Genomic DNA, 115,343 nt, shown 5'->3' with positions numbered 1-115,343 from the left:
ATGGCGACCCGGTCTGGGCTTTCTGGCCGATGGGCGGCGTCTGGCTTTGTCAGCATCTCTGGGAACATTACGCATTTGGCAGAGACAAGGCATATCTAACTGAGAAGGCGTATCCGATCATGAAGGAGGCTGCTCTGTTTTGTTTGGATTGGCTCATCGAGGATCAGGACGGATATTTGGTCACAGCCCCTTCCACGTCGCCGGAACATAAATTTGTCACTAGGGATGGTAAGAAAGCGGCTGTAAGCCCAGCATCGACGATGGACTTATCCTTGATCTGGGATTTGTTTACGAATTGTATTGAAGCTGCTGAAATATTGCACGTCGATGAGGATTTCAGATCCGAGCTCGAATTGGCGAAAAGTAAGCTATTACCGCTGGAAATTGGGCAGTATGGCCAGCTTCAGGAATGGTATCGGGATTTTGAGGATGAGGACGTGCATCATCGTCACGTCTCTCATTTGTTCGGCGTATATCCGGGACGCCAGCTGAATGAAGAGGTTACGCCCGACTTGTTTACAGCGGCGCGCACGTCTTTAGAGCGGCGCGGAGACGAGGGGACGGGCTGGAGTCTCGGCTGGAAAATTAGCTTATGGGCCCGTTTCCAAGACGGTAATCGCGCGCAGCGGCTCATCTCGAACATGCTGCAGCTCGTGAAGCCGGACAACTGGAAACCGCAAAAGGGCGGCGTTTACGCCAATCTATTTGGCGCGCATCCGCCATTCCAAATCGACGGCAATTTCGCCGCTACGGCCGGCATAACGGAAATGCTGCTGCAGTCGCATAAAGGGTTTCTGCACTTGCTGCCAGCGCTTCCCGAAACGTGGGCTTCTGGCTCTGTAAGTGGATTGCGAGCGCGTGGAGGGTTCACCGTCAGTCTGCGCTGGGACAGCGGCATACTGAGCGAAGTGGAGATCGAATCTATGAACGGCGAAACGTGTGCGATTTATTCTCGAGTACCGTTGCAGGTGTTGGATGAGACTGGTGGTCCAGTGACGTTGATTAGAGCAGAACAGTCAGGCTGCATATCGTTCGTAACGATTGTGGGATCCAAGTATAAGATCGTACCGATAACCGTTTCATAAGACGGTAATGATTCGAATGCTCTGATGTTTACATGTTTTTTACACTTTATGGGAAAACCAAGAAGGATTTCTTTTCAGGCATCTTTTCAGGCTACCCATACAGGTTAGGAGTGAACACCATGAGCGTGCAAACATTACAGAAATCTTTGATGATCCTACCGGATTTAAAGGACAAGGTGGCTTTGATTACCGGAGCAGGATCTGGTATTGGGCGCGCTGCAGCCATAATGCTGGCGCAACAAGGAATGAAAGTATGCCTTGTGGATTTGAAAGACGAACGGCTTGAGCAAACAAAGCAAGAGATTGAAAGCACCGGCGGCGAGGCGATCACTGTCGACATCGACATCTCTGATCCGAACCGAGTTGAACAAGCGTTCGAGCAAACGGCGAAAACGTGGGGACCGATCCATTTTGTCTTTGCGAATGCGGGCATTAATGGGGTTTTGGCGCCGATCGAAAACATGAAGCCAGAGGATTGGGATCGTACGCTTAACGTCAATCTAAAAGGAACTTTCCTTTGTGTTAAATATGCAATTCCTCATATGAAAGAAGCGGGTGGCAGCATCGTCATCACGAGCTCCATTAACGGAAGTCGCGCCTTCTCAGGTTTTGGGATGACGGCCTATAGCTCATCCAAAGCAGCGCAAGTTGCCTTTGCAAAAATGGCCGCCTTAGAATTGGCCCAATACAAAATACGCGTCAACGCCATCTGCCCGGGCTCCATTAAGACCAATATTGGAGAAAATACGAAACCGACGCCGGAGCTTGAGAAGATAAAAATTCCAGTTAAGTACCCTGAGGGTAGCCAACCATTGGAACACGCGCCTGGACAGCCTGAACAAGTTGCCAATCTGGTTGCTTTCCTTGCCTCAGACGCTTCCAACCATATAACCGGCACGGAATTATTCATTGACGGTGCCGAATCACTGCTGTAAGTAAGTGAGCCAGGATCCCACTGAAATAAAGGGCCCTGGCCTCCTTTATTTTGCACGCTTTTCCAAAAATTAAGAGTCCGAATAAAGGGTTTTGCCCTTAAAAGACGAATAAAACCTAAATCATTTGTTTGAATTAGGGGACTTTTACATATGGAAATGAACGCGTATTTAATAGATACTTTGATGAACTTAACTTCCGATGGTATTGTCATCATGGATGCTAGTGGAGTTGTTATTGAGGTTAATAAAAAATTCGAAGAGTTGCATGGCAGGACCAGAGATGAGCTTATCGGAAAAGCATGGCCGATGGCTCCTTATGATCAACACGGCAATGTGACGATGTCACCTGTGAAAAATTCAGAAGGAATGGTTATCGGTTTTGTTGGTGTGGAAAGGGACCTTCGTGACAAGAAGCAGGAAACCAAGGAGCTTGAAGAAAGAGAAAAACAATACAGCCGGCTTCTTAAACTAAATCCTGAACCTATTGCTCTGCATAAGAATGGTGTCATCGAGTTTGTGAACGATGCTTGTTGTAAGCTTTTTGGCGGTGCACCAGAAGATTTCATAGGAAGATCCATCTTTGAATTTTTTAATCCAAGCGATAAGGAAATCGTTGTAGCCAGACTTCAGCAGGTGATGCAGACGGATGCGGACGGCTATAGTGAATTTATCGAGAGGAAGATTCAAAAGTTAGACGGCACATTTCTCGATGTGGAAATATCGTCTATTTATGTGTATAAAAATATCGGCAATCCTGTCGTACAGAGCGTAATTCGTGATCTCACGGAGCGTAAAAAATCGGAAGAAACGATTATTCGGTCTGAAAAGCTGTCGCTCATTGGTCAATTGGCAGCAGGCATAGCTCATGATATCCGTAATCCATTGACCTCCCTGAAGGGGTTTGTACATTTACTTAAATCTAAAAATACAGAATATGTAGATGTGATGATGGAAGAGCTTGAACATATTAATTATGTCGTCAATGAATTTATGATGCTAGCCAAACCGCATTTGAATTATTTCGTAGAGAGTAAGACGTTAGAGCTTGTTCAAAGTGTCATTAGTTTTTTACAACCCCATTTGCTGCTCTATAACGTTCAAATTCAAATAGATCGAGAGCAAGAAATCCCTGTTATTTATTGTATTCCAGACCAGATCAAGCAAGTGTTAATTAATATTTTGAAAAATGCGATAGAGTCCATGGTCCATGGAGGCGTCATCCATATCTCATTCAGACATGATTCCGAGCAAGATTTAGTGATCAGCGTCAAAGATCAAGGTGTTGGCATTTCGGAAGAAAGGTTAACCCAGTTAGGGGAGCCGTTCTTCACTACGAAAGCGAATGGAACTGGTCTAGGGCTGATGGTTTGCAAACGGATTGTCGAAGGACATGGAGGCAAATTATCCATTCAGAGTAAAATGAATGTGGGTACGACGGTTGAGATCGAACTGCCTTTGAATAAAAGCGAGCAGCATGTCTAAATGAAAGCGTAGACGCTAAAATCCCCCTGTCGAGAAGACAGGGGGATTTCCCATTTATTATCCTTGCTTAGCTTGCAAGCGAATGACGTTCCACGATGCTTTGGCAAGCTGGCTTGTGACGCATCCATTGTCTAAGTGAGATTTACCACCGTGATGTGGCGTTATATTGTTTGGATTCAACTTGGTATTCACCGCTTTAAGGTCGTCATGCTCAAGAACGATATGCTCGATCAAGCTAACATCACCGAAGCTGCGGATATCTAGCTGCAATTCCATCGTTTCTGTAAGATGACGATTGACAGCAAAGATCGTAATTTGACCTGTCTCTTCGTTATATACACAAATGGATTCAAGATAAGGAACATCTGTATAATCCTTAGAATCGTACTTCGGTGAAGACGTGACAGAATGTAGAACGGTTCCTCTTCCATAAATTGAAGCATGAAGGAATGGGTAGTATGTTGATTGCAGCCACAGTGGTCCGCCTGTTTCTGTGGTAATCGGCGCGATCACGTTAATCAGCTGAGCGATGCAAGCCATTTTCACACGGTCCGCATGTTTCAATAATGTAATAAGGAAGCATCCGACAGCTAGTGCGTCTTCAAATGTATACACATCTTCAAATTCAGGTGGAGCAACCTGCCAGCGCTCTGATGCGCGGCTGCTGCCAATCGTATGCCATACATTCCATTCGTCTAAGGAAAGCATTATTTTCTTCTTGCTGCGTTTTTTAGCTTTCACATAATCGCAAATGGCTGCGACACTGTCAATGAATTGATCCAGATTTAGCGAAGTGGCAAGGAAATTTGCAGTATCGTTGTTATTGTTATTGTAATAAGCATGCAAAGACAAATAATCCACATTCTCATAGCTCAAATCAAGAACAGTTGCCTCCCAGTCTGCGAAAGTACTCATTCCGCTAGAGGAGCTGCCGCAAGCTACCAACTCAATGGTAGGATCTACCCATTTCATCACTTTGGCAGTTTCGTTAGCGAGGCGACCATATTCAACAGCCGTTTTGGTGCCGATTTGCCAAGGCCCGTCCATTTCGTTGCCTAAGCACCACGTTTTAAAGCGGTGAGGCTCTTTGTAGCCGTGAGAAATACGTAGATCACTGTAGTAGGAGCCGGATGGATGATTGCAGTACTCGACAAGATTTCTTGCATCGTCTATGCCACGTGTCCCCAGATTCACAGCCATCATGACCTCTGAACCGACCAGCTTCGCCCAATCGGCGAATTCATTCGTACCGATTTCGTTCGTCTCCGTTGTCCACCATGCAAGCTCAAGAAGTCGCTTACGATCTTTCTTCGGTCCCACACCATCTTCCCAATTGTATCCCGAAACAAAGTTGCCTCCAGGGTAGCGAATGATCGGCACTTGCAGCGCCCGAATCGTTTCAATGGCATCTTGCCGGAAGCCGTTAGCATCTGCCGTAGGGTGACCTGGTTCGTAAATACCGCCGTAAACAGCTCTTCCTAAATGTTCAATGAAAGATCCATAGACGCGAGGATCGACGGAGGCCTTAATGAAATTTTTATCAATGAGCATAGTTGAACGTAAAGACATGTGGTGGTTCCTCCTTTAAGGATTCATATATTTATAAATTCTGATTGAATTGATTTCTTTTATATTATGTATGATAATGGGTATATCGTTCAAGTGTAATCTTTAGGATTAACAAAATTACTAATTCTAAGAGGGGTTCCTAATGTATCTAAAAACGGATGCTGCATCACTTCAGGTTTACGAAGCTTTGGCGAGTGAAGTTCGCCTCAAGATTATAGATAAACTTTTCATAAAAGAAATGCATATTAAGGAGCTTGCTTCCGAGCTCTATCTCAGTAATGCGATTGTAAGCAGCCATGTCAACAAACTTGAACAAGCGGGTCTTGTAGGCAGTAAAATGAAACGCGTCAACGGCGGGACCTACAAGTTTTGCTACGTGAATACGGAATATTTGCAGATCAAGCTGTCTCCTGAAAGGAAAAATAGCTATAAAGAAGTGTCCGTCCCCATCGGACATTACACCGACTATGAAGCATGGCCGACCTGTGGCATTGCGACGACGGAGAAGATCATTGGCCACTACGATAATCCAACCTATTTTATGGATCCGGGCAGGGTAAATGCAGGAATTCTTTGGTTAGCCAAGGGATTTGTCGAGTATAAATTGCCCAATTACTTGTTAAAAGATCATCAATTAATGGAAATCGAAATTTCGCTGGAAATTGGCTCTGAAGCTCCGCAAGTGAATGAAAACTGGCCTTCCGATATTGATTTTACGCTCAATGGTCAGTTGCTTGGCACATGGACAAGTCCTGGCGATTATGGCGATACGCGAGGCAAATTGACGCCGGAGTGGTGGCATTCAGACGTGAATCAGTATGGTCTGTTGAAGGTTCTTCGCATTACGGAAAATGGGACGTACATTGATGGTCAGCGTCTATCTGATGTAAGCATCCGTGATTTGCGCGTAGACCCGACATATTGGACGTTTCGCATCAGCGCGGAGGATACGCGACGTGGTCGCGGGGGGCTTACACTTTTTGGTAAGGGATTCGGGAATTATGATCAAGATATTGTAATGAAATGTTACTATGACTAGGCTGCTATCGGGAGGAAATGAGCTGCGGCACAAAGGAGTTACGGGACAAACAAGGAATAAGTTATCAAGAAACATCACCTAGAACTGGCATCCGATTCTTGATTCGTATATGAAAGGGTGAAGAGCTCCGTGGAACGATTGCAAGAGCGTTTAACGCCGTTTTTGAAGGAATTGGTCGAGAAAGGACCTCCTGGCTGTGCTTGTACTGTTATGCAAAATGGTAAAGTTGTGTATCAAGAAAGCTTTGGATACGCGGATGTTGAACTGAAAAAGAAGATCGAAGCGGACACCATCTACCGCATTTATTCCATGACCAAGGTCATTACTTGTGCAGCTGCTTTAATGCTGTATGAGAAAGGATTGTTTCTTCTAAACGATCCGCTCGGAGACTACTTGCCTGAGTTTAAACATTCACAGGTGTTTCGATACAATGATTTCGGGGTTCGCACCACCTCTCCGGCAGCATCACCGATCCTGATTAAAGATTTGTTCACCATGACTTCTGGCCTTACCTACGGCGGGGACAACTTGGAAACCGAGCGCCTGACGCATAAGTTATTCCTGAATGCTCCCGCGATGGACAGACACTCCTTATTGAAAGAACTTGCCGCGATTCCGCTGGCCTTCGATCCTGGCACACATTGGAAGTATGGGACGAGTCACGATGTGCTTGGCGCATTGGTTGAAGTGGTATCTGGTCAAACATTAGGCGAATTTATGAAAAAGGAAATATTTGACCCGCTGGGGATGACGGATACTTCATTCCGTATTTCCGAAGATAAGCGTGATCGACTTAGCAAAATTTATAATCGCTCCGAGGATGGCGTGCTGACGGAGAATCACGATACAGATACGACCTATCAACCGGGATACGTATTTGATTACGGCGGGGCCGGCCTGCTGTCAACGATCGGCGATTACAGCAGGTTTACCCAAGCACTGGCCAATGGCGGCGAGTTGGATGGCGTGCGAATTCTGAGCCGGAAGACGGTGCAATTGATGGCAACGAATCACCTAAACCCACAGCTGCGCCAAGATTATAATTGGCCGCATCACAAAGGTTATGGGTATGGGCTAGGCGTACGAGTTATGGTGGACCCGGCAGCAGGTGGCTGTAATGGTTCAATTGGGGAGTACGGCTGGGCTGGTCTAGCTGGATCTTGGATGCTGATTGATCCGCAGGAACAACTGTCCGTCGTGTACATGCAGCAGATGCTGCCGAGTATGGAGCCGTATATTCATCCGCGGTTGCGAGCTGTTATTTATGGATCGATAACGTAACGCGTTGATATCAAGAAACATCATGTATTCTTTTGGTTAAAACAGGTCTGTTCTATGACTATCTAAGATAAAATAAGATGGTATATAGGCATGCTTGAGGAGGGATTGCGTGGATTGGTCGCGTAAAGAGTTAAAAAGCAGAGCAAAACAAGTACTCCGAACATCGTATTGGAAGGCATTTTTGGTTAGCTTGCTACTGGCCATCGTTGGCGGCGGGGTTCCGAGCTGCAACTGGAATTCAAACAGTGGCTCGTCATCGTCCTTTAATTTTGCTGACTGGGACCTAAGCATGGGAGATATTTCGGATGGTGTGGGTGCACTTATTCTCGCTATCATCGTGATTGTTGCGATCATAGCTGGTTTGACCGCGATCGCTTTTAGCATCTTCGTGCTTAATCCGTTTAAGGTGAATGCGCAGCAATATTTTAAACAAGCCTCTCAAGGCGATGTTGACATGCACAATCTTCTTTACGCATTTGGCAAAGGGAGATATCTAGGCACGGTTGCTGCTATGTTCTGGAGTGCGCTGCTTAATTTTTTATGGTACCTATTACTCATCATCCCAGGCATTGTAAAATCCTATGCGTACAGTATGGTTCCGTATATTCTGGGAGATAATCCGACGATCGGACGGAAGAGAGCCGTTCAGCTCAGCAATCAGATGACCCGAGGACATAAATGGCGGATGTTCGTTCTTGATCTATCGTTTATTGGGTGGTTTCTACTCGGTGCTCTAGCGCTCGGCGTAGGCGTCTTGTTTGTATTACCGTATTATAATACGACGAAAGCAGAGCTATATTTGGCTTTGCGTCAGCAGGCGATTTACGATAAATTGAGCACACCTGAAGAATTACATGTACCCATTTCATAGGAGCTGATGTGCGTGTCAATCCAGGCGGCGGTTAGTCCGATAAAGTCCAATGCAGCTATGGCTACGTCCAAACATTCGATCACGATGATCATGGGGATGTGGCTAATTATCGGTTTATTTATTGATGGCTTCGCCCATAACCATGGTGTGGTAGAAACATTTTTCACACCGTGGCACGGGATTCTGTACTCCGGTTACTTGGCTTGTGCCTTGTGGATTTTTATGATGGTACGCTCGAACAAAATAAAGAACCAGTCCAGCACCTGGATCGCGGCGATCCCTGTAGGCTACAAGCTTGGCATAGCGGGAGTTATCCTCTTCTTTCTTGGCGGACTTGGCGACATGTTCTGGCATACCATATTCGGTATTGAAGTGAATATTGAAGCCCTGCTAAGCCCGACGCATCTCCTTTTACTTGCGGGTGCCCTCTTAATTCTGACAAGTCCCTATCGTGCGATCAGCGCTGGTGAAAAGGGGACAGCCCCAACATTCCGCCAACTATTGCCGGCATTAACGTCCATTGTGCTTACCTTTACCGTGTTTGCTTTCTTCCTTATGTACGCTTGGTCTTTTCGTCAGAACTTATGGATGGCGAGGGATTATGATGCCGTTGCAAGAGCCGTCGTAGATTTCATGCTGACCACAATGATCCTTGTGATTCCAGTGATGTTTGTACTGCGGAGATGGAAACTCCCTTTCGGCACGGTTACGTTCTTCTTTCTGTTCGAGACGATATTCCTCGCGGTTCTAGACGGATTTCGAAATTACGGATCGATCATTATTGTGCTCATTAGCGGTGTGATCGGTGATGTATTATTCCGGGAGATCAAAGAGAGGGAAGTGACGGACTGGCGCTATAAGGCGGTATTCTTCGTTCTTCCAGTATTGATTTGGGGGCTGTATTTCGCAAACTTGAAATTATTTCATACCTTGGACTGGTCGCCAGAGCTATGGGGAGGAACGATATTCCTGTGCGCACTGACTTCACTTGGCTTAAGCATTCTTGCAGCGCCAGTTCCATCAAGCACAAAAGAATGAGATGGAAGCTATTGTCGATGATCGGCTTAACCGTTGTCGTAACGGCTTGTAGTTCATCTTCCACAACCACGATAGATATGCCCGATATGTCCGATATGTCTGGCATGTCAGGTATGACGATCTCGTCGTCATCAGCCACACATCAGCATACATCGGATGCACTTGCCCATTTCGCAATAGACTCACCGAACTATTTACCAAATGAGCTATCAAACATCACAATTCTAGTTCAAAATAAATGGAATCGCCCCATCGAGAAATTCGATGTAGTCCATGAGAAGCTCATGCACCTAATCGTGGTAAGTAAAGATTTGTCTTACTTCAACCATTTGCATCCCAGTTATGCTGGCGGTGGGCGCTTTGATGTACAAACGACGTTTCCCGCAAGTGGTTATTACCAGCTGATTGCTGACTATACGCCAACGGGACAAGGTGAAACGGTCCAGTCGCGATGGGTGACTATTAACGGAAAAGCGCCGAAAGAAGTTAAGCTTCTCCCCGATAAAAGCTTAACGAAACAAGTCGGTGACAAGGAAGTCACCTTGGCATTCGATCACCTCATGGCAGGCATGACGCTGGACATGGTATTCACATTTAAACAAGGTGCAGCGAAAACGCCTGTTACGAATTTACAGCCTTACTTGGGCAGCGCAGGCCATGTTGTCGCGATTAGCGAGGATGGCAAAGAGTATGTCCATGTGCATCCGACGGAGTCTGGGGCAACTTCGGGGCCTACCGCGGCGTTCAAGATTCTTTTTCCCAAAAAAGGGATCTACAAAATTTGGGGCCAATTTCAGCAGAACAACGAAGTTTTCATCGTTCCTTATGTAATTGAAGTAAAAATGTAATATAAAAGAAATATAACAGTCATCTGACATACATGTTAATCGCTTATAATAAAAGACGACCCCCTTTTAAAATATAAACCTTTAGACCCGCAGCCCGTTGCTGTGGGTCTCTTTTTGTTTAATTTTTGTGTGATATAATCGGAGTTACTACCGCAGCGTATGAACGGAGAGGCAGGAAAGACTTTGACAATGAACACAATTCTACTCATCGAGGATAATGAGCAGCTGCAGAAATACATAAGCGAATATGTGAGCGCATACGGATTTGACGTCCAGATGCTGGACAATTACGATGCTGTGCTGGAGACGATTGAGCAGGCTCAGCCCAGGTTGATTTTGCTCGATATTACACTGCCTAAGTTCGATGGCTTCTACTTCTTGAAGCTGATCCGCAAAAAGTATACGACGCCGATCATCGTCATTTCGGCGCGCAGCGATGAGAGTGAACAAATACGGGGCATCGAGTCCGGCGCGGACGATTACGTGACGAAGCCGTTTGCAATCGGCGTTTTGTTGGCGAAGATTAATGCTGTGCTTAGACGAACGGAGCAGCGTCCGCAAGCGACAACGAGTAACGAAATCAGCTTAGGGCCGCTGACGCTCTGCAGCGATACGATGAGGGTGAAGGTCAGCAATCAGTCCGCGGAGCTAACCAAAAATGAATTGCGTGTTCTGCGGCTCATTATGCGTAACGCCGGGCAAATCGTAAGCCGCGAGCAGTTGCTGGAGGAACTGTGGGACGATACAAACTTTGTGGATGATAATACGCTCACGGTTAATATGACCCGCGTGAAGAAGAAGCTTGCCGAGCTCGGGCTTGAGAACGCGATCCAGACGAAGAGAGGTGTAGGCTATGTCCTTGATGCAGCTTATAGCTCGAACGATTGATAGCGAGCGGAAGGCGATCATTTTCTACCTTGTCAATACAGCAGTCCTCATGCTTATTTATAATTTGATGCTGGATATGGCGGTTAGCATTGCTTATCCACTCTGCGTCAGCATCGTGATTCTCGTTGTTTATCTGGCTTTCAAAGCGAATGCCCTATACAGCTTTCACGTAACGCTTGATTCCGCCAAGGTCGGCACCGATTTCGAATATGAAGCGGAGAACGGCAAAGAGAAGCGGGTGTTTGATACCATTGTGGACATGCATGCGGCCTATCATGACAAGCTTGCCGAGCTGAACGAGAAGCTGGATGGCCGAAACGCCTTGTTCTCCAGGTTCATACATAATATGAAGTCGTCGCTTGCCGTTATTGAGCTTGCTTGCGCCAAGGAATCACCCGATGCGATAGCGGACATTGCACTGGAGAACGAGAAGCTGCAAACGAACATGGAGCAGCTATTGAACCTGCTTCGACTCGACGAGTTTTCGAACGATTACGTGCCGGAGCGTGTCGATCTGCTGGAGCTTGTGCAATACGTCATTAACGATAAGCGGCGCGAGTTCATTTATGCAAGTGTATTTCCGAAGCTTACAGGCAACTCTGTATATGTGTATACAGATCGCAAGTGGTGCGCCTATATGCTGGAGCAGATCATAACGAATGCCATCAAGTATAGTAAGCAGGGGCATAGTGTATACTTCGAAATTGAGCATGCTCACGAAGCGAACCGCACAGCTTTGATTCGAATACGCGATGAAGGCGAAGGAATTGAACCGGATGATTTGCCAAGAGTGTTCGAGTTATTCTTCACCGGTCGCAACGGAAGGAAAAGGCCGAATGCTACGGGAATTGGTCTCGCCATGGTGAAGCATATTGCTCGAAGATTAGGTCATGAAGTCAGCTTAACGTCGGAAGTCGGCACAGGCACAACGGTTACCTTTACTTTCCTTACAAAAATGTAAGATTAACGTAAGCTGAATCCATTTCTGTGATTCGGTTTTTTTTCTATGATGGAACAGAATGGAGGATGTGCACGATGGTAAACGAGATTATTGAGGTTGAACAATTAACGAAAATTTATAGATCATTCAAGGGCGCGAAGGAAGTCAAGGCGCTCGACGGTCTTAGCTTTACAGCGGGGAAAGGCGAATTTATCGGCGTAATGGGACCGAGCGGCAGCGGCAAAACGACACTGCTCAATGTGCTGTCCGGCGTAGACAACGCGACTTCAGGCGAGGTTTTCATCGATGGTAAACCGATCGCCAAGTTTAAAAAGGACGATCTGGCGCTGTTTCGACGCCGTCAAATCGGCTATATATTTCAAGACTTTCATCTGTTGGATAGCTTGACGTTGCGGGAAAACATTGCGCTGCCGCTCATTCTGGACCGGATGCAGCCGCAAGCCATCGATGCTCGTGTGGACGAGTTGCTTCACTTCTTCGGCATTGCCGACATTGCGGCGAAATATCCGTACCATGTGTCGGGCGGACAGAAGCAGCGCGCTGCGGCGGCGCGAGCGCTCGTTTCCGATCCTGCCGTCTGCTTCGCCGACGAGCCGACCGGCAATCTGGACTCGAAGTCAGCGGCCAACATTATGGACATGCTGACGCAGATGAATGAGGAGCGGGCAGCTACGATTCTAATGGTGACGCATGACGCTTTCGCCGCTTCTTACTGCAAACGAATTATTTTTATTAAGGACGGTCAAATTAATTTGCAAATTCAACGAGCAGGAGAAGATAGGGAAGCGTTCTTTGGTAAAATATTGGAAATTTTAAGTGTGATGAGAGGCGAAGCAGAGTGACATTCCGGCATATCGTTCTCCAGAACTTGCGATACAACTTCAAACGGTTTCTGTCCTATCTGTTCGTCAACAGCTTCGTTGTCGCAGTTCTGTTCATGTACGGCAGTCTGCTGCTTAACGATATTTTGGCGAAAGACGATGCGATGCAGATGGTATCACCGTTCATTGAGGTTGCAGCCTTTGCGATTATTTTGTTCAGTGTCGTCTTTGTCACCTACACCGGCATCTACTTCGTAACGTCGAGGGGCCGGGAGTTCAGTGTCTTTTTGACGCTTGGGATGACGACCCGCGACCTAATTCGAATGATTGTGATCGAGAGCCTCGTCATCGTTATAGGGTCCGTTACATGCGGCATCCTTGCTGGCTTGCTGTTTTCGAAGCTTTTCTATTTGATTTTAGGCAAAATACTAGGGCTGACGAAAGAGATTTATTTTATCGACTACAAAACCTTTCTGTTCAGCCTTGGCATATTTCTTATCGTCTTTCTGTGCAATCTGCTCTTTACAGCGTTGTTTGTTCGCAGGCTCTCGATTATTCAAATGTCCAAAGCGAGCCATACAAAAGGGGTTTCGAAGTCGCGGCCGGTCGTCGGTGGCATTTCGGCAATTGTATTTGCTTTTTCGATGTGGTTTTTTCACGCGGGCTTTACAGGCAATGACTTGCTCAAGGGACTGCTTGAGAAACATGGTTCACTCACCTGGATGATTGCTATACTGGCGCTAGCGCTATCACTCTATTTTACTATTGCTACATGCATTGATGTCTTACGAGTGGTATTTGCGAAATTCCCTGCTCTTTATAATCGCAACATCCTCATTTTATCGAATTTGTCGCACCGCTTTTACACATATAAAGTTTCGCTGTATGTCGTATCGGTACTTATCGCGCTAGCTATCTTCTTCTCGGGCTTCGGCTTATCGATGTACAGCTTTACGAAGAAGTCGATTGATGAATATATCCCTTACGACTACATGATTGAGACGAGCGGCGGCGACATAAATGCCGTAAGTTCGGAAGAGGTCAAAAAGATGGTGGAAAGAAGCGGCGGCACGCTACGTACGTTCAGCTCGCTTGAATTTATTCGCAACGAGGACTATCGGAAATCTCAGAATTGGTTCGTCCACTACGGCATAGATAGTATGATTATTAGCGAAACGAATTTCAATAAGCATATGGGGTTGTCAGTGGAGGTAGCGCCGGATGAGCTGTTACTCGTCTACAATGATAAAGCGGCTGCCGATAGTCCTATTAATTATGATTCCATTATAACGATTGAGCCGTGGCGTGCTGGAGTGGAGCGAGCGGAAGCGTTCCACAACGAACCGCCAACAGATGTGAAATCTTTTATGCAGTCTCTGGGCGATACGCCACGATTGACATATGAGCGGAGCAGAACACGCAGCATGTACGCAGCCTTCATGAACTCCTACGGCAACATCGAATTTGATGGCGTGATGGCCAACATCGTCGACGACAAGGTCTATGAAGAATTGCGGAAAGCCGAGCGCAACACCCTCTATTTGTTTAACCTGCAAAGCGGGAACGGACAACAGGTATTTGCGGGCATTCTGGATGCGCTTCGGGCTCATAACCATGCTGACAGCAGCTTGTGGGCAAAAGCGGATTCGCAGGCCGACAGCAAGGACAAGGCTGAACATTTGCGTCCGATCTATAAGCAAGAACGTTCTGAAGTGGCGTTCCTGATCGGCGGGTTTATGCTGTTCTCATTCGCGTTTCTAGGTCTGCTGTTTCTACTGTCGTCAGTTATCGTGCTGTATTACAAAATCGTCACCGGTATCGATGAAGAAAAGGAGAATATCGCACTGCTGCAGAAAATCGGTCTGCTGAGCAGCGAATGCAGGTCGTATTTGAGCAAGCATCTGGCGGTTTTGTTTTTTGCCCCGCTCGTCATTGGCGGCGTCTTGGGGTTGTTCTTCGTATATTTGCCTATGACGCTCACCGGCTACACCAGTTATCTCATGAGCCGAGTGGGCATTATGTATGGCCTGTTTGTGCTCATCAACATCTTATTCTACCTGTCGCTGCGGAAGAAGTTTATCCGTGAGGTTGGGTTGCTTCGGGTGAGGGGGTAGGGATTCTAGAGCGGTCTTTTTCCCCATCTATGGTACAATAAGCCGTATAAACAAAATAGGAGTGAAGAACAATGACTGCGTCCGTGAATGAGCAGGAGCTTTTACAATTCATTATCAATAAAACGAAGGCCGATCCGAAGCAAATTGAGCTTGTATTGAAGCATGAGAAAGCGTATATCGCCAAAGCTGAGCAAGGCTCGAAAGGCCCTGTAGATATTGATAGCGATGATCTGATCGATCATATTTTAAGCCGCTCCGATGTGAAGCTAAGTGAGCTTGCAGTGGATACGATTCTAGAAGCAGAAATGGAATACTTGATGAAGAACGGCATGGCTGGATATATCGACTAAAGCATGATCTGGGACCCTCACGTAGAGAACATCTATGTGGGGGTCTTTTGTTGTCACCGCCAATGACCGATAAGGTTAATCTAAAAGTTAATTGAATAACACGTATTGACTTTACTTCCATGCGATTGCATAATGAAATCAGGAATTACTACGTTATTTAATTAACTTATAAATTATCCATTTGGAGGTTTCCAACACAATGAGCAACCAACCGAGAGCTGAATACCCAAGACCACAATTTGTACGAGATAGCTGGGTTAATTTGAATGGTGCGTGGCAGTTTGATTTCGATGATGAGAACGTTGGTACGAAGATGAAGTGGCATAAAGGTGAGAAGGACTTCTCGCAGACGATTCAAGTGCCATTTGCTTTTCAAAGTCAATTGAGCGGCATTGGCTCCAACGCGTTCCACGATATCGTGTGGTATCGCCGCGAGCTTGAGATTCCGAAGGCTTTTGAGAATAAGCGTATTCTGCTTCACTTCGGCGCGGTGGATTACCTGGCATCGGTGTGGGTAAATGGAATCCTAGTCGCCACACATGAAGGCGGACATACGCCATTCCATGCGGATATTACGGATGCGCTTCAGGATGGCGGGAATACGCTCGTCGTGAAGGCTGTGGATTTTAGCAAAGACGTTACGCTGCCTAGAGGAAAGCAATACTGGAAAGCGGATTCCGCGAGCATTTTCTATACTAGAACTACGGGGATTTGGCAAACGGTGTGGATGGAGGCAGTTTCTGCTGATGCTCACTTAGCGAAGGTGAAGATGACGCCGGATATCGATGCGAAGCAGATTGAAATCAGCTATGACATCGAAGGTATTGACGCACAGTCCACATCTAATTACCAGCTGAAGGTTGATATTTCTTTTAAAGGCGAGATCGTCTCGGAAGATGTGTATGGCATTCGAAGCGGAACGGGCGCACGGAAAGTGCGATTGAACGATTTTAATGATCATGGACTTGGCGGTTGGTGGACACCGGAGAAGCCTAATTTATACGATGTCACTTTTACAGTGCTTGTGGATAACGAGGCTGTGGATGTGGTAAGCAGTTACTTTGGGATGCGTAAGGTTTCGATCGAAGATGGCAAACTATGCCTGAATAACCGTCCTTATTTCCTGAAAATGGTGCTGGATCAAGGCTACTTCCCAGATGGGAATTTGACGCCGCCGAGCGATGAAGCGATTAAGCAAGATGTCGAGCTTACGAAGGCGATGGGCTTCAATGGAGCTCGGAAGCATCAGAAGCTAGAGGATCCAAGATTCCTCTACTGGTGTGATGTGCTAGGACTTGTCGTGTGGAGTGAAGCCGCGAATGCGTATGAATACTCCGCTAAGTATGTGGGTCAATTTACGAAGGAATGGATCGCCTCGATGGAACGCGATTATAACCACCCTTCGATTATTGCTTGGGTACCGATCAATGAAAGCTGGGGCGTCCCGAACATTCAAATCGATAAACTGCAGCAGCAGCATGCTTTAACGATGTATCATTTGAGTAAATCGCTGGATCCGATGCGTCCTGTCATTTCCAACGATGGCTGGGAGCTTGTGACGACTGACTTATTCGCTATCCATGATTATGAATGGCGGGAAGAGGTGCTGAGCGACAGATACAGCTCCAAAGAGAAAGCCGTTCATGCGATGCCGGCAAATCGACGTTTATTTGTGGAAGGCTTCCCGTATCAAGATCAGCCTATCCTCGTCACTGAATTTGGTGGAATTGCGTTCAAGAAGAGCGATTGGGAAGGCTGGGGCTACTCAGGAGCAAGTAATGAAGAGGAATATGAGCAAAAGCTGCGCGCCGTCATTCGCCCCATGTTGAACTCGGGTGTCGTTCAAGGTTATTGCTATACACAATTGACGGATGTCGAGCAGGAGATCAATGGGTTGCTTACCTATGACCGCAAGCCGAAAATCCCTGTAGAACTCATCAAAGCGATTAACGATCGTAATTAATAGAAGAAGCCGAGGCTGCTATAGCCTCGGCTTTTTCGTACTAACTTCTATTCGTCCGCATGATCGATGCGAATGACGACAACATTGGAAATGACAGTGCCTTTATGAACCGGCTCATTGACTTGATAATCGTATGTCGCGGCTGCTTTCAGTGTGATGCGTTTGGCATTTGGATGATGAATAATCGTCGCTTCATACGTAATCTCAATAGTGGAATGAGGAATGAGCGAACCTAGCGACAATGGCTGCTTCACATCCACTTGCTCGATAACAACCCCATTGACGATCAGAGTGCCAGGGACAAGTGTATTCAACTGAGAAATCCAATCCAGCAGGTACACGTTGTTCGCAGTTAAATTTCCAGTATTAGCTACTTGAAATTGGTAATGAATGGTAGATCCTGGTTCGGCTTGCTTAGGTGTGGCTGACAAGAGTATATCCAGGATTGGCCATAACAGCTCAACATGAACTTGATTGGACAGGATGCGGTTGGAAACTAAGCGACCATCTGGCAGACGGAAAGTAAATAAGACATGGGCCTGGCTGGTCAGCTGTTTCTGCTGGAGCGAGATCGCAAACGAATTGACAGTGACCTGGAAGGCAATGTGAAACGACTTCTGCGGCTGCAGGATGCCGAGCGGTACAGGGCTAGGAAGAATCCGCTGGCTGTAAGGGACGCCGTCCACGGTAAGACTGCCCAGGACGTACGAGCTGCCTTCAGGTATGAAATCGGACAGCGATACATCGGTGGCGATATTGCCATGATTGGTAATCGTAATGGTAAACGATAAGGTGTCTCCTAATGTTGCTTGTTTTTCCAGTACGGATTCAACAACCGTCATCGCAGGATCATACACATGGATGGACACCGGATTAGACATGATTTTTCCTCGATAATCGCCGTTCATATACGTTAAAATCGCCGTATTGACAAGGCAATCGGATGGAGGGACGGACGTAATCATGCCTTGAAACTGGATGACAACCTCAGCGTTGCCGGGAATCTCACTAAGCTTGATCCCTTCGGATGGATTAGCGGAGGGATAGCTGACTTGATCGATTTTGACACTTCCCTGAATAAAGACAGCCCCCGCAGGCAGATCATCATGAAAGAATGGGCGAAGAATCGGAGTATCCTCTTCATTTGTAATCCTGAAAGTAAAGGTTACCGTGTCGCCAACATAGGAAGAGGTCGTATTTGCCTCCTTGGTGAAACATATCTTAATGTCCTTGAACGGGATCGTGACGGTATTCGATTTGGAGCTCCCTGTGACATCTCTTCCGCCAGGCGTATGGAAACGATATACAGCCGTAGCTTGATTTTTCAGATGTCGGGAAGGGGGAGCCTCTAAGACGATGACTTGAAAGGTAACTTCCAACGTTTGACATACCTGCATAAGGCCAAGCGAAATTCCTTGATCAGGTCTGGCCATGGGCAAAGGGATATTATCCACGATCACACTGTTCGGAATAAAGGCTGTACCCTCAGGCATGTTGTCATAGAGGGTAACTTGTGCATCCAAGTTACCCTTATTGGCGATCGTTAACTTATAGGTGATGACCTGACCTAGCTCAGCAAGGATCGTATTGGCCCTTTTTAGAATCGTAATGATGGGTCCAACGACCGGCGTATCTACGATGTTAGAGTAGGAATGACTGGTAGAGCTGCCAGAGCTGAATCGGACCATGGATTGATTAATCAGATGATTGGTGGAATGGGAGTCGGCGGTCATACGACCGTCACCTCGAATGTAACCGTGACAGACCCACCGGCAGGAATTGAACCGATTGGTACACCTGTGCTTGGATTAAGAGCAGGTTTGGAAACACCGCCAACGGTGACACTTCCCGTAATAAAGCTCGTTCCGGTTGGGATTGGATCGGTCAACACGACGTTATTAACGGTTTCAATACCGCTATTCGTGACCACGATGGTGTACAAAATCGTATCGCCGACAATCGCGTCAACGGCATCAGTGCTTTTCACAACTTTTACGTTAGGCGCTGATACTGGAATGACTAAAATATTGGATTGAACAGTGCCGTTTAATAGACGTCCATCTGGTGGTGTGAACGTATAGTTGGCCGTAGCTTGGTTGGAAAGAAGCTGAGGTGATGGCAGCGCATCTACGGTCACTTCCAATGTGATTAACACATCTATCGACTCACCCGGAGCAATCGTTCCTGCATCGATACCTGTTGCTGGGTTCACGCCTGGCTGAGAAACGCCATCGATAATAACACTATTTGGAACAAAGGCTGTACCTGCCGGAATCGTATCGAACACCGTTGCAAGCGCAGAGAGATTTCCGGAATTTTGCAACGTTATGGAATAGATGATCGTATCCCCAACCGTTGCATTCGTTGTATTGGCGCCTTTGACCACAGAAAGTATCGGCTGATACACAGGGATAATAACTGTGTTCGAGAAAGCTGCAGCCGAGAAAGCACCTGTTGTAAAGGTGACAGACGATTGATTGCTAAGCTGCTGGGATGTAGGCAGTGCAGTAACCGTGACATTGAAAGTAACGGTAACCTGACTTCCTGCGAGAATAGAACCGAGTGAAATCCCATTCGTCGGATTCGCATTCGGTGCGGTTACCCCATTAATTTTGACGCTGCCAGGTACGAAGCTTGTGGAAGCTGGAAGCGGGTCAAAGAATTGAACATTATTAATGGTCGTGATGCCATTATTCGTGATAATAACTTCATAAGGAACAATATCCCCAACAACGGCATCAGTTGCAGTCGATGATTTTGATACCAACACATTTGGTGCTGAGACAGGGATGGTCACGGTATTCGAATTGATCGAGCCAGTGAGGGTACGCCCGTCAGGAGGAATAAATGTAAAGTTAGCCGTCGCTGTGTTCACCAGTGTTTGTGGACTTGGCAAGGAAACGATCAGAACACCAAAGGTAATGACGTCCGTGGCTCCCGGCTGTGAAGTGAAAGGAATGCCGACAGAAGGATCAGCACCTGGCTGTGTAATCCCATTAAGAACGACACTGTTTTGTTGAAACGTTGTACCATTCGGAATTGTGTCAATGAGCGTTACGGATGCCGGGAAATTACCTGAGTTCGTTACGTTAATCGTGTAAATAATCAAATCGCCAATCGTAGCGTTCGTTGAATTTGAGCTTTTGACTGCGGTGAGGATCGGTTGATAGACCGGTGTTGTGATGGTGTTGGAGAAAGTGACCGCTGAGAAGGCACCGGAAGTAAAGCTCACAGAGCCATAGTTATTTAATTGGGCAGGGTCTGGCAAGGATGTGACTCTGACATCGAACGTAATGGTAACGGTCGCACCTACTGCAATTGTACCGAGGCCAATACCTGACACTGGATTCGGCGGGACAGGAGGCGTTGGAGCGCCAATAATGACGACACTGCCAGGGATGAAGGCTTCTCCAGAAGGCAGCGGATCAGAGAATACGACATTATTAATGGGAGCAAGCCCATTGTTCATAATGACGAATTTGTAAGGAATAATATCGTTCACAACAGCGTCAGTAACAGTTGTACTTTTGACAATGCTAACGTCAGGTGATGATACGGAGATGGTAACCGTATTGGAATTCACGCTGCGATTGAATGTACGACCATCAGGAAGCATAAAGGTATAATCGGCTGTAGCCGTATTGGTTAAGACCTGTGGGTTAGGCAACGAATCTATAATAATGGAAAAAGTAACAGGTACAGTCGCATTCGGATCAACCGTGCCAATGGAAAAGCCTGTTGCCGGATCTGCTCCCGGCCAAGGCGAGCCGCCAACAAAAACACTGTTTGGCAGAAAGCTCGTATTCGCTGGAATCGTATCCGAAATATTAACAGAAGTTGCATAATTCCCTGTATTTGAGACGTTTAACGTATAGACAACGGTATCGCCTACAGTGGCGTTAATGCTGTTTGCACTTTTGAGAACATTAATGACAGGTTGATAAATAGGCGTGGTGACTGTATTCGAAGTCGTAGTACTTGATAAAGCGCCGGAAGTGAAGCTAACAGCTGCAAAGTTATTAAATTCCGCTGGCGTAGGCAGCGATGTGACAAGTACAGAGAAAGATACGGTAACAGTGGCTCCAACGGCAATTGTGCCCAAGGTGACGCCAGTGGCAGGATTAGGAGGTACGACAGGTGTCGGAGCACCAACGATGACAACACTTCCGGGAACGAAGGTTCCACCTGCTGGAATTTGATCGGAAAATGAAACATTCGTAATGGGGACAATCCCGTTATTCGTGATAGCGGTACTATAAACAATCGTGTCTCCGACAGTGAGCGCTGTAGAAGTTGTGGTTTTGTTGACAGATACATTTGGCGAAGAAACAGGGAACGATACGGTATTAGATGTCGCTGTGCGTGTAATTGTACGTCCATCTGGCGGGAAGAAGGTATATGTAGCCGTACCGGTATTGCTGATGATTTGCGGGCTCGGCAATGAGACGATGAGCACGGAGAAGGATACCGTTTTGGAGCTTCCTGCTGCTATCGTGCCGGCGTTAATGCCTGTAATTGGATCGGCTCCTGGCTGCGGCGTACCGTCAACGATAGCACTGTTCTCAACGAAAGATGTTCCTGTTGGAATCGTATCGGTCACGATCACATTCGCTTCAAGATTGCCTGTATTCGTCACGAGAATACTATAGAGTACGGTATCACCAACAGTGGCATTCGATGTGTTGGCTGTTTTCAGCAACGTCAAATTCGCTTGCGTAACAGGCGTGATAACATCATTGGAAGAGGAGGAGCCTGAGAACGTACCAGATGTAAAGCTGACACTAGATTGGTTAATGATTTGTGGCGTTGGCATTGTGATTATCACCTCAAATGTCACAGTAACCGGCGTATTCGGAGCCAGGGTACCGATTGGAATACCGGTCGACGGATTCGTGTTTGGCGAAGGTACGCCATTTACGATGACGCTTCCGGGAATGAATGAAGTGCTTACATCGGCAATGCTAGTTAAAACTACATTGTTGACGTTCGCAACACCTTGGTTGGTGACAACAATCGTATACATGACCGTGTCACCTTGGATGGCTGAATTCACATTACTTGTTGTCACGACCGTGACGTTAGGAGCGGATACAGGTATGACGACCGTATTGGAACTTCCTGATCCGGATAACGTGCGGCCATCGGAAAGTGTGAACGTGTAGCTGGTTGTCGCCTGATCGACGAGCTGTTGTGGGCTCGGCAAAGATGCGATTTCAACCTCAAAGGCAACGGTTTTGGTGCCGCCAACAGGAATGGTTCCGACATAGATACCGCTAACTGGATCTGAACCAGGTAAGGGTACATTATCAACCATAGCGCTGTTTACAATAAACGTGGTACCGGCTGGAATATTGTCAAAGATTGTGACATCCGCTGCAATACTGCCCGTATTGCGTGCTTCAATGGTGTAAGTGACAATATCTCCTATGACTGCGAGTGACGAGCTTGCACTTTTAAGAAGAGACAGAATCGGCTGTTCAACTTGTGTGACGACAGAGTTGGAGGAGGCAGCTCCGGAGAAAACGCCGGAGGTAAAGCTAACACTTGCATGGTTTTCAAGCTGAGGCGGAGTAGGCACCGACGTGACCGTAGCTCGGAAAACAACTTGCGCTGAGGCGCCTGGACTTAAGCTGCCTAGCGTGAAACCAGAGTTGGGATCTGCTGTAGCTTTTGGAACCCCATTAATGGTTACACTGCCTGCTTGAAACGTAACGCCGGTCGGCAGCGAATCATTGACCACCACATTGTTAACCTGAACAATACTATTGTTAAGGATATCAAGTGTATAAATAAGCGTTTCACCAACAGCGGCGTATAACAGGTTTACACTCTTATTGACTGTCACATTGGGAGCAGAAGCAGGGATGTCAGTCGTATTGGAGGTGGCGCTGCCGGACAAGGTGCGTCCATCTGGCGGCTGATAGGTGTAATTGACTGATGCAGAATTTGTAAGTCTAGGTGGTGATGGCAAGCTTTGTAAGATAACTTGGAACGTAATCGTTGTCGTTCCAGATGGAGCTAGCGACCCTGCGGCAATCCCTGTTGCAGGGTTTGAAGCGGGACTCGAGACGCCATTAATCGTCACACTGCCGGGCACAAACGTGGTTGATGGCGATATGAGGTCAACTACGGTAGGTTGAACAGCGATATTCCCTTGATTGTTCACGGTGAGCGTGTAAGTTAGGGTATCGCCAACGGTAGCGTTCGTACTATTAACGCTCTTACTAATGGCAACTTGCGCCTTAAAAACAGGCGTCGTCGTTGTATTGGTTAATGAGGTTCCGGTAAAGGTACCTGAGCTGTACGAGATACTTGCCTGATTCGCTAATTGCTGGGAGGCAGGCAATGAAACGACATTCACTTGGAACGTAACGGTAACCGAACTGCCAGCACTAATCGTGCCAACAGCGATCCCGCCGTCTGGCGTGGCAGTCGGCTTGTTAACACCGCCTACAAATACACTGCCGGGTACAAACACAGCGCCTGCAGGAACAATATCCGTCATATTGACATTCGTGACGCTCTCCACACCCGAGTTCGTGATGACGGTGCTGTAGAGGAAGGTATCGCCTACAACAGCATCCACGACTGCTGTGCTTTTGACAGCTCCAACGCTTGGTAGTCGGACAGGGATGGTGACGGTATTCGATTCCGCAGTACCTGGAATCGTTCGGCCGTCTGGAGGTTGAAACGTGTATGTACTATTCGCTTTGTTCACAAGCTGTGGCGGCGAAGGAAGTGAATTCACCAAGACAGCGAAGGTGACTGTTGAGGAGCCGCCGGCGGCTACCGTTCCGATGTTGACACCGGTAACGGGATTGGCGCCTGGGACTGTTACGCCATTGACTTGAAAGCTATTCGGTACGTAGGACGTCCCAGCAGGAATATTATCGGTAATGTTGACAGCAGCACCAATATTTCCCGTATTGGCAACTTGCAGCGTATACGTGACTGTGCTTCCAACAGAGCCGTTGGCGGTGCTGGCAGATTTCACGATGCCAATTTTGGGCGCGTAAATCGGTGTTGTTACGGTGTTAGACGGAATGACACCTGTGATGACGTTACCGCCGGCCACACTTTGGAAAGTGAAGGCCGCATTGGCCGTATTCCCAATCTGTGAAGGAGTAGGAATACTCGTAACCGTTGCTTTATATGTGACGGTAATGGAGGAGCCAAAGGCTAGCGAGCCTAGCGGTGCGCCTGTTGTAATATCGAAGGTGGGTTTCGCTACACCTGCTACGGTGACACTCCCAGGTACGAAGGTGGAACCGGTGGGCAGTATATCCGAAAGGACGATACTAGCAGCACTAGCTGTTCCGGTATTACTCGTGGTAACCGTGTAGGTGATGGTATCCCCTACAACGGTGCCGGCAACGTTCGCGCTTTTGGTGACATTAATTTTAGGTGCATTAATATCGACCTGAATACCGTTAGCGTTGACCACATAGGCGTCACCTGAGGTTGTCAATTGCAAGATGGCAGAAGATTGATTGTTAATCAACCTGGCAGAAACATCAACGTTGGTAATATCCCAACCTTGTCTCCCGCCGGTAATATTGGTGCCTGGCGCTCCGTTAATTTGATTCGAAGAACCAAAAGTACCTGTTGTATTCAGGTTGCCTGCATCATTATTAATTTGCGAAGCGAAGAAGTTATTGGCAAAGTTATTAGGTCCTGATAAGGCGACCAAAGTACCTGATGTGGGCCCAAATAGCGCTTGGTCACCGGTTCTATTTGCATCTCCTTCCTGAGCACTGAATAAGGCTCTGCCTCCTAATGCCCCAGTGACTGGTGTAGCAAATCCAGTAATTGTTGTGTTTACAGGTGGAGACGTCGATTGTACAAGTACGGCACCAACGCGAAGTGACATATTGCGGAATGGCAAACTGGTGTTCTGATAAATTACCGCGAGCGTCCAACCCGCATGGTTGGCAGTGGGATCGCCGGGAATAACGATGGTTCCGACGACATTGCCTGTCGTGTAGGTGCCGGCCATACCTTGCTGTACCAATGTGGTGACATTTGCTGATCGAACATACCCGAAGGCGCCGCTCCCTAAATCAAATTCATTCTTTGTAGCATTGTCCGGCGTAATACTTGAGGTTCCAGCTGGTGTCGTAAACGTGACGGCATTATTAATAGCGGCACTCAAGTTCACAGTGCCATTAATATAGGAACCGCCCCAGATCAACTCTGCATACAATACGGTACTTCCAGCAGGAATGGTTAGAATGGCAGATGAGCTATTGAGCGTATAGAGGTTGGTCGTTCCTGAAGGATAGGTTCCATATTTGAGCGCGGTGTTAATCGTAGTAAAAGCACCGATGCTGTCCTGTGTTCCCGGTACACCATCCGTATTTGAGCGGCTTAGGCCAAGTGTATTTCCGGTGAACGTAATCGCGCCAGTTGCGTTGAGTGTGGCCCTGACGACGAGAGCTATGGTCGTCACCCCCTAGTATTTGTACCGTCCTTTTTTCATGAAGAAAGAAGACGGTGTGGTGATGGAATGTCAAATAGGCCGATGGTCTTAAGATATGAGGTAATTTTGAAAAGATGATCTTTTATTATCAGTTTTTTTGCTTGTGGGTGGTTGATTTTTTTTTAACGGTAGTTGATTGTTTTTTTGGCGAGGAGACAGGCTCTTGCTTGGACTTGCTGACTGGAGTAATGATAGGTGAAGGGGGAGTACTACTGATTTCTTCAGGTTGTACTTCCAATTCAGGGGAGGGTTGACGTCTGAGGGCGGGAACCCAAATAGGCTCGAAATAGGTTTGTTTGCAAATGCGCTGCCACTCGTCCACCAACAGCTCTTTCTTCACAACGACAAAATGATACATGATCTCGCTGACCAAATTGGGTTGCACGTATTGCAGCATGTCTAATTCATCCTGCTCATACAGCGTCGTTGAATAAGGGGGCTCATAAAAAAGCTCCATCCGAATAAGGCGGAAATCAAATGGGACTTCGTTCACCAAATAGTCTGGCACAGGCGGACAGACGGGGCTTCCTGCAGGTTGTAGAAAGACATTCGTAAGATAACGCGGGGTGTATTCATCAAATCTATGTTTCAAATAAGGATTAGACATATGGCGAAAATGATGAGCATAGGGAGCGAGCACACAGACAATCGCTTTATGTGAACAGATTCGATATAACTCGGACATGACGGCGAATAAATCCGTCACATAGGGAAGGCTGCGGCTTGCCATTACAAATTCTACGGAGTTGTCAGGCAAGGGAATGCCGCTATTGATATCACAAATGATATCAACGCCGGGTATTTTAACACAATCGATGCCTACGAAATTTAAATGTTTATGTTGGCCGCATCCAAGATCAACATGCATGGTAGTCCCCCCTAGCTGATGTGGAAAACATTGCTGTCCTATAATGTATGGCCAAGTTTTTTCTAAGTCTCTGCTTGTGCCTACGGGAAGAAAATATTCAGTAAGGGGACAAAAAAAGCCGTCCCTCCGATTCGGAGTGGACGACGTTCTGGCATTACCCTTTGACAGCGCCGATCATGACGCCTTTCACGAAATACTTTTGAACGAAAGGATAGAGAATGAGAATAGGGACAGAGGCAACCATGATGGTGGCATACTTGATCGATTCCCCGATCTGGTGTTGATCAGCGGCATTGGCACCGGAGGACATCATATCCGTGTTATTCGCGATTAAAATTTCCCGAAGTGTTAACTGAAGCGGATACAATTCACGATCTTTCAGGAAGATCGAAGCCCAGAACCAACCGTTCCACTTCTCCACGGCATAATACAGAATCATTACCGCGATAACGGGCATGGAAAGCGGGATAATGATTTTGAACAAGATGGTGAAATGATTGGCGCCATCCATTTTCGCTGATTCCTCTAGGCTCTCGGGAACAGCCATAAAGGCGGTTCGCATGATAATTAAGTTGAAGGTATTAACAGCGAATGGCAAAATTGTTGCCCATAAGGAGTCGATTAGTCCGACGCCCTTCACGACAAGGTACATCGGAACAAGTCCACCACTGAAAAACATCGTGAGAATTACGATGAAAATAAAGACTTTGTTCCACATAACATTTTTACGGGATAGCACATATGCCCCTAACGCCGTGACAATAAGGTTGGTCGTAACACCGAAGACGAGAATGAATAACGTGTTGCGATAGCCTTTCAAAATAGAGGGATTCTTAAATACACTATTGTAAGCTTCCATACTGAAGCCCAGCGGGCGGTAGAGGAAACCTTTGTGCGTGATGAGCTGCGCGCCATCGCTAATGGAAGCGAAAGCGACATAGATGAGGGGATAGAGCGTAACGATGACTAATAATATCAACAGGACATGGTTCACTGCGTAAAATACGCGATCTGAATAGCTGGTTTTCATCTAAGCGCCTCCTTCACTACCATAGGCTATTTTCACTAACTCTTTTACTAATTTTGTTGGCAGTAATGAGCAGAGCTAAATTGATCACGGAATTGAAGAGACCAACCGCGGCGCTATAACTCCAGCCAAATTCGAGCAAGCCTTTACGGTAAACGAAGGAAGAGATGACATCCGCCGTGTCGTAGGTACTTGGGTTGTAGAGCAGGATGATTTTCTCAAATCCTACGTTGAGCAAATTCCCCATCCGTAGAATGAACATGATCGAAATCGTTGGTAGAATTCCCGGCAAGGTGATATGCCAGATAGATTTAAGTCTAGTAGCGCCATCCATTTTCGCAGCCTCATATTGCTCTTGATCAATGCTCATGAGCGCAGCTAAGTAAATAATGGATTCCCATCCAATTTTTTGCCAAATTTCAGATAATACATATATGGTTCGAAACAGCTCGGGCTTCTGCAGCATCGCTGTATCATTCGCGCCAAAATAAGTCAGGAACGTATTCACTAAGCCGCCATTATTCGTAAAATCTTTGATCATACCCGCGATGACGACGAGTGAGATAAAGTAAGGCATGTAAGTAACCGTTTGCACAAAACGCTGAAATTTTTTGTTCGCCAGCTCATTAATGAGAATAGCCAAAATGATCGGGGCAGGAAATTCAAAACATAGCGTATAGAGAGAGATGAGCACGGTATTTTTGAGAATACGCCAGAAATAGTAACTGCTGAAGAAGTCCTGGAAGTTTTGGAAACCAATCCATGGACTATGGAGTATCCCTTTGATCGGGGTATACTCTTTGAATGCGATTATGGCTCCATACATCGGCGCATAATGGAAGATAAAGTAGTAAGCCAGGACGGGAACCATCATCAGGTATAAATATTTATTTAATAGAAAATCGCGTTTGAAACGTACGGGAAAGCTAGCCTCCGCTGTTTTACGCATATTATCTCTCCTTTCGCCGAGGAAATTGAATCAAGAAGGGAGGAGCACATGCTCCTCACCCCTTGTAGCTAGATTTTAACGTTTGTTATAACGATCTAAGGAAGCTTTCTTGATTTCAATCGCACGGTTCAATTTAACATTATTGAATTTCTCAACATACTTATCAAAGCTATCTACAGGCTCTGTGCCCAAGATGATTTTGAGTGTCATTTCATCAACAAGCGTGTTCAGATCTGTCATGATTTTCGCAAGCTCTGTACTTTCTTCTGGTGTCGCCGTAACTGGCGGGATTTTGTGTTTGTCTACATCGGTTTTGGACCATGTGGAAACAGCATCACGTTGGGATTGCATAGCCAAGTATTGCTCGATATAACGTTTGTCTTGTACGAATGGACCGTTGTAGTTACCGCGGATATACAATGACAATGCTTGTGCAGGTGCCAGCTTATCTGGATTGTTCATCACGATATCCGTGTATTTTGGATAGTTATTTTCCATTTTGTAGGAAGTGCCTTCAGTTCCGAAGTTGAAGAACAATCCTCCCGCTTGGGAGTAGCCGTAGTCAAGCAACTTTGCAGCTGTTTCTACGTTTTTGGATGTCGCCGTAATAGCAACTGATCCACCAGGTGCATTTGCAGGGTCTTTTTGACCGTACATCGCGATGTCGCCTTTTTTGAGCACTGGATATGGAGCTCCGATCAGCACGCCTTTCGGATCCTTAGCAGTGATCAGCGGCTGGAATTTACCGATACCGCCACCTGCGTTACCTACCGTTACGCCTGTAGCGCCGGAAGCCATGTTCGCATCCATCGCTTTGCTGTCAGCAGTTGCAAAGTTTTTATCAATTAAGCCTTCTGCATACCATTTGTGGAAGGTAGCCAGATAATCTTTGTAACCTTTCTCAGCAGGACCAAACTTAATGGCGCCTTTATCATCAATAAAGAAGTCACGTGTTACACCGAAAGCACTGAGGAAAGCGCCGTTACCCGACTCGTTAAATGGTCTAGGTACTGATACGACGGAGAATGGGGCTGTTGCACCTTTTTTCTCTTTAAATGCCTTCAAAGTTGTGTACCACTCGTCGATGGTTTGAGGAATAGGGAGACCAAGCTCATCTAACCAGTCTTTACGTACGATCGGTCCTTGGAATACACGCAGGTAATCATCGCCGCGGATGAATGGGAATACATAGTAGCTGCCGTTATCCGTCTTCACTTGCTTATCTACATCTGGATGCTCTTTCAAATATTTCTTCAAATTCGGTGCATATTTATCAATGACATCATTCAACTTGAGAATGTATCCGTCTTTAATCGCTTTCTCTGGTCCGCCTGGGAACTCACCTTGCCAGTTGTACTCGATCATATCAGGCAGGTCGCCAGTTGCCAGCAAGACGTTCAGTGCTTGCGTCGTTTGGTTGGTTGGCGGTGCTGTGAATTTCAAAGGAACACCTGTGACCTTTTGCCAGTTTTGGAAAAATGGCGTGTCAGCGTGGGTCGCTTTGACCCCTGTTAAGTTACCAGGAAGCTCTCCCCAGTACGTTAAGGTTTTGTCTGATTTGAGCGGATACGTAACCGCTGCCCCAGCTGGCGCTGCAGATGCAGCAGGTGTAGTACCTGATGAAGCTGCTGGACTAGGTGTACTTGTCGTTGAAGAGTTGGACGAACAGGCAACGACTAAGCTTCCCATCAAAGATGTGGTAACCAACATGGTGAACATTTTTTTACTGTTTCTTTTCATGTGTAGACCTCCTCAAAGTTTTTTGCCAAAAAAACGGCAATCGAAGCGTTACTGGCTTTTCGCCAAAAAAGCTGGCAGTTGAGCTATCATGAAAATTGTCCAGAAAAACAGGCTTCGGAAGTCTCATGTTGTAGTTGCCTGTGCCATACCCTAACTATATGGTAACGCTTACATAAATGAAATCTTGAATATCTCCAATCGCATCTCCATAAATACCAATAGACTCTTCAAAATATCCAATTCCTTCATCAAAAAAGCCAATTTTGGCTCATCAAGCCATAAAATTGATGGAATTTGGCTTTAAAGTGACAAAAAGGACAGCTATTCGCTGCCCTTTCATGGATTATTTTTCAAGCATTTCTTTATATTTCCCTGGTGTAATGCCCTCTACTTTTTTAAATACACGGATAAAAGCGTTAATATCATTGAAGCCAACACCGTATGCGGCATCTCCGACCGATTGCTCTTTCCCGCGAAGCAGCTGTTTGGATTTCTCAATCCGAACCTTGTTGATGCGATCCAGCAAGCCTTCGCCGACATAGTCCTTGAATAGCTTCGATAAATACGTTGCTTTGCGATCAAAATGACTGCCAATCATCGTCACATTCAAATTCGCATCCGTATAATTGTGCTCAATGTAGGTATTGACTTGCTCTACGAGCTGCTGCAGCGCTTTTTGCTTCGTGAGCGAATTCGCATGCTGCCGCTTAGCGGCAGTAAAGGCACAAACCTGCGTGATCATGTCATCCAATTGCAGCTTCATATCGGTGATGGTTTTACTATTCAACAAGCGATCAAGCTGCTTAGGATTGCGGATGAAGAAGCTTTCTTGTATGCCGCCTGTATCATTGATACTCTTCATAATCGTCGTAACTAAGCCTAGCATGAGACATTTCGTTAATGAAACGGAAATTCCAGAGTCTTCAAAGTTTTTCTCAATAATCTCACTCAGAATGGCACGAGCTTCTGTCAGTTCGCCGAACTTCAAGGCGTTCAGCAATTGTTGTTCAACACCCATCGGATAATAATAGCCGGAAGGATTGTCACAGTGCGTACTCGGTGTGAGATCCGTGTAGGCCAGAATTTCGTGACCACCCATGACGAGCTTGTAGGTCATTGCGTCTAAAGCTTCTAGAAAAGCTTGCGGAACACAGGAAACATGCTCGTAAACGCTGCTGATCGATATGGTCAGGTGAATATCATAGGTGGAGGCTAGGAACGATTGTGCCTTGTCTGCGATGCGAATCAATTCCTCTTTGGCACTATGCTGATCTTCCTCTGTCGTCATATTGACTAAACAGGCTAGCGTATCATCCACTTCGGCCACATAGCCGCGGTGCTGCTGGGATACTAATTCTTCTACCACGTTACTGATGATAAATTGAAGCAGCTTCCACTTCTCCTCTTCGGGTGTATCTGTAATCCGTTCGAAGAAGGACTCCCTTTTATCGATGACAAAGAGCATCACAGCAAATTCTTTCCGGTCGAGCTTCATATCAAAAGTCGTTAATGCCTCTGCAATCGGAATTTTACCGTCAAGCTTGCCTTTTAGCAGCTTTTCTACGAAATGGGAGCGTACAATATGCCGATGCTTCTCGACTTTACTTTGGAAATTAGCCATCTCAATTAACGTACTGTCCAATGCTTCTTGTATAAAATGAAATTCATTATACTTCCCAGATACGAGTGTCTGTTTCTTGGAAAAAGCATGAACCAAGCGACGAACAGGATTGTAATTTCTTCTTAAGAAAACAAACGTGAGTAACCCTCCACCTAATAGACTTATGAGCATGCTTAGATAGGTGAGGTTGCGAATATGAGAGGCCTTCTGCCAATAAGTCGTGCTGGGCATGATCGAGACGTATTTCAGCTTGGAGCGCGGCGATTGAATATTAAATACTTCATATTTCTCACCATCGTTGCTTTTAAAATAAAAATTGGTAGCGTTATCCAGATTCGCATAAGGGAAATCTACAGGCATCGTGCCCTCTGCACTGGAAGCTAGCACTTGATTTTGCTCATTGAGGATGAGGACATGGCCTTTATTGAAGATTTCCATGTTCTGAATAGCGCCTAGAATACGTGACTGATCAATCATAATGACATTCGTAGCGAGCGGTTGGTCGTGTTCAACGGGATAGGTGCTGACATAGGCAACTGTCTTGCGCAGACTATTATCATCGCCGATGCGATCCATCGGGATAAATCCTTTGAAATTGCGGTTTGTCATGATGGCTTGCCAGGAACTGTAAGGGAAATCTTCGCTTTTATGCAGCGTTTCGTAGGCAAAGTCTTTTGAACGAACGGTTGTGGGGAGAATGACAGACTGATTATGATTCAAATAGATATAAAACGAGTCGATTAGCGGATAGGAGGTTTTGTACAAGGATAAGCTCTTGGCGATCTGGTACAAATCGTAAGGGAAATCTTTCGGGTATGTGTCGTATTTATTCGAATAGAGCAGTTCTTGAATGTTCACATTCCATGTAATCTCAAAATTGAGCTGTTCCATCGCTTTAAACTGGTTGTCCATTACTTCGCGAACTTGCTTTAGTAGGGAATCGTTGGCTTGTTGAATTTCTTCCTTTAGTGTACGGTTGGACTCCATATACAATAGCAGACCTATCGCCACAGGCAACAGGAGGATGACAATATATGAAATTAACCACGTTAATACGATGCTTTGTCTATTAAAAGTGATTTTATTGTGCAGACGCATAGGCAGTGACCCCCTCGTTTTCGATTTTCATCAATGAGCACCCGAGAAGTAAGCATGAATGCGCTCTCATTCTATTGTATTTCCTTTCCTTCGTCTACGTCAACGAGGGAAAAGATATAATTTATGTGGGATCACTCAAGGGTTTTAAATCGTTGTTTGCCAAAGAAGAAATAAAATAAAAACGAAATGACCGAATAGACGACCGCCGTAATACAAAAAGCATACGCATATCCGAAATAGCTGCCATATCGGAATACAAGGCCTGTACTAATGGGAGAAGCGATAAACCAACCTAGGTTAAACACGGCTTCCCCGGAGCTGGATGCGAGTCCGCGAAGCGAGCGGTGCACATAACTCATTTTGATCGAATTGTAGAATGGATTTGCAGCGTTCATTAGAGCTTGTCGGAATAAATACCCGCCCGAAGATAAGTAAAAGTTTGCTGAAAAAGCCGTTATTAAAAGAAAAGGGATGGAGCTAAGCTGCAAATACACAACAGATTTAACTTCGCCAAAACGCTTCGCGATCATAGGTCCGATCAGGAAGGCTACGCCTGTAGCTGCTTGTCCCAAAGCAACGACAATCCCGATGGCGGATTTGGAAGCTTCAAACCGATCCTCAAAATACACGTTCAAATACGGAACGATCATCCCGCCGCCCAGCGAGGAAAGCAAGCCAAGCATACAGAAAATGGCGATCACTTGGATGGATACTTTGTGTTCGCGCCATGTGTGTTTCCAGTTCAATGTTTCGCGCTGAGGCGTTGCTTCTTCATATTCACTTTTTTCAAATAGAGACATCGGTATGACACCCAGTGCGGCAATCGCCACGCCAATTAATAAGGTGTACCGAAGGCTATGTATCTCGTCGACACCGATTAAAAATTGAAAGAAATCACACAGTATGCCGCCGAGCGAAATGCCGATAACATTTGCAAGCATAACCAGCGCCATATTGAGGCTGAACAGATGCACTCGCTGCTGAGGAGTGGAGTTATTCGCCATAAATGGTAGAATTGTCGCTGAAACAACGGCCAATGCCATACCGCCAAGGAAAGCGGAAATCATCATTCCTTCGTTGGCTTCGATGAGAGATCGCGCGGTGAACGCAGCAATTGTGAAAATAAGGCCGATGGAGATAATACGCTTCGGTCCGAAGCGATCGTTCATGATGCCTGCCGGGATCAGAATAATGGCCGCGGCTAAAGCGGTCATCCCTACGATATGTCCGACCATGGTCTGTTCGTAGCCTAAGCTTCTTACATATAGATTGTACACAAGCCCAAACATACTGATGCCTAAGTTCCATACAAAATTGAACCAGAAAAACAGCTTAATATTTCGGCTATAACCTTCAAGTTGCTGCTTCCATTCACGTAGTAAAGTGGTCATCCGAAATTCCTGCCTTTGTAGTTGTGTCTAAATTGCAATCGCTTTGTCTATTCTACCACTGGTAAATACTTTTGAACACGGGAAAGACTTGATATTCGATCCGATCTGTATAATAATAAGTAGTCTAATCTACGAAGCAGGGAGCACATAATTGAAATGTCTACATCAACGAGTATTGTAACGGAAGAGCAGCAGAAGCCAGAAGTTGAACAGATCGAGATTTGGAAATGTAAAGGAACAGAGTGTAAAGCTTGGGTTCGCAAAGAATTCGTCACGGAAGCTTTACCGACATGCCCGCTTTGTAAAACGCAAATGGTACGCAGCTACAAGCATGTACCTGTAACGACTAAAAAAGGAAACAAAAAGTTTCTTGTAGGAAAGAAACGCTTCTAACGACATCATTGAAGTTATTTCTTCTTCATTTATAAGTCAGATCCATAGGTTAATTAATAGGTTAAGATCGAGAGCATCTTCAAGCGAGGCATGAAGAGTGATGCTCTTGGTCTTTTTTTTTGTTATGGGGGAATGCGGATAGTTGCGATGGTGATGTTGGGTGGATGGTAGTGGCAAAAGTGCAAAAACGCATCTTTCCCAATGGGGTATGTACGATTGAAGGAAATTGATGCGAATAGGCAACTTTTTCTGGAGGATTTAGCCATTTTGGGGCATTTTGATTAAAATTGTTGCCTTTTTGCACGCATTCTTCGAAAAACGCCTCGTCTCAACGAAAAAAGTTGCTCTTTTGCAATTTTGGACCCCCGCGGATGCTCCCCTGGCCCCCGTCCCCGACCCCGAGCGATAGAATTGTAGTGTGATGAAAAGCTAGAGACAAGCATAGCATATTTATGAGGGGGAGATGCTGTGATTGGACCGAAGATCAATGTGAGTGATGATACCGAGGCGATGCTGCAAGAGTTGCAAGAGCGAAAGGTGAAATGGGACAGGCTGAAGAAAATGCAACCCATTCTATCCATTTTGACGGGTAGCATCCTGCTCTTCGTCCTCTTCCTCTTGTATCGTCATGTAATCGTGCGTTCAGGCGGGAATGCTCTGCTCGTTTTGGAGCTGATCATCGCCAATAAATTGCTATGTTTCTTGCTGTTTGCCTGTATTTCACTGTTCCTCTTTATCTCCCATCGTTCACGTGAAATGGAAAAGGCGAAGAGTAAATATGAAGATTTACGAATAGAAGTGATAGAGCGCCTAGATGCCTCTTGGCTCAAAGATGTGAAGTCAGAGTCTCGGGATCAAATTTCACGCTTCCTATCTCAGGAATTTGATATTAATATTGTGTATAAGAGTTGAAATTTGCTAGGCAGAAGCGAGGTATAGGTAACTAGATGAAATACGAATGTCGATATACCGAAGACGTTACGAAGTGGGATTGGTCATTAGCGCAAGTTGGTTATTTGCGTGACGTGGTGACGGCGGAGGCTCCGCGGTTGGAGACACGTTTTCGTGCCTGCTGGTCACAGGAAAGCGTACATATTCGCTACGAATGCCAAGATGATCTTGTTGTCGCAACAATGACGCAGCGCGACGAGCCTCTCTACGAGGAGGACGTCGTTGAGGTGTTCATTGATCCATTCGGCGGCGGCACAACCTACTACGAATTTGAAGTCAGCCCGCGTGGCGTCTTATTCGATGCGTTGATCCATAATTCTCTGGATGGGAACAAAGAGGTAGATACCGCTTGGATCGCGCGAGGCTTCCAAGCGGAGGTTACGCAAGGTACTGATCAAGGATCGCTCATCTATAACGTGCGGATTCCATTTGCCGATTTGGATGAGGCAGGTGTGCCTCAGGCTGGAACGGTATGGCATTGGAACGTATTCCGAATCGACGATGATCGCGATGGCATCCGGCATTATTCGGCTTGGTCGCCTACCGGGAAGGTCAATTTCCATATTCCTCAGCAATTTGGCGAGCTTGTGTTTGTGAAAGAATGAAGAAAGACTCTCGCGCTTCCTTGGAAGTGTGGGAGTCTTTTCTTGTTAGAGCCGGTAACTACTTATTGCACATTCAACACCTCATACAAATGCTGCCACGCCCAGTCCAACTCATCCTTCGTTATGACAAGTGGCGGCGCTAAACGAATGATGTGCTCATGCGTTTCCTTGCACAGCAAGCCTTTCTCCTTCAAGGCTTCGCAGTAAGGGCGCGCGGCATCGGTCAGATCGATGCCGATAAACAAACCCCGCCCGCGAATCTCCTTGATTCGCGGCGATTTGATTTCCTGAAGCCGCTTCAGGAAATAAGCCCCAAGCTCATCCGAACGCTCTGCGAGCTGTTCGGCTTCGAGCACCTCAAGAGCGGCGATCCCCACGGCGCAGCCGAGTGGATTCCCGCCGAACGTCGAGCCGTGTGAGCCTGGCTCGAACACGCCAAGAACCTCGCGATCTCCGGCCACCGCCGAGATCGGGAACACACCGCCGCCGAGGGCTTTGCCTAAGACGTACAGGTGCGGCGTGACGCCGTCCCAGTCGCTGGCAAAGCGGCGGCCTGTGCGGCCGAATCCTGTTTGGATTTCGTCCGCAACGAACAATACCTGATTCGCCGCGCACAGCTCATAACAGTCACGCAAGTAGCCCTCCGGCGGAATGACAATACCAGCTTCGCCCTGGATGGGCTCCACCATAAATCCAGCGGTATTCGGCCCGATCGCCTCACGCAGCGCCTCTACATCCCCATAAGGGATGATACGAAAGCCCGGTGTGAAGGGACCAAATCCGCGCTGATATTCTGGCGACGAGGAGAAAGAGGTGATGGTCGTCGTACGACCATGAAAATTACCCTCACAAACGATAATCTCGGCCTGATTCTCCGGAATCTCTTTCACATCATAGCCCCAACGACGCACGGCTTTAATGGCTGTTTCAACCGCTTCTGCGCCGGTATTCATCGGTAAAATCATCGGCTTACCTGTATATCGTGATAATTTCTCATAGAACAATCCAAGCGTTTCGCTATGGAAGGCTCTAGAGGTCAAAGTAACTTTACCGGCTTGCTCCATCAATGCTTTTAAAATATGTGGATGACGATGCCCTTGATTCAAAGCGGAGTACGCGCTCAACATGTCCATATATCGACGGCCTTCAGGATCTTCCACCCAAACACCCTCAGCTTTGGAAATAACAAGCGGCAGTGGATGGTAATTACGTGCGCCATACTTCTCGGTTTGTTCAATAATATAGGAGCTTTGCGTAGTCATGTGAATTCCTCCCCTAGATCAGGTCACAGCATCTTCAGATGTACTTCATTGTATTCTAATATTAGCGTAGGATGACATCCTAAGTATATAATTGAAAAATAGGTTAGGCTATTCAAAAGTTCGCCGGCCCGTGCATATCCCTGACTTTTAAGCTAAAAATAACCACGATCATGAACTTGAGGCCGCGTCAGGTTCAGCAGAAGCTTTTGGGAATGAAATATGAAGTGATAAAGGATGGTAGTCCGATGACATTTCGCATTGAGAAAGACTTTTTAGGTGAAAAGCAAGTACCTTCTCAAGCCTATTATGGCATTCAAACGATGAGAGCCATTGAGAATTTCCCCATTACAGGTGTCACGATTCATACAGAGTTGATTACGGCTCTTGCTGAAGTGAAGCGTGCGGCTGCACAAGCGAATATGGATACCCATATGCTGCCTAAAAAAATAGGCGAAGCTTTAGTCAAAGCGGCTGAAGAAGTGAGCGGGGGAGGGTTGATTGAGGAATTTATCGTCGATTCCATCCAAGGCGGAGCAGGTACCTCCATTAATATGAATATGAACGAAGTGTTGGCGAATCGGGCCTTAGAGCTTTTAGGTGAGCAAAAAGGGAGTTATTTCCATTGCAACCCGAACAATCATGTGAATATGTCGCAATCGACCAATGACGTGATACCAACAGCGATTAAAATAGCCGCTTACCGTTTATCGGAGCAATTAGTAGAAGCATTAAGCTCGTTGCAGAGCGCTTTTGCCCGGAAGGAAATTGAGTTTGATGATGTGATTAAAATGGGTCGAACCCACCTCCAAGATGCGGTGCCGATCCGAATGGGACAAGAGTTTGGTGCTTATGCGCGCGTGCTGATGCGGGATATCAATCGAATCAAGCAGGCGATGCGTGGACTGTTAATCGTCAACATGGGCGCTACAGCCGTCGGGACGGGGCTTAATGCGAAGCCTGAATATGTGGAACGAGTCATGTTTCATCTAAAAGGAGCTGCGGGGATTCCCGTCGAGATCTCGGAGCATTTGGTAGACGGAACGCAAAACATGGATGCCTACACGGAGTTGTCAGCGTCTTTGAAAGTATGTGCGGTCAATTTATCGAAAATTTGCAACGATATCCGCATGATGGCGTCTGGACCACGCGCTGGGTTAGGTGAGCTGAAGCTGCCGCCTAGACAGCCTGGGTCATCCATTATGCCAGGAAAAGTGAATCCCGTGATGCCGGAAGTTGTGAATCAGGTGGCGTTCCAAGTCATTGGCAATGACCATACGATTTGTTTGGCCTGTGAAGCGGGGCAGTTTGAGCTGAATGTTATGGGACCGGTGTTAGCTTTTAATCTACTGCAATCGTTGAAAATATTGAGAAATGCTGCCAGCGTGTTCGAGCGCTTCGCCATTGAGGGCTTGGAAGCCGACCGCGAGCGCTGTAAAAATTATGTGGAGCAAAGCTTCGGCATCGTCACCGCTTTAAACCCTCATCTTGGTTATGAGGTTGCCGCCCAGCTCGTGAAAGAAGCGGTTCGTACGGGCCTTACCTTGAAGGAGCTCATCCTAGAGCGAGGTCTTCTTACGCAAGAGGAAATCGAAGAAATTCTAAATCCGATTCAAATGACGACGCCTGGTATCGCAGGCGACAGATTGCTTCGGCCAGCTGACTAAACGTTAAACCCCCGACTCATTTGAGCGGGGGTTATTTGTTCAGATGTGTATACGGTTCACAGGTGGCAAAAGTGTAAAAGAGCATCCTTTTCAGGGGAAATCACTTCAACGATTTAAATAAATGCAAAAAGGCATCTTTTTGGGGGCGAGAAGGTGTAAACAGAGCTGAAAATGCAGAATTGATGCCTATTTGCATCAATTTTAGCTGAAATCAACTATTTGATAGAGAAAGGTTGCACTATTGCATTTCTTAGCAGATGGAGAGGTAACATAATCCCTCCGCTCTCCCCCTATTGGATATATCCATGATATTCGTCATTTTCCGCCTTCATTTAAGTCCTACACTGGATAAATCCATTAGAGCAACTTAATTCGGGCCAAAAAAGAAGCAAAACCGAAGATCTGATTGGAATTATCCAATCAAATCGAAATTTTAGCTTGTTTTACGGTCATTTCACTGGATTTTCCTCTTATTCGCCATTACTCCGTTCTCTCAAAAAACATAATCCGATTCCCAAAAGGATCCGTCACCGTCACTTCGCGAGTATTCCATGGTGTCTTTTCGATGCCAGGGCGGGAGAATTTGAATTTTTGTTCGAGCAATCGCGCATGGAACGCTTTAAGGTCTTCCATTTCTACACGAATCGCTCCTCCTGGACTGCAGTCACCGTAATGCTCCGATAAATGAAGTGCTAGAGAACCTAGGGTAACTTCCATGTATAGAGGTAAATCAGGCTCAAACCGATGCTCCCAACCTAAGGTGAATCCTAAATAATCGATGTAAAATTCCTTGGCTTTCGTTTCGTCAAACATGCGAAATACGGGAGTTACCCCTTTAATCGTTGGTATGGGATTCACCTCCTACACAGTCTCATAAAATCTGCTCTCCGAACAAGGAGCTGATGAGGCTTACGGCCAACTGCGAGGTTTTGTTGCTGTCATCCAGAAGCGGATTGACCTCAACAAATTCAGCAGAAGTCACGATACCTGCTTCATGCAGCATCTCGACGGCGAGATGAGCTTCACGGAAATGAAGCCCGCCTTTGACGGCAGTCCCCGTCCCAGGCGCTTCGATGGGATCCACGGAATCGACATCATAGCTGAGATGAACGCCATCTGTTTTTATTTTAATATAATCAATCGCTTCTTGCATCACATGGGCCATACCTTTGCGGTCTATATCATACATGGTGAAGCATTTGATACCAAGCGACCGAATGAGCTTCTTCTCGCCATCATCCAGAGAACGAGCTCCAATGAGCACGATATTTTCCGGTTTTACCTTCGGGTTCTTCCCCTTTAAGTTGGTTAACAAAGGATGCCCGATACCCATGCTCACCGCAAGCGACATCCCATGAATATTGCCTGAGGGGCTTGTATCCGGTGTATTTAAGTCAGAATGGGCATCAATCCAGATGACCCCTAAGTTGGCATAATGGTTTGATAATCCGGCTATCGTCCCAATCGCAATGCTGTGATCGCCGCCGATAATGAGCGGGAAATTTCCTTGACTGACAACCTGAGCAACCTGATCGGCGAGCTGGGTATTGATGTCTATAACTTCAGCGAAATAATTGAGATTACGTGAATCGATTTGCGCATCTAATGGCGGGGTTATGTCATTAACGAGACGAAGATCAGCAACTTGATCTACGGTATAGGCTAGCTGTTGGAGTTCGTGAAGTAGTCCTGCATCCCAAATTGCCTTTGGTCCATGACTTGCACCACGGCGACCTGCGCCCAGATCAAAGTTGACATTGATTGCTGCGATTGTAGGTTTGATACTCATCGGATCAACTCCTTCTGTTTGGATGACCAGCTACTAAATCCTCGGGGTGTGCTCCTTTGACTAACATTCCCAATCTACATGTAACCATCCTACTTTACTATATGAAGCTATATTTTCTTTGTTCGCTTTGGAAATCCCTTTTTCGCTGCGTCGTTTTCATGAAAATTGATAAGTGAGACCAATAGAGATACACTTAAAAAGTAAATACATATTCGAAAGTAGGTTACCTGGTTACGATGCTTATCAATTTGTTTTTAATCGCTGCACTGATTGTACTTACTGCTTTGTTTGTCGCAACAGAATTTGCGGTTATCCGGATTCGTCCTAGCCGTGTAGATCAAATGGTGTTGGAAGGCAAGAAAAATGCCCTTGCGGTTCAAACCGTTACCTCCAATTTGGACGGATACTTATCTGCCTGTCAGCTCGGCATCACGATTACAGCGCTAGGTCTTGGTTGGTTAGGTGAGCCTGCAGTTGAAAAGCTTCTCGGACCCTTATTTCACGGTCTTGGTTTAGGTGAAACGGTATCGCACATTTTATCGTTTGGTATCGCCTTTTTATCCATTACTTATATTCATGTTGTCCTTGGTGAACTAGCGCCTAAGACGTTAGCGATTCAGAAAGCAGAAGCGATTTCCATCCTAACAGCGCCATTCATTATCTTTTTCTATAAAATCATGTATCCGTTCATTTGGGTCTTAAATGGTTCAGCAACTCAGCTTGTTAAACTATTTGGCGTCAAGCCTGCGAGCGAGCATGAAGAGGCCCATTCGGAAGAGGAAATACGCATTATTTTATCAGACAGCCTCGAGAGTGGGAAAATAAATAAGACAGAATACCGATATGTGAATCGGATCTTCTCATTTGATGAATTGTTGGCACGCGAAATTATGGTTCCACGGACGGACATGATCTGTCTCTATGCGGACAAGTCACTCGAAGAGAACATGAGCATTATAACCAAAGAACAATACACCCGTTTTCCAGTTGCAAAAGGGAACAAAGATCATATCATCGGGTTCGTGAATACGAAGCAATTTTTCTTAAGTTACTTCTCCAATCCGAATTTTAACTTTAAAGGTTTACTTCAACCGATCATGACGATTCCGGATGGTATGCCGGTGAAATCCTTGCTTAAAAAGATGCAGCGTGAACAAGTACATATAGCATTGCTCCTTGATGAATACGGTGGTACGTCAGGATTGATTACAATTGAAGATATTCTTGAGGAAATTGTCGGGGAGATTCGGGATGAATTCGATAAAGATGAACGCAAAGAAATTGAAACGTTAGCCGAAGGACACTATTTAATAGATGGCAATGCCTTAATAATCGAGTTAAATGCTGTACTGGGCTTAGACATTCATGACGAGAACGTGGATTCGATTGGCGGATGGCTGTACAGTAAGCAGTCTGAGTTGAAAGTGGGAGAAGCTTGGGAGAATGATGGATTGACCTTCATTGTGCGGGAAAGAGATAAGAATCGGATACGGAAAATTGAGATTATGAAAGAATAAATAAAGGGCTCGGATCGTAGTTAGATAACTACAATCCGAGCCCTTATGCATTAAAATGCCCAGCTTCCCTTGCGGAAGATCGGTTCGATCGTGCCGTCGGCATGCTCGCCGTCAATATCCATGTCGGCGGAGCCGATCATAAAGTCAACGTGAATGAGGCTGTCGTTCAGTCCCGCTTGCAATTGTTCATCTTTGGTCATCTTCGTGCCACCTTCGATACAAGTAGGGAAGGCTCTGCCGAGCGCCAAATGGTTGGAGGCATTTTCGTCATAAAGTGTATTGAAAAAGATCAAATTCGTATTGGAAATCGGAGACACATGCGGCACTAGTGCGATTTCGCCTAGGAAGTGTGCGCCTTCATCCATTTCGATCATCGCTTGCAGGGATTCAAAGCCTTGCTCTGCGGTATACTTCGTGACGCGGCCTTGCTCGAAAGTGATCGAGAAGTTGTCGATCAAGGTTCCTTGATAGCTTAGCGGCTTAGAGCTACGTACAGTCCCGTTCGTGCCCAAACGATTCGGGGAAATGAACACTTCCTCTGTCGGGATGTTCGGATTGAAATCGAAGCCGCCCGTTTCGTTCGTTGCCGAACCACCTCGCCAAATGTGCTGCGGCGGCAGCTCAACCGTTAGCTCCGTGCCTGGCGCGCGGTAATGGATTTTATGGAATTGCTTCGCATTCAATTGCTCCCGTTTGCTGCGTAGTGTGGCATTGTGCTCGCCCCACGTCTGTACTGGATCCTCTTGATCTACGCGGGTTGCTTCAAATATTGCATGCCATAAGGCGTTTACAGCTGCTTGATCCTCGAGATCAGGGAATACCTTTTGCGCCCAAGCTAGGGAAGGCGCCGCGATGATGGACCAAGTCATTTTATAGGAGGACATGTATTCCCGGAATTTTACAAGCTTAGGGCCAGCGGCCTTGGCATTTGCAGCAATACGCGAGGGATCTACATCCTTGAGCAGCTCTGGATTGTCGGCATCGATCCACAAGTAGGCGCCATTGCTCTCGGCCAACTCCGTTAACGCTTGCGCGCGCCAGGAAGGATACTCGTTGAACGCTTCGTTAGGAGCGTGTGTATAGCGGATTTGTGTGCAGATTTCATCCTGCCATTCAATATGTACGTGCTTAGCACCAGCCTCATAAGCTTTGCGGGAAATGAGCCGCACGAACTCAGGGTGCCCAATAGGCGCATTAATCCAAAGCGATTGACCGGTTTGAATGTTGAGTGCTACCCGTACCGTAAGCTCTGCGTATTTCTCAAGATTTTGCTCAAAAGTCATTAGAAAAATCCTCCTTTTTCCACCTTCTTGCTTGAAGTTTATCGCTCTGTTCACAAACTGTCAAATAAATTTTACCGTTGGTTGAATAATGGAATCCCGAATGTAATTGAATGGAATTTTTACATTTGTTTACACTAAGGCAGGAGGTGAATTGCGTTCATGCGCTATGAATGGTTATTGGGCCTGCTGCTTCTAGCCCAGCCCAAAGAAATGCCGTTTCAATTAACAGAGAACTCCGATGGAGGGAGAATGGCCCAGATTCAGCGAGAGCCGTACACGCTGCATCATCTCGATGTGCCGCTGGTTGATGCTCAGAAACTGGACCGTCTTGCCGAGCAAATCGACAAGTCGATTTATCGGAAGCCGGTGAATGCCAGCATTAATGACGCCGGGGCCATAGTGAAAGAGGTTGCAGGCGCGAGACTAAATCGAAGAGCTTTTCTCGATCAATTTTATGGACAATATTATGCAGAAGGACCGATGAAGGTGGAGCTTCCGCTCCAAACCTTGTATCCCAAAGTGGACAGTGAGCTGCTTGCCAGCATTCGTGTTCGTCCGATCGGCTATTATGTTACCTATTTTAATTCGCGCAATACACACCGGGTTACGAATCTGAAATTAGCTGCACAAGCGATCAACAATTATGTCGTACAGCCAAATGAGACGTTCTCTTTTAATCGCGTGGTTGGCGTTCGAACACCGAACAGGGGGTATAAGCCCGCAAAGGTGATTGTGAGGGGTGAGTTCTCAGAGGGGATAGGCGGAGGCATTTGCCAAATATCTTCCACACTTTTTAATGCTGTAGACCGTGCAGGTCTGACGATTATTGAAAGGTACTCCCACAGCCGATCGGTGCCTTATGTGCCGCAGGGGAGAGATGCCACTGTTAATTGGGGCGGGCCTGATTTTAGTTTTAGAAACGATTACAATCAGCCCATCTTAATACGTGCGCACACGCTGCCGGGAAGCGTTCAAATTAGTATTTCGTCTTCTGAGCAGATTAATTTCAAGGCGCGACATGTGCCTGGTGCGGTAAAAGCAATCCCTGAGGAGATTGAAACCAATTTGGATGTAGGGAAAGGACTTCCTTGACCCTTACGTGCCCATAGGAAGGTCAATATATGCATACTTTTTGAAATAAAAGCACAAATTCACATGACTCTATTCTGATCTTTTGCTAATATAGAAGCAGATCATTCAGGTTGAGAAGGGTGGATACCGCTTTATGAAAACGTTTTTAGATGAGAATTTCTTACTTACTAATGAAACTGCCGTACATCTTTACAATGAATATGCGAAGGTACTACCGATTATTGATTATCACTGTCACTTAAGTCCTAAGGAAATTTATGAAAATAAACAATTCAATAACCTTACAGAAGCTTGGTTGTATGGCGATCATTACAAATGGCGGATGATGCGTGCGAACGGGATTGACGAGTCCCGAATTACAGGCGAAGCTAGTGATTATGATCGTTTCCTTGCTTGGGCATCCACACTTCCGATGGCGATTGGCAATCCGTTGTACCACTGGTCCCATATGGAGCTGCAAACGTATTTTGGCGTGTACGATATTATTAACGAGCAGAATGCACCAGCGATTTGGGAAAAAGTGAACGCAAAGCTGGCTGAAGGCGGATCCCGCGCTAGAGACCTGATCACCAATTCCAAAGTAACAGTCATTTGTACGACAGATGATCCGGTGGATTCCTTGGAATACCACATCAAAATTAAAGACATCGAAGGCTTCGATACGCAAGTATTGCCTTCCTACCGTCCGGACAAGGCGCTGGAAATCAACCGCGTTACGTTCCTTCCGTGGATTGCACAATTGGAAGCAGCTACAGGTACTCCGGTTCGTACGTACGATGACCTGTTGGCAGGTTTGGAAAGCCGCGCAGTTTTCTTTGATTCTGTAGGCTGTAAAGTTTCTGACCACGCGTTGGATTATGTGCCATTTGCGGTTGGGACGAAAGAAGAAGTTGATGCGATCTTCGCTGCTGGACTTGCTGGTCAGCCGGTTAGCTTGGAAGATGAGAAAAAATACAAAGCATACACGCTATTATTCCTAGGCGGCATTTACAAGAAATTGGATTGGGCGATGCAGTACCACATCAACGCGTCCAGAAACAATAATGGACAGGCGTTTGCTAAGCTTGGTCCGGATACAGGCTTTGATTCCATCGGTGACAGCCCTGTAGCAAGCGCATTGACTGGCTTGTTGTCATCCTTGGCTGTGGCGGATTCCTTGCCGCGCACGATTCTCTACTCGTTGAATGCGCGCGATAATGAAATTCTTGCTTCCTTGATGGGCAGCTTTCAAGGCGACGGCATCGCTGGCAAAATCCAACTAGGCGCAGCATGGTGGTTCAATGATACGCGCGACGGCATGATCGCTCAAATGAAATCGCTAGGCAATTTCGGATTGCTCGGCCGTTTTGTTGGGATGCTGACGGATTCCCGCAGCTTCTTGTCCTACACGCGTCATGAGTACTTCCGCCGCATTCTATGTAATATGTTCGGTGAGTGGGTTGAAGCGGGCGAGTTCCCGAATGACGAGCAGCTGTTGAAGCAGCTGGTTCAAGGGATTTCGTACAACAATGCAAAGCAATATTTTGGATTTTAAATGATAAAACCTTCGTGCGAGTGTGAGCTTGCACGAAGGTTTTTTTGTTGGTGTATGTCGCCGACGGCGTATCGGACCTTGGTTAGAGTCCGAGATGCATCATCTTTCGACATTCCATTGGAGTCTGGGAAGTAACCTGCTTGAATACCCGCCCGAAGTGAGCGACACTATCAAACCCAGCTTGTTCGGCAATGTGAATGACCTTCAGCTTCGTCTCCCGCAGCAGCCGTTGTGCTTCACGAATGCGGACGTTGTTCAAGTACTCAACGAAAGAGAAACCGGTTGTTTCCTTGAAGGAACGGCAGAAATAACTGGGACTGATATGAAATTTCTCTGAAATGGAAGCCAAGCTGAGTCGCTCATGGAAGTTTTCATTAATATAGGTGGCAATCTCAAATATTTTAGGGTGATGGGCCTGCGGGTGCTCTTCAACTGGGCTTTGCTGATCAATCAGTCGGGTGCAAAAGACGAGCAATTGCGTTAGCAGCGCTTTACTATTGAGCTCCCAGCCGTTCTGTTCTAGTTGTTTTTCTCGCAATAAGCTGAATAGCAGGTTCTCGACGAGCGTCCGATTCGCCCCGGATAAGGAGAAGATAATGTGTTTTTGTCGAAAAGGAGTAAGCAGAAGCGTATGCGAATCTTGCCCCATAGAGCCGATCAACGTATCGTTGAAGCTCAATAAGATGCGCTCGTGCGGGAGGGCGTTAGCATCGAGCGTTTTGTGAAGTTTATTTTTATCGATAAATACGAGGTCTCCCTCTTGCATGAAATAGGAGCGATCTTGTATGAAATAGTAGCGTTTGCCGCTGAGCAAATAATAAATTTCGTAATGGTCATGAAAATGATTAACGGGCATGGTGAAGGATTGCTCTCTGCGCAGTCTTTCAATTTCGTATTGAATCAACTTGGACACCTCTCTGATTCTCAATCTTGATCTTTATTCTACAGCAATATATGCAAGGAAATAAAGTGATTAAGTAATATTTGAATAGAAACACCACAAATATTGTAGTAATCTTGAAATAAGAGATATTAAGGTTACTAATCGAGAGGGGAATGCAACAAATGAAAAAGACACGTTATGCGATTGTAGGTACTGGAGGACGCGCTGAATTCTTCTATGGTTCCATGGTGAAGGATTTTCTAGATACATCAGAGCTTGTTGCAATTTGTGATATTAATCAAACACGTATGAATTTTACGAATGACTTGCTTGCCAAAAAGTATGAATATCATGCTGTTCCTACGTATAAAGCGGACCAATTCGAAGAAATGATTCGTCAAGAAAAGCCGGACGCCATCATCGTAACAACGGTAGACCGTACGCATCACACGTACATTATTAAAGCGATGGAGCTCGGTTGTGACGTTATTTCTGAGAAACCGATGACGGTTGACGAAGAGAAATGTCAAGAAATTCTGGATGCGATTAAACGGACAGGCAAGCAACTCCGCGTGACATTTAACTACCGTTATGCGCCACACAACACGAAGATTCGTGAGTTGATTATGGACGGCACGATTGGTGATGTGCATTCCGTACATTTTGAGTGGTTGCTCAATACTCAGCACGGTGCAGATTATTTCCGCAGATGGCACCGCGATAAGCGCAATGGCGGCGGCTTGCTCGTGCATAAATCAACGCACCACTTTGATTTGGTGAACTTCTGGTTAGGGACACAGCCGGAAACGGTTTTCGCAATGGGCGATTTGATGTTCTACGGGAAAGCGAATGCTGAGAAGCGTGGTGAAACGAAGTTTTACCAACGTGCGACGGGGAACGCGTATGCGAAAGAGGATCCTTTTGCGCTGCATTTAGATAGCAACCCGAATTTGAAAGGGTTATATTTGGATGCTGAGCATGAGGATGGCTATCAGCGTGATCAAAGCGTATTCGGTGACGGGATCTCCATTGAAGATACGATGGGTGTAATGGTGCGTTATAAAAATAAAGCGATCCTCACGTATTCTTTGAACGCGTATTTGCCTTGGGAAGGCTTCAGTGTGAATATCAATGGCAGCAAAGGCCGTATTGAAATGAAAGTTGTTGAGAAATCTTACGTGAACGCAGGTGGAGAAAAAGCCGATGAGGGTGCGTTGGAAGGTAAATCCATCACCGTATTCCCAATGTTCGCACCTCCATATCAAGTAGAGATTGAAGAAGGGGTTGGCGGCCACGGCGGCGGAGATCCTGTGTTGTTGAAAGATATCTTTGATAAGCCATCTGATGACCGCTTTAAGCGTGCAGCTTCACACGTGGATGGGGCTATGTCCATTCTAACCGGTATTGCAGGCAATATCTCACTTCGAACTGGGCAGCCAGTTGCTGTTGATAAGCTCGTTAAATTTTAATATTTGACGGAGGTTAAGGCATGTGGAATCCAGACGCGAACATGGCTAAGTTGTATCGTTCCTTCGAATTGAAGCGTGAGCGGCAGCGCGCTGAATGGGCTGAAATGACGCAGGAACAATTGAAAAAGCGTTTGGCGAGCACGTTAGAAGTGCCGATGGAAGAACAGGACGAGCTTCGTCCTGTTCTTCTTGAACGTGTGGAGCTCGATGATCATATTCGTGAACGGGTGGAAATCGGCACGATATGGGGTTTTCGAGTTCCGTGTTATGTGCTGCTGCCAAAGGAATCGGTGGGGAAGATGCCTGCTATACTTGCTCTGCATGGGCATGGGTACGGAAGTAGACAGATCGTTGGTCTGCGAGCTGACGGAACCGAGCATACAGGGGAGCCGGATATTCATGGTAACTATGCGTTGGAAATGGTAAGGCGCGGCTTCGTGGTCGTCGCTCCAGAAGTTCTGGGATTCGGTGATCGGCGATTGGAGGCTGACCAACAGGATGGGCAAGTTGGCAATAATTCGTGCCAAACGCTGGCTTCACATCTTATGCTATATGGTATTTCCTTGGCTGGATTGCGTGTTCAAGAAGCTAGGCGTGTGTTGGATTATATACTGACCCGCGAGGAAGTGGATCCATCTCGTATCGGTTGCTTCGGCTTCTCTGGAGGCGGTTTGCTTGCCGCCTATACGGCTGCCATCGATGAACGCATTCAGGCTGCGGTGCTATGTGCATTCACGAACACGTTCAAAGACAGTATCATGGGAGTTCGGCATTGTATCGATAACTATGTGCCCGGTGTGCTCGATTTTGCGGAGCTTCCCGAATTGATCGGCATGCTGGCCCCGCGCCCGTTGTTCATTGCCTCGGGCAAACAGGATCCGATTTTCCCGATTCAAGGCGTGGAGACGGCGGTTACGTATTTGGAGCGAGTTTACGCTGAGGCTGGCGCAAGTGAACGACTAGGTGTGCATCTTTATGAGGGTGTTCATGAAGTGAACGGAAGTCAGGCGTATCCGTGGTTGGTTGAGGTTTTAAAAAGTTGAATGAAACAGGCAGTCCCACAAGTGGGACTGCCTGTTGTGTTTTTACTTTACACGCTGACGTACGATACTCTCAATGATCAATTTGTGCCCAACTACGACACCAAGACGAATGACACCTGTCGTTCTGCCGGAAATTACGTGGCGATGTCCATCTGCAACGTTGGTTAAAATTTGAAAGCGATGGAAATGGTTGATACCTACACCGATGTTAAGTCCTGTACGACCGGAATAGGAATGACGGTGCCCATCTGCTGTAGTTGTGATGCCTTGGAAAGTATGACGGTGTCTGCCGTCTTCAGGAATAACGAGATCTGTTAAATTACCGAAGGAATGCCGATGATTTTCTACGCGTGACGTTAATCCCTCCATACGATGTCGGAATTGTACGGGACCTTCTTGACCTTGCTTGAGTCTTGCCATTAACCATCATCCTTTCGAAACGAGATGATATTAATGTATGCAAGTGAGTGTGGACTGGCTTGGTCGTATGGCTAACTCATACGACTATTTATTCTCAGTCCCATTCAATCGTGGTGAATCATATTTGCGAATTTCTTCGCGCCAGGAGAGAAAGCCGCTTTCCATAGCTCTAATGAGCATTTCTGCGGTACCGAGATTGGTAGCAAGCGGGATTTGTTGAACATCACAGAGGCGAAGGAGTGCACTAATATCGGGTTCATGACCTAATGCGGAGATGGGATCGCGGAAAAAGATGAGAAAATCAATATCATCCATGGCAATCATGGCACCAATCTGCTGATCGCCGCCAAATGGACCCGAACGTAATCGAATCACGTCGAGCTTCGCAGCTTCACTGATTCGTTTTCCAGTTGTTCCAGTTGCATAAAGTTTGTGCTTTTGAAAAATATGCCGATAAGCAATTACGAAATCCACGAGCAAGTTTTTGTACACATCATGTGCAACAAGTGCAATATTCATTTTCTCTTCGCCCCTTTTTTATGTTACGTTAGTTTACATTTATTTGCGTGTTGGTAACAGAATAACGCAAATATTTTAATATTTCAATCATTATTTTGGATATTTCAGTCATTAATATGTTTAAAATATGAAAAAATTAAAATTAATGTTATGTAATATGACATGAATTTGGCGATGTCGTGTTGTTCTTCCTAATTAGTTCTAACTATGCTAACCTGTTAGGATAATCAATAAGGGGGTGAGTTCGTTGAAGCGAGTGCTTATTACAGGGTACAAAGCGAATGAGCTGGGGATTTTCTCGTTGAAGCATCCAGGCATTGCGATTATAAAAAAAGCGATTCAAAAACGACTCATCGCCCTATTGGATGACGGACTTGAATGGGTTGTTGTAAGCGGTCAGTGGGGTGTTGAGCTATGGGCGGCAGAGGCCGCGCTTGCCCTTAGAGAGAGCACGCATCCGGAGCTAAAGCTCGCGGTGATCACACCATTTCTGGAGCAGGAAGAGAAGTGGAGTGATGATAAGAAAGCGTGCTATTCCAGCGTCATGCAGCGCGCTAATTATGTGAATAGCATAACGAAGACCAAATATGAGGGGCCTTGGCAGTTCAAGGAACGGGACAAGTTTTTGCTTCGTAACTCGGACGGTATTCTGCTTGTTTATGACGAAGAAACCGAAGGCTCCCCCAAGTTTATGAAGCTTCAAGCCGCTCAAATCGCAGCGAATCATACATATCCAATCATGACAATCAATGCATTTGATTTGCAAAATGTCGCGGAGGATGAGCAGGGAGACTACGGTGGCGATATGCAGGATGACATGATGGGGGATTCGAGCAGCGGTGGCGGGGATAAGTGGCATTTTGATGATGAAATTTAAAGACCTTCGGCTTATGCCCCTACATTATAATCTAACTGGAAAATATGTAGTTAAATTCTCGATTTGATGCGATAAATTACATTTAAATGGAAAATATACAGGTATTTTTCTATGTTTGAGTGAAATCAGCGTTTTCAGCTGAAATTAGATGTAGGTTTTCCAGTTATTTCGCCGAAAGTGAAATTTTAGCTAGAATTAACTGGAGGTTATCCAGTTATTGTTCAAATAAGGGACTGCTCTCATGGTGAAAACCATTGAAAGCAGTCCTTTTGTTCATTTTTGAAAAGGAAAAAGAATGCCGGATTTGTCTTTAAATATCCAAAGATAAACAAACACAAAAATAATGATTCAAAAATAAACAAAGATGTGTTACGATGAAACCATCAAAAACAAACACATACTCATGGGATGTAAAACTTGGGAGGGTACTTAACATGGTTGCGAATTTATGGGAAGCTTCAAAAGCGAATGCAGTATCGAAAGGCGTAGAGGAAATTGTGTATCGTTCTAACTTGTTAGGAACAGATCGCGCTGTTTGTAACTGGGGCGGCGGCAACACTTCATACAAAACGATCGAGAAAGATTTCCGTGGTCGCGATGTTGAAGTGATGTGGGTGAAAGGTAGCGGTTCTGATCTTGGAACGATGAAAGCAAAGAATTTCACAGGTCTTCGCATGGAAGATATTCGTCCATTGATCGAGCGCGACGAAATGTCCGACGAAGAAATGGTTGCTTACCTTGCGAACTGTATGATCGACAGCAAGCATCCGCGTGCTTCCATTGAGACGCTTTTACATGCCTTTTTACCATTCAAAAACGTTGACCACACGCATCCAGATGCGATCATCTCGCTCTGCTGCGCACACAATGGACGTGAGCTTGCGAAAGAAATTTACGGCGACCGTTTCGTGTGGGTACCTTATGTGCGTCCTGGCTTTACACTTTCCAAAATGATCGCAGATGGCGTTCGCAACAATCCAAAAGCTGAGCTTGTTCTTATGGAGAAACATGGTCTAGTTACTTGGGGCGAAACGTCCGAAGAAAGCTACCTCAAAACCATTGCCATCATTAATGAAGCAGCAAGCTTCATCGAAGCTCGCGTAAATGAAGCGAACCTATATGGCGGTTCCAAATATGAATCACTAAGCGTAGAAACTCGCAACGAGCTTCTTGCACAAGTTCTGCCAATCGTTCGCGGTGCGGTAAGCAACGAGAAGAAAATGATCCTTACAACAGACAGCGCAGATGATGTGCTTCAATTCGTAAACAGCCGTGATGCAGCAGTGCTTTCCCAAGTTGGAGCAGCATGCCCAGATCACCTGGTTCATACGAAAATGAAGCCTCTATATATCGACTGGAACCCGACAACTGGCGACGCAGCAAGCTTAACAGAAGCTTTGAAGGCCGGTATCGAAGCATACAAAGAAGAGTACAAGGCTTATTTTGACCGTAACAAAAATGAAGGCGACGTTATCAACGAAGCAGCTCCGCGTGTTATCTTGATTCCTGGTATCGGGATGATCAACACAGGCAAAAGTTGGGCAATGGCACAAATTAGCGGCGCGCTTTACCACCGTGCGATTTCCGTAATGAGAGGCGCTACAGCGCTTGGCACATTCGTATCCCTAAGTGAAAATGAATCTTTCAATGTTGAGTACTGGCCTCTTGAACTTTATAAATTAACGTTGGCTCCGGCTGAAGCTGAATTCTCCCGTCAAATTGCTTTCATCACTGGTGGAGCAGGCGGAATCGGAAGTGTAACAGCACGTCAATTCCTAAAAGATGGCGCACACGTTGTTTTGGCTGACCTTAACTTGGAAGGCGCTCAGAAGCTAGCGGCTGAACTGAACGAGCAATACGGCGAAAACAGAGCGATTGCGGTTCGTATGGACGTAACGAAGGAAGAAGAAGTAGTAGCGGCGTTCCGTGAATCCATCCTTAGCTACGGCGGAATCGACATTATCGTGAATAACGCAGGTCTTGCGACTTCCAGTCCTTTTGATGAAACATCGCTTAAAGAGTGGAACTTGAACATGAACGTGCTGAGCACAGGGTACTTCCTTGTAGCAAGAGAAGCGTTTAAAATTATGAAAACACAAAAAGTTGGCGGCAGCATGGTATTCGTCGGCTCCAAAAACTCCGTATTCGCAGGGAAAAATGCATCTGCATACTCCACAGCAAAAGCGGCAGAGATCCACTTGGCGCGTTGTATCGCGGCAGAAGGCGGCGAATTCGGTATTCGTGTGAACTCCGTATTGCCAGATGCCATTCTGCAAGGTTCTGCCATTTGGAACTCCAATTGGCGCAATGAGCGTGCTGCAGCTTACGGAATCGAGCCAGATCAATTGGAAGAACACTACCGCAAAAGAACAACATTGCTGGTTAACATTTTCCCGAAAGATGTGGCAGAAGCTATCGTATACTTCGCTTCATCCAAAGCAGCTAAAACAACCGGCTGTATGATCACAGTTGATGGTGGCGTACCTGCTGCCTTCACGCGCTAATTCATCTACTAGGAGGCAATAAACCAATGAGCGATAAAGCCTACGCACTGTTCGAAGAACAACAAGCCCTAAGAGGCATTGATATAGCTGCTGTAAAAGAGAAGCTAAAAGCCCTTAAAGTTGAGACGCCTTCATGGGGCTACGGAGACTCGGGGACTCGCTTCAAAGTGTACAAACAAACAGGTGTGCCACGTAATCCCTTCGAAAAATTCGAAGATGCGGCACAGGTTCATAAGCTGACGGGTGTATGCCCGTCGGTTGCGATCCACATCCCATGGGATAAAGTGGATGACTACGCAAAGCTGAAGCAGCATGCGTCTGATCTAGGCGTTTCCATCGGTGCGGTAAACCCGAACCTTTTCCAAGAAGATGACTACATCTTTGGAAGTGTGACGAACTCGAACGCAGCGATTCGCCGTAAAGCGACTGATCATTTGCTAGAGTGCGTAGACATTGCCAAAACCGTAGGCTCCGATGTGTTAAGCTTGTGGTTTGCTGATGGTTCCAACTATCCAGGACAAGTGGATATCCGTGCTCGTAAAGCATGGATGTATGAATCATTGAAAGAAATGTACAATGCCATGACACCTAGCATGCGCATGTTGATCGAATACAAGTTCTATGAGCCAGCGTTTTATCACACGGATTTAGCTGACTGGGGTATGGCGTTCAATTTGGCGAACAAATTGGGTCCTCAAGCGGAAGTGCTTGTTGATACAGGTCATCACCCGCAAGGAACGAACATTGAGCACATCGTGACATACTTGTTGGATGAAAATAAACTAGGCGGCTTCCATTTTAACTCCCGTAAATATGGGGATGATGATCTGATTGTGGGGTCTGTGAATCCGTATGAATTGTTCTTGATTTTCTACCAAATCATTGATGCAGCAAATGACAAGAATCCTCAGATTCGTCAAGCAGCGAACAATATCGCTTATATGATCGACCAAAGCCATAACATTGAGCGTAAAATCCCAGCGATGCTGCGTTCCGTACTTAACGTACAAACGCAATACGCGAAAGCACTTCTCATCAACCTGGAAGAAGTTAGAGCAGCGCAAGAGAATCAAGATGTCTTAGGGGCAGAGGATGCGGTTCGTAAAGCATTTGAATTCGATGTAACTCCTCTCCTTCAAGCGGTTCGTGAAGAAATCGGCGTGCCGGTTGACCCGATGAAAGCTTACTTGGCAAGCGGCTACGACGAGAAAATTAATGCGCGTGGCAAGGGCGGTGCAAGCTGGTGAGTACCTCTTCGACAGTTCTAGCCTTTGATTTGGGAGCAAGCAGCGGCAGAGCGATCGTCGGACGACTTGATTCTGAAGCGGGTCGGATCACAATCGAGGAAATTCATCGCTTTTCGAATGATCCAGTGCAGGTGGGCAACCACCTGCATTGGGACATTTTGCGGTTGCTGCATCAGTTGAAGCAAGGTATTTTACAAACCAAACACCTGGGCTATTCGAATATCGAAAGCTTGGCGATTGATTCGTGGGCGGTTGATTTCGGACTGCTAGCTGCAAATGGCGAGCTGTTGGGAAATCCCTATCATTATCGGGATCATCATACAGATGGCCTCATGAGTCAAGTCATGGATATTGTGGGCCGAGAAAAGCTGTATGCCGCTACAGGGCTGCAGTTTTTGCAATTCAACTCCATTTTCCAACTGTATGCGCTTCAAAAAAATAATCCCGACTTGCTGAGCCGAGCAGCGACGTTCCTGATGATTCCGGACCTGCTTCGCTATTTCCTCACAGGTGAAAAACATAGTGAATACACCAACGCCACGACGACACAGCTGTTTAATGCGACTAGCTTGACTTGGGACGCGCAGCTGATCGAACAGCTTGGGCTTCCGGAACAGATATTCCTGCCGCCAGTTGCTTCAGGAACACGCGTAGGCGCTTTAAGCCCAGCTGTTTGCGAGGAATTGGATGTTCCTTCCATTCCTGTCATCGCCGTTGGCGAGCATGATACCGCATCGGCAGTCGTAGCCGTTCCTGCTCTTGATGATGATTTCGCTTTCCTTAGCTGTGGAACGTGGTCCTTGTTAGGAACTGAAACTGAGAAGCCTGTTCTTACAGAACAAGCGTTAGCATGGAATTTCACGAATGAAGGCGGCGTCTACGGGACGAATCGTTTATTAAAAAACATCATGGGCCTATGGCTCATTCAAGAAAGTAAACGCGCATGGGAGAAGGAAGGGAAAACAGTCAGCTTTGGTGAGCTCGTGAAGCAGGCGGAAGCAGTTAAGCCGTTCCAATGCTTCATCGATCCGGATGATGATATGTTCCTTAACCCGGCTCATATGCCGAAGCAAATTCAGCAATATTGTCGTGAAACGGGGCAGACTGTGCCGCAAACCGATGGCGAGATCGTGCGCTGCATCATGGAGAGCTTGGCGCTGAAATATCGCTTTATTTTGGAGCGTACGGAACAGCTTTCAGGCAAAACGTATCGCGGTCTTCACATCGTCGGCGGCGGTATTCAGAATGAACTGCTTTGCCAGTTCACATCCAATGCTATACAGCGTGAGGTATGGGCTGGTCCTGTAGAGGGTAGTGCCTTAGGTAACCTTGTAGTACAATGGATAGCACTAGGGTATGTCGCGAATTTATGCGAAGCCAGGAAACTGATTCGGAATTCGTTCCCGGTCAAAACGTATCATCCACAGGATGAGGCGGGTTGGCAGGAAGCGTATGCAGTGTTTTGTGAAGCGGCCTCCCGATCGACGGTGAAATGAGGGGTAACGATGCTGGTAGCGGAAAGATGGCAGAGAATCGTTCAATTGGTGAATGAAAGAGGAAGTATTCGCGTAACCGAGCTGAGCGAGCTGTGTCAGGTAACGGAAGAAACGATTCGACGTGACTTGGATCGTTTAGAAGCCGACGGCAAGCTCATGCGCAGCCATGGCGGTGCGGTGAGTGTGAAGGAAGCGCAGACCGAAGTTCCTTTCATGGAGCGGGAGACGGCTCACGCGGACTTCAAGAACTGCATCGCGAAGGAAGCTGTCTCACATATTCAAGAAGGGGACCGCATCATTCTCGATGCAAGTACCACGGCTTGGTATATGGCGAAAATGATTCCAGATATGGCGATTACGATTATCACCAATTCGATGAAAGTTGCCTTGGAGGTAAGCAGCAAGGAGAAAATACAAGTCATCTCCACAGGCGGCCTGCTTTCTCCGAAGTCCTTATCTTACGTAGGTCCTTTATCGGAGAGATCCTTGGATATGTACCATGCGCATAAGCTCTTCCTCTCTTGCAAAGGGGTTCATGTTCAGCGAGGAATCAGCGAATCGAATGAGCTTCAAGCCTTGATTAAGCGTAAAATGATCAGTATCGCAGATGAAACGTATCTGCTGGCTGATCATAGTAAATTCGGCACGCAGGCCTTAACGCAAGTGGCAGGTTGGTCGGAGATTCAACATGTGATCACAGATCGTCTTACGAGCAAGGATGCACTTGATCGTATTCGTGACAAGGGTGTACATGTCCGGCAGTTGGATTAATCTGTCTTCAATAGTAAACGGGCTTCCACCTAGGTGGAAGCCCGTTTTTGTTAAAATCTACTTGATCGCATCAACTAAACTGACTATGAAATCAGTCTGCCTTTATGAAGAGACTTCATATTTTTATTGGAGTTAGAAATGATAGGGAGCATTTTCAAGCTACTAATCATGGGAGATTGGCACTGATGGCAAGTTGGGACGAACTCGAACGAAAAATTGTCCCGAATCCAGCCCTTACAATCTTCGTTATTACATGCCCAGACTTTGGTGTTTTCCTGAATGAGATCCTCTACCGATTTTCTTCGAAAATACATAGTTTTCTCCTCCTTATATAAAAAAACTGCCCTTAACTCTTGTTAAGGACAGTTCAATGTGAATTACAGTTTTACAACATTTTCGGCTTGAGGACCGCGGTTGCCTTGAGCTACATTAAATTCAACGCGTTGACCTTCGTCTAACGATTTGAATCCATCTCCTTGAATTGCGGAGAAATGAACGAATACGTCATTTCCGCCTTCCATTTCAATAAATCCAAAACCTTTCTCTGCGTTAAACCATTTCACTGTTCCTGTTTCCATAATAAAATTACCTCCAAATTGTTATTAACATGCTCTTTTAAACAAAAAAAATCACACATTGAAAAAGGTACCATTACACAAATGATCACTTTTTCAATATGTGAGTTTATGTCAAAGCTGTTTATAACCTTATGGTAGCACATAACGGTGTGATAAGCAAACTGGTATTATTCTCCCTTTCCTATATGACATATGTCATACCCTCTACATGATGTTTATGACTGCAACGAATTGAAAGCGGTATCTATAATGAAGATAGGATACTACAACTGATATTCGCTAACAAGTCCTGCGCACCATATCGAGGAGGAACTATACGATGACACAACCCACGCTAACTAACTTAAAAAAACAGGTTGCCCCCTTTGAAAAATCAAATACGAGGGCTAGTATCAAACAGCTAATTAACACCTTAGGACCTTTATTCGGACTATGGTTAGCTGCGTATCTAAGCCTATCTATCTCATATTGGATCACACTACCGATTACAATTATCGCATCCGGTTTCGTTATACGAACTTTTATCATTTTCCATGATTGTTGTCATCAATCGTTCTTCAAAAGCCGTAGAGCTAACGAAATAATCGGTACAATTACCGGTATTCTCACACTCTTTCCCTATCAGCAATGGAAGAATAGTCATTCTATCCATCATGCAACAAGCAGTAACCTCGAGAAACGCGGGATAGGTGATATGTGGGTGCTAACCGTCGACGAATATGCGGCATCTTCCTTGTGGGTCCGTATTGCGTATCGATTATATCGGAATCCATTTATTATGTTCGGACTTGGTCCCATCTTTTTGTTCCTATTCACGAACCGTTTTAATACGAAGGGTGCAAAACGCAAGGAAAGAATCAGTACGTATATGACGAATGTATCCATCCTTGCTTTATATGGTTTGCTGATCTGGATCATTGGATGGCAGTCGTTTGTACTGATCCAAGCTCCAATCATGTTCGTAGCAGGCTTGATGGGAATCTGGCTGTTTTATGTGCAGCATCAGTTTGAAGACTCCTACTTCGAAAATGAAGATGAGTGGAGTTATGTGAAAGCCGCGGTAGAAGGAAGCTCCTATTATAAGCTGCCGAAGCTTCTACAATGGATTACTGGCAATATTGGGTTTCATCACGTCCACCATTTAAGTCCGAAAGTGCCGAATTATAATTTGGAAAAGGCGCATAATGCAACGCCTCCACTTCAAAAAGCAACAACCATTACAATCGGCACCAGTTTGAAGTCGCTAAGTTTCCGTCTATGGGATGAGCGAAACAAAACGTTTGTCGGTTATAAAAATAGGAAACAGGTACACCTTAAGGAAGATGTGCATGATCCTTTAGCTAACAAAATAAAAGTAAAAGTACGTAAATCGAGTTTACAAGGGCAATAAATACATCGTTTCATGTTTGTGCTAAAATATAATTAAATCTATGTTGAAGAAAAAGAGGCTAAACGGACTATGCAAAAGTGGTATCAAATTTTTCACAAAAACACCGGTCTTAGTCCGTATGTGTGGGTTGTTTTTTATATCCTCCCTTTTTATTTCATCTTTCGTTCTTCTACCACATACCACATTGTATTAGGCACAATCATGATCCTGGTTTTCTTTAGTTGTTATGTGCTGTCCTTCGTATCTAAAGGATGGATTGTGTACTTTTGGACTAGCGTTCAAATTATTATTTCGATTATCATGGCTATCGTATTCAGCTATGTGTACTTCTCTCTGTTTTTAGCATTTTTTATTGGCACCATGAAAAGTCGGGCAGGATTTATTACGTTGTACTGCATTCATCTAGTAACGACGATTGTCACGATTAATTATGGATTGGTTTCCCAAAATCCTGTTTATTTTACACAATTGCCTTTTATCATCATTAGTGTAATTGCCGTTATTCTCATTCCAGTCACCACGTTCAACCGAAATAGGAGTGAGCAACTTCAGGGGCAACTAGAGGATGCAAATAAACGAATTTCCGAGTTAGTAAAGCTTGAAGAGCGTCAAAGAATTGCCCGCGACTTACACGATACACTTGGTCAGAAGCTCTCGTTAATTGGTTTGAAGAGTGATTTGGCTGGGAAATTAATTAGCAAAAATCCGGCGCAAGCACAAATCGAAATCAATGATGTTCGTCAGACAGCTAGAATAGCGTTAAAGGAAGTCCGGGAAATCGTAACGCAAATGCGCGGAACGAGACTAGTGGAAGAGATTTTTCGAATTAAACAGATTTTGAAGGCGGCAGAGATCGACCTCGTTCTGGAGGGAGATCCGAAGTTAACTAACACGTCCCTGATCAATGAAAATGTGTTGAGCATGTGTTTAAAGGAATCGATTACGAATATTATCAAACATAGCAGTGCGACTACGTGTTCGATCTCAATTGAGCCATCGCCAAGCGATCTCGTTATCAAGGTCGGGGACAATGGGATTGGCATGACGAAAGAATGTCTTGCGCTACTCGGAAATGGATTACGGGGCATGAAAGAGCGACTTGAGTTTGTAAACGGTTGTATGGAAATTATCTCAAACCATGGAACAATGATTGTTATCAAAGTGCCGAATGCCATCATACCACCAGAGAGGGAGGCGAGGATATGATCCGAATTGTGATTGCCGAGGACCAACGGATGCTGCTGGGCGCACTTGCTTCCTTACTTGACTTGGAAGAGGATATGCAGGTCGTTGGTAAAGCAAGCAATGGCGAGGATGCTGTGAAACTGGTTAAATTGCATAAGCCTGATATTTGTGTCATGGATATCGAGATGCCAATCATGAGCGGTTTAGATGCGGCGGAGGAACTAAAGGGATTGGGTTGCAAAGTCATTATTTTGACCACGTTTGCCCGTTACGGGTATTTTGAAAGGGCTGTGAAGGCAGGTGCCAACGGTTATCTGTTGAAAGATAGCCCAAGCGAGGAACTGGCTACCTCGATTCGGAGTGTAATGGCAGGCAGGCGAATCTATGCCTCAGAGCTTGTAGATGAGACTTATAATGAGGAAAATCCTTTGACCGAGCGGGAAAAGGAAGTGCTGAACCTGATCGCCGACGGTAAAAATACGAAGGAAATCGCGGATCACATGTATATAACAAGAGGTACCGTACGTAACTACATTTCTGTTATTCTCGATAAGCTCAATGTCAGTAACCGAATTGAGGCTATTATGCGGTTCAAAGAGAAGGGATGGTTTAAATGACAGGCCCAAAAAAGGTGAACGGGTACCTATAGACAGGACACTTTGAAAAAAGGTGTTCAGGCTATGGGTATCTTTTTGTTAACGATTGGAAGGAGTAAGAGACGATGCGAATAGGTGTTATTGCAGATACGCATTTATCATCCCGTGCACAGAAGCTGCCGGATGCGCTTATAGCAGGGTTACAAGGTGTCGATCTTATTATTCATGCAGGTGATTGGGTGAGTGAGCATGTGATCGACCTTGTCGAGCAGATTGCCCCGTGTGAGTCAGTGGCTGGTAATAATGATGGGGAAGAGATTGTGGAGAGGTTTGGGAAAAAGAAGTTATTAACCTTCGGTAATTTCCGCGTAGGGCTTATCCATGGGGATGGCTTCCGGAAAACGACGGAAGTAAGAGCGCGCGAGGCATTCGAGGCTGAGCGGCCTCATATGGTCATTTTTGGACATTCGCATATCCCATATCTACAAAATGATCAAGGGATAATCATGTTCAATCCGGGTTCGCCCACGGATAAAAGACGACAACCTCGCTACTCGTATGGCATTCTTCAATTAGGGGAGCAGTGGAAGGCTGAGCATTTCTTTTACAATACAAAGGAATAAAACAAAAGCCCGATCGGCTCACTGAGCTAATCGGGCTTTCACTGTTTCTAACGAACATACCATTCGCCTGAAACCCAATCTGTCGTTTTCCATTTAAGAACATCAGGGTTGGCTAGATGCATAATTTCTTTGAGGAAATCGAGCTGCTCGAGATCGGTCATCGGGGTGAAGTTTTTCGCTATCGCCAGATTCTGTTCGAGCTGCTCCATAGACTCCATACCTACGATGGCGGTTGAGATCGGTAAGGACAACGTGTAGCGGAGTGCTTTCTCATACCACGGTGCTAATTTGCCGAGTGCCATGACCTTCATGCCGATGATCGCGATACCTTTCTCATTGGCCTTCGGAAGAAACTCATGCGCGAAGCTATAAACAAGGTGATCCGCAGCAGAGAGCGCGACGAGTGCGCTGTCAAACGGATAGCGATCAATGGCTTCCAACTGGACCTGCGGATTCGTATGACCGCTGATCGAGATATGCTTGATCATGCCTTGCTCTTTCGCTTCGATCAGGGCTTCCAGTGCGCCGCCTTTGGCAAAGCATTGCTCGAGCTCTTCCATTTTCATAATATTGTGCAAGCGCCACTCTTCGACGTAATCTGTTTGTAGACGCTTCAAGCTGTCTTCGAGAAGTCGCAAGGAACCGTCCCGCGTACGGTCATTGGTCTTCGTTGCAATCCACACTTCATTTCTGCGATTACGCAGCGCCAAGGCTTTGCCGAGGCGTTCTTCGGATTGACCTTTTGAATAGCTAGGTGCTGTATCAAAATATGTAATTCCCTCATCGATCGCCCGATTCACAATCTGTATCGCTTGTTCCTCCGTGCAATGATGCTCATCAACAATACGCTGAGCGCCAAAGCTTAAAAGTGGGAAATGTGCTCCCGTCGCGCCAAAAGGTCTTTTCTCCAATCCAATCATTCCTCCTAAATGGCAAGCTGATGTCGTTCGTTCTGTCCTAGCGTTCCCTAAAAGAATACCAAGACATACCAATTTTACTATAATACATCGAATAATGTGAGTAGAGCGTATCAAGCAGGAATCCAAGCGCTCGTCATGTAATTTTAAGTACAGAGGGAATCGTCAAGATTCGACCTAAATAGATCGAAATTATGAACAGCAGGGACTATAGTCCTATAAATTAAGCGAAAAGGATTGTGGTTACGTTTAAATCATCTTATTATAAATAGAGAGCGCATTTTATGTCGAAAAGCTAGTTGAAACAAGATTAAATTGTTGTACATAACGAACAACAAATAGATACATAAAGAGGTGCAATAAGATGGAAAAATCAACAATCATCGGGGTTGTGTTAGCGGCAGTATCGATCGGAGTTGGGATGGTACTAAAAGGAGCAAGCCTAGCGGCCTTATTGAATCCAGCGGCAGCTTTAATTATTTTTGGCGGAACCGCAGCGGCGTTGTTCAACGCTTTTGCGCTTGAGGAGATTAAGAAAATACCGAGCTTACTCAAAATCATTTTTACAGAGCAAAATCAGTTACCGAAAAAAGAACTCATCGAGATGTTCGTAAACTGGGTGAGCATTACGCGTCGTGAAGGGTTGTTGTCTCTGGAGAAGCAAGCGGAAGAGCTTTCCGATCCTTTTATGAAAAGCGGTATGCGGCTAATCATCGATGGTAACGATCCTGATTTCGTGCGAGATGTACTGTTAGAGGATATTGCCGAAATGGAAACGAGACATAAGAAATATGCGAGTATTTTTTCGCAAGCGGGAACATATGCCCCAACACTGGGCGTATTAGGCGCCGTTGTCGGACTTATTGCTGCGCTTGGGAATTTGAGTGAAGTCGATAAGCTGGGTCACTTGATTTCAGCGGCGTTCGTTGCGACGATGTTTGGTATTTTCTTGGGGTATGTCGTGTTTCACCCATTTGCTAATAAGTTGAAACAGAAGTCCAAGAAAGAAGTGGAAATCAAGCTCATGATTGTTGAGGGGTTGCTATCCATTCAATCAGGTGTATCGGCGAATTCCGTGAAGCAAAAAATGATGATATTCGTTCCGAATAAAGAGCGTGAGTCCTATGAAGAAGGGGCTGAGGGGGCGCAGCGTAGTGAGTAAAAAAAAGAAGCATGAGGATCATGAAGAACATATTGATGAAACCTGGCTCATTCCCTATGCGGATTTGTTAACTTTACTTCTTGCTCTTTTTATTATTCTTTTTGCTTCTAGTCAGCTGGATTCCAAGAAATATGATTCGATTATGCGTTCCTTAAATAATGCGTTCACAGGCGGCGAAGCACCCTTCGCCATGTCCAACTTAATTCCTATTGATGATGCTGCAAATTCAACGAAAAACAATTTTAAGAACCAGAATCCGCCTACGAAGGAAGAGACGAAGACCGAGAGCCAGCTAGCAGCCAAGCTGCAGAAGGAAGAGAAGGATTTGAAGGAATTAAAGGAAAGCATGGACAAGTATATTCAGGAAAATAAAATGAGCGAGCAGCTGACGACAAAGCTTGATAATGAGAAGCTAACGATCACGATTAGTGATCGTGCGTTATTCGAATCGGGTTCGGCTACGATTAGACCAGAGTCCCAAAAGTTGGCGGCATCGATGTCCAATTTATTAGGCCAATACCCAGGCTATCAGGTTGAGGTGGCTGGACATACCGATAACATCCCGATTCATCGAGCTGATTTTGAAACGAACTGGGATTTAAGCGCCAAGCGTGCCGTGAATTTTATGAAAATATTACTGATCAACACGAAGATTCAGCCTGCGTCTTACTCTTCCGTAGGGTATGGCGAGTACCGTCCAGTCGCTGATAATGCGACAACCGATGGAAGAGCGCAAAATCGCCGCGTTGAAGTGAGCATTCTCCGCAACGTGAGGGCAACGGATGAGATCGCGAAATAAAAGGGGAAAGCAAAGGAGCTAAGCGGCTTATGCGCTTAGCTCCTTTGCTTTTGGCTTCTACTGGTGTCGGAAGCGGTGTTAGTTCGATATCACCAAATTAATATGAGGATCTCGCTTTAAAAAGACCAATAGTCAGATTCTGCCGAACTAATTCCCCATTTTCCTCGCGAGAGTGTTGTTTTAGTCGATTTAGTTTGGCAATTTAGGACTAAAGAGAATTTGTGTTGCGGACAGTGAAATTAGTTCGACAATTTCGGACTAATGGATGCGGGGGGAGAAATCCGACCACTCATTTCCTCTTCAATCGCAGTAATTTGTTCCACGATTTGTTCCACGACTTTCTTTTCAACTTCATAGCTATGTATAACCTCATCCGCCATAACCGCTTCGGCGATTTTGAACTTACTAATCTCAGCAAAAAGCTGCTGTGCCAGCTCCAGAATATCATCCGACTCCTCAGCGATTCGGCGTATCGAAGCGTCCTGTTGGATGCTGGTCGAGTTCACCTCTTCAACACCAGCAGCAGTTTCCTGCGCAATGGCGGCAACGAACTGAACGGAATCAACGAGATGATCGTTTTTCGATTGAGCTTGTTCGATTTTCTGATGAATCTGCGCAATCTGCTCTCGGATCACGAACGTCGATTGCTCAATTCGGCTGAAGGAGCCGAATGTCTCCTCCACATGAGAGCTCTGCGTGAGCGCTGACTCACGCGCATCTACCAACGAGAGCTGCAGCTCTTGGATCTGCCCCTGCAGCGTCCCAATAATACCACTGATCGTCTTCGACGATCCGTTCGTTTGCAGGGACAGCTCGCGTACTTCGTCCGCGATCACAGAAAAGCCGCGGCCGTGCACGCCGGCTCTGGCCGCTTCGATCGCGGCATTCAACGCAAGCACATTCGTCTGCGTTGAAATCTCCATGATCGAGCGCACGATGGCGCCGATCTGCTTTGAGCTGGCGCTGAGCGACTGCATCGCAGCGTCCACCTTCTGCAGCAGGAGCTGCGACTGCGCAGTCGATGCTTTGAGCGCCTGCACGGACGCAGTACCTTGCTGCGTGCCGACAGCAGCCTCGTCGCTGCTGCGCTTCATTTCCTGCGTATACGCGCGAATGTCGCGTATCTCCTCCTCCAGCTCGGCGATGAGCAAGGAGCTGCTCTCTGTTTTCATCGCTTGCTCGTCCGCACCTGATGAGATCTCATGGATCGCCTTCAGGATATCCAAGTTGGCTGTAGCTGTAAGCTGTGAAAAGCGATGAAACTCATGCGAATGAGCGGATAAAGAGGAAGCGATGCCCTTTGTGGCGCCAAGCATGGTACGAACCTGCTTGATCATTTGATCAAAGCTGTTGCTTAATTGACCCAACTCATCTTTAGCAGAGGAGTTAATGGTGTGGGTTAGATCACCAGCAGCAATGCGTGCGACCGCTTTTTGCAGCAATGAGATAGGGCGTGTGAACGACGAAATAATGAGAAACGCGATCACTAAGGTTAGGAAGAAGACGCAAGCTGAGGCAACCAGCATAATCGTGCGACTATCATCCAGTGCCTTGGAGGAGCTGGCGATCGCCTGAGCAGCACCGTCTGCATACGTGACGTAAAACTTATCGACTAAACCAAAGATGTTATCCTTCAATTCTTGCGATTCACTATATAGATACAACAGATTGATCTGGAGATCGGTTGGCTTAATGCTCGTATCTTGAACCATTTTAGCAGCGGTATCGAAATTGTTAATGTAATCAACGGAGGCTTGAATTAATAGGCTTCGCCATTTTTGCTGTTCAGGGGTGCTAGCCGTATTACCGATCTTCTGGATGAAGTCATTGTAGGGCTGGCGTTTACTATTGTACTTCTCAATGAACTCCGGTTTTTTTGAAATCTCAAGTCCAGAAGCAATAATGTTCATTTCTTGAACTAAATTTTTAAGCTCTAACGCCATGACTTTAAGATCTACTTTGTCGTTCTGCTCGGTCATATGCTGCTTAATTTGCGTTACCTGATGTAGATTGAACAGGGCCACCGCTACGAAAATAAGCAGTACTCCGCTGAAGCTGGCGATTAATTTTGCGCGCATAGAGAAGTTGGACAACGTCATTTTACCCATGTATGTATTCCTCCTATATATAGACAACCTTAGACATTCTCCGTCTAATTACTTATTAATATAGGGGGCTTCTATTAACTAAAGCGTCGAACTATGTAAATGATTTGTAAATTAAAAGTTTTACATTACGTTTACGTTTCGTGGGTTTGTATTTAACATTCGCTTGTTACCATAAGGGAGTAAGGTCGTTCGACACACAAGAAGATGGGGATCGAACTTAACCAAATCCAGCACATACATTCAAAGGAGGACATGTTAACTATGTTAAACTTCATGTCGAAAAAAGGGATTACTTTTACACTATCCGCGGTATTAATGATGGGGACTTTGGTTGGTTGCGGGGCTAAAACAGAGACGAACAACGCAGCTTCCACTACACCTGCAGCAACTGTAGCAGCTTCTGCAAAACCTTCTGAAACACCTAAAACAGAATTAACGGGTACCGTAACTGCTTCTGGCTCCAGCGCACTTCTACCATTAGTTAAACAAGCGGCAACTGAGTTTATGGAAAAGAACCCGAAAGTAACAATCAACGTTACAGCTGGTGGTTCAGGTACAGGAATTAAAAACGTAGCTGACGGTACTTCCGACATCGGTAACTCCGACGTTGAGCCGGCTGCTGAATATAAAGACAAAGGTCTTGTAGATCACCAAGTTGCTATCGCGCCTTTCGCTTTCATCGTGAACAAAGATGTGAAAGTAGACAACATAACTAAACAACAAGCAACGGATATCTACATGGGTAAAATCACAAACTGGAAAGACGTTGGCGGAAATGATGCGAAGATCGTTCTTGTTCATCGTCCGGACAGCTCAGGTTCCCGTACACTTGTTAAACAAATCATTTTGGATGGCAAAGAATTTACAAAAGACGGTATCACGCAAGAAAACAGCGGTGCTATGAAAACAGCAGTTGTAGGTCAATCCGGTTCCATTGGTTACGTAGATACACCTTATATCGATGACACTGTAAAAGCTTTGAAAATTGATGGCGTAGCTTTCACAGAAGACAACATCAAAAACGGCACTTACAAATTGTTTGGTGTTGAACATATGTACACAAAAGGCGAAGCTAAAGATCCTGCGAAAGCTTTCATTGATTACATCCAAAGCAAAGAATTCCAAGCGAAGCAAGTTCGTGAGTTGAAGTTCTTACCAGCTGATCTGTTGAAAAAATAAGGTATCATACCAAGAGCGTCTGCATCGTATGCAGCGCTCTTTTTTTATTCATAAAAACAAAACTTTTACATTCCCTTAACAAATCATTTACGATCCAATGACATTCATATTCTATGATAATAGTAAGTCTTGTGTAATGTAGAGAAGGGGGAATCACGAAGTGAATTCCATAGTAGATCAACTAACCAGCGCCAAAGCGGACGAGAAGAATCGTCCAATCATCACCAAATGGACCCAAAGACAGCATAGACAAGATAAATTAATGAGGTGGTTATTTGTCGGTAGTGCTGCTTTAGTGTCTGCCATCATTTTCTCTATCATTGTATTCGTAGGTATGCAGGGCATCAAAACTTTTCAAGGTGTGAGTCCTCTCGAGTTTTTCTTCTCAACAGATTGGACGCCTGGTCAAAATAAATTCGGTGCGTTTCCTTTTCTATACAGCACGCTGCTCATGACCCTTGTAGCTGTCGTGATCTCCGTACCGCTTGCCTTATCTGGTGCCTTGTTCATGGCTAAAATTGCACCGAAGTGGATGCGCGAGATCATGCGTCCAGCGACTGACCTATTCGTCGGAATCCCGTCGGTTGTGTATGGTCTGATCGGGATGACGGTCATAGTACCTGCCTTAGGTAAAATAACGGGCGGTGTGGGCTACGGTATTTTGCCAGCAGCCATTATCTTAGCGATTATGATTCTTCCTACTATTTTGTCCATTTCCGAAGACGCCATTCGTTCACTGCCTGGTCGATTGGAGGAAGCTTCGCTAGCGCTTGGCGCAACACGGTGGCAAACGATGTGGCGTGTCCTCTTGCCAGCGGCGAGACCTGGTATTCTGACGGCAATCATCTTGGGAATGGGCCGAGCAATTGGTGAAACGATGGCGGTATTCATGGTTATCGGGAACTCACCGCAAATGCCCAAATCGCTGCTCGACTCTACAACAGTATTAACAACAGCAATCGTTAAAGATATGGGGAATACGAATTACGGGTCAACTTGGAACAATGCGCTCTATTTGATGGCTTTGCTTCTACTTGTCATTTCCTTATCTCTGATTCTTATTATTCGTATCGTAGCCAAGAGGAGTGAATTGAAATGACAAGTAAAACAACAGACCGTATCGCCACCATCTACTTCTGGACATCCGGTATTATCATCATCGGGATTCTGGCATGGTTTCTCATTCGCATACTAGGCGATGGCATCCCTCACCTTTCCTGGCATTTCATATTTGGTAAACCTGAAGAAATCAAAGCCGGCGGCGGCGTAGGACCACAGCTTTTCAACTCTTTTTATGTCTTGTTCTTGTCCCTTGTGATTTCGATTCCGATCGGCTTATTTTCAGGGATTTACCTAGCGATTTATGCGCAAAAGAACTGGTTCACTGACCTTGTCAGAATCTCGGTTGAGGCACTTTCTTCAGTACCGTCTATTGTATTTGGACTCTTCGGTTTTCTACTATTCGCTAATTTGTTAGGACTCAAATTTTCAATTCTTGGCGGCGCGGCGACCGTTGCACTACTGAACTTGCCCGTTATGGTGCGGGTGACAGAGGAAGCCATTCGCACAGTGCCTGACTCTTATTGGGAAGCTAGCTTAGCGCTGGGCTCAACCAAATGGCAAGCGATCCGCAAGGTGCTCATTCCGGCTGCTCTACCCAACTTGATTACAGGGATCACGCTAATTGCTGGTCGTGCGCTGGGTGAATCCGCGATTCTCATTTACACAGCTGGTTTGTCGGTATCGCGCTTTTTTCCAGATTTCAATCCGCTCAAAATGGGAGAGACACTCTCCGTTCATCTATGGTACATCGGTGCAGAATCACTCGTTCCTGATGCGAAAGAAATTGCTAAAGGCAGTGCCGCACTCTTGCTCATCGTTGTTCTAATCTTTAATCTGCTGGTTTCGATACCAAGTCGAATCTTACAAAAAAGACTCTCCGGGGGGAAATAACACATGGCTATTGCGACGAAGTATAAGATTAAGGCAGAGAAATTGAATTTATTTTATGGCGAAAATCAAGCCTTGCACAATATCGATTTGAACATCGAAACCGGCTCTATTTCAGCGCTGATCGGTCCTTCGGGCTGTGGGAAATCGACCTTCCTTCGCACCTTGAACCGAATGAATGATCTCATCGATAACGTGCGGATCACAGGGAATGTTTCTGTGGACGGTCACAATATTTATGGATCAGACTCTGATGTGGTGTCACTCCGTAAGCGAGTCGGCATGGTGTTTCAACGTCCCAATCCTTTTCCAATGAGCATTTACGATAACATCGCCTACGGGCCGCGGATTCATGGTATCAAGAAAAAAGCGGTACTAGATGAAATCGTAGAACGCAGTCTTAAACAAGCAGCGCTTTGGGACGAAGTCAAAGATCGTTTGAACAAGTCGGCTATGGGGTTATCAGGTGGCCAACAACAACGGTTATGTATTGCCCGCCTTCTGGCGGTTGAGCCTGATGTGCTGCTCATGGATGAGCCAACCTCGGCTTTGGATCCTATTTCAACATTGAAAGTTGAAGAACTTACACAAACCTTAAAAGAGAAGTATACGATCATCATCGTGACACACAACATGCAGCAAGCAGCAAGAATCTCGGATATGACATCCTTCTTCCTTAACGGTATTTTAGTTGAAACGGACCAAACCGATAAGATCTTCACGAATCCGAATGACCAACGTACAGAAGATTACATTACGGGACGATTCGGCTAAATCACATAGAGGGAGAGATAGATATGGACGCAAGACCGGGGTTTCATCAATCGTTGGCACTGCTTCAAAAAGAACTGCAGCAAATGGGAGAGAGTGTAGAGCAATTAATTTATGAATCCGTAGAATCTCTCGCGAAACTGGATGAGAAGGCTGCACAGCAAGTCATCCAGAAGGATGATCTCATCGATGATTATTTAACGACCATCGATGAGCTGTGCCTACGCTTAATTGCGCTTCAACAACCAATGGCGAGCGATCTGCGCATCATCGGAACCGCGCTCAAAATTGCAACGGACTTGGAGCGAATCGCCGATCATGCTGTCGACATTGCCAAGATCACAATTCGCTTTGCGGGTGAAGAGCTCGTGAAGCCGCTAGAAGTGATTCCGCAGATGGCTGAAATTGCGATCGAAATGCTGCACGAGAGCCTTCTATCCTATACGGAACGTGATGTACATAGGGCGGCATCACTTGCCGAGAAGGATGACCGTGTAGACAAACTATATAGTACCGTGATGCAAGAGCTGATGGGGATGATGGGAACGGATTATAATCGCAATCGTCAATTAACACATTTGCTTTTTGTCGCGCACTTCTTGGAGCGAGTGGCTGATCATACGACGAATATCGGTGAGGGCGTCATCTATATGGTGACAGGGAAACGGAAAGATTTGAACGTGTAAGTGAGAATGGCATGAGAAGGGCCGCCTCCGAAAGTAGATCTATCTACTTCGGAGGCGGCCCTTTCATTAGTTGGGAGGGAGCGGGAAACGAATCAAGAAGGTTGTCCCATTTGAACTCGAGCTCACTTCAATGGTGGCATTGTGTCTAGAAGCGATGCTATAGCAGATGGCTAAGCCTAGCCCAGTTCCTTCATCTTTCGTGGTGAAGAAGGGACGACCCAGTTTTTCCAAATGCTCGGTTTTAATGCCGCTGCCCTGGTCCGCAATCTGGAGAACGACGTGCTCAGGCTCCGCGTAGGTTGTAATTGTTAACGTTCCGGCGATATTCATGGCCTCAAGTCCGTTCATACACATGTTCAGGATTAGCTGGCGCATTTCTTTATCATCGAGAAGAATTTCTGGACAATAGCCGAATTGGCCATTGACGTGCTTGCCTGACATGACAGCTTCTGCTTGGATTAGAGGCAATAAGCTTTCGATAATGCGGTTAATACTTTCAGGCCGTTGATGGGACTGTTTATTTTTGGCCAAGGAGAGATATTCCGTGATAATATCGTTGGCTCTGTCCAATTCTTCCAACATAATGGGGATATACTCTTTTTGCATATGACGGTCGTTCTCTTGAAATAATTGCAGGAAACCGCGAATGGTCGTCATCGGATTACGAATTTCATGGGCAATACCAGCGGCCATTTCCCCGACCAGATTCAATTGGGCTAAGCGGGCCATTTCGGATTCAAATCGCAAACTCTCGGTGATATCAACGGCGACTTGAAGCAAACAAGTCTCACCTTCGATATCGATGTACTCTGTGGAGAGAAGGGCGGTTCGAATTTCGCCAGTTATCGTTTCGTAGCGTACCTTCGCATTACGAACAATGTCACCGTTTTTCGTAGTATTGATAGCATTCTGCATAAGATCCATCGATTGGCCGATTACTTCGTCCCCATAGCCAGTGTGCTGTTTCCAGCTCTCATTGACATCGATATAGGCAAGATCGGGCAGACGCCTAATGGCCATCAAGGAAGGGGAGAGGATGAACATTTTTTTGAAATGTTCCTGCGAGTTCATGAGCTTCTCATGGGCATCAACAAGCTCAGAAGTTCGCTCTTCTACCCAGTTCTCTAGCAACACATTCTGCTGAATTAACTTCTCTTCCGCTTCTGCAAGCTTGCGGTTCGTTTCTTCTAGATCAAGGGTACGTTTATGTAAAAGCTCACTTTGAGTTTTTAGTTTCTGGTGGTTCAGATGCATATTTACGAAGCCATCTACCTTCATGCGCAGCATTTTGGGATGGACAGGTTTAAATAAATAATCAATGGAGCCAACATGATAGCCTCGTAAGACGTGCTCAATGGAGGTACTGAGGGCTGTTAAGAAAATAATCGGGATATCCTGACAAGCTTTCCGCTGCTTAATAAGTTCTACGGTTTCAAAGCCGCTAAGCCCTGGCATCTGCACATCCATCAAAATAACCGCGATATGATCAGCAGGCTCTTTTAATAAATATCGAAGTGCTTCCTCCCCTGATTGTAAAGAAATAACATCATAGGAAGAAGAGGCCAGAATGCTATTCAGAGCCAGCAAGTTTTCATAGCGATCATCTACCGCCAAGATTTTTACTTGTTGTTCCATCATATGTCCCTTTCCGCGCGAGATCTGCTGTACGCACCTGACAATCCATACAACACCTTTTCGAGGAAAAAGTGTAATTCCCTCTTTTTTTTTGTAAGTCTTTACATACATTTTACATAAGGTTAATCCACCCTATCATTTGGTTTGCTAGACTGGAGTCATATGCAGAAATAGATGAGGGATGATGGACATGAAAGTTCAGTCAGAAGTTGCCTTACAGTTCCAAAATCTGATAGAGGAGCAGCGCATTACTTCCGTCTATCAGCCGATAGTTTCTTTAAGGGATGGTCAAGTGATGGGGTATGAGGCCTTAACACGCGGTCCCGTCGATACACCGTTTCATTCCCCTTTAGGTCTGTTTCAATATGCGGAAGAACAGGGCGAGCTATATCGTTTAGAGCAGTTGGCACGTGAGAAGGCGATTCAGGGATCCATTTTGGAGCATAAGGAGCAGCTGTTATTCATTAATATTTCCTCGCACGTGCTGGAAGACCCGGGATTTATGCCAGGCAAAACACTTGAAATCTTGCAGAAATATGGGCTTAGTCCTAGCAATGTAGTGTTCGAAATTACAGAAAGAAGCTCCATCGAGGACTTCTCTCTAGCTAAGAAAATATTGGCCCACTATCGGACTCAGGGCTACCGAATAGCAATTGATGACGCCGGAGCAGGGTATTCTTCCCTTCAAGCGATTGCCGAGCTGCAGCCAGATTTTATTAAAATTGACCGATCACTCATTGAGAATATTCATCAAAATAAAGTGAAAGCGTATATTCTCGAAACGTTTGTAACGTTTGCCCATAAAATGAACATCTCGTTGATCGCGGAAGGGATTGAACAGATAGAAGAGCTCGCCAAACTAACGCAGATGGGTGTGCATTTTGCCCAAGGTTATCTGCTTGGCAGACCTTCTACTTCACCTGCACTAGTGGAGGATGCGCATAAAATGATGATCTGGCAGTATCGCCATGTACAAGGAGGAAATATGACGTGGCATATCGGCGGGCTGAAAACACCCTCAGGTGTGTTTCATACACATGTCATGATTTCAGAAGTTGCGGACTATTTTAAAAAGAATCAAGAGGCGGTCGGGGTGGTCATCGTTCAAGAAGAAAAGCCCGTGGGGCTTGTGATGAGAGATCGCTTGTTTCAGCATTTGGCGGGACAATATGCCTACTCCTTGTACTGGAATCGGAGAATAGATAGTGTGATGGATGCTTCGCCATTGATCGTAGATGAGCAGGTGGCTGTTGAACAGGTGTCACTGCTGGCAACGTCACGCGCCATTCATCATTTATACGATCTTGTCATCATCACAAGCAATGGGAAAATGGCGGGGACTGCGTCGATTCGAACGATTCTGGAGAGCATTACGAATGTCAGGATGGAATCTGCGCGTGTGGCGAACCCGTTGACAGGTCTTCCAGGTAATTTGCAAATTAATCGGGAAATTAGCAAGCGAATTAACGAGCAAGAGCACTTTCAAGTTATTTATGCGGATTTGGATTATTTCAAATGGTATAACGATCGCTTTGGGTTTCAAAAAGGGGATCAGCTCATTCAGTATACGGCCGATGTGCTGCAACAGGCGATTGCCTTTTATGGAACTCCGCATGATTTCGTTGGGCATGTCGGCGGCGATGATTTTATCGCCATTTCCACGACACTTTCACCGAAGCTGCTCTGTCAGGAGATCATTCATCGGTTCGAAGCGGGTGTCAGCGTGTTCTACGAAGGTGAAACATGGGAGAATGTCGTGGATCGGAGCGGCAATAAAGTTGAGAGCGAGGGGGTCACTTTATCGCTGTCGCTAGTGATATGCAACTGTGAGGCCCCCATTACACTGGAGTATATTTCGCAAACAGCGGCTCAGCTCAAGAAGAAAGCGAAGGCGCACCAGGGCAGCATCTATTATTTTCAAGCGATTAATTAACTTAATTCCTGCGTTCCCATACATATGAAGCATCAAAACGTATAAACCAATTGTTTGAAGGAGCGAACAATGATAACCTTCTGCTTCCCGATTCGCCGCTCCGAAATTTTCTTGATATTTGCCGGATGAATCCAGACCGCGTCGATCCCCGCCGTGGCTGCGCCGACCACATCGTTGCGCCACGAATTTCCAACCATCACACTTTGGCCCGCAGCCGTGTTCATCGATTTCAGAGCTTGCTCAAAAATCGCCGGATGCGGTTTCCGTGGACCATCATTCTCCGTTGTAAACAACCTCTCCTGATCAAACCACGAGGTTAGCTTCATTTTTTCCAAATTGCGCTGGAGACGTTTGCGGTTCCCGTTGCTAATAATGGCTAGCTTATACTGACGTGACAGCGCTTCTAGTGTATCTTCTACCCCTGGAAATAAAGCCACGAAATTGTCTTCACGTTCTTCCACTTGATTGAAGAAGGTTCGTGTAAACGCGGTATTCACCTGCATCGGAAACGGGTGCAGCGCTTTGATTAAACAAATGTGGCGCAGCTCGTCAGGCGAGATGGGGCTTCTGATCGGTGTTTTGCGATGGCGGCTCCACTCGGACTTATAGCTAAGCAGTGCCTCTTGCGCGCTCGCTTTCGTATCTTCAGCATCCCATCTTCCCGTGAAATCCTGCATGACTTCAAGAAAAGCGGAATCGAAGCATTGCCTGCGATCGAGAATCGTATTATTCATATCAAAAAAGATAAGCTTTTTACGTGTGGGTGAGAAAAAAGGACTCATACGGAGAACCTCCTTCTGAAGACCGGTCCAATCTAACACTCTGATAAACGCTCCTGTCCTAGAGGGACAGCGTCATCGTTTATTACCAAACACTTATCACCCCACCGCTGTAGTCTAGGCTGCCTTTCAATGATTGTTGTTCTTTCCTTATATCTCTCCATAAACGCTCCCGTCCTTGAAGGACGGCGTAGCCGTTTATTTCGTTTCCTTACATGTTTATGTAGGGAACCGTTTTTTTATTTTAATTTCGTATGCTATGATTATAGAAGTATGTCTAAAAATGGGGTGGAACTTATGGATAAGCTTATTATTATTGATGGGAACTCAATTGCGTTTCGTGCCTTCTATGCGTTGCCGCTGCTCAGCAACTCCAGCGGGTTACATACCAATGCGGTATATGGCTTTACGACGATGCTGTTGAAGTTAATTGAAGAAGAAAAACCGACCCATTTTCTCGTTGCGTTTGATGCGGGGAAAATTACGTTTCGACATACAGAATATGCGGAGTATAAAGGCGGTCGCGCCAAAACGCCGCCAGAGCTCTCTGAACAATTTCCGTTAATTAAAGATTTATTGAAGGCTTTCAAAATCCCGCAATTCGAGCTCTCCGGCTATGAAGCGGATGATATTATCGGCACGTTGACGAAAGCGGCGGATGCCAAAGGGGAGAAGGTTCTTCTCATTTCCGGTGACAAGGATATGCTCCAACTTGCTTCCGACCAAGTTACCGTAGGAATCACCCGCAAGGGGATCAGTGAAATGGATCGTTTCGATCCGGAAGCGATTAAAGAAAAATACGGCCTCACGCCGAATCAGATCATTGATTTGAAGGGCCTCATGGGCGATACGTCCGATAATATTCCGGGTATCCCCGGCGTAGGCGAGAAGACTGCGCTTAAGATGCTGCATGACTTTGGCACTGTCGAAGAAGTGTTGGCGAACACAGCAAGCCTAAAAGGTAAAATGAAAGAAAAAGTGGAAGAGCATGCCAAGAGTGCTCTCATGAGTAAGGAATTGGCGACCATCTACCGTGAGGTTCCGATGGAAACAGCCTGGGATTCGTTCCGATATGATGGCTTTGATGGACAAGCTTTGTCGAGTATGTTCCGCAAGCTCGAGTTCAAATCGCTGTTGGAGAAGCTGGATTTTGGTTCCGTTACCGTGGAGGAAGAAGGCCTCGTTGTTGAGAGTCTGGAAGCTGTTGCAGTAACAGAAAGTAATATCGAGACGTTAATTGCCAAACTAGATGATTATGCCGCGATCCATGTGGAAGCTGTTGGTGAAAATCCCCATCAAGCTGTCATGGTTGGGATTGTGTGGTTTATGGACGATGGCGGGGAAAATACGTCCTACTTTGTGCCGTTTGATCTGTTGCAAAGTGAAGCGGGTAAGGCGCTGCGCGATTGGTTGAGCGACGCTTCGAAGAAGAAGCAATTATTCGACCTGCACCGCGCGCAGCTGGCGCTCGCTTGGCAGGGCATCCACCTCGCAGGGGTGGATTTCGATGTGCTGCTGGCCGCCTATCTCCTCGATCCGACGGAGTCGAATCTCAGCTTGAGCGGCCTGTCGGTGAAGTACGGTCTGCCGTCTGTGAAGGCAGACGAGGATGTGTTCGGCAAAGGCGCGAAGTTTCGCCTGCCGGAACTTGCTGCGCTTAGCGACCACTTGGGTCGCAAAGCGATGGCGATGGCGCGCATGGTTCCCGTGCTGCGCGATGAATTAGAGAAGGGCGAGATGCATCGCCTCTTCTACGAGCTTGAACTGCCCCTCTCCGCCGTTCTTGCGGAGATGGAGATGCGCGGCATCGCGGTCGATGCCGAAGGGCTTAAAACGCTCGGCGTGGAGCTTGGTAAGCAGCTGGACACGATCATGTCCAGTATTTACAAGCTTGCCGGCGTCGAGTTCAACATCAACTCACCGAAGCAGCTCGGTGAGATTCTGTTCGAGAAGCTGGGGCTGCCAGCTTCGAAGAAGACCAAGACCGGCTACTCGACGGATGCCGAGGTGCTGGAACGTCTTGCGCCCTACAACGAGGTTGTCGGGCAGATCCTGCACTACCGCTCGCTAGCGAAGCTGCAGTCGACGTACGTCGAGGGGCTGCTTAAAGAGGTGCGGCCTGAGACCGGTAAGGTGCATACCTATTACCGGCAGACGATTGCCGCGACGGGACGTCTCAGCAGCCAGTTCCCGAACCTCCAAAACATTCCGATTCGTCTGGAGGAGGGCCGGAAGATCCGCAAGGTTTTCGTTCCATCCGAACCGGGATGGTACATTCTTGCTGCGGATTACTCGCAAATCGAGCTGCGCGTGCTAGCGCACATCTCGCAGGATGACAAGCTGAAGGAAGCATTCCTTCAGAATATGGACATTCATACGAAGACGGCGATGGACGTCTTCGGCGTAGAAGAAAGCGCCGTCGACAGCAATATGCGCCGTCAAGCGAAGGCCGTTAACTTCGGTATCGTTTACGGTATCAGCGATTACGGCTTGTCCCAGAACTTAGATATTACCCGTCGGGAAGCGGCACAGTTCATTGAACAGTATTTTGCCGTGTTCCAAGGGGTTAGAAAATATATGGATGAGATCGTTAAGGATGCCCGCAGGGATGGCTTTGTGATCACCTTGCTACAACGTCGACGCTTATTGCCGGAAATCACGCATTCGAACTTTAATATCCGTTCCTTCGCAGAACGCACCGCGATGAATACGCCGATTCAAGGGACGGCAGCCGATATCATTAAACTGGCGATGGTTCAAATGGCAGATCGATTGGTTAAAGAAGGGCTGAAGAGCCGTATGCTGCTTCAGGTACACGATGAGCTTGTATTTGAAGTGCCAGCCGATGAGCTGGAAACGATGCGTCAGCTCGTGCCTGAAGTGATGGCTGCTGCGCTGAAGCTGGACGTTCCTTTACGGGCGGACGTTGATTTCGGTCTGACTTGGTATGATGCGAAGTAACACTCAACATCTAGAAGGAGGTGAACACCTTGCCTGAGCTTCCCGAGGTGGAAACCGTCAAACGAACGTTAAACGCACTAATTACGGGAAAAACAATTGCCCATGTTGTGGTCAGGCTGCCTCGCATTATTCAAAAGCCTGACGATATTCAGCAATTTGAAACGTTGCTCCAAGGTCAAACAATTGAAACGATTGAGCGAAGAGGGAAGTTTCTTCGTTTCGTACTCACGGACTATGTGATGGTTTCCCATTTGCGCATGGAAGGCCGCTATGGCTTGTATGCAGGTGAGGATCCACTAGAGCCGCATACGCATGTCTTATTTCGTTTTACGGATGAGAGTGAGTTGAGATACAAGGATGTGCGGCAATTCGGCACGATGCATCTGTTCTACAAAGGCGAAGAGCTTACGCAGCCTCCGCTGGTGAAGCTCGGTCTTGAGCCGCTCGACGATGCGTTTACCTTGGAAGCTTTTCGCGGGGTGATTGCCCATCGGGCGACGAAGATCAAGCCGCTGCTGCTCAATCAAGCATATATCGTAGGCATTGGGAATATTTATGTAGACGAGTCCCTCTTCTTGGCGGGCATTCATCCCGAACGGGAAGCTTCCTCGCTGAGCAAGGGGGAGCTCGGTTTGCTGCACGAGGCGATTATTCGAACCCTGCAAGACTCGGTTGAAGTAGGCGGCTCCTCGATTAAATCGTATGTGAATGGACAAGGTGAAATCGGCCTGTTCCAGCATCAATTGAACATTTATGGTCGACAATCTCAGCCGTGTAAAACTTGCGGGAATGAAATCGTAAAGACAGTTGTGGGGGGCAGAGGGACGCATATATGTCTCACTTGTCAACCGTTGAAGCCCAAGCGGTCAAGAAAGAAGTCTGAAAAATAGGCACGTGAAGCATACCCTCTCCATATGATATGGAGTACTTAGCCCAGATAAACAGCTCGCAAAGCTCGGTTTATCTGCAAAACGCTTAGGAGGGTTTGTATGCTTCCTGTCATTTCTCTGCTCATTTTGGCATTTGCGGTTTCTTTGGACGGTTTCGGTGTTGGCGTCATGTATGGGCTACGCAAAATCCGAATTCCACTCGTATCTATTGGGATTATATCGCTTTGGTCAGGCATCATTATTTTCACATCGATGCAGATCGGCGTTCTTATGTCTTCCTTCATGTCACCTTCGTTTGCCAAACGGATTGGCGCCTTGATCTTAATTGGTATTGGTGTGTGGGCTCTGATTCAAATGAGACAAGGACAGAAAAGCCAAGCGCAGCAAGAGCAAACAGCTCCTTCACTGGAGCAAGCGGTTGTCAGCGGTATGCCTCACGCCGATATTCGCAACTCAGGCTATGTAGAGCCGATTACGTTTGACACGTTACAGAGAACGAAAGAGATTCTCAGTATTGAGTTGAAGCGCTTTGGCCTTGTAATTCAAATATTACGAACGCCATCCATTGCGGATGTGGATAAGTCAGGCAATATTTCAGCCTCTGAGGCTACTTTGCTCGGATTGGCTCTGTCCTTAGACGCCTTCGGAGCAGGGATTGGTGCCGCTCTTATCGGCTTTGTGCCGCTATTAACGGCATCGGTTATTTCGATCTCCAGCGGATCTTTACTGGCTGTTGGTTTGCGGATTGGGTTCCGTTATGCGGAAATGAACTGGATGAAAAAGCTGTCGATCCTTCCAGGCTGTGTTCTTATTATCATGGGACTTTTGAAAATGCTATAGTCCAGCATCAATGGACGTTAGGAGAGAAGAGCTTATGAATATCGGCCTAACAGGAGGCATTGCCTGTGGAAAAAGCACGGTTAGCCTTATGCTCGTTAGCCGTGGCGCCTTATTAATCGATGCCGATCAGATTGCTCGCGATGTTGTCGAGCCTGGCAGCCCTGTTCTTGAACAGGTTGCCGCACATTTTGGACAAGCTGTCATTGGAACAGATGGTTCTTTGCAACGCAAGAAACTAGGTGAAATCATTTTCGGATCCTCTGAAGCGCGCAAGCAGCTGGAGGGTTTGCTTCATCCCCCGATTCGCGCAAGGATGCGTGAACAAATGGCAGCGTATGAACAGGAGCACCCTAACAAGCTGGTTGTGGTTGATGTTCCTTTACTCATAGAATCAAACTTGGTTTCGATGTTTCAGGAAATCATGGTCGTTTATATCCCGCGGCACTTGCAATTGGAACGACTGATGAAGCGAGATGGCTTGTCTGTAGAGACAGCGCAGCTCAGGTTGGATGCACAAATGTCCATCGAAGAGAAACGAAAGCTAGCGGATATTGTCATTGACAATAGCGGTACGTGGGAAGAAACCAACATGCGGGTAGAACAGTTCTGGGTAGGGAAGGGATTGGCATGACGTTCTTTCGAAAAAAGCGCATGTTTGCTCTTCTGCTCATTGTATTTGTCATGATCCTGTTCATGAATAGCACAATTATCGGAAGAAAGCTATACCCGATCTATTTTCAGCAGGAAATTCGACAGAACGCGGCGAAACACAATGTAGATCCTTTTTTAATTGCTGCCATTATCCGGGTCGAAACGAATTATCAACATCATTTAGAGTCGAGCAAAGGGGCATTAGGGTTGATGCAGCTTATGCCTGATACCGCAGATTGGATTGCGGATTCCTCGAATTTAGGGCCTCATTCGCAAGATGATTTACTTCGTGTTGATATTAACATTTTTTTAGGGTCATGGTATTTAAATTGGTTAATCAAGCATTATAATGGTAATTTGATCTATGCCATTGCGGCCTATAATGCGGGTCAAGGCAATGTGAACAAATGGAAAAACAACGGCGTGTGGGACGGGGACGAAGCGAATATTCGTGATATTCCATTTGGCGAAACGCGTCATTACGTACAACGGGTTTTATATTACTACGAAAAGTATACGAAGCTTTATACAGAGCAATGGAATAGCGCATAAAACAAAGAAGCATTGGACTAGCTCCCAGGGGAGCGAAGAGTCCAATACTTCTTGTTTGCAGAGTCACGAGCTAGTTAATTCAAGATTACTTGAATTGACCTGCTAGAGATTGTTCTGCGATTTGTACCAGGCGACGAGTAATGCTACCACCAATAGAGCCAGTGTCACGAGAAGTCATGTTGCCATAGTAGCCATCTTGAGGGATAGCAATACCAAGCTCTTGAGCTACCTCGTACTTCAACTGATCCAATGCTGCATTAGCTTGTGGAACGACTAAAGTATTGTTTGAACTCATGTCTGTTCACCTCCTTGTCGGTTGGTAAATCTATTGTGTGCAGAACACGAATCTTCAAGACATGTAACATCTGGTAAAGTTATTTCCAAGAGAGAAAGGAGAGGAAAGCGAATGAAATGCCCGTTCTGTGACCATTCCGGTACGAAAGTGCTTGATTCAAGGTCTGCCAATGAGAATAAATCCATTCGTCGGCGCCGTGAATGCGAGAAATGCGCAAGAAGATTCACGACCTTTGAAATGGTAGAAGAAACACCTTTAATTGTGATTAAAAAAGATGGAAGTCGGGAAGAATTTAGTCGAGAGAAAATTTTACGAGGCTTAATTCGCGCTTGTGAAAAAAGACCTGTTTCCATGGAAAGGCTAGAGATGCTTGTCTCCGAAGTTGAAATGCAGCTGCGCACAACGGCTCATGCCGAAGTCGACAGCCTAGGCATTGGTGAAATTGTGATGGAGCAATTGTACCCTGTCGATGAAGTGGCCTACATTCGCTTCGCCTCTGTATATAGACAATTCAAGGACATCAACATGTTTTTGAAGGAGTTAACGCAAATATTGGGAAAGCATGATGTCAATCTGCTTCGGGATAAATAAGTTAACCTGATCGATATAAAAGCCGCATCGCCTCGTTATTGAATCATGAGGCGATGCGGCTTTCTATGTTTTGAATAGCGATTTTTACCTAGTTCGTATGAATCGTCGTCGTGACCACCAAATTGTTCGTTGTTGAGGTGGAGGTGGAGGATGCTGTGAAGGATAACGTTTCTAAATTGACAGTCACTCCAATGGTGAGCCCATTATTAATCACCAAATTAGCCGTCGTTAAAGTCGTCAAATAGCCTAAAAGAAGAACACCATTTACAAATACATTGTAATACCCATTACTCCCAGGAACCGTAAGGCTATTCGCGGCTAGATTGGCACCTGTATCATCTCTAAAGCTAGATGAAGGAATCGTGGTCACACCGCCGAGAATATTCCCTAATACGACATTGGCTGTGAATCGTTTGACAAGCGGGGTAAGGGTTGTTGTTGTAGTCGTTGTAATCGTTCCTGAAACCACACTGGTTGCCGTTAAATGAAGGGTGATTAGGTGTTCGCTCATGGTTGTCCTCCTTTCTAGATGTGACGATTTTTTGCAACTCTAGCACTTGCTATATCATATGTTAGTAACAGCTAGTTTGATTGGGAATTCAGATGCTGACACAAATTGATTTGTTTTTTTTCGAAATGTGACAAAAAATAAAAAAAGACAGCGGGCATCCCGCTGTCTTATGCTGCTAAAAGCCGTAGAAGTCAATAAACACGCCACCTTAAGCGCTTTTGAAAAAAAAATATTCGCATGACATCAACCGACTGTATTTTTGTAAGCGATAAGGCATAATTCGTTTATTGAGTGCGTTTGTCCAGTTCACTTCGCAGAAATTGAATAAACCGAACAGCTTCGTCAGGGGTCAATACGTTGTTATCAAATGTAAAGGAGAACATGTCCAAAAGTTCACTCTCTGGAAGATGCAAGTTGTCCACTAATTGCTTCACATGCAAGCTCATATTGCCGTCAATTACCATTTTATTCATGAATCCGATTTCCTCCTTTGTCGTACTGCATGTATCGGATGGAGGCGGCAGCTGGCTGACATATTGGATAAGAGCTGATCACGCCAATTTAGTCCCTCTAGCTTTGCGTCGCCACTTTTCAGTGGTTTTGCCCTTTCATACCGATAATGCTTATATGAAAACTATATCACAGGTTAGGATTGACTTGCTATTAATTACATTAATTCGAAGGATGGTTGAAGCATATGTCCGTCAATAGCCCAAAATCCAGTAAAATAACTCACGAATTGGATATTGTTAAGGTTGCAGAGGTGCTTGGCCTTGATCAAGCTCGCTTACTCGCTTATGTCTATGCTCGTCCAGAAGCGATTCCCGCCTATGTTGCAACTGAGCCGTTGTCTCCTTCGGATCCATCCTAACCATAAATAAAAAAGCACCGCAACGATGAAGCTGCTGCAGTGCTTGCTTATTATGAATTAAACCATTATTTTACAAATGTCGTTCGTGAATTCAACCGGATCTTGAAGCGGCAGTCCTTCGATAAGGAGGGCTTGATTGTACAAGAGCGCTGTGTACAGGTTCAATTTCTCTTTATCTTTTTCAAAGGCATCCTTCAAGGAAGCGAAAACGTCATGATTCACGTTGATTTCCAATACTTTCTCTGCCTTAACGTTTGGGTTGTTTGGCATAGCGTTCAAGATTTTCTCCATCTCGATGGTGACATCGCCATCTGTGGATAAGCATACCGGGTGCTTTCTCAGACGCTTGGAAGCTTTAACACTCGTCACTTTGCCTGCCAATAGGCCATTCATGTAGTCGAATAGATCTTGATTTTCCTTTTTATCTGCTTCGGAATCGGTTTGGTTATCCTCGACATCAATACCTAAATCTCCGCTCGATACAGATCTGAATTCCTTCTCTTTGTAGGACATAATCATCTTGATTGCGAACTCATCAATATCGTCAGTGAAGTAAAGAATCTCGTAACCTTTATCTGTCACAAGCTCCGTTTGCGGAAGCTTATCGATTCTTTCCATCGACTCACCAGATGCATAGTAAATGTACTTCTGGTCTTCAGGCATTCTTGAAACGTACTCGTCCAATGTGACGAGCTTTTTCTCCTTGGAGGAGGAGAACATCAATAGATCCTGCAGAAGCTCTTTATGCGTGCCGTAGTCGCTGTAAACACCGAATTTCAGCTGTCTGCCGAAGGACTTGTAGAATTGCTCGTATTTCTCTCTCTCGTCCTTCAGGAGGCTTTGCAGTTGGCCTTTGATTTTGCTAGAAATGTTTTTGGCAATTAATTTGAGCTGACGATCGTGCTGCAGCATCTCACGGGAGATGTTCAGTGATAAGCTCTCGGAATCAACCATCCCTTTAACGAAGCTGAAGTAGTCAGGAAGCAAGTCTGCGCATTTATTCATAATGAGAACGCCGTTCGCGTAAAGCTCTAAGCCTTTCTCATACTCTTTGGAATAATAGTCATAAGGCATATTTTCAGGGATAAACAGGATTGCTTGGTAGACTACCGCGCCATCTGCACTCACATGAATATGCTTCAGCGGCTTGTCGAAGCCGTAGTGCTTCTCATGGTAGAACTTCTCGTAATCCTCTGGCGTGAGCTCGCTTTTATTCTTGCGCCAGATCGGCACCATGCTGTTCACGTGCTGCTCTTCTTGATAGTCCTCGTATTCGCTCTCGCTGCCTTCTTGCAGGCGTCTGCTGGTAATATCCATTTTGATCGGGTAACGGATGAAGTCGGAGTACTTCTTGATGATCGATTTCAGGCGATACTCGTCCAAGTATTCGTCGTAGTTATCATCTTCGGTATTCGCTTTGATCGAAAGAACAATCTCCGTTCCAATTGAATCCTTCTCTGCTGGGGCAATCGTGTACCCGTCTGCGCCATCGGATTCCCACTTGTAAGCTGTGTCGCTGCCAAGTGCTTTACTTGTTACAGTGATGTGGTCAGCGACCATGAACGCGGAATAGAAGCCTACCCCGAACTGACCGATGATGTTGTGGCCATCTTTAGCCTCATTCTCTTTCTTAAAAGCAAGAGATCCACTCTTCGCGATAATTCCTAAGTTGTTCTCAAGCTCATCTTTCGTCATCCCGATACCTGTATCGCGGATCGTTAAGACACGGTTTTCTTTATCAGCAGTAATTTTGATGAAGTAGCTATCTTTGTCAAAAACGAGCGAGTCGTCTGTTAGCGCCTTGTAGTAAATTTTGTCAATCGCATCGCTGGAGTTGGAGATAAGCTCTCTAAGAAAGATCTCTCGTTGAGTGTAAATCGAGTTGATCATCATTTCCAACAGACGCTTGGATTCGGCCTGAAACTGTTTCTTTTCCACGGATAGATCTCCTTTCGATATGTAGCTGGTTTTTAGAAATTAGCACTCGCACGCTGTGAGTGCTATACACTAACTTTATATCATCCCTGAAATTTAATGTCAATTGGAAAGGGGAGAATTTAGGTGGTTTGCGTGCGTGCTGAGGAGAGAGTGGGGCGAGGAGGTGCGGATGAGGGGGAAATGTGGGGAGGAGGTGTGAAGTGTCGTTAGGCGCCACATGTTCTCATGACGCCGAACACCTCCAAAATTGCAAAAGAGCAATTTTGGAAGGGGGTTCTAATCATGTATTAAAAATTGATGCAAAAAGGCATCAGTTTGGGGCATTTCGAGGAGATTTACTAGAAAATCGATGAAAAAGATGCCTATTTGCACGCATTTTCCATTAATGAGGCTAAATGAGTAGAAAAAGTTGCCTATTTGCATTTTTGGGAGAGGAAGCAGTCTACCACTAACTACTTTTCACCTAACCAACCTTCCATTTCCGCCTCCATCACCATCCTAGTCACACACAAGCTACTTACAAGCTACTCAGAAGCCACCACTAACTATCTACTCAGAACCAATTCACCCACCACCTACATCACTCACCAACTAACTACTCAGCACCTACCTAAGCGACTCCACACCACATTCTAACTAGCTACTTACTACTACCTGTCTAGCCCTCCCATGCATCCACCAACCCAACCACCATCACCACATGCGAATATGCTCCCTCTTCACAAGCTCATACCTAAGAACATGCTTCCCTTCAGCACCGGTGTGCGGGATAAACCAGCCTTTGTCGCAGAGTGCCTGCAGTACTCGAACGGTTGAACGGTAGTTGATATCAAGATGTGTTCTTACATCTATGGGGCGGAGAGGTTGAGCGAGCGTGTAAGCTAGCCGCACGATTTCCCGTTCCATCACATTGCTCAGACTGACAGGGGAAGTGATCACCTGGAATCGACTAATCAACATGCGAAGCAATGTGATACATAGCTCAGGGCGATGCGCGACATCGTCGTAAGAAAAAGAAATCACCTGATACCCCATCGCAGCTAAAAAGGTTTCGCGGTTCAGCTCATTGCAGTATTTTTGCCTGTCCATATCACGCACGTGAGGACCGAAGCCTTTGATTTCGATGATCAATTTCACGAACTTCGTCAGCCAAACGAAATCACAGAAATACGATAATCCCCGCCAATCCAGAACTTGGAATTCGGGATGCATATCGTCGAAATTACCTCGCAGTTCCCACCAGATATTTTGGCAAAATAGCTTCTCCGCCTCCCGATGCCCGCGCTCCAAGCGGCCTCTGCGTTCTCCGGATCTAAGCTCCAGATGGTTTTGAATCCATTCCTCATGCATGTTCTCGAAATTCATATCGTCTTCCCCTCCTTTTAAAATAAAAAAACGCCCCTGCTCCATTCACAAGAAATGGACAGGGACGTTCTTCGTCTCTTGTAAATAATTATAAGGGAAATGCCTCCATTTAACTAGGGAATATTTCCACTTTTTTATAAATAGAATGCGTGTTGATGCTGCTGGAGGTGAGTGGCGGGATGAGTCAGTTGGAGTAGATAACACGGTCAAAATTGCAAAAGTGCAACTTTGGAATGGGTTTTCACTTGTTTATTGAAAACTGATGTAAAAAGGCATCAATTTGGAGCAATTTTAATAAATTATCCTTAATTTTGATAAAAAAGGATGCCAATTTGCACGCATTTTCCAGTTTTGAGCATAAATGAGGGTAAGAGGTTGCCTTTTTACATTTTCGAGAGAAATCAGCGCCAACTCTTCACGCGTACGGTTGAGAGGTTGTGGATACTAGGGAACATTTTCGACATTTCTCCAGCTTTTATGATAGAATGTGACATATTGGAGGGATGTCACATGGATATTAGACGAATATTAGGTCTTCCTGAATTGTTGGATGTTAAAAAAGTCGTATGCGTTCAACCTCACCCTGATGACAATGAAGTTGGGGCTGCAGGCACGTTGTACGAACTTGCACAGCGCGGTTGTGAAATCGTTTACATTACGGTAACCGATGGGAGAGGCAGCGGATCAACTGGCGAAGTGGAGCCAGAAGCGATCGCGTCTATTCGCCGTGCAGAGCGCATGGCGGCTGGGGACATTTTAGGCGTGTCCAAGCAAATAGCACTTGATTTTCCAGACATGGGCAGCTATACCGAAGAGGAATTGCTGGCCAAACTCATTCCGATTATCCGCGAGGAAAAGCCGGACTTATTGATGACGGTCGATCCGTGGATGCCGTATGAGGCTCATCCGGATCATATCAAAACAGGCAAAGCAGTCGCTTCAGCGATGCTTTTTTCATCGAATGAAATCATATTCCCTGGCTCGAAGCCGCATGAAGTGCCGCAAATTGCCTTTTACGCAACTTCGCATCCGAATACGTTCATTGATGTTTCGGCCCATTGGGAAACGAAAATTGCGTCCATCTTGGCCCATAAGAGTCAATTTGATAACGCGAATTGGCCATTGGTTAAAGGATATTTTGACTATCAAGGTGTTCAATTGTACGGCAAGCTGAAGAATGATCCAGAAGCAAGAGGTTTTGCAGAAGCTTTTAAATTACTGACCTCGCATCAGCTTCATTTCTTCCCATCCGCACTATACAGCTAACAGCTACCTATGACTAAGGAGGCAAGTCCAATGATTTCACTATCCAAAAAACTCGCTTACAGCTCGAATCAAATTGGACTTAGCGTCTTGTGGCAGGCTTTTAGTGCCATTGCCGTTTTTTATTATGTGACTGTATTGAATGTTTCCGGTACGTCGATTTCCATTGGGATGATCATTTATGGTTTCCTGAATGCGATATTTAATTTAGTTGCAGGTTACGTGAGTGACCGTACGAAAACGCGCTTCGGCCGACGAATTCCGTACATCTTGTTTGGGAGTTTGCCGTTTGGTGTTCTTTTCTTTTTCCTGTTCAATCCGCCTGCGGGCAGCACGACGATGCTGTTAATCTACTTTTTCACGTTAACGTTCTTTTTTGATTTGATCTATTCGTTCATCGGACTGAACACAGGGGCGTTATTCCCCGAAATGTATCAGACCAAAAAAGACCGCTATCAAGTGTCCGCTTTCCAGCAAATGTTCAGCATTATCGGGATGATCATCGGGATCGCGCTGGCGAAGTCATTAGGACTTTCCTTAGGTTGGGGGCTAATGGCTGGGATTTTTTCGATTATTGCGATTATTTCCTTGTATGTGTCCCTTTACGGATCCTTCGAGAACCCGGCTGCTAGTAAGTCAGAGCCCCTTCATTTTAAAGAAGCAACGGTTCAGACGTTTAAAAATAAGCTGTTTAATTCCTACGTCGTAGCGAATTTATTGATTCAATTGACGACGACGATGTTCGTTTCGTTAACGGCTTTTTATACCAAATATGTCGTACAGTTAGATGGTACACAGAACTCACTTTTCCTAGGCGCCGTATTTATCGTAGCCATCCCGATGTCATTCATTTGGGCGAAAAGCGGTGCGCGCTTATCGACCGTTCGGGTCGCGATGATCTCATCAGCGTTATACGCGATCATCTCGCTAGGATTCCTTTTTGCCGATTCACCTACCATGGTTATAATTATTGGCGCCTTTTTGGGGATTCCGGTTTCTGGCTTCATGCTTTCCTTGCATGTACTGCTTTCCGATGTCGTTGATTTCGATGCTCAGCAAACGGGCCGTCGTCGTGAGGGGATGTACTATGGTGTGAATGGTTTTATTATCCGAATCGGGATGTCCATTCAATATGGGATTATGGGTATTTTCTTTGCGACAAGCGGCTATGATGCGGATAAGGAAGTTCAGGTTGCAAGTGCCATTCAAGGATTCCGATTCCTCATTGGCGGCCTGCCGGTTCTGATTTTAGTCATCGCGTACATTTGTCTCAAAAAATATCAGTCCTCCGAGAAAAAACTTAGAGGCGCGAACAGTTAGGAGGAACCCAGAGGGATATGAAGCATGTGCCGATTTGGGGAGGCTCCAGCTCAGAAGGGGATGCGCATCTGCCTGTGACCTATGATATTGCCAACGATCAGTTGATGGGGCAATTCGATGGTGTAGGCGGTATTAGTAAATATTCTGTAGCAGGTAAATGGAAAATTGTGAAAGAAGGCTCTTGGTATGCGGGTTGGACGATTAATGGTCAGCCTATGCCGCTTTCTTTAACAAAGCAAGTCGTGTGTATCGGTAAAAAGCAGCAAATCTCATACGAAGCTCATGCGGATACCCGTATGCGTGTGGAACTGTTTAGTCATCCGAGTGAGAATGCTCTTTTTGTTAGTTATGATGTTCAAAATGAAGGCTCTGAAGCGGCGCGGCTGGACTTGCATGTCGGTTTTGAAGTGGATATGATCTCGTATCATATGGAAAAAATGAGGCAATTCGGTGAGACGAAGCAGGTTGGGTCGGCTTTCCGTGCCATGGATCAGTCCTACTATGAGTTTCAACTGGCTGAGGATTTTATTGTTCATTTAGCTAGTAGTGAAGCGACTTCCTTCGTGCTAAATGAGGAAAATCGATTGAATTTGCATCATGAGATCACGATCCAGCCGGGAGAATCACGGCAAATCGTCTGGATGCTTAGCGCGGCTAGTGTTGGGTACAATCGCGCTGCGGCAGAAGCCGATTTGGCGAGATGGAAAGTGTATTCAGGAGAAGTAGATCAGGCCAATGTTTGGTTGATGGACACCTTTCACTCCGAAGATGGCGAGCTGAATGCCTTATATGGCTATAGCTTAAATGCATCTATTTCCTCTTATAAGCATCTGGGTGAGGGCTTTACGGGGTATTTTGCTGGAATCGACTATCAAAGTCCGCCGCGGACCTACTTCCGTGATGGGTATTGGACATTGCTTCCGAGTTTACCATACCATCCGGAGCGTGTGAGAGGACAAATCTTGACCTTGGCGCAAGGGATTGGGGCTGATGGTGAGTGCCCAAGCGCTGTCATTTATCATCAAATGAGCGGGAGGTATGAGCCGTTTTGGCCAGACCATTTTGACTCGCCATCCTTCTTCGTAATGATGATTCACGATTATCTAGCTTGGACGCATGACTTCGAGCTTTTGGATGAAAGCGTGAATGGCAGAACCGTCAAGACGCACATGGAAAATAGCATCGGCTATTTGCTTCGCCATTCGGAAGATCAGGCGGGCTCGTCGCTGACGAAGAAGCCGGATAATCGTCGGGACTGGGTAGACAACGTGTATCGCGAGGGCGATGTGTTGTATGATTCAGCACTGTATTGTCGTGCTTTGTATGCGTCGGAGAAGATTTTTCGGTCTCTTGGCGATATGTCAAAAGCTGCGCACTATGGCAGTTTGTATCGTGGTGCGAAAGAGAGTTTACAGAAGTTGATCCGTGAGCATGGCTATTTTAACTATAAAAATAGTAATGGCTTCGTCGAACCGAATATGTCGATCGAGCTGAGCTTGTTGATCGTTTTCGATTTGTTGGAAGCGGCAGATAGGGCGGAGCTGCTTGAGCGGATGACCGCACAGCTGGAAACACGAAATAATGCAGAGCAGCAGTATGGTGACTGGGGCGTTATGACGGTGTTCCCGTTCTATCGCCAAGTGCATCATCAGGTGGAGAAAAGCATGGCCGCTTACCGATATCACAATGGCGGTGATTGGCCGTATTGGGATGGCGTCTATGCGTTAGCCAAGCTAATGAACGGGGATGCGGAGTGGCGCTATCCGTTAACGCGCTGGTTCCAAGTCGCCATGGACAATGGCTGGCTGACTCCCGTCGAGTATTACGGACCGACGTATGGCAAAGGCTCCAACCTGCAAGGCTGGAGCTCCATGCCTGCCGCGGCGATGCTCATGGGAGGCGTCGGGCTGCTTCCTAGCCTGGAAGCAGAGAAGGTTCAGCTGAAGATTCCCCCTTGGGGGAACTTCACGATGAAGCATCTCCGCTTCCGCGGCGGTGTGTACCACATCGCCTACCAGGATGGGCGATGGACGATTGAGTCGGAGGATGGGCGTGCGCATCCGTTTGTGGTGGGATAGGGAGCCTGATGCAGGCTCCGGCCGCAACTTAAGCTCCAGCCCGGCTTCCAGCACCTTACTGGAAAATATCCATTAATTTCGCCGAGTATCCAGCTTTTCGTGGATTAGCTGGAAAAAATGCAGCTATTTCGGCTGGTTATGAGCGTTCTGCTGCAAATCGCTGTAATTAGCTGTAGGAAATCCAGTTATTGCTTTAAACCAGCTGATTTTGGCTGATTTAGCTGTAGAAAATCCATCTATTTACAGATGACCCTGTGCTGACAGATTCAACAGGCTCCATCCAGAAAAAAAGCAGTGATCACACATTCGTGTATCACTGCTTTTTTCAATTCTCTTATCTTCCCGAAGCATCCCGAATATCTTTGCTCTCCATAATAGGCTTCGAAAATCCGTTCCGAGCAACCGAAATCATCGCCCGACCAATCTGCTCGGAACTAAGGACGGAGTTCGGAAACATTTTATGTAACAGAGGGAAAATCGGGCTCAAAATGACAATAAAGGTCTGGTATAGCTTAGTTTTGGATTTGACCCCGTTCTTAGGCAAAATAGCGCCCGGCCTGAACATATAGGCTGACTTGAAAGACAGCTTAAGGAGAGCATTCTCCGTTTTGCCTTTTACACGTGCCCACATGCTGCTGCCTTGCTCAGTGCTATCGGTACTAGCGCCTGTCACATAGATGAAGGTCATCTGGGGTTGGATTTTGACTAGGGTGGTGGCGATGTTCATGGTCAGATCATAGGTGATCGCGTGATATTTTTCCTCGCTCATGCCTACAGATGAAACGCCAAGGCAGAAGAAGCAGGCATCAATGCGAGAAATTTCATCCGTTAATGAGGATAAATCCGTGATGTCCTTGAGGACATGCTCACGGAACTTCGGCGCTGACTGATGTGTTGCACTGCGACCGATGGATACAACGTTGGTAACTTGTGGATCGAGCAGACATTCACGCAGGACGCTTTGTCCTACCATCCCCGTTGCTCCGAAAATGAGAACATTCATTATTGGGTGCCACCTTTCACATATACATTAGGAGAGCTTGTCTGTCATAGGGCCATTCATAGGCGGTGCAGCTTGCGATAGGAGGACGGTGTCATTTTCATGCGCTTTTTGAATACGCGGCTCAAATAAAACTCATTCTCAAATCCGCACTGACCAGCAATCTGCACGAGCGTCATCTCGCTGTCCAGCAGCAGCTTTTGTACCTTTTGAATGCGAAGCGAGGTTAAATAGTCGATGGGCAGGATGCCGGTCTTTTTTTTGAATCTGCGGGTGAATTGCACCTGTGTCAAACCCAGTTCACTAGCAATATCTTTCAGGATGCAGGTGGAAGCCGCTTGTGTCTGCAAGCGTTGTGCAGCCTCTTCGATGAGGGCATCCTTACTATTCGTGTCACCAGATGTCCAAGGAGAAGCCGATGCTGGGCTTGCCGAATACCCCTCCTCAACAACCTGCATCCAGAGGTCAGTGAGCACATGTTGACGTAGAGATGCGGCTACAGGGCCTTCATGTTGAAACCATTTTTTCAAGTAGGCATAGTTGGAGGACAGCCGATGGAGATCGTGAATGGTGCTTTTTCCGGATGGCATTATGTTTGCGGTAGACAACGGACGCCCTGCCTCATCTGCCCAATCCAGCAGCATAATATGAAAGGATAAGGGCTGAAGGACTTCCCTGCGAAAAATAACCCCTGGCGGACATAGGATAAGATCACCGAAGACGGCTGTCCCCTGGTGCTCTTGAATCTGGTAGGTAAAGCTCCCATTTTCCACAGCAAAAAGCACCCAAAATTCATTCGCATCCTCGTGAAGTTGAAAGGCGACCTTCTCCTTCCAGTACATATGGCTGAGCAGTTTGGGTTGAGCAGGTGCCGCATCATAGGAATGCATAGGCATGGCCATCCTCTCTCAGTATTCTCCTTTTATCATAAAGGAAAGGCCGCATAGAAGATAGCTTAAGTATGAAATTTTGTATAAGTTCTTGTTAATAGCGTGCATGGCTTAAAGCGCTGCCAATCTTTTAAAATAAGGATAAAGACAGATTTCATGGAGGTTATCCGATGAGAGACGAAGTGGTAAAAAGAGATATTACGGTCATTGGCGGCGGACTTTCTGGCGTGTGTGCAGCGATTGCTGCTGCGCGACTAGGTCAATCAGTGGCTCTGATTCAAAATAGACCCGTACTTGGCGGGAATTCATCCAGTGAGGTTCGCGTGTGGGTTTGCGGGGCAACTTCACATGGAATTAATCGCTATGCGCGAGAAACAGGGATCATGGGCGAGTTGTTCGTGGAGAATCAGTATCAGAATCCGGATGGGAATCCGTATATTTGGGATCTCGTTGTGCTGGAGGCGGTTCGAGCAGAAGCGAATATTGAGCTTTTTCTTAACACGGACGTGCATGAAGTGGAAGCGGATGGGGATGAGAGCAATCGCGTCATTCGCTCTGTGACAGGATGGATGATGGGGTCTGAGCGACGGATTCGGTTCGAGAGCGAAGTATATCTGGATTGTACGGGGGACGGCCTTATTGGCTTCTTGGCAGGGGCAAAATATCGAATCGGTCGCGAGGCACGTGAAGAGTTTCAGGAGGAGTGGGCGCCGGAGATCGCAGATGACATCACGCTTGGCAGTACGATTTTATTTTATACGAAAGATGTCGGTCGCCCCGTTAAATATCACCCGCCGAGCTTCGCGAAAGATATTACAACAACATCTATTCCGATCAAAAGGGTAATCCGAAGCGGCGATTCAGGCTGCCATTATTGGTGGATCGAGTGGGGCGGTGAGCTGGATACCGTCCATGAGAACGAGCGCATTCGGGACGAATTGTGGTCGGTTATTTATGGGATATGGGATTATATCAAAAATTCAGGACAATTCGATTCGGCGAACATGACGCTGGAATGGGTAGGGTCACTGCCAGGTAAAAGAGAGTACCGCCGTTTCATCGGTGACTATATCCTGAACCAGAATGACATTCTGGCTCAGACGAGATTCGAGGATACGATTGCCTTCGGTGGATGGTCGATTGATTTGCACCCGCCGCAGGGGATGTATTCGACGGAGAGTGGATCGAAGCATCTGCATGCGGATGGCATTTATCATATTCCGTTTCGCAGCTTGTACTCAGTCAACGTGTCCAACATGCTGATGGCTGGGCGAAATATTAGCGCTTCGCATGTAGCGTTTGGAACGACGCGGGTCATGGCGACCTGCGCGGTTATTGGGGAGGCTGCAGGAACCGGTGCGGCGCTCTGTGTTCAAAAGCAAGTGACCCCGCGTGAGCTGGCTCAGCAGCATGGCAAGGAGCTGCAGCAGGTGCTGCTCAGACAGGATGCATCCTTGATTGGTGTGCGCAATGAGGATGAGCAGGATCTGGGTCGGTTGGCTCGGGTCGAAGCGTCGACGACGTTATCGAGGCTCAGTGTGTCACGTGCTGTGGAGCCTAGGCGTTTGAGCAGCGATGTGGCTGTGCTGTTCCCCGTTGCGCCGCAGCTGGATGGCTTTGAGCTGCTTGTTGATGTGAGCGAGGCAACGACGATTGCCGTTGAGCTCTGGGACACAGGCAGAGCGGAGAACTATGTGCCGAAGCGATTCATAGCGGAGGCTTGTGTGCAAGCTGAAGCTGGCGAGCGGCAATGGGTTAGCTTCCCGCTGAGCTGGCAGCCTGACGTGGAGCAAAATGCTTTCGTCATCGTGAAAGCGAATGAGCACGTGGTTGTATACCACTCGGATCAGCAGCACACGGGTGCTATTGCTTTTGTAAGGGGCGCGAAGCCGATTGTGGATCCGAAGCTGGAGAATCATCAGCCAGATCAGCCCGTTGTGCAGTGGAGCATGAAGAATGGCGTAGATCGCAAGCCAATCTGCTTCCGGCTTGCTTCGGAGACGCGAGCTTTTGCTGCGGAGAACGTGCAGGACGGTTATCTGCGGCCTTATGGGGCGCCGCATCAGTGGATGTCCGAGCCGATGGTGATCGGGAAAGAGGAGTGGCTGGAGCTCAATTGGGATAAAGATTATCTTCTGCGATATATACAAGTGACTTTTAATGATAATGTGCACGAGGATTTAATTAATCTGCACGCGTTTAGAACAAGTGATGAAGTTAGACCAGAGTTGGTGAAGGACTACCGCTTGGAAGCTTGGGTAGATGGTACGTGGAAGCTGCTGCAGCGTGTGACGAACAATCGGAAGCGTACTAGGAGGCTCCAGGTCAAGGAGGGGGTTTCAACGGATCGGCTGCGACTTGTGGTGGAAGCGACGAACGGTTGTGCTTGTACGGAAGTGGTGGAGGTGCGGGTTTATGGCTAGACTTAACTCGATTTTTTCGAGTTACGCAGCGTCAACCGCCTTGTCCATCATGCGTAACTCGATTTTTTCGAGTTACGCAGCACCAATCGCTTTGTCCGCCACGCGTAACTCGATTTTATCGAGTTACGCAACGCCAATTGCCTTGTCCGCCACGCGTAACTCGATTTTTTCGAGTTACGCAGTGCCAATCGCCTTGTCCATCATCCGTAACTCGATTTTTTCGAGTTACGCAACGCCAACTGCCTTGTCCACAACGAGTAACTCGATTTTTCCATGTGTAGGGTACCATCCAATATCCCTTATGCAGGTCTAGGTAATGAACCCTGTTACAGTCTCATATATCTTGTAGAATAAGCAATATTCTAATGAGAGGAGACTTCGCGATGGATACTCCGAGACGGAATCAGGGCGGGTATGGAAATGTGCCGCAGCCCATTCGCAACGATGGCGCTGGCGGGATGGATACGGGGCCACGGGATATTATGCGGGATATGGAAAACCCAGACATGTTAGTTCCACCTACAACGGACTCTGGCTTGCTTCCGAATTTGAAATTTTCGTTTTCAGACACTTCCATGAAGTTAAATTACGGGGGATGGTCTCGGGAAATTACCGCGAGAGAATTGCCGATTGCGACCACGCTGGCAGGGGTAAATATGAGCTTGACGCCTGGCGGTGTTCGTGAATTGCATTGGCATCAACAAGCGGAATGGTCCTATATGATTTTAGGTCGAGCACGGATTACCTCGATTGACCAAAATGGTCGAAATTTTATCGCGGATATCGGTCCAGGTGATCTGTGGTACTTTCCTCCAGGACTCCCGCACTCGATTCAGGGCTTGGAACATTGCGAGTTTTTGCTTGTTTTTGATGATGGCAACTTTTCGGATCTGAACACGCTTTCCATCTCTGATTGGTTTTCAAGAACGCCTAAGGACGTATTGTCGGCTAATTTTGGCGTGCCTATTAGTGTTTTTAACCAAATTCCGTCCGAGCAGGTTTATATTTATCAAGACAAGGTACCCGGTCCGCTAGAAAGTCAGAAGGTGCAATCCCCGTACGGAACCATTCCTCAAAGCTTCAAGCATGAGCTGTTAGCGCAAACACCGATTAAAACGCCTGGCGGCAGCGTGCGAATCGTGGATTCTACGAATTTTCCGATTTCCAAAAATATTGCAGCAGCGCTAGTTGAAATTGAACCTGGAGCTATGCGTGAACTGCATTGGCATCCGAATAACGATGAGTGGCAATATTACCTCACGGGGCAGGGACGTATGACGGTTTTTGCTGGGAATGGCAATGCACGGACATTCGATTACCGCGCCGGCGATGTCGGATATGTGCCGTTTGCTACGGGTCACTACGTTCAGAACACGGGGACTCAAACATTGTGGTTTTTGGAAATTTTTAAAAGTGACCGATTTGAGGATGTGTCGTTAAATCAATGGATGGCGCTTACCCCTCGCGATCTTGTAGGTACAAATTTGCATGTTGGACCTGAAGTATTGGATGCGCTGCGTAAAGAAAAGTGGCCAGTCGTGAGATATCCGGGATTTTCCTACTATCCGAAATAAGAATGAAGAAGGCTATCCCTAGTAGATGATCTACAGGAGATAGCCTTTTCGCATGCAGTCTAGTCCTTAATTCACCACAACCTCATCATAACTCGCCGTCTGCTTATACGTGCGGAAACCAATCTTGCCACTAGTAAATGAACTGTCCGTCAAAGAGACGAGCTGTGTTCCGTTCACAAATCCGGTCAGTGTGCTACCGGACATAACCAGCTTCAGCGTATACCAGGTGTTCGTATTCACCGTCAGCGGCACCTCTTGCAGCAGAGTGAAGGTTCCCCCTGATTTCTTATATAGCTGAGCGGATCCAGCGGTAATTAAGCGGAATAAGTAATAGTTATTGTCATCGACATAACGGCCTATGATCCCGCTGGCATTAAAGGAGAGCGCGTCATACATTTTGAGCTTAGCCTGAATGGAATAATTGCTCCAGTTCGGGTTACCAGTAATGGTTACGGCCTCACCGGATGTTGACGTTTGTTTGAAGACTTGGGTTCCATCCGTAACCACGCTCCAAACCCCTGTGGAAGGGACCCAGGAATAGGCATCGCCGTCTTCGTATGAATCGCTGTAAGGCAAGCTCTGCACGACGGAAACATTATCAATACTCGCAGTCTGATTGTAAGCGCGGAAGCCAATTTTGCCAGCGGAGATCGTGCTGTCGGTTGCAGATACCTTCAACACGCCGCCAACATAGCCGGATATTGAAGTACCGTCCATGACGAGCTTAAGCGTATAAGCGGTATTGGTACTCACGGTCATCGACACTTCCTGTAGAAGTGTAAAGGTTCCGCCAGATTTCTTATACAGCTGAGCTTTCCCAGACGTAGTCAACCTGAACAGGTAGTAGTTGTTATTGTCCACATACCGCCCGACTAGACCAGAGGCATTGTTGGCGATCGCGTCATACAATTTCACAGTCGCCTCATAACTATAGTTGCTCCAAGCAGAGGTATCGCCAGCTAAAGACAGAGCTTCTCCTGAGGTCGAGGTTTGTTTGTAAACCTTGCTGCCATCGGTGACGACATTCCATGTGCCATTAACGGGTGCCCAGCCTGTGGAGGTCCCATCTTCAAAGGTAAAACTAAATGGATTCGCTGGACCAGGTTCAGGCGCTGATGCGGAGTAAGTTTCATTGGTTAAGACGTACTTATTTTGCTTTAAGATCCATTTCGTTAAATAATCGCGACCTGCGAATTGTGCCACCCATTCTTCTCTTCCCGCATAGGTGTCTTCCGACGTGGCTTCATAGGTGTGTCCATCTGTATGGCCCGTACGATTCTGCATATCCAGCACCATTTGGGCATGGTAGGGTTCCCAGTAGTTGCCCTTTTGGCTGGCTAAGGTATCAAAGCCAAACGCAGAGGCCGCAGCATCCATATAGGCAAAATGCATCCGACGCTTCGTTCCCCAGTCATTCCCCTGTGGATAGTAGGCATTTGCACTGCCATCGATATAAATCGTGCCGCCAGGCACAGCATAAGGTGGATTGGCAAAATTGAGATCAACCAGCGAATCATACACAATATCCGCATTAAAGAGCGCAGCTTCCGGTGTATGTTTACCTGCTAGTGTGTATAAAAGAGGGGCATTCAGCAGTTGAGTGATGGAATTCATATAATCGGGATGAATGATACTGTGGTTGACAACGGTACCATCTTCGTTTGCATTGGAGCCGTTTAACCAAGCTGCTACGGTTTTGCCATGAAGGACGCGTGTACTTGTCGTATCGGATGGGCGTGAGTAAGCGGAGATCATGAGTTCAATGTTCTTGTTCATCCAGAGGCTCCAATTCGGGTGATCGGGCATCATGGCGGTTGCAAGTTGGAGCAGGGAGGAGTTCCAAGCATTTTCTTCAGCTTTAGTATCGCCAGCGGAGATGATAGTGCCGGCATTATTGCGATAATAAGGGACTGTATAACTGTTAAAACGGTTCGCTTCATACTCGACCATTTTGCGGACATACTCACGATTGGTCACGGAGAGGTCATCCCAAAGCAGATAACCTGCTGTCCCAGCGAGATAAGCCCAGAAGGCCGTCTGCCAACCATTGCCCCAGCCAGAAGTAGTATTAGCCCTGTGTTGATAGGCCAGCGATGCGGTCAGCTTGGTTGCGATGGCCATCGCATTCGCCTGTGTAACGCCGGTTGCTGCCGAATCGTAGGCGCCTGTTTTGAGGGAGATCGCAAGCGCTAAGGCTTCACTGGCGGGTGGCCTGATGTTTGGTTCATCGACGCCACCAAAGGTGAGGTAAGTGCCGGTTTGTGCGGCAAAGCCTTTGTTCGTCCACCATGTGCTAAGCGCGTATTTATTCGTGTTCAGTAGAATGTCTAATACCCGTAAGGAATTGGCATCTGTGGGGTTGCCTTCTGTGAACGAGCTCCATGCAATGGGGACTACCGCTGTGCTGGACGCTTCCGCACGACCTGTAGGAAAGGCGCCTAGCACAAGCAGGGTAGAGAAGAGAAGCAATATCCATTTTTTTCGCAAGGCACGCATTGTGAAGCCTCCTTTGTGTGAAGGCTAGCCTTTCAATCCAGAGCTTGCAATCCCCTCTACGAACCATTTTTGACAGACAACAACGACAATGAGAAGAGGAACAAGCCCAGAGACAGAAGCCGCCATGGTGAGGACATAATTCGTTCCAAACTCTTCAACATAACTCGTTAAGCCAAGTGGAATGGTAAACAGTTTTTTCTCGCGCAGCATGATGAGCGGGTTTTCGTATTCGTTCCAATGCCAGGTAAAAGAGAGAATCAAAAGTGTGACAATCGCAGGCTTGGTCAGCGGCAAACATATTTGCCAAAACGTCCGCCAGTAGCCGGCACCGTCAACGCGCCCTGCTTCCAATAGCTCATTAGGAAGGGAGCTGAAAAACTGGCGCATCAAGAAGGTGCCGAATACCGTAAATAAGCCTGGTAAAATAATGGAAGCGTGTGTATTGATCAGCTGCAGCTGATCGAACAAGATGAAGCGGGGAACAAGCAGCACTTGACCCGGAATCATCATCGTTGACAAGTAGAGAAGGAACAGGAAGTTACGTCCTCTAAAGCGTATTTTAGCAAAAGCGTAGCCAGCCATGGCGCTTGTGAGCAGGTTGCCAAAGACCGTGATCCCCGTAATTTTGATCGAGTTCCAATAGAACAGATAGAACGGGTCTGTGCCGGCCCATACCTTTTTATAATTCTCAAAATGCCACGTATTCGGGATCCATTCAATCGGATATTTGAACACCTCGCCATTAATTTTAAAGGAGGTGGAGATCATCCAAATAAAGGGCAGAATCATGAGAATAGAAATGGCCGCCAAGATGATGGTTAGCAGCACTTTAAGCCACAAGCTACCCTTGCTCGTTTTGGCAATTGAAGTTTTGCATGTATTTTCAATAGGTACAATAGTTTCCATGAGGGGAGGCTCCTTTGCTATTAAAAATGCTGCTGCCAACGTTTTTGGCTCTGCCATTGAATGATGGTGACAATAAAGATGATGGCGAATAGAATCCAAGAAACGGTAGCTGCATAGCCCATTTTGTAGAATCGGAAAGCAAGTAAATAAATGTGGTAGGATAACACCATCGTCGAATCAATAGGTCCGCCTTGCGTCATAATGTTGACAGGTCCGAACACCTGGAATGACCCGATAATGAGTGTAATGGCAACAAGAAAGGTTGTTGGTGTAAGCATAGGAATGGTAATTTGGAAAAACTGACGCATTTTCGATGCCCCGTCAATATCGGAGGCTTCATATAGATCCTTTGAAATCCCTTGCAGACCAGCCAAGTAAATGACCATGGAGTAACCAATCGTTACCCATACCTGCATAATAATGATCGCAAATAAAGCGGAATTGGGACTAGAGAGCCAGCCCGGTGGATGCTCGAAGCCGATCGCCTTGAGAAACTGGTTGATCGGACCATCTGAGGCACGGTACATGATGCTCCAGATGACGGATACAGCCACGAGAGAGGAGACGTAAGGTAGAAAAATCAACGTACGCAGTGTTTGTTTGAAAAACACATACTTATTTAGAATAACAGCTAACAAGAGTCCGATGATGATGGAAGCGGGTACGCTGACGAGTGTGAAAATCATATTGTTTTTCAGCGCCTTCACAAATTTTGGATCACTGCCCAGCGCTTTGAAATTATCGAGGCCGACCCATTCAATGCCTGCGAACCCTTTGAGGTATTCCCAATCAACGAAGACTAAGTAAAGGCTGAATAAGATGGGAAGCAATATGAAGATCAAGTATCCAGAGAAATTAGGCAAAATGAACAGGTAGCCTGCAAGGTTCTCCCTGAATTTCGCGTTATGCCAGAAATGTCGTTTCATTCGTAAGACACCCTTTCGAATTCATGTGTTAGGCTAACTTTACCAAGATCAGGAGTGAATTCACATAGCGTGAAGTTGACCTTTTCTGTAGTTTGATTGAAAAAACCTCCAGCTAGAATTTCTGCTGGAGGTTTCGATAAGCCTGTTACTTTTTAGCGCCTTTGATCGTCGTATCGGCACGCGTTTTCATCGTTTCCAAAGCTTTGTCAATCGGTTGAGCGCCAAGTAGATATTTTTCCATCTCATCTTTAAAGATGGCGCGCAGCTCTGTTGGAACCGGTACGTTGTAGGATGTAGGGAATGTATAATTGCCAGCTAAAAGCGCCTTCAAGGAAGCTTCATCGATCAGATCTTTCGCATCGCCAATGAGGATGGAAGCGATTTTAGCAGGATCTGCCTTTTTGCTAGTTGGAATACGTCCGCCTGGCACCATCGCCATATTACCTTCTTGTAAATACCAGGAGATAAATTTGAACGCTGTTTCTTTGTTTTTACTGTTTTTATTAATGGACATATAGTCGCCCATACCGCCGCCTGGATTAATATTGCCGCCAGCTGTGTACTGTGGATAAGGAGCAAACGCAACTTTGAAATCATGCGGGAAGCTCTTGATGTCCTTGATATAACGGATGATGTAAATTTGGGAAGCCATCATAGCTGCTTTACCTGTCAAAAGCTCATTCTGCACAGTAATTTTACCAGCAACAGCTTCGGAATATTTCATCATAATGCCTTTGTCTTCCAGGCTCTTCTGCATTTCCAAGCCTTTCTTCATAGCTGGGTTGTTGAAGTTGGATGTGCCGTCAGCTGCGATTACCCAGTCTTGTGGTTTGGCTGTTTGGAGAACTGTATCCCCAAACCAACCCAAAGCTGGATCCAGCATGGTCCCCTTCATAGCCCCTTTGTTCAGCTTGGTGGCCATTGCACTGAAATCGTCCCATGTCCACGCTGTAGGCAGCTTCTCGCCGGCTCCTTCTAAAGCTTTCATATTGAAAAGCACTGCGCCTAAGTTTTTATTTGCTGGGAGATAATAATATTTGCCGTCTGCAAATTTCTTAATGTTAGCGGCTCCGATGATACCTTCGACGTCAAAGCCCGCTTTGGCAATCAGATCATCTAAAGGTTCCGCCATGCCAGCAGCTTGTCGTTTCGTCATGTACGCATCGCCGTAGTTCATATAAATATCTGGTGCATCTGTATTGGAGAGAAGGGCTGTTTCCAGCTTCAAGTTACCCGGATCGTCATTCACATAACGCGTATATTCAACTTTAATGTTAGGATTGGCTTTGTTCCATGCATCTACTGCATCTTGCGGCCCGCTTTCTGGTGGGACACCGCCCCAAAATTTAAGTGTAACTGGTTTCTGCTCAGGAGTGGGTGTAGGTGTAGCCGCTGCTGTAGTTGCAGCAGGTGCGACAGACGCAGCTGCGGATGGTGAAGCCTCAGGTGCTTTGGAGCAGCCTGTTACGAGAACGCTTACAGCAAGTGCGAGCGATGCTCCCATGCCAAGTACTTTTTTCATTTGTTCATCCCCTTTTCTTTTGGTAGTTAAATCGTAATGCAATTTTTCCCAAAAAGACACGGAGTATTCTTTACGAAGTAAGCATTATTCTACGATGTTCGATGACCAAAGATGAGCTTGCGGAACTCGGTCGGGTACATGCCTTCCATTTGCTTGAAGCTGCGGCTGAAATGATTGGGATCTGCATATCCGATAAGCTCCGATATTTCGAATATTTTATAATCCGGATTCTTAAGCAGCTCGCGTGCATTTTTCATGCGAACATTCGTCATGTAATCGGTAATCGTCTTGCCTGTTTCTTTTTTGAATAGGATACTCAGATAATTCTCCGTGTAGCCGACGGTGCTGGCTAGATCAGCTACTTTCAGAGGTAAATTGTACTTCTCCATAATTTGCTTGATCACCATCTGAATCTCAGGGCGAAGCTTTTCTTTCCCATGCTCTCGCTTGTATGCCAAGAAGACGGGCAGCCAGCCAATGAACCAAGTGGATAAATGCTGCAAGGTTTCGGCGTTTCGTATGACATGGTACGGATACTGCTGATCGTGTAAGGTAACGGAGTAAATATCGCCGCCTTCGGCCTTCAAACAGCGAGCAAAAATATGAAGCAAACTAAGCCACTGCTCCCGCAAGATGGCAGGCGGGATATTCTTATGGCGGCAAATTTCTTCCGTCCAAGTAAGAATTTTTTCTCGCAACCCAACTTCGTCGCCTTCCTCAATGCGTTTGATCCATTCTTCTTCATTCCATGGCTCCGAGAGGGTATGTGCTGAAATAGGTAATTGATCATAGTAAACGATAGAGGCGCTGCCGTAATAAAAGCGGTAGCTTAACGCATGTTCAGCCTTCTCGTAGGCTTGATGCAAGGCCAACGTGTCCTCGTAGGTGGGCGATGCACCGATTGCGAGCGAAATTTTCAGGAAAGCTTGGACTGCGCTTTGCATTTCCAGCATCATATTGGCGTTCAATTGACCTGTCAGCACGCAAAACTTCCCAGCCGCAATCTCAACTAGCTCCCCATTGCCATACTTTTTCAGAATCTCATTGAGGACATTTTTCACTGTATAGGTTAAGAGACGATCGCTTTGAAAACGATTGTTCTGCGTTAACTCCTCGTACGCTTCGATTTGAATTACAGCAGCGGATAAGGGCTCAGGGAAGGGCTCCAAGTGAAACTCCCGCCATGCCTGTTCGATTTCCTTTCGTGGAACATGACTTAAAAGGAGCTCGCGCAGCCGCTTTTCCTTCACCTCATTGCTATATTGATTTACCTTCTGTTCCAGCTGGGTTCTTGCGTGCTGGCCTTGCTTTTCAATATTCAGTTGATCCCTGATGGCACGCAGCTTCTCCATGAGCTCAGATGGGTTGATTTCAAGTTTCGTGACATATTCAATGGCGCCTAGCCGGAGAGCTTGCTGTACATAATTGAAGTCGTGATGATTGGATAAAATGAGACATTTGATCGTCGGCCAGCGTTCACGAATCTGTTTCAGTAATTCAAGGCCGTCCATCTCCGGCATACGAATGTCGGTGAGCACGACGTCACAAGCTTGTGACTCTAATATTTTCAGCGCTTCCAACCCATTCGCTGCTTCGCCAATGACTTGGAATTCCTCGTTATCTCTGGGAATGATCGTTTTTAGGCCAATACGTACAAGAATTTCATCATCCACGATCAAAATTCTCAGCATCTGTATTCCTCCTTTTCAAAGGCAGCACCAGTTGTAGTCGGACGCCTTCGCCCTCCACACTCGAAATTTGCATGCCATACTGCATGCCGAAGTGAAGCTTAATGCGTTCATTCACATTTCGTATGCCTATGCCACTAAACTTAACATGAGGCTGATTCAAGGACGAGTGCACTTGTTGAATCATCTCGATGCTCATGCCAACCCCGTTATCCTGCATCACAATATGCAGATTCCCACCCACTTCTTCTGCTTGGAGCTCAATGAGCAGGGGGAATCGATTGCCATGAATAATGCTGTTCTCGACGGCAGGCTGCAGTGTGAATTTTAACACTTCACAGTCGAGTAATTTTTCTGGAATGTTAGATGTAAATGTAATTTGATCATGATAACGTATTTCCTGCAGTGATAAGTACACTTGTAAATAGTCCAGTTCTTCTTGTAACGTGACGAATTCTTGTTCATTTCGCATCGTAAAATTAAGCAGCTTGCCAAGCTTTGTAATCATTTCACTAATATGATCAGCACCCGAGAGCAGTGCCATCCATTTAATAGAATTGAGTGTATTTAGTAGAAAATGCGGATTAATTTGCGCTTGCAGCGCTTGGAATTGGGCTTTCTGTTTGCGACGCTGCTCATCATATAAATCGGAGATCAGATCCTGCAGGTGCAGCACCATGCGATTGAAGTTATTGCCGAGCATGGCAATCTCGTCTTCTCCTTTTACCGTGACTAGTGTATTGAATTCCCCTTTTCCAACCTTCGTCATGGATTTCGCCAGCTGTTTGAAAGGGCTCGTCACACGAAGCATGAGAACAATGAACGCAATGGCAAAAAGCAGGAACCAGGCGACAACCCAAGTGATCGATTTATCTTTTTCCCGACTGAGCTGTGTGGCAAAATCTTTCTGATTCATGAATTGCACAAGCCGCCAACCGAGCTGCGGGACATAAGCCTCATTTAAAAAATAAGTTTGGTCATTGACTTTGACTTCCTGAATGCCATTTACATTGGAACGAACGTTAAGAAGTGCTTGGCTTGCTATTAGCTCTGCCCCAGCACGATCACCCAGTAAGAGCTTCTGGTCTTGATCGACAAGAACAGAGGTGATGCCTGAAGATTGCTGTTTGCGAAGCTCGGCGTTCGGATAGAAGAACACGGAGATCGGTACGCTGATAAAAAAAACACCGTAATTACTGGTGTACTCCCCATTTATTTGTCTCGTCATGACAATCAGATTCTGATTGTTGGTATTGTTGGTTGAAGGGAGTGAGTAGGGAACCGTCCAGTAAGGAAATCCATTCCGTTGAAGGGTGGGTTCATACCAGCTTTCCTTACGGAAAGACTCAACTGGTGTTGGCGTTACGGCTGACCAAGTCGTATGGGTAAAGCCCCGATTGTCATACAAACCAATCTGAGTTGCGCTGTCGAGCAGGAGATCCTTGACGTTGGACATTTTCTTTTGCAAGCTCGTGAGTCGAAGGAAGGAAGTGTAGTTATTGGACCAATCCGCAGGCTCTTTCAAAAATTTCTCCGTCTCCGGATCATTGATAATTAGACTCGAAGCAGTAATCATACGGACGGCCATATCATTCATGGCAGTGGCTTTCTGGGATACAGCAGCTTGATTGGATTGGTTGAGCTGAACTTGCACAATATCTTCAGAAGACTTATAGAATCGGTATAGGATAATAACCACAGGGAGAATGATCAGGAAAAATAGGGAGATCAGAATTTTGCCGCGTAATGTCTTGATTGGACTGCGCAGTATCTTCATAGAGGTCACACCATGCCCTCATTGTCTAGGATTATGAATCTCTTCTATCATACAACGATTGAATCTGATCCTGCTAGAGAGAGCGCGGCCAAGCGTAGTATTTCAAAGAATATGCCGTATAAAACAAAGAATATGCATGGTAAATGATAGATGAGCGGAAAAGAAAAAAGAGGGGCGAGATTATCTCTCACCGCCTCTTTGTCATTTTTATTGATTCATTCCATTCGGATCCATCCAGAACAATTCCCATTGATGACCATCCAGATCCTCGAAGCTATGTTGATACATGAAACCGTGATCGTTAGGATCGCTATAAAGCTTACCTCCAGCAGCTACGGCTTTTTCAACAAGTTCGGTTACTTCTTCACGGCTATTGAAGCTTAAAGCAACGAGTACTTCTGTTGTTTTCGTTGCATCGGATATTGCTTTTTTCGTGAATGTTTGGAAAAAATTCTCGGTCAATAGCATGACATAGATATGTTCACTGATTACCATGCAAGTTCCAGTTTCATTTGTAAATTGGGGGTTGAACGTAAATCCCATAGCTGTGAAGAACGCGACAGACTTGTCCAAATCTTTCACTGGTAAATTCACAAAAATTTTATCCGATTGAACTGCCACGATAGGATCACCTCAATTAGTTATTTGTACTTCTCTATGATAATGGAAGGCAAATCCTTGAGTCAAATGTATGAGGATTCCTTGCCCTCGTAAGCTCGCTTAAGCGCGGCGATATCAATCTTTTGCATACCGAGCATCGCATTCATCACGCGCGCCCCTCTCTCACGATCTTGGGTATGGAGGAGCTCGCCCAATGTGGTCGGAATGATCTGCCATGACAAGCCAAATTTGTCCTGTACCCAACCGCAGCGTTGAGGTTCACCGCCATCGGACAGCTTCTCCCAAAGGTAGTCAACCTCCTCTTGCGTTTCGCAGTTGACGAATAAGGAGAGGGCCGGTGTGAATTTGAAATGAGGGCCGCCATTTAACACCATATACTGTTGACCATGGAGTGAAAATGTACCAGAAATAACTTTGCCTTCGGGCCCAGTGCGGTGAACACTTTCAATTTTGGAATCGCTGAATATCGATGTATAGAAGTTCATAGCCTCTTCGGCATTGCCGTCGAACCATAGGAATGGACTAATTTTTTGCATGGGAGCAGCTCCTTTTTTTTTAAGATCATTGTATCACAAATGTTGAAAAGTACATGAAGGATGCTTGTTTAGCGAAAGAAAGTATTCATGTAGGTCATTATGACTATGTCAAGTTATGTAAACTAAACGCGAAAACCTATGAGAATATACCTAATTTCCGACATTTTCCACTAAAAAATCGTATTTTTTAGGACTTTTTATCTATAAATGTCGCAATTTATCTGGTATAATCAGCCATATCTGGTGATTCGTTAGACTCAGAGACAAAATGGATTACACACACAATGGGAGAGTTGATACTTTTGGAAAAAACAAGCGCAAAAATCGTAATCGCAAGTCTAATACTTGGTTCCATTTTACCTTATGGCAATCAAGCATTTGCAAGCACGTCATTCAATGATATTGAGAGTCACTGGGCACAGAAAACCATTACCTCGATGTCTGAGAAAGGTGCAATCAATGGGTATGCGGATCAGTTATTTAAACCAGATGCCACCATTACAAGAGCGGAACTAGTTACGGTCATTAATAAAGTATTTGGTTTTGAGGCAACTGGTACTTCATCCTTCTCGGATGTGGCCCCAACGGCTTGGTATAAAGTCGAAATCGACAAAGCTCAGAAAGCAGGATATATCTCCGGTTATCCAGACGGCACCTTCAAACCAGAAGCGAACATTACCCGTGCTGAAATGGCTACGTTGATCACCAATTTGAGCCAATACACAACGGAAACGAACAATAGCGCGAATGCTTATACAGATGTAAAGTCAGGAGCAGAGTGGGCTAAAAAGGGTATTTCCGTCGTTTCCGACCATCAGTTGATGAACGGCTATGAGAACAAACAATTCCAACCAACGGGGAATCTGACTCGTGCTGAGGCACTAGTTGTCCTTGAGCGACTTGGACTTCACTTGTTGTCTTACAATAAATCAGGCGTGTATGGACCTGAAACTGGCGTTGAGAAAATTAGTAAAGATGTGATTGTAGACACGACAGATGTCACTTTACAAAACCTCGACATCGAAGGAGATCTCATCATCGGCGTACATGTTGGTGAGGGTGATGTGAATATCAAGAATGTCAAAGTATCTGGGAAAACGTACGTCTACGGCGGTGGAGCACACAGTATTCACTTCTTCAAGTCACTTGTTAATTTCTTGGGAATTCATAAAGTATCCCCAGTTCGTGTAACATTTGACGATTCGACGGTTAACGATGCCAATATTCAAAGTGAGAGTGTCATTGAAAGCAGCCCGAATACGACGTTTAAAAATTTGAGTCTTAACGCGCCAGTCCCGTTGTTTTTGAGTGGTATATTTGGCAATGTAACAACGAATTCACCTAAAAATACGTTGAATTTGCTATCCGGTACGATTGAGAAATTGACCAATTCGACCAATGCTCCTGGTGGAAATGTAAATCTTAGTCCAGGAACAACTGTTCTAAATTTACTCTTGGATGCATGGGCAAATATCACAGGCGGTAAAGGAATTACGAATGCAACGATCAATTCGGAGGGGAACGTATTTGATGAGAAGCCGAAGAATTGGGAGTTAGGGAAGGACGTTGGAAAGGATACGTTTGTTGATCTTAAGGGGACGGATACGCCGATTGTTACGAATGGTAATACTGGCGGCGGTGGTGGTAGTGGTCCGACTCCAGCAGCAAACAACAAGCCTTTAATTGAGTTACACGGTGATCCAACGGTAACCTTGTTCATGGGGCAAACCTTTGTGGATGAAGGAGTAGAGATTACCGATGAAGATACTGATTTAACAGCGACTATTACGTATACGAAGGACGGATCCACGGTTAGTGGCGTTGATACATCAATTGTGGGCACTTATACGATTCATTACAATGTAAGAGATCATGCGGGAAGTGTTGCGGACGAAGTAACGCGTACAGTTGTTGTTGAATTGGATACGAAGAAGCCAGTAATCACCTTGAACAAGGATGCATCGGATCATGATACATCATACGTCATCGTACAGAATGGGAATGATTTTAATGACGATGGTGTTACGATCACTGATAATAAAGATGTAGGTCTAGTTCCTGTAATTACTTATACGCTTGATGGATCAACTGATGTGATTACTAGCGTAAATACATCGGTAGATGGGATTTATCGCATTCACTATAACGTAACAGATATTGCTGGGAACATAGCAGATGAAGTAATTAGGACTGTAGAAGTTACGACAGATCTAGTTGTTGCCGTTGAAAGACAGATTACTGCACTTCCTGATGTAATTGAAAGAGAAGATATTAGTAAAGTAGAAGCTGCCTTAACTAATTATCATAACTTGGAAAGTCGTATTGGCGAAGTGGATTCAGACCTCGTGACCCGATTATTAGCAGCTGAGCGAATTATTCGCGTGTATCAGGCAGAGCAAGCACTGCAGTCTGCGATTAATAACTTGCCGACTACAATTACTGTTGATCCTACTAGATTTGGTCAATTTTTGAGCCAATTTGATGACTATTTCGGACTGTTGCAAGGCATCAAAAACGCTATCAACTCAGATTTAACTGATCACTATAGTGAATTGGCAGCAATTGACGAGTTGCTTGGTCAAATCTTGACTGCGTACGACGCGCTGAGCAATCCGAGCGGCGATATCACGCTTGATACTACTCAGTTAGTTGCTGGTATTCAGACTGCATTTGCACAGCTGTCGATTAGCGCTAAAGATAGATTAGGCGAAGATACGTTAACCCAATTGCATACGATTGAAAATGTCATTAAATTGATGGATGCGTCCGATAAAATTAAAACATTTATCAATGGCATTTCCACCTATGATGAAGTGGACACAGCAGCAGTTCAGCATATTATCCTTGATGCAAAGAATTTGTATACTGAAATTGTAACGCAGTTTGGCGGCCAAGTAGATATTCAAGTACTGAATATGTTTAGCCAAGCTAGTAAGCTTGCTACTGCGATTGACAAAGTTCAAAGCTTGTTAAACAACAAAGACCAGGTTATTTCAGGTTTCAAAGCGCAATTGATTCAAGATGTGCTGCATTTACACGAACAACTTGTTAGTGAGTATCAAATCTCTTTGAATGATCACAGTCAAGAGATTCAGGAAGCTTTTGAGCACTACTCAGATGTAATGGGGCAACTCCAAACGTTATTGAACGGATTAGGTAATATCAACCATCTGCAAGCTGGAGACATTTCTCAACTTATTAATAATGCTAGAGCTGCATACGAAGATTTGATGACGCGCCTTGGACAAGATCCAGATAGCAGTCCCTTCACTGATTTGGGAGTATTAACAACGAATTATGCGAACTCATTCGGCAATCTGCAAAACTTGATCAATAATCTGTCTGATATGAAAAAGATTGATATTGCTGAAGCGATTCGCATTATTTCGGATATACAGGAAACGTACAGCCAGATTTCATCAGGAACAGGTCTTTCCAGTCAGGTGAACAGCGGTGTGAACTCACTTTTAGACACCGTCAAGCAAACGATGGAAAAAATTCAACTGTTGCAAAAATTGATGACCAATCCACTGTCGCTAACTGATGAAGAAATTGCGATCGACCTACAGTCACTAGCAGATATCCAATCTCTGTATCAAAATATTATGAACGCTTTGCATATTACGCCTGATCCTAATGTGACGACTGCATTAACTGCTCTACAAGCCGTTGCGAATGGCCTTCAATCGGCAAGATCATTTGAAGATAGTCTGCATAATTTATTTAATCAAAATGTCGGAACAAACTTGAAAAACACCTTGGATGCTTTATGGGCGGCATATACAAGCTTGAACTCAAATGGCGGGGCACAATTCCTTAATAGTGATTTATTTGCTCAATTTAATAACTTGTCCACGCTAGTAAATGGATTAGTTCAAGCAGAAACCGCATCAGTTGGAGTTGTAAGATCATTAATTAATGCTATTCCAGCTCAAGTTGCATTAACGGATAAGGTAAAAATAACTGCTGCTAGATCAGCTTATAATTTCTTGAGTGCGAATGGAAAATCTGTTCTTCAAGGCGAGCAGCTAGAGAGCAAATTGCTAGATGCAGAAGCTCAACTGGCTGTACTGCAAGCAGAAGTTGCTGCGAAAATCGATGAAGTTCGTGGGAAAATTAATGATTTGCCTGCAACCATTACTTTAAGTGATGTTGTCAATGTTGGCCTCGCAAGAATTGCATACACTTCGTTGAGTAGCGATGATCAGCAAGTACTAATAAATGATCAAACTTATGCGAAGCTGACGAATGCTGAAGCTCAAGTTACTAATTTGGTTAGCCTTGAGAATGGTAAGTTAGTAGCGGCAAGAGCTGCGATTAATAATTTGCCTGCTCCAGCGAACATCAAGGATTCAGATATTGGTGCCATTATTGCTGCGAGAGGTTTGTATAATATATTAAGTGACGTAAGTAAGCAAGATTTAATTGATGACGGAACCTATGCTAAGTTAACTACGGCGGAAGCTGCGGGTATTTCGGCACAAGAGGTGGCAGACAAATTAGTTGCTGGTGCTTTTGATTTGACAATTAGTGGAATAGAATTAATGCCAGAATGGTTAGATTCTCTTAAAAATGCTAAAAAGAAAGCAATTATTGAAGCAAGAGACACTTATTTAGGAATGAGCACAAGTCAAAAAGCAAAGGTCACAAAATTATCCAAGTTAAACGCATTATTGACTAAATTCAAATTGGATACTGTATAGTAGTAGCTGAAGCCCTAGGAGAAAAATCTCCTAGGGCTATTTTTATTTTCTTTACCCAAACACCGGCGACGCCAACACCGTCGCCCCAAGAAACACAACCTGCAGCACTGTCCGCGCTGCCAATCCGGGCACTGCTTTGCCGCCAATCGTCAACTGATTACGCGCGGCATACACATTCGCTGGAAACATGGCGAGTAACAGGAGCGTTAAGCCTATCGAGGCAGCGAGGGATGTTACAGGCAGCAGGATGCCTACTGCTCCTGCTAGCTCGAGGTACCCGGTGATCGTAACGATCAGCGCGGGTCTTGGAAAAGAGGGAGGGACCATCCGAATGAGGTCGGGTCGTCTTTTGCCCCAATGTGCAGAAGCCGTTAACAGAAACATGATAGCCAGCGCAGCTTGTAAAGCGGAATGCCATTCATTGAAATAAGTCCAACCGAGATAACCAATTCCCCGGAACAAAATAAAAGATGAAACCAGCGCAATAAATGGCGCCATGTGAATTCCTCCCATCAATGCTTAACGATTCGCATGGATTTGTCCTTTTTGTAAACGAGCCCGATATTGCCCAGGTGTTAATCCTGTCCATTTCTTAAAAGCGCTTTGAAATGCGCTAGGTTCTGAAAAGTGCAGCACATAAGCGATCTCGCCAACGGAGTACTCCCATTTTCGAAGGTAGCTCATAGCTAATTCTTTGCGTACTTGGGTCGAGAGGTCATTGTAGGTTGAATTCTCTTCTTTTAATTTGTGCTGGAGAGTTCGTGAGCTCATCTGAAAGTAAGTTGAGGTTTGCTGTAAGGTGGGGAAATAGGAAGGATGGCAAGTGTGCATCCACTGCATAATTTGATCTGTGAAACGGCTTGCTTGCGTTAGTTCTTGTCTCGATTCATGCGCGATTTTTTCAAATGCGGTCAATAGCTTGCTATCGGAATACAGTACAGGGTAGGCAAGAACATCCTTAGGGAATCGTAAGCTATTTTCATTAGCTTCAAACCGAGGATACTCTCCAAACACTGACAGATAAGGAGCTACATCTGCGGGTGCCGTATGGCGAAAAGACACTTCCCGTAACGTCAAGCGCCGATTACTTAGTCTGCCGATTAATCGAAAGAGGGAGCTAGCCATATCTTCGATACAATGACGGGACTTATGATCTTGTTCAGGGTGCTGTAGATACATGTTAATCAGCACATCATCGCCTTGGAAGTCCCAGTCCAGATTAAAGCCGCTGCATAGAAGTACGTTATATCTTTGATAGGCAGCTAGCGCATCGAGGACCGAATTAGAATGCATCATAACATAGCCGAGAATACCCATATCACTGAAATCCATGATTTGCCCCTGATGCAAACCGAAATGCTCATCCTGTGTAAAATGGGCAGCTGCGATCGTTAAACGCTCCAGTTCCTCGCCTGTAATACGCGTCTCAACATCCTGCAGGAGATTTTGATCGAAGGAAGCATACGTACAAAATTGCTCGGTATCCAAGCCTTTATGCACAATCGTTTTCATGATGGGGTATACCATTGAGATGGCAACTCCGTGGCTTTGCAAGATAATTCCTCCTTTGCGCGAATAAGCAATAGGTTTGCGTGTTTGATCATTTCGCTTCATCCGCAATCGCTCTATGCTGATTATAGTCGCTAACAAGGAGGAAATCATCTTGAAATCGAATATTCTCGTTATTAATGGGCACCCAGATCCGCAGAGCTATTGTGCAGCCTTATCGAATGCTTATATGGAAGGTGTCGCAGGCAGTCAAACTGAAATTCATCGAATCGATATTAACGCACTAACGTTTGATCCGAATCTGCAGTTTGGCTATCGCCAGCGAACCGAGCTCGAGGCTGATTTGCTCAAAGCACAGGAGTTGATTCGCTGGGCAGACCATCTTGTCTTCGTCTATCCTACTTGGTGGGGGGCGATGCCAGCCTTAATGAAGGGTTTTATTGATCGGGTCTTTTTACCGGGTTTTGCTTTCAAATATCGGGAAAAGTCAGTGCTTTGGGATAAGCTTTTGCTTGGGAAATCTGCCCATCTCATTGTGACAACCGATACGCCGGCTTGGTATAGCCGATGGATAAATAGGCATGCGGGGTACCGTGTGATGAAGCATAATATTTTGCA

94 protein-coding genes and 1 riboswitch (2 of these 95 cut by a window edge) are annotated in these 115,343 nt (G+C 46.0%); of the genes, 55 read left to right on the top strand and 39 right to left on the bottom strand.

The annotated features are described in order from the left end of the window. From AC58UX_RS07895 to AC58UX_RS07885, 3 genes are all read left to right on the top strand, one after another. Positions 1 to 1,085, top strand: the final stretch of a protein-coding gene (locus AC58UX_RS07895) for a glycoside hydrolase family 95 protein (protein WP_497251181.1). It extends 1,306 nt beyond the left edge of the window; only the last 1,085 of its 2,391 coding nucleotides appear in the window; the start codon falls outside the window, past its left edge; it ends in the stop codon at positions 1,083 to 1,085. Positions 1,086 to 1,204: 119 nt separating this feature from the next. Next, entirely contained in the window at positions 1,205 to 2,020 is an 816-nt protein-coding gene (locus tag AC58UX_RS07890; protein ID WP_497251179.1) for an SDR family oxidoreductase, read from the top strand. 150 nt (positions 2,021 to 2,170) lie between these two features. Then, a complete protein-coding gene (locus AC58UX_RS07885; protein ID WP_497251177.1) occupies positions 2,171 to 3,502 on the top strand; it encodes a PAS domain S-box protein in 1,332 nt (443 codons plus the stop codon). Between the two features lie 57 nt (positions 3,503 to 3,559). On the opposite strand, the gene arfA is transcribed toward AC58UX_RS07885, so the two are convergent. Continuing rightward, complete coding sequence (arfA, locus tag AC58UX_RS07880) at positions 3,560 to 5,071, bottom strand: arabinosylfuranosidase ArfA (protein WP_497251175.1); 1,512 nt, start codon at positions 5,069 to 5,071, stop codon at positions 3,560 to 3,562. 142 nt (positions 5,072 to 5,213) lie between these two features. Here arfA and AC58UX_RS07875 point away from each other — a divergent pair, with 142 nt between their 5' ends. From AC58UX_RS07875 to AC58UX_RS07825, 11 genes are all read left to right on the top strand, one after another. Further along, positions 5,214 to 6,110, top strand: coding sequence for an ArsR/SmtB family transcription factor (locus tag AC58UX_RS07875; RefSeq protein WP_497251173.1), 897 nt, complete (start codon positions 5,214 to 5,216; stop codon positions 6,108 to 6,110). A gap of 129 nt (positions 6,111 to 6,239) precedes the next feature. Continuing rightward, complete coding sequence (locus AC58UX_RS07870) at positions 6,240 to 7,391, top strand: serine hydrolase domain-containing protein (protein ID WP_497251171.1); 1,152 nt, start codon at positions 6,240 to 6,242, stop codon at positions 7,389 to 7,391. Between the two features lie 109 nt (positions 7,392 to 7,500). Continuing rightward, positions 7,501 to 8,262 (top strand): DUF975 family protein, encoded by a 762-nt coding sequence (locus AC58UX_RS07865; RefSeq protein ID WP_497251169.1) that lies wholly within the window; start codon positions 7,501 to 7,503, stop codon positions 8,260 to 8,262. Between the two features lie 12 nt (positions 8,263 to 8,274). Then, complete coding sequence (locus AC58UX_RS07860; protein WP_497251167.1) at positions 8,275 to 9,300, top strand: hypothetical protein; 1,026 nt, start codon at positions 8,275 to 8,277, stop codon at positions 9,298 to 9,300. Beyond that, positions 9,297 to 10,148, top strand: a complete 852-nt coding sequence (locus tag AC58UX_RS07855; RefSeq protein WP_497251165.1) for a DUF8832 domain-containing protein — start codon at positions 9,297 to 9,299, stop codon at positions 10,146 to 10,148. Before AC58UX_RS07860 ends, AC58UX_RS07855 begins: the two co-directional genes overlap by 4 nt. A 189-nt stretch (positions 10,149 to 10,337) precedes the next feature. Continuing rightward, entirely contained in the window at positions 10,338 to 11,036 is a 699-nt protein-coding gene (locus AC58UX_RS07850) for a response regulator transcription factor (protein ID WP_497251163.1), read from the top strand. Then, complete coding sequence (locus tag AC58UX_RS07845) at positions 11,002 to 11,997, top strand: sensor histidine kinase (protein ID WP_497251161.1); 996 nt, start codon at positions 11,002 to 11,004, stop codon at positions 11,995 to 11,997. The genes AC58UX_RS07850 and AC58UX_RS07845 overlap by 35 nt, the downstream gene beginning before the upstream one ends. 74 nt (positions 11,998 to 12,071) lie before the next feature. Beyond that, complete coding sequence (locus AC58UX_RS07840) at positions 12,072 to 12,839, top strand: ABC transporter ATP-binding protein (RefSeq protein ID WP_497251159.1); 768 nt, start codon at positions 12,072 to 12,074, stop codon at positions 12,837 to 12,839. Continuing rightward, on the top strand, positions 12,836 to 14,932 hold the full coding sequence (locus tag AC58UX_RS07835; RefSeq protein WP_497251158.1) for an FtsX-like permease family protein: 2,097 nt from the start codon (positions 12,836 to 12,838) through the stop codon (positions 14,930 to 14,932). Before AC58UX_RS07840 ends, AC58UX_RS07835 begins: the two co-directional genes overlap by 4 nt. A 71-nt stretch (positions 14,933 to 15,003) precedes the next feature. Further along, a complete protein-coding gene (locus AC58UX_RS07830) occupies positions 15,004 to 15,282 on the top strand; it encodes a hypothetical protein (RefSeq protein WP_497251156.1) in 279 nt (92 codons plus the stop codon). Positions 15,283 to 15,481: 199 nt separating this feature from the next. After that, positions 15,482 to 17,245: a glycoside hydrolase family 2 protein gene (locus AC58UX_RS07825; RefSeq protein WP_497251154.1), complete on the top strand. Its 1,764-nt coding sequence runs from the start codon at positions 15,482 to 15,484 to the stop codon at positions 17,243 to 17,245. A gap of 47 nt (positions 17,246 to 17,292) precedes the next feature. On the opposite strand, the gene AC58UX_RS07820 is transcribed toward AC58UX_RS07825, so the two are convergent. The 8 genes from AC58UX_RS07820 to AC58UX_RS07785 all read right to left on the bottom strand — a co-directional run bounded on the left by AC58UX_RS07820 (position 17,293) and on the right by AC58UX_RS07785 (position 34,418). Then, positions 17,293 to 18,978, bottom strand: coding sequence for a hypothetical protein (locus AC58UX_RS07820; RefSeq protein WP_497251152.1), 1,686 nt, complete (start codon positions 18,976 to 18,978; stop codon positions 17,293 to 17,295). Further along, positions 18,975 to 25,685, bottom strand: a complete 6,711-nt coding sequence (locus tag AC58UX_RS07815; protein ID WP_497252111.1) for a DUF7507 domain-containing protein — start codon at positions 25,683 to 25,685, stop codon at positions 18,975 to 18,977. Before AC58UX_RS07815 ends, AC58UX_RS07820 begins: the two co-directional genes overlap by 4 nt. Positions 25,686 to 25,812: 127 nt before the next feature. Next, entirely contained in the window at positions 25,813 to 26,592 is a 780-nt protein-coding gene (locus AC58UX_RS07810) for a class I SAM-dependent methyltransferase (RefSeq protein WP_497251150.1), read from the bottom strand. Between the two features lie 154 nt (positions 26,593 to 26,746). Continuing rightward, positions 26,747 to 27,622 (bottom strand): carbohydrate ABC transporter permease, encoded by an 876-nt coding sequence (locus AC58UX_RS07805; RefSeq protein WP_497251148.1) that lies wholly within the window; start codon positions 27,620 to 27,622, stop codon positions 26,747 to 26,749. A gap of 16 nt (positions 27,623 to 27,638) precedes the next feature. Beyond that, positions 27,639 to 28,568, bottom strand: a complete 930-nt coding sequence (locus AC58UX_RS07800; RefSeq protein WP_497251146.1) for an ABC transporter permease — start codon at positions 28,566 to 28,568, stop codon at positions 27,639 to 27,641. Between the two features lie 75 nt (positions 28,569 to 28,643). Then, positions 28,644 to 30,308 carry a type 2 periplasmic-binding domain-containing protein gene (locus AC58UX_RS07795; RefSeq protein WP_497251144.1) on the bottom strand — a complete coding sequence of 555 codons (1,665 nt, stop codon included), beginning with the start codon at positions 30,306 to 30,308 and terminating at the stop codon, positions 28,644 to 28,646. A gap of 343 nt (positions 30,309 to 30,651) precedes the next feature. Beyond that, positions 30,652 to 33,027: a helix-turn-helix domain-containing protein gene (locus tag AC58UX_RS07790; protein WP_497251142.1), complete on the bottom strand. Its 2,376-nt coding sequence runs from the start codon at positions 33,025 to 33,027 to the stop codon at positions 30,652 to 30,654. A gap of 131 nt (positions 33,028 to 33,158) precedes the next feature. Continuing rightward, positions 33,159 to 34,418 (bottom strand): MFS transporter, encoded by a 1,260-nt coding sequence (locus AC58UX_RS07785; protein ID WP_497251140.1) that lies wholly within the window; start codon positions 34,416 to 34,418, stop codon positions 33,159 to 33,161. A 156-nt stretch (positions 34,419 to 34,574) separates the two neighbouring features. Here AC58UX_RS07785 and AC58UX_RS07780 point away from each other — a divergent pair, with 156 nt between their 5' ends. The 3 genes from AC58UX_RS07780 to AC58UX_RS07770 all read left to right on the top strand — a co-directional run bounded on the left by AC58UX_RS07780 (position 34,575) and on the right by AC58UX_RS07770 (position 36,367). Then, positions 34,575 to 34,811 carry a cold-inducible protein YdjO-related protein gene (locus AC58UX_RS07780; protein ID WP_497251138.1) on the top strand — a complete coding sequence of 79 codons (237 nt, stop codon included), beginning with the start codon at positions 34,575 to 34,577 and terminating at the stop codon, positions 34,809 to 34,811. A 468-nt stretch (positions 34,812 to 35,279) separates the two neighbouring features. Beyond that, on the top strand, positions 35,280 to 35,723 hold the full coding sequence (locus AC58UX_RS07775; RefSeq protein WP_497251136.1) for a DUF2663 family protein: 444 nt from the start codon (positions 35,280 to 35,282) through the stop codon (positions 35,721 to 35,723). A gap of 35 nt (positions 35,724 to 35,758) precedes the next feature. Beyond that, positions 35,759 to 36,367 (top strand): carbohydrate-binding family 9-like protein, encoded by a 609-nt coding sequence (locus tag AC58UX_RS07770; RefSeq protein WP_497251134.1) that lies wholly within the window; start codon positions 35,759 to 35,761, stop codon positions 36,365 to 36,367. A 62-nt stretch (positions 36,368 to 36,429) separates the two neighbouring features. Here the strand turns inward: AC58UX_RS07770 and AC58UX_RS07765 are convergent, their stop codons facing one another. After that, on the bottom strand, positions 36,430 to 37,629 hold the full coding sequence (locus tag AC58UX_RS07765) for an ornithine--oxo-acid transaminase (RefSeq protein ID WP_497251132.1): 1,200 nt from the start codon (positions 37,627 to 37,629) through the stop codon (positions 36,430 to 36,432). Between the two features lie 245 nt (positions 37,630 to 37,874). Between AC58UX_RS07765 and AC58UX_RS07760 the strand changes: the two genes are divergently transcribed. Further along, positions 37,875 to 39,293: an aspartate ammonia-lyase gene (locus AC58UX_RS07760; RefSeq protein WP_497251130.1), complete on the top strand. Its 1,419-nt coding sequence runs from the start codon at positions 37,875 to 37,877 to the stop codon at positions 39,291 to 39,293. Between the two features lie 480 nt (positions 39,294 to 39,773). Here the strand turns inward: AC58UX_RS07760 and AC58UX_RS07755 are convergent, their stop codons facing one another. Next, positions 39,774 to 40,151, bottom strand: a complete 378-nt coding sequence (locus AC58UX_RS07755) for a glyoxalase superfamily protein (RefSeq protein WP_497251128.1) — start codon at positions 40,149 to 40,151, stop codon at positions 39,774 to 39,776. Positions 40,152 to 40,164: 13 nt separating this feature from the next. After that, the gene (gene rocF, locus AC58UX_RS07750; protein WP_497252109.1) at positions 40,165 to 41,076 is read right to left on the bottom strand and encodes an arginase; all 912 of its coding nucleotides are present in this window, start codon (positions 41,074 to 41,076) and stop codon (positions 40,165 to 40,167) included. A gap of 242 nt (positions 41,077 to 41,318) precedes the next feature. Between rocF and AC58UX_RS07745 the strand changes: the two genes are divergently transcribed. After that, complete coding sequence (locus AC58UX_RS07745; protein ID WP_497251126.1) at positions 41,319 to 42,599, top strand: hemolysin family protein; 1,281 nt, start codon at positions 41,319 to 41,321, stop codon at positions 42,597 to 42,599. Between the two features lie 50 nt (positions 42,600 to 42,649). Here the strand turns inward: AC58UX_RS07745 and AC58UX_RS07740 are convergent, their stop codons facing one another. Beyond that, positions 42,650 to 43,882 carry an aminopeptidase gene (locus tag AC58UX_RS07740; protein ID WP_497251124.1) on the bottom strand — a complete coding sequence of 411 codons (1,233 nt, stop codon included), beginning with the start codon at positions 43,880 to 43,882 and terminating at the stop codon, positions 42,650 to 42,652. A gap of 159 nt (positions 43,883 to 44,041) precedes the next feature. Between AC58UX_RS07740 and AC58UX_RS07735 the strand changes: the two genes are divergently transcribed. Both AC58UX_RS07735 and uxaC read left to right on the top strand, forming a co-directional pair. Continuing rightward, entirely contained in the window at positions 44,042 to 44,974 is a 933-nt protein-coding gene (locus AC58UX_RS07735; protein WP_497251122.1) for a VanW family protein, read from the top strand. A gap of 133 nt (positions 44,975 to 45,107) precedes the next feature. Continuing rightward, complete coding sequence (gene uxaC / locus AC58UX_RS07730) at positions 45,108 to 46,508, top strand: glucuronate isomerase (protein ID WP_497251120.1); 1,401 nt, start codon at positions 45,108 to 45,110, stop codon at positions 46,506 to 46,508. Between the two features lie 82 nt (positions 46,509 to 46,590). Here the strand turns inward: uxaC and AC58UX_RS07725 are convergent, their stop codons facing one another. After that, positions 46,591 to 47,412 carry an AraC family transcriptional regulator gene (locus AC58UX_RS07725; protein WP_497251118.1) on the bottom strand — a complete coding sequence of 274 codons (822 nt, stop codon included), beginning with the start codon at positions 47,410 to 47,412 and terminating at the stop codon, positions 46,591 to 46,593. A gap of 161 nt (positions 47,413 to 47,573) precedes the next feature. Here AC58UX_RS07725 and AC58UX_RS07720 point away from each other — a divergent pair, with 161 nt between their 5' ends. Both AC58UX_RS07720 and AC58UX_RS07715 read left to right on the top strand, forming a co-directional pair. Further along, the gene (locus tag AC58UX_RS07720; RefSeq protein WP_497251116.1) at positions 47,574 to 48,860 is read left to right on the top strand and encodes a Gfo/Idh/MocA family oxidoreductase; all 1,287 of its coding nucleotides are present in this window, start codon (positions 47,574 to 47,576) and stop codon (positions 48,858 to 48,860) included. A 20-nt stretch (positions 48,861 to 48,880) separates the two neighbouring features. Further along, complete coding sequence (locus AC58UX_RS07715; protein WP_497251114.1) at positions 48,881 to 49,903, top strand: dienelactone hydrolase family protein; 1,023 nt, start codon at positions 48,881 to 48,883, stop codon at positions 49,901 to 49,903. A gap of 42 nt (positions 49,904 to 49,945) precedes the next feature. Here the strand turns inward: AC58UX_RS07715 and AC58UX_RS07710 are convergent, their stop codons facing one another. Together AC58UX_RS07710 and AC58UX_RS07705 are read right to left on the bottom strand one after the other, a co-directional pair. Next, a complete protein-coding gene (locus AC58UX_RS07710; protein WP_497251112.1) occupies positions 49,946 to 50,323 on the bottom strand; it encodes a YmaF family protein in 378 nt (125 codons plus the stop codon). A gap of 84 nt (positions 50,324 to 50,407) precedes the next feature. Next, entirely contained in the window at positions 50,408 to 50,842 is a 435-nt protein-coding gene (locus AC58UX_RS07705) for a methylglyoxal synthase (RefSeq protein ID WP_497251110.1), read from the bottom strand. 247 nt (positions 50,843 to 51,089) lie between these two features. On the opposite strand from AC58UX_RS07705, the gene AC58UX_RS07700 reads away from it, so the two are divergent. From AC58UX_RS07700 to AC58UX_RS07680, 5 genes are all read left to right on the top strand, one after another. After that, on the top strand, positions 51,090 to 51,719 hold the full coding sequence (locus tag AC58UX_RS07700; protein WP_497251108.1) for an SLOG family protein: 630 nt from the start codon (positions 51,090 to 51,092) through the stop codon (positions 51,717 to 51,719). A 434-nt stretch (positions 51,720 to 52,153) separates the two neighbouring features. Beyond that, entirely contained in the window at positions 52,154 to 54,223 is a 2,070-nt protein-coding gene (locus AC58UX_RS07695) for a bifunctional aldolase/short-chain dehydrogenase (protein ID WP_497251106.1), read from the top strand. Positions 54,224 to 54,249: 26 nt separating this feature from the next. After that, a complete protein-coding gene (rhaI, locus tag AC58UX_RS07690) occupies positions 54,250 to 55,470 on the top strand; it encodes an L-rhamnose isomerase (protein ID WP_497251104.1) in 1,221 nt (406 codons plus the stop codon). Continuing rightward, positions 55,464 to 56,966 carry a rhamnulokinase gene (gene rhaB / locus AC58UX_RS07685; RefSeq protein ID WP_497252107.1) on the top strand — a complete coding sequence of 501 codons (1,503 nt, stop codon included), beginning with the start codon at positions 55,464 to 55,466 and terminating at the stop codon, positions 56,964 to 56,966. The genes rhaI and rhaB overlap by 7 nt, the downstream gene beginning before the upstream one ends. Before the next feature lie 9 nt (positions 56,967 to 56,975). Beyond that, positions 56,976 to 57,737, top strand: coding sequence for a DeoR/GlpR family DNA-binding transcription regulator (locus AC58UX_RS07680; RefSeq protein WP_497251102.1), 762 nt, complete (start codon positions 56,976 to 56,978; stop codon positions 57,735 to 57,737). Between the two features lie 83 nt (positions 57,738 to 57,820). Here the strand turns inward: AC58UX_RS07680 and AC58UX_RS07675 are convergent, their stop codons facing one another. Both AC58UX_RS07675 and AC58UX_RS07670 read right to left on the bottom strand, forming a co-directional pair. Further along, positions 57,821 to 58,051: a cold-shock protein gene (locus AC58UX_RS07675; RefSeq protein ID WP_497251100.1), complete on the bottom strand. Its 231-nt coding sequence runs from the start codon at positions 58,049 to 58,051 to the stop codon at positions 57,821 to 57,823. Between the two features lie 63 nt (positions 58,052 to 58,114). Then, positions 58,115 to 58,315, bottom strand: coding sequence for a cold-shock protein (locus AC58UX_RS07670; protein ID WP_056625586.1), 201 nt, complete (start codon positions 58,313 to 58,315; stop codon positions 58,115 to 58,117). A 319-nt stretch (positions 58,316 to 58,634) separates the two neighbouring features. Between AC58UX_RS07670 and desA the strand changes: the two genes are divergently transcribed. The 4 genes from desA (at position 58,635) to AC58UX_RS07650 (ending at position 62,109) form a co-directional block, all read left to right on the top strand. Continuing rightward, positions 58,635 to 59,705, top strand: coding sequence for a Delta(5) desaturase DesA (desA, locus tag AC58UX_RS07665; RefSeq protein ID WP_497251097.1), 1,071 nt, complete (start codon positions 58,635 to 58,637; stop codon positions 59,703 to 59,705). Between the two features lie 69 nt (positions 59,706 to 59,774). Then, on the top strand, positions 59,775 to 60,911 hold the full coding sequence (locus AC58UX_RS07660) for a sensor histidine kinase (RefSeq protein ID WP_497251095.1): 1,137 nt from the start codon (positions 59,775 to 59,777) through the stop codon (positions 60,909 to 60,911). Then, positions 60,908 to 61,507: a response regulator gene (locus tag AC58UX_RS07655; RefSeq protein WP_436244062.1), complete on the top strand. Its 600-nt coding sequence runs from the start codon at positions 60,908 to 60,910 to the stop codon at positions 61,505 to 61,507. The genes AC58UX_RS07660 and AC58UX_RS07655 overlap by 4 nt, the downstream gene beginning before the upstream one ends. Before the next feature lie 104 nt (positions 61,508 to 61,611). Beyond that, a complete protein-coding gene (locus AC58UX_RS07650) occupies positions 61,612 to 62,109 on the top strand; it encodes a metallophosphoesterase family protein (protein WP_497251093.1) in 498 nt (165 codons plus the stop codon). A gap of 47 nt (positions 62,110 to 62,156) precedes the next feature. On the opposite strand, the gene AC58UX_RS07645 is transcribed toward AC58UX_RS07650, so the two are convergent. After that, a complete protein-coding gene (locus AC58UX_RS07645; RefSeq protein ID WP_497251091.1) occupies positions 62,157 to 63,020 on the bottom strand; it encodes an aldo/keto reductase in 864 nt (287 codons plus the stop codon). Positions 63,021 to 63,390: 370 nt separating this feature from the next. Between AC58UX_RS07645 and motA the strand changes: the two genes are divergently transcribed. Together motA and motB are read left to right on the top strand one after the other, a co-directional pair. Further along, on the top strand, positions 63,391 to 64,188 hold the full coding sequence (gene motA, locus AC58UX_RS07640) for a flagellar motor stator protein MotA (RefSeq protein ID WP_497251089.1): 798 nt from the start codon (positions 63,391 to 63,393) through the stop codon (positions 64,186 to 64,188). After that, positions 64,181 to 64,987: a flagellar motor protein MotB gene (gene motB, locus AC58UX_RS07635; protein WP_497251087.1), complete on the top strand. Its 807-nt coding sequence runs from the start codon at positions 64,181 to 64,183 to the stop codon at positions 64,985 to 64,987. Before motA ends, motB begins: the two co-directional genes overlap by 8 nt. Before the next feature lie 239 nt (positions 64,988 to 65,226). Here motB and AC58UX_RS07630 read toward each other — a convergent pair whose 3' ends face one another. Continuing rightward, positions 65,227 to 67,095 (bottom strand): methyl-accepting chemotaxis protein, encoded by a 1,869-nt coding sequence (locus tag AC58UX_RS07630; protein WP_497251085.1) that lies wholly within the window; start codon positions 67,093 to 67,095, stop codon positions 65,227 to 65,229. A gap of 261 nt (positions 67,096 to 67,356) precedes the next feature. Between AC58UX_RS07630 and AC58UX_RS07625 the strand changes: the two genes are divergently transcribed. The 5 genes from AC58UX_RS07625 (at position 67,357) to phoU (ending at position 71,681) form a co-directional block, all read left to right on the top strand. Then, a complete protein-coding gene (locus AC58UX_RS07625) occupies positions 67,357 to 68,274 on the top strand; it encodes a phosphate ABC transporter substrate-binding protein (RefSeq protein ID WP_497251083.1) in 918 nt (305 codons plus the stop codon). A 160-nt stretch (positions 68,275 to 68,434) separates the two neighbouring features. After that, a complete protein-coding gene (pstC, locus tag AC58UX_RS07620) occupies positions 68,435 to 69,373 on the top strand; it encodes a phosphate ABC transporter permease subunit PstC (protein ID WP_497251081.1) in 939 nt (312 codons plus the stop codon). Further along, entirely contained in the window at positions 69,370 to 70,227 is an 858-nt protein-coding gene (pstA, locus tag AC58UX_RS07615) for a phosphate ABC transporter permease PstA (protein WP_497251079.1), read from the top strand. Before pstC ends, pstA begins: the two co-directional genes overlap by 4 nt. 3 nt (positions 70,228 to 70,230) lie before the next feature. Continuing rightward, positions 70,231 to 70,998 carry a phosphate ABC transporter ATP-binding protein PstB gene (pstB, locus tag AC58UX_RS07610; RefSeq protein ID WP_497251077.1) on the top strand — a complete coding sequence of 256 codons (768 nt, stop codon included), beginning with the start codon at positions 70,231 to 70,233 and terminating at the stop codon, positions 70,996 to 70,998. Between the two features lie 23 nt (positions 70,999 to 71,021). Continuing rightward, a complete protein-coding gene (gene phoU / locus AC58UX_RS07605) occupies positions 71,022 to 71,681 on the top strand; it encodes a phosphate signaling complex protein PhoU (RefSeq protein WP_497251075.1) in 660 nt (219 codons plus the stop codon). A 66-nt stretch (positions 71,682 to 71,747) separates the two neighbouring features. Here phoU and AC58UX_RS07600 read toward each other — a convergent pair whose 3' ends face one another. Next, positions 71,748 to 73,316 (bottom strand): ATP-binding protein, encoded by a 1,569-nt coding sequence (locus tag AC58UX_RS07600; RefSeq protein WP_497251073.1) that lies wholly within the window; start codon positions 73,314 to 73,316, stop codon positions 71,748 to 71,750. Positions 73,317 to 73,506: 190 nt separating this feature from the next. Between AC58UX_RS07600 and AC58UX_RS07595 the strand changes: the two genes are divergently transcribed. Further along, positions 73,507 to 75,249, top strand: a complete 1,743-nt coding sequence (locus tag AC58UX_RS07595) for a GGDEF domain-containing protein (protein ID WP_497251071.1) — start codon at positions 73,507 to 73,509, stop codon at positions 75,247 to 75,249. Positions 75,250 to 75,281: 32 nt separating this feature from the next. On the opposite strand, the gene AC58UX_RS07590 is transcribed toward AC58UX_RS07595, so the two are convergent. Beyond that, positions 75,282 to 76,031, bottom strand: coding sequence for an HAD family hydrolase (locus tag AC58UX_RS07590; protein WP_497251069.1), 750 nt, complete (start codon positions 76,029 to 76,031; stop codon positions 75,282 to 75,284). Between the two features lie 294 nt (positions 76,032 to 76,325). Between AC58UX_RS07590 and polA the strand changes: the two genes are divergently transcribed. From polA to AC58UX_RS07565, 5 genes are all read left to right on the top strand, one after another. Continuing rightward, entirely contained in the window at positions 76,326 to 78,989 is a 2,664-nt protein-coding gene (gene polA, locus AC58UX_RS07585; RefSeq protein ID WP_497251067.1) for a DNA polymerase I, read from the top strand. Between the two features lie 29 nt (positions 78,990 to 79,018). Then, entirely contained in the window at positions 79,019 to 79,879 is an 861-nt protein-coding gene (gene mutM, locus AC58UX_RS07580) for a DNA-formamidopyrimidine glycosylase (protein WP_497251065.1), read from the top strand. Between the two features lie 99 nt (positions 79,880 to 79,978). Continuing rightward, positions 79,979 to 80,719, top strand: a complete 741-nt coding sequence (locus tag AC58UX_RS07575; protein ID WP_497251063.1) for an MntP/YtaF family protein — start codon at positions 79,979 to 79,981, stop codon at positions 80,717 to 80,719. 34 nt (positions 80,720 to 80,753) lie between these two features. Beyond that, entirely contained in the window at positions 80,754 to 81,350 is a 597-nt protein-coding gene (gene coaE, locus AC58UX_RS07570) for a dephospho-CoA kinase (RefSeq protein WP_497251061.1), read from the top strand. Next, positions 81,347 to 81,922, top strand: a complete 576-nt coding sequence (locus tag AC58UX_RS07565) for a lytic transglycosylase domain-containing protein (protein WP_497251059.1) — start codon at positions 81,347 to 81,349, stop codon at positions 81,920 to 81,922. Before coaE ends, AC58UX_RS07565 begins: the two co-directional genes overlap by 4 nt. Before the next feature lie 85 nt (positions 81,923 to 82,007). Here the strand turns inward: AC58UX_RS07565 and AC58UX_RS07560 are convergent, their stop codons facing one another. Continuing rightward, positions 82,008 to 82,217, bottom strand: coding sequence for an alpha/beta-type small acid-soluble spore protein (locus tag AC58UX_RS07560; RefSeq protein ID WP_497241099.1), 210 nt, complete (start codon positions 82,215 to 82,217; stop codon positions 82,008 to 82,010). A gap of 111 nt (positions 82,218 to 82,328) precedes the next feature. Here AC58UX_RS07560 and nrdR point away from each other — a divergent pair, with 111 nt between their 5' ends. After that, a complete protein-coding gene (gene nrdR, locus AC58UX_RS07555) occupies positions 82,329 to 82,808 on the top strand; it encodes a transcriptional regulator NrdR (RefSeq protein WP_497251057.1) in 480 nt (159 codons plus the stop codon). A gap of 88 nt (positions 82,809 to 82,896) precedes the next feature. Here the strand turns inward: nrdR and AC58UX_RS07550 are convergent, their stop codons facing one another. After that, complete coding sequence (locus AC58UX_RS07550; protein ID WP_497251055.1) at positions 82,897 to 83,319, bottom strand: DUF4183 domain-containing protein; 423 nt, start codon at positions 83,317 to 83,319, stop codon at positions 82,897 to 82,899. 284 nt (positions 83,320 to 83,603) lie between these two features. Beyond that, a complete protein-coding gene (locus tag AC58UX_RS07545; RefSeq protein WP_497251053.1) occupies positions 83,604 to 83,792 on the bottom strand; it encodes a hypothetical protein in 189 nt (62 codons plus the stop codon). A gap of 43 nt (positions 83,793 to 83,835) precedes the next feature. Continuing rightward, positions 83,836 to 83,934: riboswitch (cyclic di-GMP riboswitch) on the bottom strand. Between the two features lie 82 nt (positions 83,935 to 84,016). Here AC58UX_RS07545 and AC58UX_RS07540 point away from each other — a divergent pair. After that, positions 84,017 to 84,190: a hypothetical protein gene (locus tag AC58UX_RS07540; protein WP_497251051.1), complete on the top strand. Its 174-nt coding sequence runs from the start codon at positions 84,017 to 84,019 to the stop codon at positions 84,188 to 84,190. A 57-nt stretch (positions 84,191 to 84,247) separates the two neighbouring features. Here the strand turns inward: AC58UX_RS07540 and htpG are convergent, their stop codons facing one another. After that, positions 84,248 to 86,128 (bottom strand): molecular chaperone HtpG, encoded by a 1,881-nt coding sequence (gene htpG, locus AC58UX_RS07535; RefSeq protein WP_497251049.1) that lies wholly within the window; start codon positions 86,126 to 86,128, stop codon positions 84,248 to 84,250. Between the two features lie 693 nt (positions 86,129 to 86,821). Then, positions 86,822 to 87,493: a DUF559 domain-containing protein gene (locus AC58UX_RS07530; protein WP_497251047.1), complete on the bottom strand. Its 672-nt coding sequence runs from the start codon at positions 87,491 to 87,493 to the stop codon at positions 86,822 to 86,824. 510 nt (positions 87,494 to 88,003) lie between these two features. Between AC58UX_RS07530 and AC58UX_RS07525 the strand changes: the two genes are divergently transcribed. Genes AC58UX_RS07525 through AC58UX_RS07515 form a run of 3 tightly spaced genes read left to right on the top strand, consistent with a single transcriptional unit; the run spans position 88,004 to position 92,154 of the window. Further along, entirely contained in the window at positions 88,004 to 88,759 is a 756-nt protein-coding gene (locus AC58UX_RS07525; RefSeq protein WP_497251045.1) for a PIG-L deacetylase family protein, read from the top strand. Positions 88,760 to 88,789: 30 nt separating this feature from the next. Continuing rightward, entirely contained in the window at positions 88,790 to 90,076 is a 1,287-nt protein-coding gene (locus AC58UX_RS07520) for an MFS transporter (protein ID WP_497251043.1), read from the top strand. A gap of 17 nt (positions 90,077 to 90,093) precedes the next feature. Then, positions 90,094 to 92,154, top strand: coding sequence for an amylo-alpha-1,6-glucosidase (locus AC58UX_RS07515; protein ID WP_497251041.1), 2,061 nt, complete (start codon positions 90,094 to 90,096; stop codon positions 92,152 to 92,154). A gap of 334 nt (positions 92,155 to 92,488) precedes the next feature. Here the strand turns inward: AC58UX_RS07515 and AC58UX_RS07510 are convergent, their stop codons facing one another. Next, a complete protein-coding gene (locus tag AC58UX_RS07510) occupies positions 92,489 to 93,157 on the bottom strand; it encodes an NAD-dependent epimerase/dehydratase family protein (RefSeq protein ID WP_497251039.1) in 669 nt (222 codons plus the stop codon). 56 nt (positions 93,158 to 93,213) lie between these two features. Beyond that, positions 93,214 to 94,044, bottom strand: coding sequence for an AraC family transcriptional regulator (locus AC58UX_RS07505; protein WP_497251037.1), 831 nt, complete (start codon positions 94,042 to 94,044; stop codon positions 93,214 to 93,216). A 170-nt stretch (positions 94,045 to 94,214) separates the two neighbouring features. Between AC58UX_RS07505 and AC58UX_RS07500 the strand changes: the two genes are divergently transcribed. The 3 genes from AC58UX_RS07500 (at position 94,215) to AC58UX_RS07490 (ending at position 98,041) form a co-directional block, all read left to right on the top strand. Further along, positions 94,215 to 96,467, top strand: a complete 2,253-nt coding sequence (locus tag AC58UX_RS07500) for an FAD-dependent oxidoreductase (protein ID WP_497251035.1) — start codon at positions 94,215 to 94,217, stop codon at positions 96,465 to 96,467. Then, positions 96,460 to 96,780 carry a hypothetical protein gene (locus AC58UX_RS07495; RefSeq protein WP_497251033.1) on the top strand — a complete coding sequence of 107 codons (321 nt, stop codon included), beginning with the start codon at positions 96,460 to 96,462 and terminating at the stop codon, positions 96,778 to 96,780. The genes AC58UX_RS07500 and AC58UX_RS07495 overlap by 8 nt, the downstream gene beginning before the upstream one ends. A 70-nt stretch (positions 96,781 to 96,850) precedes the next feature. Continuing rightward, positions 96,851 to 98,041, top strand: coding sequence for an oxalate decarboxylase family bicupin (locus AC58UX_RS07490; protein ID WP_497251031.1), 1,191 nt, complete (start codon positions 96,851 to 96,853; stop codon positions 98,039 to 98,041). A gap of 66 nt (positions 98,042 to 98,107) precedes the next feature. Here the strand turns inward: AC58UX_RS07490 and AC58UX_RS07485 are convergent, their stop codons facing one another. From AC58UX_RS07485 to AC58UX_RS07450, 8 genes are all read right to left on the bottom strand, one after another. Then, entirely contained in the window at positions 98,108 to 100,537 is a 2,430-nt protein-coding gene (locus AC58UX_RS07485) for a 3-keto-alpha-glucoside-1,2-lyase-like domain-containing protein (RefSeq protein WP_497251029.1), read from the bottom strand. A 24-nt stretch (positions 100,538 to 100,561) separates the two neighbouring features. Continuing rightward, on the bottom strand, positions 100,562 to 101,443 hold the full coding sequence (locus tag AC58UX_RS07480) for a carbohydrate ABC transporter permease (RefSeq protein WP_497251027.1): 882 nt from the start codon (positions 101,441 to 101,443) through the stop codon (positions 100,562 to 100,564). Between the two features lie 20 nt (positions 101,444 to 101,463). Beyond that, complete coding sequence (locus tag AC58UX_RS07475) at positions 101,464 to 102,369, bottom strand: carbohydrate ABC transporter permease (protein WP_497251025.1); 906 nt, start codon at positions 102,367 to 102,369, stop codon at positions 101,464 to 101,466. 145 nt (positions 102,370 to 102,514) lie between these two features. Continuing rightward, on the bottom strand, positions 102,515 to 103,891 hold the full coding sequence (locus tag AC58UX_RS07470; protein WP_497251023.1) for an ABC transporter substrate-binding protein: 1,377 nt from the start codon (positions 103,889 to 103,891) through the stop codon (positions 102,515 to 102,517). An 89-nt stretch (positions 103,892 to 103,980) separates the two neighbouring features. Further along, positions 103,981 to 105,582 carry a response regulator gene (locus tag AC58UX_RS07465; RefSeq protein ID WP_497251021.1) on the bottom strand — a complete coding sequence of 534 codons (1,602 nt, stop codon included), beginning with the start codon at positions 105,580 to 105,582 and terminating at the stop codon, positions 103,981 to 103,983. Beyond that, positions 105,557 to 107,356, bottom strand: a complete 1,800-nt coding sequence (locus AC58UX_RS07460; RefSeq protein WP_497251019.1) for a cache domain-containing sensor histidine kinase — start codon at positions 107,354 to 107,356, stop codon at positions 105,557 to 105,559. The genes AC58UX_RS07465 and AC58UX_RS07460 overlap by 26 nt, the downstream gene beginning before the upstream one ends. 207 nt (positions 107,357 to 107,563) lie before the next feature. Then, positions 107,564 to 107,977, bottom strand: a complete 414-nt coding sequence (locus AC58UX_RS07455) for a VOC family protein (RefSeq protein ID WP_497251017.1) — start codon at positions 107,975 to 107,977, stop codon at positions 107,564 to 107,566. A gap of 62 nt (positions 107,978 to 108,039) precedes the next feature. Then, a complete protein-coding gene (locus tag AC58UX_RS07450; RefSeq protein ID WP_497251015.1) occupies positions 108,040 to 108,513 on the bottom strand; it encodes a VOC family protein in 474 nt (157 codons plus the stop codon). 302 nt (positions 108,514 to 108,815) lie between these two features. Between AC58UX_RS07450 and AC58UX_RS07445 the strand changes: the two genes are divergently transcribed. Beyond that, positions 108,816 to 113,216, top strand: a complete 4,401-nt coding sequence (locus AC58UX_RS07445) for an S-layer homology domain-containing protein (protein ID WP_497251013.1) — start codon at positions 108,816 to 108,818, stop codon at positions 113,214 to 113,216. A gap of 51 nt (positions 113,217 to 113,267) precedes the next feature. Here AC58UX_RS07445 and AC58UX_RS07440 read toward each other — a convergent pair whose 3' ends face one another. Both AC58UX_RS07440 and AC58UX_RS07435 read right to left on the bottom strand, forming a co-directional pair. Then, a complete protein-coding gene (locus AC58UX_RS07440; RefSeq protein ID WP_497251011.1) occupies positions 113,268 to 113,714 on the bottom strand; it encodes a DoxX family protein in 447 nt (148 codons plus the stop codon). Positions 113,715 to 113,735: 21 nt separating this feature from the next. Then, positions 113,736 to 114,770, bottom strand: a complete 1,035-nt coding sequence (locus AC58UX_RS07435) for an AraC family transcriptional regulator (protein ID WP_497251009.1) — start codon at positions 114,768 to 114,770, stop codon at positions 113,736 to 113,738. 109 nt (positions 114,771 to 114,879) lie between these two features. Between AC58UX_RS07435 and AC58UX_RS07430 the strand changes: the two genes are divergently transcribed. Beyond that, positions 114,880 to 115,343, top strand: partial view of an NAD(P)H-dependent oxidoreductase gene (locus AC58UX_RS07430; RefSeq protein ID WP_497251007.1) — the 5' portion only. Its footprint extends 118 nt past the window's final position; only the first 464 of its 582 coding nucleotides appear in the window; the start codon lies at positions 114,880 to 114,882; its stop codon lies off the right edge, out of view.

This window comes from Paenibacillus sp. J22P90, assembly GCF_059692195.1.
Note: the sequence above shows the minus strand (reverse complement) of the source record. Positions and strands in the feature narration are given on the sequence as shown.

What these genes read in the sequence shown, in the direction of transcription:
- AC58UX_RS07890 (WP_497251179.1), top strand. Translation starts at nt 1,205, where the DNA reads ATGAGCGTGCAAACATTACAGAAATCTTTGATGATCCTACCGGATTTA.
- AC58UX_RS07885 (WP_497251177.1), top strand. Translation starts at nt 2,171, where the DNA reads ATGGAAATGAACGCGTATTTAATAGATACTTTGATGAACTTAACTTCC.
- arfA (WP_497251175.1), bottom strand. Translation starts at nt 5,071, where the DNA reads ATGTCTTTACGTTCAACTATGCTCATTGATAAAAATTTCATTAAGGCC.
- AC58UX_RS07875 (WP_497251173.1), top strand. Translation starts at nt 5,214, where the DNA reads ATGTATCTAAAAACGGATGCTGCATCACTTCAGGTTTACGAAGCTTTG.
- AC58UX_RS07855 (WP_497251165.1), top strand. Translation starts at nt 9,297, where the DNA reads ATGAGATGGAAGCTATTGTCGATGATCGGCTTAACCGTTGTCGTAACG.
- AC58UX_RS07850 (WP_497251163.1), top strand. Translation starts at nt 10,338, where the DNA reads ATGAACACAATTCTACTCATCGAGGATAATGAGCAGCTGCAGAAATAC.
- AC58UX_RS07845 (WP_497251161.1), top strand. Translation starts at nt 11,002, where the DNA reads ATGTCCTTGATGCAGCTTATAGCTCGAACGATTGATAGCGAGCGGAAG.
- AC58UX_RS07840 (WP_497251159.1), top strand. Translation starts at nt 12,072, where the DNA reads ATGGTAAACGAGATTATTGAGGTTGAACAATTAACGAAAATTTATAGA.
- AC58UX_RS07830 (WP_497251156.1), top strand. Translation starts at nt 15,004, where the DNA reads ATGACTGCGTCCGTGAATGAGCAGGAGCTTTTACAATTCATTATCAAT.
- AC58UX_RS07825 (WP_497251154.1), top strand. Translation starts at nt 15,482, where the DNA reads ATGAGCAACCAACCGAGAGCTGAATACCCAAGACCACAATTTGTACGA.
- AC58UX_RS07820 (WP_497251152.1), bottom strand. Translation starts at nt 18,978, where the DNA reads ATGACCGCCGACTCCCATTCCACCAATCATCTGATTAATCAATCCATG.
- AC58UX_RS07810 (WP_497251150.1), bottom strand. Translation starts at nt 26,592, where the DNA reads ATGCATGTTGATCTTGGATGCGGCCAACATAAACATTTAAATTTCGTA.
- AC58UX_RS07805 (WP_497251148.1), bottom strand. Translation starts at nt 27,622, where the DNA reads ATGAAAACCAGCTATTCAGATCGCGTATTTTACGCAGTGAACCATGTC.
- AC58UX_RS07800 (WP_497251146.1), bottom strand. Translation starts at nt 28,568, where the DNA reads ATGCGTAAAACAGCGGAGGCTAGCTTTCCCGTACGTTTCAAACGCGAT.
- AC58UX_RS07795 (WP_497251144.1), bottom strand. Translation starts at nt 30,308, where the DNA reads ATGAAAAGAAACAGTAAAAAAATGTTCACCATGTTGGTTACCACATCT.
- AC58UX_RS07790 (WP_497251142.1), bottom strand. Translation starts at nt 33,027, where the DNA reads ATGCGTCTGCACAATAAAATCACTTTTAATAGACAAAGCATCGTATTA.
- AC58UX_RS07785 (WP_497251140.1), bottom strand. Translation starts at nt 34,418, where the DNA reads ATGACCACTTTACTACGTGAATGGAAGCAGCAACTTGAAGGTTATAGC.
- AC58UX_RS07780 (WP_497251138.1), top strand. Translation starts at nt 34,575, where the DNA reads ATGTCTACATCAACGAGTATTGTAACGGAAGAGCAGCAGAAGCCAGAA.
- AC58UX_RS07770 (WP_497251134.1), top strand. Translation starts at nt 35,759, where the DNA reads ATGAAATACGAATGTCGATATACCGAAGACGTTACGAAGTGGGATTGG.
- AC58UX_RS07765 (WP_497251132.1), bottom strand. Translation starts at nt 37,629, where the DNA reads ATGACTACGCAAAGCTCCTATATTATTGAACAAACCGAGAAGTATGGC.
- AC58UX_RS07760 (WP_497251130.1), top strand. Translation starts at nt 37,875, where the DNA reads ATGACATTTCGCATTGAGAAAGACTTTTTAGGTGAAAAGCAAGTACCT.
- AC58UX_RS07745 (WP_497251126.1), top strand. Translation starts at nt 41,319, where the DNA reads ATGCTTATCAATTTGTTTTTAATCGCTGCACTGATTGTACTTACTGCT.
- AC58UX_RS07740 (WP_497251124.1), bottom strand. Translation starts at nt 43,882, where the DNA reads ATGACTTTTGAGCAAAATCTTGAGAAATACGCAGAGCTTACGGTACGG.
- AC58UX_RS07735 (WP_497251122.1), top strand. Translation starts at nt 44,042, where the DNA reads ATGCGCTATGAATGGTTATTGGGCCTGCTGCTTCTAGCCCAGCCCAAA.
- uxaC (WP_497251120.1), top strand. Translation starts at nt 45,108, where the DNA reads ATGAAAACGTTTTTAGATGAGAATTTCTTACTTACTAATGAAACTGCC.
- AC58UX_RS07720 (WP_497251116.1), top strand. Translation starts at nt 47,574, where the DNA reads ATGAAAAAGACACGTTATGCGATTGTAGGTACTGGAGGACGCGCTGAA.
- AC58UX_RS07715 (WP_497251114.1), top strand. Translation starts at nt 48,881, where the DNA reads ATGTGGAATCCAGACGCGAACATGGCTAAGTTGTATCGTTCCTTCGAA.
- AC58UX_RS07710 (WP_497251112.1), bottom strand. Translation starts at nt 50,323, where the DNA reads ATGGCAAGACTCAAGCAAGGTCAAGAAGGTCCCGTACAATTCCGACAT.
- AC58UX_RS07705 (WP_497251110.1), bottom strand. Translation starts at nt 50,842, where the DNA reads ATGAATATTGCACTTGTTGCACATGATGTGTACAAAAACTTGCTCGTG.
- AC58UX_RS07695 (WP_497251106.1), top strand. Translation starts at nt 52,154, where the DNA reads ATGGTTGCGAATTTATGGGAAGCTTCAAAAGCGAATGCAGTATCGAAA.
- rhaI (WP_497251104.1), top strand. Translation starts at nt 54,250, where the DNA reads ATGAGCGATAAAGCCTACGCACTGTTCGAAGAACAACAAGCCCTAAGA.
- AC58UX_RS07680 (WP_497251102.1), top strand. Translation starts at nt 56,976, where the DNA reads ATGCTGGTAGCGGAAAGATGGCAGAGAATCGTTCAATTGGTGAATGAA.
- AC58UX_RS07675 (WP_497251100.1), bottom strand. Translation starts at nt 58,051, where the DNA reads ATGTATTTTCGAAGAAAATCGGTAGAGGATCTCATTCAGGAAAACACC.
- AC58UX_RS07670 (WP_056625586.1), bottom strand. Translation starts at nt 58,315, where the DNA reads ATGGAAACAGGAACAGTGAAATGGTTTAACGCAGAGAAAGGTTTTGGA.
- desA (WP_497251097.1), top strand. Translation starts at nt 58,635, where the DNA reads ATGACACAACCCACGCTAACTAACTTAAAAAAACAGGTTGCCCCCTTT.
- AC58UX_RS07660 (WP_497251095.1), top strand. Translation starts at nt 59,775, where the DNA reads ATGCAAAAGTGGTATCAAATTTTTCACAAAAACACCGGTCTTAGTCCG.
- AC58UX_RS07655 (WP_436244062.1), top strand. Translation starts at nt 60,908, where the DNA reads ATGATCCGAATTGTGATTGCCGAGGACCAACGGATGCTGCTGGGCGCA.
- AC58UX_RS07650 (WP_497251093.1), top strand. Translation starts at nt 61,612, where the DNA reads ATGCGAATAGGTGTTATTGCAGATACGCATTTATCATCCCGTGCACAG.
- motA (WP_497251089.1), top strand. Translation starts at nt 63,391, where the DNA reads ATGGAAAAATCAACAATCATCGGGGTTGTGTTAGCGGCAGTATCGATC.
- AC58UX_RS07630 (WP_497251085.1), bottom strand. Translation starts at nt 67,095, where the DNA reads ATGGGTAAAATGACGTTGTCCAACTTCTCTATGCGCGCAAAATTAATC.
- AC58UX_RS07625 (WP_497251083.1), top strand. Translation starts at nt 67,357, where the DNA reads ATGTTAAACTTCATGTCGAAAAAAGGGATTACTTTTACACTATCCGCG.
- pstA (WP_497251079.1), top strand. Translation starts at nt 69,370, where the DNA reads ATGACAAGTAAAACAACAGACCGTATCGCCACCATCTACTTCTGGACA.
- pstB (WP_497251077.1), top strand. Translation starts at nt 70,231, where the DNA reads ATGGCTATTGCGACGAAGTATAAGATTAAGGCAGAGAAATTGAATTTA.
- phoU (WP_497251075.1), top strand. Translation starts at nt 71,022, where the DNA reads ATGGACGCAAGACCGGGGTTTCATCAATCGTTGGCACTGCTTCAAAAA.
- AC58UX_RS07600 (WP_497251073.1), bottom strand. Translation starts at nt 73,316, where the DNA reads ATGGAACAACAAGTAAAAATCTTGGCGGTAGATGATCGCTATGAAAAC.
- AC58UX_RS07595 (WP_497251071.1), top strand. Translation starts at nt 73,507, where the DNA reads ATGAAAGTTCAGTCAGAAGTTGCCTTACAGTTCCAAAATCTGATAGAG.
- AC58UX_RS07590 (WP_497251069.1), bottom strand. Translation starts at nt 76,031, where the DNA reads ATGAGTCCTTTTTTCTCACCCACACGTAAAAAGCTTATCTTTTTTGAT.
- polA (WP_497251067.1), top strand. Translation starts at nt 76,326, where the DNA reads ATGGATAAGCTTATTATTATTGATGGGAACTCAATTGCGTTTCGTGCC.
- AC58UX_RS07575 (WP_497251063.1), top strand. Translation starts at nt 79,979, where the DNA reads ATGCTTCCTGTCATTTCTCTGCTCATTTTGGCATTTGCGGTTTCTTTG.
- coaE (WP_497251061.1), top strand. Translation starts at nt 80,754, where the DNA reads ATGAATATCGGCCTAACAGGAGGCATTGCCTGTGGAAAAAGCACGGTT.
- AC58UX_RS07565 (WP_497251059.1), top strand. Translation starts at nt 81,347, where the DNA reads ATGACGTTCTTTCGAAAAAAGCGCATGTTTGCTCTTCTGCTCATTGTA.
- AC58UX_RS07560 (WP_497241099.1), bottom strand. Translation starts at nt 82,217, where the DNA reads ATGAGTTCAAACAATACTTTAGTCGTTCCACAAGCTAATGCAGCATTG.
- nrdR (WP_497251057.1), top strand. Translation starts at nt 82,329, where the DNA reads ATGAAATGCCCGTTCTGTGACCATTCCGGTACGAAAGTGCTTGATTCA.
- AC58UX_RS07550 (WP_497251055.1), bottom strand. Translation starts at nt 83,319, where the DNA reads ATGAGCGAACACCTAATCACCCTTCATTTAACGGCAACCAGTGTGGTT.
- AC58UX_RS07545 (WP_497251053.1), bottom strand. Translation starts at nt 83,792, where the DNA reads ATGAATAAAATGGTAATTGACGGCAATATGAGCTTGCATGTGAAGCAA.
- AC58UX_RS07540 (WP_497251051.1), top strand. Translation starts at nt 84,017, where the DNA reads ATGTCCGTCAATAGCCCAAAATCCAGTAAAATAACTCACGAATTGGAT.
- AC58UX_RS07530 (WP_497251047.1), bottom strand. Translation starts at nt 87,493, where the DNA reads ATGAATTTCGAGAACATGCATGAGGAATGGATTCAAAACCATCTGGAG.
- AC58UX_RS07525 (WP_497251045.1), top strand. Translation starts at nt 88,004, where the DNA reads ATGGATATTAGACGAATATTAGGTCTTCCTGAATTGTTGGATGTTAAA.
- AC58UX_RS07520 (WP_497251043.1), top strand. Translation starts at nt 88,790, where the DNA reads ATGATTTCACTATCCAAAAAACTCGCTTACAGCTCGAATCAAATTGGA.
- AC58UX_RS07515 (WP_497251041.1), top strand. Translation starts at nt 90,094, where the DNA reads ATGAAGCATGTGCCGATTTGGGGAGGCTCCAGCTCAGAAGGGGATGCG.
- AC58UX_RS07510 (WP_497251039.1), bottom strand. Translation starts at nt 93,157, where the DNA reads ATGAATGTTCTCATTTTCGGAGCAACGGGGATGGTAGGACAAAGCGTC.
- AC58UX_RS07505 (WP_497251037.1), bottom strand. Translation starts at nt 94,044, where the DNA reads ATGCATTCCTATGATGCGGCACCTGCTCAACCCAAACTGCTCAGCCAT.
- AC58UX_RS07500 (WP_497251035.1), top strand. Translation starts at nt 94,215, where the DNA reads ATGAGAGACGAAGTGGTAAAAAGAGATATTACGGTCATTGGCGGCGGA.
- AC58UX_RS07495 (WP_497251033.1), top strand. Translation starts at nt 96,460, where the DNA reads ATGGCTAGACTTAACTCGATTTTTTCGAGTTACGCAGCGTCAACCGCC.
- AC58UX_RS07490 (WP_497251031.1), top strand. Translation starts at nt 96,851, where the DNA reads ATGGATACTCCGAGACGGAATCAGGGCGGGTATGGAAATGTGCCGCAG.
- AC58UX_RS07485 (WP_497251029.1), bottom strand. Translation starts at nt 100,537, where the DNA reads ATGCGTGCCTTGCGAAAAAAATGGATATTGCTTCTCTTCTCTACCCTG.
- AC58UX_RS07480 (WP_497251027.1), bottom strand. Translation starts at nt 101,443, where the DNA reads ATGGAAACTATTGTACCTATTGAAAATACATGCAAAACTTCAATTGCC.
- AC58UX_RS07475 (WP_497251025.1), bottom strand. Translation starts at nt 102,369, where the DNA reads ATGAAACGACATTTCTGGCATAACGCGAAATTCAGGGAGAACCTTGCA.
- AC58UX_RS07470 (WP_497251023.1), bottom strand. Translation starts at nt 103,891, where the DNA reads ATGAAAAAAGTACTTGGCATGGGAGCATCGCTCGCACTTGCTGTAAGC.
- AC58UX_RS07465 (WP_497251021.1), bottom strand. Translation starts at nt 105,582, where the DNA reads ATGCTGAGAATTTTGATCGTGGATGATGAAATTCTTGTACGTATTGGC.
- AC58UX_RS07460 (WP_497251019.1), bottom strand. Translation starts at nt 107,356, where the DNA reads ATGAAGATACTGCGCAGTCCAATCAAGACATTACGCGGCAAAATTCTG.
- AC58UX_RS07450 (WP_497251015.1), bottom strand. Translation starts at nt 108,513, where the DNA reads ATGCAAAAAATTAGTCCATTCCTATGGTTCGACGGCAATGCCGAAGAG.
- AC58UX_RS07440 (WP_497251011.1), bottom strand. Translation starts at nt 113,714, where the DNA reads ATGGCGCCATTTATTGCGCTGGTTTCATCTTTTATTTTGTTCCGGGGA.